The 92,734-nt window shown below is 55.5% G+C and carries 83 protein-coding genes, 1 tRNA gene, 1 other RNA gene and 2 pseudogenes; 38 read left to right on the top strand and 49 right to left on the bottom strand.

Annotated features, from left to right (window positions below; genetic code table 11):
• The coding region (locus BFP70_RS14360) for an ATP-binding protein (RefSeq protein WP_176715577.1) at positions 1-433 on the top strand (433 nt) is incomplete at its 5' end.
• Positions 434-507: 74 nt separating this feature from the next.
• Here BFP70_RS14360 and BFP70_RS14355 read toward each other — a convergent pair.
• The 9 genes from BFP70_RS14355 to BFP70_RS14315 form a co-directional block, all read right to left on the bottom strand.
• Positions 508-897, bottom strand: coding sequence for a hypothetical protein (locus BFP70_RS14355; RefSeq protein WP_066012334.1), 390 nt, complete (start codon positions 895-897; stop codon positions 508-510).
• Positions 897-1,283 carry a response regulator gene (locus BFP70_RS14350; RefSeq protein WP_083217529.1) on the bottom strand — a complete coding sequence of 129 codons (387 nt, stop codon included), beginning with the start codon at positions 1,281-1,283 and terminating at the stop codon, positions 897-899. Before BFP70_RS14350 ends, BFP70_RS14355 begins: the two co-directional genes overlap by 1 nt.
• The gene (locus BFP70_RS14345) at positions 1,274-2,152 is read right to left on the bottom strand and encodes a protein-glutamate O-methyltransferase CheR (protein ID WP_066012332.1); all 879 of its coding nucleotides are present in this window, start codon (positions 2,150-2,152) and stop codon (positions 1,274-1,276) included. Before BFP70_RS14345 ends, BFP70_RS14350 begins: the two co-directional genes overlap by 10 nt.
• Positions 2,149-2,619, bottom strand: a complete 471-nt coding sequence (locus tag BFP70_RS14340) for a chemotaxis protein CheW (RefSeq protein WP_066012331.1) — start codon at positions 2,617-2,619, stop codon at positions 2,149-2,151. The genes BFP70_RS14345 and BFP70_RS14340 overlap by 4 nt, the downstream gene beginning before the upstream one ends.
• 5 nt (positions 2,620-2,624) lie before the next feature.
• Positions 2,625-4,820 carry a chemotaxis protein CheA gene (locus BFP70_RS14335; RefSeq protein WP_083217528.1) on the bottom strand — a complete coding sequence of 732 codons (2,196 nt, stop codon included), beginning with the start codon at positions 4,818-4,820 and terminating at the stop codon, positions 2,625-2,627.
• A gap of 11 nt (positions 4,821-4,831) precedes the next feature.
• Positions 4,832-5,197: a response regulator gene (locus tag BFP70_RS14330; protein ID WP_066012330.1), complete on the bottom strand. Its 366-nt coding sequence runs from the start codon at positions 5,195-5,197 to the stop codon at positions 4,832-4,834.
• Positions 5,194-5,469, bottom strand: coding sequence for an STAS domain-containing protein (locus BFP70_RS14325; RefSeq protein ID WP_066012329.1), 276 nt, complete (start codon positions 5,467-5,469; stop codon positions 5,194-5,196). Before BFP70_RS14325 ends, BFP70_RS14330 begins: the two co-directional genes overlap by 4 nt.
• Positions 5,470-5,608: 139 nt before the next feature.
• A complete protein-coding gene (locus tag BFP70_RS14320) occupies positions 5,609-6,583 on the bottom strand; it encodes an ROK family protein (protein ID WP_066012328.1) in 975 nt (324 codons plus the stop codon).
• Positions 6,584-6,738: 155 nt separating this feature from the next.
• The gene (locus BFP70_RS14315) at positions 6,739-7,794 is read right to left on the bottom strand and encodes a substrate-binding domain-containing protein (RefSeq protein ID WP_083217526.1); all 1,056 of its coding nucleotides are present in this window, start codon (positions 7,792-7,794) and stop codon (positions 6,739-6,741) included.
• A gap of 364 nt (positions 7,795-8,158) precedes the next feature.
• Between BFP70_RS14315 and BFP70_RS14310 the strand changes: the two genes are divergently transcribed.
• Positions 8,159-9,793, top strand: coding sequence for an alpha-glucosidase (locus BFP70_RS14310; RefSeq protein ID WP_066012326.1), 1,635 nt, complete (start codon positions 8,159-8,161; stop codon positions 9,791-9,793).
• Between the two features lie 126 nt (positions 9,794-9,919).
• Positions 9,920-11,479 (top strand): trimethylamine methyltransferase family protein, encoded by a 1,560-nt coding sequence (locus BFP70_RS14305; RefSeq protein WP_066012325.1) that lies wholly within the window; start codon positions 9,920-9,922, stop codon positions 11,477-11,479.
• A gap of 131 nt (positions 11,480-11,610) precedes the next feature.
• Here the strand turns inward: BFP70_RS14305 and BFP70_RS14300 are convergent, their stop codons facing one another.
• From BFP70_RS14300 to BFP70_RS21420, 4 genes are read right to left on the bottom strand one after another with little or no spacing between them, the layout of a single operon-like run.
• Positions 11,611-12,939, bottom strand: coding sequence for an HlyC/CorC family transporter (locus BFP70_RS14300; RefSeq protein ID WP_369820211.1), 1,329 nt, complete (start codon positions 12,937-12,939; stop codon positions 11,611-11,613).
• A 35-nt stretch (positions 12,940-12,974) separates the two neighbouring features.
• Positions 12,975-13,913, bottom strand: coding sequence for a site-specific tyrosine recombinase XerD (locus BFP70_RS14295; RefSeq protein WP_066012323.1), 939 nt, complete (start codon positions 13,911-13,913; stop codon positions 12,975-12,977).
• Positions 13,910-15,481 carry a hypothetical protein gene (locus BFP70_RS14290; protein ID WP_066012322.1) on the bottom strand — a complete coding sequence of 524 codons (1,572 nt, stop codon included), beginning with the start codon at positions 15,479-15,481 and terminating at the stop codon, positions 13,910-13,912. Before BFP70_RS14290 ends, BFP70_RS14295 begins: the two co-directional genes overlap by 4 nt.
• Positions 15,474-15,599 carry a hypothetical protein gene (locus tag BFP70_RS21420; RefSeq protein WP_255356721.1) on the bottom strand — a complete coding sequence of 42 codons (126 nt, stop codon included), beginning with the start codon at positions 15,597-15,599 and terminating at the stop codon, positions 15,474-15,476. Before BFP70_RS21420 ends, BFP70_RS14290 begins: the two co-directional genes overlap by 8 nt.
• Positions 15,600-15,879: 280 nt before the next feature.
• Here BFP70_RS21420 and BFP70_RS14285 point away from each other — a divergent pair, with 280 nt between their 5' ends.
• Together BFP70_RS14285 and aroB are read left to right on the top strand one after the other, a co-directional pair.
• Positions 15,880-16,443: a shikimate kinase gene (locus BFP70_RS14285; protein WP_141693215.1), complete on the top strand. Its 564-nt coding sequence runs from the start codon at positions 15,880-15,882 to the stop codon at positions 16,441-16,443.
• Positions 16,443-17,549 carry a 3-dehydroquinate synthase gene (gene aroB / locus BFP70_RS14280; RefSeq protein ID WP_066012321.1) on the top strand — a complete coding sequence of 369 codons (1,107 nt, stop codon included), beginning with the start codon at positions 16,443-16,445 and terminating at the stop codon, positions 17,547-17,549. Before BFP70_RS14285 ends, aroB begins: the two co-directional genes overlap by 1 nt.
• 72 nt (positions 17,550-17,621) lie before the next feature.
• Here aroB and BFP70_RS14275 read toward each other — a convergent pair whose 3' ends face one another.
• A complete protein-coding gene (locus tag BFP70_RS14275) occupies positions 17,622-18,701 on the bottom strand; it encodes an AI-2E family transporter (RefSeq protein WP_083217525.1) in 1,080 nt (359 codons plus the stop codon).
• 172 nt (positions 18,702-18,873) lie between these two features.
• Here BFP70_RS14275 and BFP70_RS14270 point away from each other — a divergent pair.
• Positions 18,874-18,963: transfer RNA gene (locus BFP70_RS14270), tRNA-Ser, on the top strand.
• A 578-nt stretch (positions 18,964-19,541) separates the two neighbouring features.
• On the opposite strand, the gene BFP70_RS14265 is transcribed toward BFP70_RS14270, so the two are convergent.
• Positions 19,542-20,390, bottom strand: a complete 849-nt coding sequence (locus BFP70_RS14265; protein WP_066012320.1) for a PhzF family phenazine biosynthesis protein — start codon at positions 20,388-20,390, stop codon at positions 19,542-19,544.
• A 125-nt stretch (positions 20,391-20,515) separates the two neighbouring features.
• Between BFP70_RS14265 and BFP70_RS14260 the strand changes: the two genes are divergently transcribed.
• The gene (locus tag BFP70_RS14260) at positions 20,516-20,980 is read left to right on the top strand and encodes an Lrp/AsnC family transcriptional regulator (RefSeq protein ID WP_066012319.1); all 465 of its coding nucleotides are present in this window, start codon (positions 20,516-20,518) and stop codon (positions 20,978-20,980) included.
• 312 nt (positions 20,981-21,292) lie between these two features.
• Here the strand turns inward: BFP70_RS14260 and BFP70_RS14255 are convergent, their stop codons facing one another.
• The 3 genes from BFP70_RS14255 to BFP70_RS20765 all read right to left on the bottom strand — a co-directional run bounded on the left by BFP70_RS14255 (position 21,293) and on the right by BFP70_RS20765 (position 23,443).
• Positions 21,293-22,009, bottom strand: a complete 717-nt coding sequence (locus tag BFP70_RS14255) for a Bax inhibitor-1/YccA family protein (RefSeq protein ID WP_066012318.1) — start codon at positions 22,007-22,009, stop codon at positions 21,293-21,295.
• A 151-nt stretch (positions 22,010-22,160) separates the two neighbouring features.
• Positions 22,161-23,120 carry an NADPH:quinone oxidoreductase family protein gene (locus BFP70_RS14250; RefSeq protein WP_066012317.1) on the bottom strand — a complete coding sequence of 320 codons (960 nt, stop codon included), beginning with the start codon at positions 23,118-23,120 and terminating at the stop codon, positions 22,161-22,163.
• Between the two features lie 80 nt (positions 23,121-23,200).
• Positions 23,201-23,443, bottom strand: coding sequence for a hypothetical protein (locus BFP70_RS20765; protein WP_141693214.1), 243 nt, complete (start codon positions 23,441-23,443; stop codon positions 23,201-23,203).
• A 91-nt stretch (positions 23,444-23,534) separates the two neighbouring features.
• On the opposite strand from BFP70_RS20765, the gene BFP70_RS14245 reads away from it, so the two are divergent.
• The 5 genes from BFP70_RS14245 to BFP70_RS14225 all read left to right on the top strand — a co-directional run bounded on the left by BFP70_RS14245 (position 23,535) and on the right by BFP70_RS14225 (position 28,329).
• Complete coding sequence (locus tag BFP70_RS14245; protein ID WP_066012316.1) at positions 23,535-23,894, top strand: helix-turn-helix domain-containing protein; 360 nt, start codon at positions 23,535-23,537, stop codon at positions 23,892-23,894.
• Between the two features lie 133 nt (positions 23,895-24,027).
• A complete protein-coding gene (locus tag BFP70_RS14240) occupies positions 24,028-24,858 on the top strand; it encodes an inositol monophosphatase family protein (RefSeq protein ID WP_066012315.1) in 831 nt (276 codons plus the stop codon).
• A gap of 9 nt (positions 24,859-24,867) precedes the next feature.
• Positions 24,868-26,205 carry an 8-oxoguanine deaminase gene (locus BFP70_RS14235; protein ID WP_066012314.1) on the top strand — a complete coding sequence of 446 codons (1,338 nt, stop codon included), beginning with the start codon at positions 24,868-24,870 and terminating at the stop codon, positions 26,203-26,205.
• A gap of 184 nt (positions 26,206-26,389) precedes the next feature.
• The gene (gene mgtE / locus BFP70_RS14230) at positions 26,390-27,775 is read left to right on the top strand and encodes a magnesium transporter (protein ID WP_066012313.1); all 1,386 of its coding nucleotides are present in this window, start codon (positions 26,390-26,392) and stop codon (positions 27,773-27,775) included.
• Complete coding sequence (locus BFP70_RS14225) at positions 27,772-28,329, top strand: 5-formyltetrahydrofolate cyclo-ligase (RefSeq protein WP_066012312.1); 558 nt, start codon at positions 27,772-27,774, stop codon at positions 28,327-28,329. Before mgtE ends, BFP70_RS14225 begins: the two co-directional genes overlap by 4 nt.
• Before the next feature lie 56 nt (positions 28,330-28,385).
• Here the strand turns inward: BFP70_RS14225 and eda are convergent, their stop codons facing one another.
• Entirely contained in the window at positions 28,386-29,027 is a 642-nt protein-coding gene (gene eda, locus BFP70_RS14220) for a bifunctional 4-hydroxy-2-oxoglutarate aldolase/2-dehydro-3-deoxy-phosphogluconate aldolase (protein WP_066012311.1), read from the bottom strand.
• 104 nt (positions 29,028-29,131) lie between these two features.
• Positions 29,132-30,952, bottom strand: coding sequence for a phosphogluconate dehydratase (gene edd / locus BFP70_RS14215; protein WP_066012310.1), 1,821 nt, complete (start codon positions 30,950-30,952; stop codon positions 29,132-29,134).
• A gap of 216 nt (positions 30,953-31,168) precedes the next feature.
• Between edd and BFP70_RS14210 the strand changes: the two genes are divergently transcribed.
• Genes BFP70_RS14210 through BFP70_RS14200 form a run of 3 tightly spaced genes read left to right on the top strand, consistent with a single transcriptional unit; the run spans position 31,169 to position 33,572 of the window.
• Positions 31,169-32,383, top strand: coding sequence for an RSP_2647 family RNA methyltransferase (locus tag BFP70_RS14210; protein ID WP_066012309.1), 1,215 nt, complete (start codon positions 31,169-31,171; stop codon positions 32,381-32,383).
• Positions 32,383-32,922: an RSP_2648 family PIN domain-containing protein gene (locus tag BFP70_RS14205; protein WP_066012308.1), complete on the top strand. Its 540-nt coding sequence runs from the start codon at positions 32,383-32,385 to the stop codon at positions 32,920-32,922. The genes BFP70_RS14210 and BFP70_RS14205 overlap by 1 nt, the downstream gene beginning before the upstream one ends.
• A complete protein-coding gene (locus tag BFP70_RS14200; protein ID WP_255356720.1) occupies positions 32,919-33,572 on the top strand; it encodes a trimeric intracellular cation channel family protein in 654 nt (217 codons plus the stop codon). The genes BFP70_RS14205 and BFP70_RS14200 overlap by 4 nt, the downstream gene beginning before the upstream one ends.
• 103 nt (positions 33,573-33,675) lie before the next feature.
• Here the strand turns inward: BFP70_RS14200 and pgi are convergent, their stop codons facing one another.
• From pgi to BFP70_RS14175, 5 genes are all read right to left on the bottom strand, one after another.
• The gene (gene pgi / locus BFP70_RS14195; RefSeq protein WP_369820212.1) at positions 33,676-35,286 is read right to left on the bottom strand and encodes a glucose-6-phosphate isomerase; all 1,611 of its coding nucleotides are present in this window, start codon (positions 35,284-35,286) and stop codon (positions 33,676-33,678) included.
• 66 nt (positions 35,287-35,352) lie between these two features.
• Positions 35,353-36,024: a 6-phosphogluconolactonase gene (gene pgl / locus BFP70_RS14190; protein WP_066012305.1), complete on the bottom strand. Its 672-nt coding sequence runs from the start codon at positions 36,022-36,024 to the stop codon at positions 35,353-35,355.
• Positions 36,024-37,502 carry a glucose-6-phosphate dehydrogenase gene (gene zwf / locus BFP70_RS14185; RefSeq protein WP_066012304.1) on the bottom strand — a complete coding sequence of 493 codons (1,479 nt, stop codon included), beginning with the start codon at positions 37,500-37,502 and terminating at the stop codon, positions 36,024-36,026. The genes pgl and zwf overlap by 1 nt, the downstream gene beginning before the upstream one ends.
• A 105-nt stretch (positions 37,503-37,607) precedes the next feature.
• A complete protein-coding gene (locus tag BFP70_RS14180; protein ID WP_066012303.1) occupies positions 37,608-38,108 on the bottom strand; it encodes a DUF2478 domain-containing protein in 501 nt (166 codons plus the stop codon).
• Positions 38,105-39,313: an MFS transporter gene (locus BFP70_RS14175; protein ID WP_141693213.1), complete on the bottom strand. Its 1,209-nt coding sequence runs from the start codon at positions 39,311-39,313 to the stop codon at positions 38,105-38,107. The genes BFP70_RS14180 and BFP70_RS14175 overlap by 4 nt, the downstream gene beginning before the upstream one ends.
• Before the next feature lie 94 nt (positions 39,314-39,407).
• Between BFP70_RS14175 and BFP70_RS14170 the strand changes: the two genes are divergently transcribed.
• The 3 genes from BFP70_RS14170 (at position 39,408) to BFP70_RS14155 (ending at position 41,894) form a co-directional block, all read left to right on the top strand.
• Positions 39,408-40,106 (top strand): DNA-3-methyladenine glycosylase, encoded by a 699-nt coding sequence (locus BFP70_RS14170; protein ID WP_369820210.1) that lies wholly within the window; start codon positions 39,408-39,410, stop codon positions 40,104-40,106.
• Positions 40,103-40,765, top strand: a complete 663-nt coding sequence (locus tag BFP70_RS14165; protein WP_066012302.1) for an alpha/beta hydrolase — start codon at positions 40,103-40,105, stop codon at positions 40,763-40,765. Before BFP70_RS14170 ends, BFP70_RS14165 begins: the two co-directional genes overlap by 4 nt.
• A gap of 562 nt (positions 40,766-41,327) precedes the next feature.
• The gene (locus BFP70_RS14155) at positions 41,328-41,894 is read left to right on the top strand and encodes an HNH endonuclease (protein ID WP_066012300.1); all 567 of its coding nucleotides are present in this window, start codon (positions 41,328-41,330) and stop codon (positions 41,892-41,894) included.
• Between the two features lie 98 nt (positions 41,895-41,992).
• Here BFP70_RS14155 and BFP70_RS14150 read toward each other — a convergent pair whose 3' ends face one another.
• On the bottom strand, positions 41,993-45,100 hold the full coding sequence (locus BFP70_RS14150; RefSeq protein WP_066012299.1) for an efflux RND transporter permease subunit: 3,108 nt from the start codon (positions 45,098-45,100) through the stop codon (positions 41,993-41,995).
• 6 nt (positions 45,101-45,106) lie between these two features.
• A complete protein-coding gene (locus BFP70_RS14145; RefSeq protein WP_255356719.1) occupies positions 45,107-46,345 on the bottom strand; it encodes an efflux RND transporter periplasmic adaptor subunit in 1,239 nt (412 codons plus the stop codon).
• Positions 46,346-46,789: 444 nt separating this feature from the next.
• Between BFP70_RS14145 and BFP70_RS14140 the strand changes: the two genes are divergently transcribed.
• The 4 genes from BFP70_RS14140 (at position 46,790) to BFP70_RS14125 (ending at position 50,444) form a co-directional block, all read left to right on the top strand.
• A complete protein-coding gene (locus BFP70_RS14140) occupies positions 46,790-47,689 on the top strand; it encodes a siderophore ABC transporter substrate-binding protein (protein WP_083217523.1) in 900 nt (299 codons plus the stop codon).
• 22 nt (positions 47,690-47,711) lie between these two features.
• Complete coding sequence (locus tag BFP70_RS14135) at positions 47,712-48,695, top strand: ABC transporter permease (protein WP_369820209.1); 984 nt, start codon at positions 47,712-47,714, stop codon at positions 48,693-48,695.
• A 94-nt stretch (positions 48,696-48,789) separates the two neighbouring features.
• Positions 48,790-49,692, top strand: coding sequence for an iron chelate uptake ABC transporter family permease subunit (locus BFP70_RS14130; protein WP_066012340.1), 903 nt, complete (start codon positions 48,790-48,792; stop codon positions 49,690-49,692).
• On the top strand, positions 49,689-50,444 hold the full coding sequence (locus BFP70_RS14125) for an ABC transporter ATP-binding protein (RefSeq protein ID WP_066012298.1): 756 nt from the start codon (positions 49,689-49,691) through the stop codon (positions 50,442-50,444). The genes BFP70_RS14130 and BFP70_RS14125 overlap by 4 nt, the downstream gene beginning before the upstream one ends.
• Positions 50,445-50,475: 31 nt before the next feature.
• On the opposite strand, the gene rsgA is transcribed toward BFP70_RS14125, so the two are convergent.
• The 7 genes from rsgA to ssrA form a co-directional block, all read right to left on the bottom strand.
• A complete protein-coding gene (gene rsgA / locus BFP70_RS14120) occupies positions 50,476-51,513 on the bottom strand; it encodes a ribosome small subunit-dependent GTPase A (protein ID WP_066012339.1) in 1,038 nt (345 codons plus the stop codon).
• Between the two features lie 72 nt (positions 51,514-51,585).
• A complete protein-coding gene (locus BFP70_RS14115) occupies positions 51,586-52,362 on the bottom strand; it encodes a transglutaminase family protein (RefSeq protein ID WP_066012297.1) in 777 nt (258 codons plus the stop codon).
• Positions 52,363-52,521: 159 nt separating this feature from the next.
• Positions 52,522-53,916 carry a class II fumarate hydratase gene (fumC, locus tag BFP70_RS14110; RefSeq protein ID WP_066012296.1) on the bottom strand — a complete coding sequence of 465 codons (1,395 nt, stop codon included), beginning with the start codon at positions 53,914-53,916 and terminating at the stop codon, positions 52,522-52,524.
• A 169-nt stretch (positions 53,917-54,085) separates the two neighbouring features.
• On the bottom strand, positions 54,086-54,550 hold the full coding sequence (locus BFP70_RS14105) for an SspB family protein (RefSeq protein WP_066012295.1): 465 nt from the start codon (positions 54,548-54,550) through the stop codon (positions 54,086-54,088).
• Between the two features lie 70 nt (positions 54,551-54,620).
• A complete protein-coding gene (chrA, locus tag BFP70_RS14100; RefSeq protein ID WP_255356717.1) occupies positions 54,621-55,844 on the bottom strand; it encodes a chromate efflux transporter in 1,224 nt (407 codons plus the stop codon).
• A gap of 97 nt (positions 55,845-55,941) precedes the next feature.
• On the bottom strand, positions 55,942-56,370 hold the full coding sequence (locus BFP70_RS14095; protein ID WP_066012293.1) for a hypothetical protein: 429 nt from the start codon (positions 56,368-56,370) through the stop codon (positions 55,942-55,944).
• 121 nt (positions 56,371-56,491) lie between these two features.
• Positions 56,492-56,845, bottom strand: a transfer-messenger RNA (tmRNA) gene (ssrA, locus tag BFP70_RS14090).
• A gap of 251 nt (positions 56,846-57,096) precedes the next feature.
• On the opposite strand from ssrA, the gene ndk reads away from it, so the two are divergent.
• Positions 57,097-57,519: a nucleoside-diphosphate kinase gene (ndk, locus tag BFP70_RS14085; RefSeq protein WP_066012292.1), complete on the top strand. Its 423-nt coding sequence runs from the start codon at positions 57,097-57,099 to the stop codon at positions 57,517-57,519.
• Positions 57,520-57,715: 196 nt separating this feature from the next.
• Here ndk and guaA read toward each other — a convergent pair whose 3' ends face one another.
• Together guaA and BFP70_RS14075 are read right to left on the bottom strand one after the other, a co-directional pair.
• The gene (gene guaA / locus BFP70_RS14080) at positions 57,716-59,278 is read right to left on the bottom strand and encodes a glutamine-hydrolyzing GMP synthase (RefSeq protein WP_066012291.1); all 1,563 of its coding nucleotides are present in this window, start codon (positions 59,276-59,278) and stop codon (positions 57,716-57,718) included.
• 74 nt (positions 59,279-59,352) lie between these two features.
• Positions 59,353-60,489 carry a GlxA family transcriptional regulator gene (locus tag BFP70_RS14075; RefSeq protein WP_066012290.1) on the bottom strand — a complete coding sequence of 379 codons (1,137 nt, stop codon included), beginning with the start codon at positions 60,487-60,489 and terminating at the stop codon, positions 59,353-59,355.
• A gap of 242 nt (positions 60,490-60,731) precedes the next feature.
• Between BFP70_RS14075 and BFP70_RS14070 the strand changes: the two genes are divergently transcribed.
• Positions 60,732-62,102 (top strand): class II 3-deoxy-7-phosphoheptulonate synthase, encoded by a 1,371-nt coding sequence (locus BFP70_RS14070; protein ID WP_066012289.1) that lies wholly within the window; start codon positions 60,732-60,734, stop codon positions 62,100-62,102.
• A gap of 177 nt (positions 62,103-62,279) precedes the next feature.
• Here BFP70_RS14070 and BFP70_RS14065 read toward each other — a convergent pair whose 3' ends face one another.
• A complete protein-coding gene (locus tag BFP70_RS14065; protein WP_066012288.1) occupies positions 62,280-62,984 on the bottom strand; it encodes a PAS domain-containing protein in 705 nt (234 codons plus the stop codon).
• 213 nt (positions 62,985-63,197) lie between these two features.
• Between BFP70_RS14065 and BFP70_RS20760 the strand changes: the two genes are divergently transcribed.
• From BFP70_RS20760 to BFP70_RS14050, 3 genes are read left to right on the top strand one after another with little or no spacing between them, the layout of a single operon-like run.
• Positions 63,198-64,088 (top strand): YicC/YloC family endoribonuclease, encoded by an 891-nt coding sequence (locus BFP70_RS20760; protein WP_066012287.1) that lies wholly within the window; start codon positions 63,198-63,200, stop codon positions 64,086-64,088.
• A gap of 3 nt (positions 64,089-64,091) precedes the next feature.
• A complete protein-coding gene (gene gmk / locus BFP70_RS20755) occupies positions 64,092-64,730 on the top strand; it encodes a guanylate kinase (protein WP_066012286.1) in 639 nt (212 codons plus the stop codon).
• Positions 64,727-65,245, top strand: coding sequence for a gamma carbonic anhydrase family protein (locus BFP70_RS14050; protein WP_066012285.1), 519 nt, complete (start codon positions 64,727-64,729; stop codon positions 65,243-65,245). Before gmk ends, BFP70_RS14050 begins: the two co-directional genes overlap by 4 nt.
• A 4-nt stretch (positions 65,246-65,249) precedes the next feature.
• Here the strand turns inward: BFP70_RS14050 and BFP70_RS14045 are convergent, their stop codons facing one another.
• Complete coding sequence (locus tag BFP70_RS14045; protein ID WP_066012284.1) at positions 65,250-65,651, bottom strand: hypothetical protein; 402 nt, start codon at positions 65,649-65,651, stop codon at positions 65,250-65,252.
• A 173-nt stretch (positions 65,652-65,824) separates the two neighbouring features.
• Between BFP70_RS14045 and BFP70_RS14040 the strand changes: the two genes are divergently transcribed.
• Positions 65,825-66,880 (top strand): ATP-binding protein, encoded by a 1,056-nt coding sequence (locus BFP70_RS14040; protein WP_066012283.1) that lies wholly within the window; start codon positions 65,825-65,827, stop codon positions 66,878-66,880.
• A 54-nt stretch (positions 66,881-66,934) separates the two neighbouring features.
• Here the strand turns inward: BFP70_RS14040 and BFP70_RS14035 are convergent, their stop codons facing one another.
• Positions 66,935-68,518 carry an alpha-glucosidase family protein gene (locus BFP70_RS14035; RefSeq protein WP_066012282.1) on the bottom strand — a complete coding sequence of 528 codons (1,584 nt, stop codon included), beginning with the start codon at positions 68,516-68,518 and terminating at the stop codon, positions 66,935-66,937.
• A gap of 206 nt (positions 68,519-68,724) precedes the next feature.
• Between BFP70_RS14035 and BFP70_RS14030 the strand changes: the two genes are divergently transcribed.
• The 8 genes from BFP70_RS14030 to BFP70_RS13995 all read left to right on the top strand — a co-directional run bounded on the left by BFP70_RS14030 (position 68,725) and on the right by BFP70_RS13995 (position 82,727).
• Complete coding sequence (locus BFP70_RS14030) at positions 68,725-71,112, top strand: glycogen/starch/alpha-glucan phosphorylase (protein ID WP_066012281.1); 2,388 nt, start codon at positions 68,725-68,727, stop codon at positions 71,110-71,112.
• A 6-nt stretch (positions 71,113-71,118) separates the two neighbouring features.
• Positions 71,119-73,275, top strand: a complete 2,157-nt coding sequence (gene glgB / locus BFP70_RS14025) for a 1,4-alpha-glucan branching protein GlgB (protein ID WP_066012280.1) — start codon at positions 71,119-71,121, stop codon at positions 73,273-73,275.
• A gap of 32 nt (positions 73,276-73,307) precedes the next feature.
• Positions 73,308-74,579: a glucose-1-phosphate adenylyltransferase gene (gene glgC, locus BFP70_RS14020; RefSeq protein WP_066012279.1), complete on the top strand. Its 1,272-nt coding sequence runs from the start codon at positions 73,308-73,310 to the stop codon at positions 74,577-74,579.
• Between the two features lie 65 nt (positions 74,580-74,644).
• Entirely contained in the window at positions 74,645-76,108 is a 1,464-nt protein-coding gene (gene glgA, locus BFP70_RS14015) for a glycogen synthase GlgA (protein ID WP_083217520.1), read from the top strand.
• Positions 76,101-78,107, top strand: coding sequence for a glycogen debranching protein GlgX (glgX, locus tag BFP70_RS14010; protein WP_066012277.1), 2,007 nt, complete (start codon positions 76,101-76,103; stop codon positions 78,105-78,107). Before glgA ends, glgX begins: the two co-directional genes overlap by 8 nt.
• Positions 78,104-79,735: an alpha-D-glucose phosphate-specific phosphoglucomutase gene (locus BFP70_RS14005; protein ID WP_369820208.1), complete on the top strand. Its 1,632-nt coding sequence runs from the start codon at positions 78,104-78,106 to the stop codon at positions 79,733-79,735. Before glgX ends, BFP70_RS14005 begins: the two co-directional genes overlap by 4 nt.
• A 71-nt stretch (positions 79,736-79,806) precedes the next feature.
• Positions 79,807-81,867, top strand: coding sequence for a 4Fe-4S binding protein (locus BFP70_RS14000; protein WP_255356716.1), 2,061 nt, complete (start codon positions 79,807-79,809; stop codon positions 81,865-81,867).
• Entirely contained in the window at positions 81,864-82,727 is an 864-nt protein-coding gene (locus tag BFP70_RS13995) for an FAD:protein FMN transferase (RefSeq protein WP_066012274.1), read from the top strand. Before BFP70_RS14000 ends, BFP70_RS13995 begins: the two co-directional genes overlap by 4 nt.
• Positions 82,728-82,743: 16 nt before the next feature.
• Here BFP70_RS13995 and BFP70_RS13990 read toward each other — a convergent pair whose 3' ends face one another.
• The 7 genes from BFP70_RS13990 to BFP70_RS13960 all read right to left on the bottom strand — a co-directional run bounded on the left by BFP70_RS13990 (position 82,744) and on the right by BFP70_RS13960 (position 88,503).
• Entirely contained in the window at positions 82,744-83,634 is an 891-nt protein-coding gene (locus tag BFP70_RS13990) for an ABC transporter substrate-binding protein (RefSeq protein ID WP_141693212.1), read from the bottom strand.
• Complete coding sequence (gene pedF, locus BFP70_RS13985) at positions 83,634-84,311, bottom strand: cytochrome c-550 PedF (protein WP_066012273.1); 678 nt, start codon at positions 84,309-84,311, stop codon at positions 83,634-83,636. The genes BFP70_RS13990 and pedF overlap by 1 nt, the downstream gene beginning before the upstream one ends.
• A 126-nt stretch (positions 84,312-84,437) precedes the next feature.
• Positions 84,438-85,217, bottom strand: a complete 780-nt coding sequence (locus BFP70_RS13980; protein ID WP_066012272.1) for an ABC transporter permease — start codon at positions 85,215-85,217, stop codon at positions 84,438-84,440.
• Positions 85,214-85,930 carry an ABC transporter ATP-binding protein gene (locus tag BFP70_RS13975; protein WP_066012271.1) on the bottom strand — a complete coding sequence of 239 codons (717 nt, stop codon included), beginning with the start codon at positions 85,928-85,930 and terminating at the stop codon, positions 85,214-85,216. The genes BFP70_RS13980 and BFP70_RS13975 overlap by 4 nt, the downstream gene beginning before the upstream one ends.
• Entirely contained in the window at positions 85,923-86,354 is a 432-nt protein-coding gene (locus tag BFP70_RS13970) for a hypothetical protein (protein WP_066012270.1), read from the bottom strand. The genes BFP70_RS13975 and BFP70_RS13970 overlap by 8 nt, the downstream gene beginning before the upstream one ends.
• Before the next feature lie 8 nt (positions 86,355-86,362).
• Positions 86,363-87,331 (bottom strand): YVTN family beta-propeller repeat protein, encoded by a 969-nt coding sequence (locus BFP70_RS13965; RefSeq protein WP_066012269.1) that lies wholly within the window; start codon positions 87,329-87,331, stop codon positions 86,363-86,365.
• Positions 87,328-88,503 (bottom strand): ABC transporter substrate-binding protein, encoded by a 1,176-nt coding sequence (locus tag BFP70_RS13960; RefSeq protein WP_083217518.1) that lies wholly within the window; start codon positions 88,501-88,503, stop codon positions 87,328-87,330. The genes BFP70_RS13965 and BFP70_RS13960 overlap by 4 nt, the downstream gene beginning before the upstream one ends.
• A gap of 139 nt (positions 88,504-88,642) precedes the next feature.
• Between BFP70_RS13960 and BFP70_RS13955 the strand changes: the two genes are divergently transcribed.
• Positions 88,643-89,191, top strand: a complete 549-nt coding sequence (locus BFP70_RS13955) for a sel1 repeat family protein (protein ID WP_066012268.1) — start codon at positions 88,643-88,645, stop codon at positions 89,189-89,191.
• Between the two features lie 130 nt (positions 89,192-89,321).
• On the top strand, positions 89,322-91,094 hold the full coding sequence (locus tag BFP70_RS13950) for a PQQ-dependent methanol/ethanol family dehydrogenase (protein WP_066012336.1): 1,773 nt from the start codon (positions 89,322-89,324) through the stop codon (positions 91,092-91,094).
• A 208-nt stretch (positions 91,095-91,302) separates the two neighbouring features.
• Here BFP70_RS13950 and BFP70_RS13945 read toward each other — a convergent pair whose 3' ends face one another.
• The 3 genes and pseudogenes from BFP70_RS13945 to BFP70_RS13935 all read right to left on the bottom strand — a co-directional run.
• Positions 91,303-91,629, bottom strand: coding sequence for an H-NS family nucleoid-associated regulatory protein (locus tag BFP70_RS13945; protein ID WP_255356714.1), 327 nt, complete (start codon positions 91,627-91,629; stop codon positions 91,303-91,305).
• A 145-nt stretch (positions 91,630-91,774) separates the two neighbouring features.
• Positions 91,775-92,066: pseudogene (locus tag BFP70_RS21415) on the bottom strand (IS5/IS1182 family transposase); the annotation flags it as partial.
• Positions 92,067-92,125: 59 nt separating this feature from the next.
• Positions 92,126-92,734: pseudogene (locus BFP70_RS13935) on the bottom strand (IS3 family transposase); the annotation flags it as partial.

The raw sequence follows: 92,734 nt of genomic DNA, 5'->3' as shown, positions 1-92,734 counted from the left end.
AGCAATCGGCGTCCAAGCCATCGAACATCACCGGCGTAAGGTGCACTTCTTCTCAACTGTGGAATTGGTCAACGCGCTGGAGCAGGAAAAGGCGCTCGGTAAGGCAGGGAAACTGGCTGAGATGCTGACGAAGGTCGACTTGGTCATCTTGGACGAACTCGGCTACCTGCCGTTCAGCTCATCTGGCGGGGCGCTGCTCTTCCATCTGCTCAGCAAGCTCTACGAGCGCACCAGCGTCATCATCACCACAAACCTCAGCTTCTCAGAATGGGCGCAGGTATTCGGAGACGCAAAGATGACCACGGCTCTCTTGGATCGGCTTACCCACCGCTGCCACATCCTCGAAACTGGCAACGACAGCTACCGCTTCAAGGCCAACTCCGAGTCTGCAAAGAAAACACGAAAGGGGACCAAAACGTTGACCCCGTCATAGACCGCGGCACATAACTGAGGGTGGGTCAAATCTCGGTGAAAATACCGGGTCAGTTCTCAGTGACAATCAACAGCCTAAAACCACTGGATGTCGCCATCGGCTTCTTCATGCGTGTGCACGATTTTTGGCTGATTTGGGTCTAGATTGGTAATCAACTCATGCAGGCGTAGTCTGGATAGGATTGGAACGGCATGGAGGTTTACGCCCTCGGGCATCTCGCCGGAGATAGCGGACATCAACCGGCCGAGATCTTCAAGAGATTGCGTGATCCGATCAACACCCTGTAGACCTCTGATAGCGGTTGCGCTGGTTTCTTCGGAAAAATGACACATCGAGATGGCTTTTTGCACGTCTGCGGACAGACGTGCCAGTGTTTCGAGCTCTTCTCCCACCCGTGCAGCAAGCAAGTCGAGTGGAAGATCTCGATGTTTCACCTCGACAGTTTGCTGAGACGTGTTTTGCATTACAGCCGCCCAACCACTGCTTCGATACATGAGCGAAGGTCGGGCGGTGTGAAGGGTTTTTTGATGAAGTTGTTCATCCCAAGCTTTTTACCCGTCTCAATGATCGTTTTATCTGCGCGACCTGTTATCAGGATAAACCCGCTGCGCGCTGTTTTCGGATTCTTGCGAAGTGCTTGCAGAAGCTGTAGCCCATCCATTCCGGGCATGTTGTAATCCGAGATCACCAAGTGAACGGGTGTTTTTTCTAATATGGCAAGTGCGCCAGCGCCATCTGTTGCATAGCCAACTTGACGAATTCCCATCGCGTCCAGCGCCTGTAGGATCAGACCGCGGCTCGTTGACATATCGTCCACGACCATAACTTTTAACTGGTCTCTTAATGCCACTTTGGGACTCCTTCTTTTGGACCCGCATTCGGCAGGTAATATGTTGTAATTCCTGCGGGTTTTAGCTGACTTCCGGTGTCCAGGGGGACACGCTCTGAGTGACCGACCATTAGCCATCCCCCCGATCCCATCATCGCTTCAAAACGTTTCCAAAGCTTTGCTTGTGCATCTGGATCGAAATAAATCATCATATTTCGGCAGAATATTATGTCGAATGGGCCTTTCATCGGCCAATGACCGTGTATATTGAGCTCTCGAAAACTTGCGCGGCTCCTTAGGCGCTCACAAACTTGGAACTTATCGCCCGAGGGTTGAAAGTATTTCTTTTGAAGGGCTTCAGGTACCACTGCTACGATGTTCTCATCGTAAATTGCGTTCGCACCACGGCTGATCATTACCGGGTCAATATCGGTTGCAAGAAGACGAATGTCCAACTTGTCAAAATCAGGCGCTGTTTCGGCGATGGTCATTAGAATGGTGTAGGCTTCCTGGCCGTTTGAACAACCCGCAGACCAAATACGAATTTTTTCACCGTTTCGGGCACGCGTTAGAATTTCGGGCAGTGCCTTTTCGACTAGAATATCGAAATGATGCTTCTCGCGGAAGAAATGTGTCACATTTGTTGTCAGCGCAGAGATCATCTCACGGCGTTCTGCTGATCCATCTTCGGAGCGCACCAGATCAAGATAACTTTTGTAATTCGATAAGCCCAAAAGCCGAAGGCGTTTTTGTAATCGAGATTGCACCATGGAGCTTTTTCCGGGCGCTATAACGATGCCGGCATGGTCATATAGGATATCTGCGATTAGACGCAGCTCGTTATCTGTGGGGGGGGTTTGCGCGAATGATGCGCTTGAGGGAGTGCTCATGCTGCCTCGGCGGAATCGTCGGGAAGGACGGATGCCAAATCAAGAACACGGATCATACGCCCATCAACAATTGTTAATGCGCTGATGAAACCATGTGCAGAATCCGCCGCCAAATCAGGTGGAGCCTGCAATTCTTCACGCGGAATAGACAAGATGTCGGATACAGCATCGACCAATAGGCCCGCAGTTTGACGGCCCAGTTGTACCACGATGATCACGTTGCGTGCATCGCCTTCGACCGGCGACATGCCAAGGCGAACAGAAAGGTCAACGACGGGCAAAACCGTCCCGCGAAGGTTGATAACACCGCGCACATGGGGTGGCGCATGGGGCAATGGGGTAGCCCGGGTCCAGCCGCGGATTTCACGGACGGACATAATATCGACCGAATATTCTTCCTCCGCCAAGCGGAATGATAGAAGCTCGATTTCAGAGCTATTCTGTGTGGGAGCAATATCATCAGTCATGAGTGTTATCCTGCAAGAGCGAAATCAGCGGTGCGGGTATGCCCGGTCGCGTTTTGAACAAGGTCGGCGGGGTCAAGAATTAGGGCAATTTGGCCGTCGCCTAGGATCGTTGCAGCTGCAACACCAGGGATGTGCCCATAGGAACGCTGGAGCCCTTTGATGACGACCTGCCGCTGTTCCATAATCGCGTCCACGATCAAGGCACTGCGGGTTCCATTTTCCTGTGCCGTCAAAAGGGCGATGCAGCCTTCATAATCCGATTTGGTGCCCCTGTAGCCCAATTCTGCGCCAAGATCATACAGTGGAACAAATTCTCCACGGACGTGGATCACATTTGTATTTGGCCCAAGCGCGCGAATGTCTCCTTGGGTCAATGTCGTGGTTTCGAGAATGGAAGACAGCGGCACAACCATCGTTTCGCCAGCAACATTGACCACCATCCCATCAAGAACAGCAAGCGTGAGCGGCAATGAAATTGAAAAGATCGTGCCTTTGCCCGGCTCTGACTGGATCGTGATGCGACCGCCTAAGGATTGAATGGAGCTGCGCACAACATCCATCCCAACACCGCGCCCGGACAAGGCCGAGACCTGATCTGCGGTCGAAAATCCCGGTAAGAACAGAAGATTGTCGATCTCTCCGTCGGAGAGGGATGCGTCTGCAGGTACAAGACCTTTTTCAATGGCCTTTTGTAGCACCTTCGGCCGGTTGATGCCTGCGCCATCATCTTCAATCTCGATGACGACACGGCCTGATCGGTGCTGAGCAGACAGGGTGATCACGCCTTCTTCCGGCTTGCCTGCCGCAAGACGTTTGTCGGGTGTTTCCAATCCATGATCAACAGAGTTTCGGATCATATGTGTCAATGGATCTGCCAACCGCTCAATGACGGTCTTATCGACCTCGGTCGTCTCTCCCTCGACCTTTAGTTTCACTTCTTTGCCGACGGCAGCGGAGGCCTCGCGCACAATCCGGCCCATACGCTGGAACAGCGGTTTGACAGGCTGTGCACGGATCATCATCACGGAATCTTGGATATCGCGGGTCAGCATCATGAAGGCTTCAAGGCCAGTCATAACGGCAGAGTTGGGCGGCAATCCGGCTTCCGACACGCTTTGTGCCAGCATAGCCTGATTGATTACCAGCTCCCCCACAAGGTTCACAAGACGGTCAATACGCTCCAAGTCGACACGAACGGTCGCGCCAGCCTCTGCTGATGGGCTGCTTTGGCGCCCTCCACCCGATGCAGATGGTGCTACCGGCGGGCTTGGAGGAGGAGTTGGTGCTGCCACAGGCTCATCGCGTGCTGCGGGCTCATTGACACTAACTGGCTCAATTGCGGCTGTAACTTCGGCCTCATCTGAAAGAGTAGGTTCCGAAATTAACTCAGCAAGGACCTCAAAAGGGCCGGAATCATCTTCAGTAGATGTAATTTCTAATTCGCAGACGTCTTCAACAAAATCAAATACTTCTCGAATGTCAGATTCATCAACATCGCCGCGTAGTGTAATCGACCAAGTGATGTAGCTTGCTTCAGGATCAAGCTGCTCCAGCGGTGGAAGCGCATTAAAATGCGTTTCGATCTTGGATTCTTCTGTCAATGCACGTAGCGCGCGGATCAGGTGAAGCGGTTCATTACCTGAGGCATAAAGCTCTGGTTTGGGCGTGAATGATACCACCAAAACGGAATCTTGGATCGTATCGTCGAGGGACGGAAGCCCGCCATCGTCATCTCCAAAGTCCAGATCAAGCGCCAAACCCATGGGTTGAAAATCATCGGAGGAGACTTCCTCCTCTGCGGCAGCAGCGCTGTGATCTATGCCCATCAAAGCCTCAAGCTCTTGTAGGCAACTCTCTGAATCTGCCGGAACCGGAGTTTGATCACGGGCCGAACGAACATGGTCCGACAAAAGATCAGCCGCATGGAAGAACAGCTTAATCGCTTCGGGCGATACAGCCATTTTACCAGACCGCACCTCGTCCATGACGGTTTCATAGCGATGCGCGAACGCGACAAGCGCATCTAGGCCAAATGCCCCTGCGCCACCTTTAATGGAATGCACAGCGCGGAAGACGACGTTGATCGTCTCACTGTCGCTTGCACCATCATCCATGTCATTAAGCGCGTCTTGCAGGCTCTCAAGCAATTCTTCACATTCGATGAAGAAACTTGCTCGGATTTCCGCCATTGGGTCGGACATGTTCTCCTCCTTTAACCAGCGACCATTTGCAAAGCCTTGATAAGCTTCGGTGGGTCGAATGGTTTTACGATCCAACCGGAGGCTCCGGCGGCACGGGCGCGGGCCTTAAGCTCGGGGGCAGATTCCGTGGTCAACACCAAGATGGGCGTTGCACGATGCTTGTCTTGGCTGCGGACCGCTTCAATAAAGCCGAAGCCGTCAAGACGCGGCATATTGATATCTGAAATGATTGCATCTGGGCTGATGCCTTCCAGCACCTCCAGCCCATGCACGCCATCTTCAGCGACATGAAGCTCTATCCCGGCATCCATCAATGCCAATTTCAGCATATCTCGGATTGTTCGGCTATCATCAACAGCAAGGACTGTAAGGCTCATGCGGCCTCCGTGGATTGTAGATCGTCAAGGTCCAAGCCGAATACCAATAGGGATTCGTCAAAGGCTTCAGATCGGGGAGAAATGGTTAAACTATGCCCGGACGCCCGCCACGATTGCGCGGCGGCGGCCAAAGTTTGCAAGCACAGCGCACCGACCTGCGTCACCTCACTTGCGTCAATGACAAGATCGGCGCCCGCGTGTGATTTCAGTGTCGCAGCGAGGGTGGTGACCTTCGATAGGTCCACTTTTGGATCGAGCGGCAGTGACGTCATCGCTTGTCTCCAAGCGACATTATGAATTCGAGGTGCAACGGTATCCCCTTTCATACGAATATGAAAAAGGCTTACCGCTTACCTGTTAACATAGGTTTGACGCGCAAAAAGATGCGGGATTTATTTGTGCCGTTTTTTCTTAACGCCGCGCCAAAGTGGCGCTGATATGGGCGGCACACCCGGTCAGCGCAGCATAATCATCCTCGATCACAAAGATCGGGAATTGCGCCATGAAAGTGCCAAATCTTCCTTTATCTGCAAAGCTTTGGGAAAATCCAAAAGGCTCCAGCCATGGTGTGATCGCCCGTGCGGCGCCGCCGATCAGGTAAATCCCGCCGAAGGGAAGATGGGTCAATGCCAGATCACCGATCGCGGCCCCCAAAAGGCGAACAAAAATCTGTGCACTGCGCTGCGCCTGCGCATCGCCGGCTTGTAAAAGTGCCAAAACTTCTTCGCCATTTTGCTGCACATCGTTTTGCCCGGTGACGAAAGCATGGATTCGTTCCAGCCCTCGGCCCGCGCAGGCATGTTCGACCGATGCAAAATCATGTTTTTGTTCAAGATATCGCTTCAGCGCAAAATCTTCATCGGTGCGTACTGGCAGTGCTACGTGACCACATTCAGAGGCCGCAACATAACGCCCGCCCGGCGTTTCATGCACTGGCGCGGCGTTAAACCCGGTTCCGACCCCAACCACCAGCGCGGCGATACCCTGCGGCACATCGGCGCCTTTCAATACCGGGCGCAGGCTATCCGGAGCCAATTTGCCCAAAGCATGGCCCTGTGCCTGTAAGTCGTTTAAAATCGAAACGGTTGTGGCACCCGTAGCCTGCGCGACCGCTGCTGCCTGGATCTCCCAATCCAGGTTAGTCATTTTCGCTGATGTTCCGCCCCCTGATACAGGCCCAGCCACCGCAACACATGCGCCTGCCACCCGCGTCAACTGACTCGTCTCAAGATATTCGCGCAAAATATCTTCCAGCGAGGCGCGCCCGGCATTGGGATATTTCGCGACCGTCTCCGGTAGCAGCGCACCACCTTTAGCCAGGGCCACACGCGTGTTCGTCCCGCCAATATCGGAAAGTAGGGTCAGGTGTTGGTCGGTGTTGGCCATAGTATCCTCCGGGCGGTCAGCGCATATACCACGATGTTAGCGCCTCAACTGCGAAGTGATAAGACGGGTTAGGGGGGGCTGCAAGCGTTCCGGCTGTTTTGTGCGGTACATGGCGGGCGAAATTAGGCACCAAACCGGCGTTGAAGGTATGTGATCTACGTCTGTGCCTTTGGCAACTGTATCGGCGCTTTACCGATAGACGGCCCAGAAATTCTATCTGCGTGCAGCAAAACATGTTGGTTTTCAAAGGGCGTATTCTCAATCAGGTCGATCAGCAGCGCGGCACATTTTCGTCCTGCCAGACGGGCCGGATATTTCATGGCCATAAACATCGGCACGCAATTGCCATTGGGCATATGCCGACTATCCTCATCAAAGCTATAGACCGATATGTCCTGCCCAAGCCGATACCCACGATCCATAATCCCGCGTCGGACGCCCATTGCTGCCGCCAGGGATCCAGTGACAAACGCTGTCGGTGGTTGCCCCCAACTGAGCATTTCATAGGCTGCGTCATAACCCTGCGCCTCTGACATATCTCCGCCGATGGCCTGAAAATGAGGATGCACAGGCAGTCCGGCGACCGTATGGGCAGCAAGATATCCGTCACGGCGCTGCAATACGGATGCCAAATCGCTTTGACCATCAACCAAAGCGATTTCACGATGACCCAAATCAATCAACTTCGCAGTCGCCTCCTGACTTGTCTGCGCGTGGTCAATATCGACCCAATTATATGCCTGCTGCGACAGTTCAACGCGACCATTCACCACAAACGGCAGCCGCGCATCACGCAGCATCGCAATCCGTGGATCCAGACGGTGCGGCGCATGAACGATCACCCCATCAACGCTGCGATTGGCGTGGATCGCTTGATAGGTGGCCGCATCATGTTTGGTAATAAACGAAATCACGGCGTCATAGCCGCGATCCGCATATATCTTCCCTGCACCCGCCATGAATTCGGCAAAGGTCGGTGGTAATGAGGTCGCGTCAGACGTTACAATCACATGACCAATCGCCATTGCGCGTCCTGTTGCCAGACGTTTGGCTTGTGAATTGGGACGATAACCGTGTTCGCGTGCTGCGTGGATTACGCGACGACGCGTGTCCTCGGACACTTCTGGATAGCCGTTTAAAGCCCGCGATATCGTCGTCTGTGACAGGCCAAGTCGCTTTGACAGATCTTTCAATGTCATCATTCGCTCCATCAGACGCCGCCCAAAGCGCTTTGAGGGCCGGTTGAAACATCTTTGAAATGTCAGGTCCTACCATTGGGTTAATCAACACCAAAAATAACACGCAAAAGTTGCAATGCTGGACGCAGTTCGATCTAGCCGATGACCAAGATGTAAGCGACAGCATGGTTTGGCCACTGCGCGTTTAGCAGAAAACCGTTTAACGGCTTGTGGTTGGTGCCATCTTGCGCGAGTCTTGATGCTCGTGCGGTTGTGATTGGAACCGTCTGGCACAGGCACCAATTGTTCCAATTCTACTCGATGGTGATCGTGAATAGCATGGTGCCAATAATATCTTATTTGCGGCCAACGGCCGGTTCCACTTAGGGGGCTAAATTTGAGCGTTTTTCCCAAAGATCCAGACTGGTGGCGCGGTGCAGTCATATACCAAATTTATCCACGCAGTTTTCAAGACAGTAACGGCGATGGCGTTGGGGATCTGTTGGGTATCGTGCGCAGGCTTCCCTATATTGCGGGGCTTGGGGCCGATGCAATTTGGATCTCGCCGTTCTTTACCTCACCGATGAAGGATTTCGGCTATGATGTCGCGGATTATTGCGATGTTGACCCGATGTTTGGCTCCTTGGCGGATTTCGATCAGGTCATCGAAACTGCCCATGCATTGGGCCTTAAGGTAATGATTGATTTGGTGTTTTCTCATACATCTGATCAGCATGCCTGGTTCAAGGAAAGCCGGGCAACCCGCGACAATGCAAAGGCGGATTGGTATGTCTGGGCGGACCCAAAGCCCGATGGCACGGTTCCCAACAACTGGTTGGGGATGTTCGGTGGTTCCGCGTGGCATTGGGACAGCCGGCGCGAACAATATTATCTGCATAACTTCCTGACATCGCAGCCAGATTTGAACCATCATAATCCGGACGTCACGCAAGCACTTCTGGATACGGCGCAGTTTTGGCTGGATCGCGGTGTGGATGGGTTCCGCTTGGATGTCGTGAACTATTATATGCATGATGAGCATTTGCGCGACAATCCTCCGCTTCCCCCGGCAGAGCGCAATGACCACACTGCACCCAAGGTGAACCCCTACAATCACCAGCTGCACCTATATGATAAGAACCACCCGAAGAACCTTGAATTCCTTCGGAAACTGCGAACGCTCATGAATGCCTATAACGCTGCTGCTGTGGGCGAGGTTGGCGACAGCCAGCGTGGATTGGAATTGCTGGGCGAATATACGTCCGGGTCTGACAAAGTGCATATGTCCTATGCGTTTGAATTCCTGTCAGGCCATGCACCGCTGCCCGCGCAAACCTTCAAAGATGTGTTCGACCAGGTTGAAGAGCTTGTCTCAGACGGTTGGATTTGTTGGGCTTTTACAAATCACGATGTGGAACGCCATATCTCGCGTTGGGGGCTTAGCCCGGCTGCGGCACGGCTGTATACCAGTTTGATGGTCTGTATGCGCGGATCACTATGTATCTATCAAGGCGAGGAGCTGGGATTGCCGGAGGCAGAGCTGGATTTTGAGGATCTGCAAGATCCCTATGGCATTGAATTCTGGCCAGAATTCAAAGGGCGTGACGGTGCCAGAACGCCGATGGTCTGGGAGGCAAATGCGCCATTCGCGGGGTTCTCTACCGCCAATCCTTGGTTGCCGGTTTTGCCCGCACATCAGCGCATGGCGGCAGATACATCGAACACGGACCCGTCGGCGCTGATCCATCATTATCGCCGGGCCTTGGCCTTCCGCAGGCAGCATCAGGCGCTGCGTATGGGCGATATCACGCAAGTTGTCGCGCAGGGGGATTTGTTGTCATTTCAACGCCGTTACGGTGATGAGCTCATCCAATGTTACTTCAACCTTTCAGATCATCCCGTCAATGCGACCGTGCCTGCGGGGCATTGGGTGACCATTGGAGGTGAGCTTGGCTCGATTCGTCCCAGCCCAGATCACAGCCTGAATTTGGGCCCGTGGCAGCCCAGCATTTTGTTGCTGCAAGAGGATTGAGCTATCAGGGGCGGTGGCCTTGATCGGGGTCACCGTCGCTTCCTTCCCGGTGATGTCGTAATTCACGCATATCGCGTCGGCTTTTTACCTTATGTCTCAACAAAGACCAGCTGACGGAGGATCCCGATGACCGATACAAGCGCAACATCCGTTCCGCGTAAGCGTGGCCGCAACGGTGGCGGGGCCGCACGCCGGGCAGAGCGCACCGCTGTGCGTAAAGAATTTTCCCAAGTGATCACACGCAAGATCCCCAATCTGGAGATCCTCGATGAAGAAGCGCTGCAGATTATCGAGGACAACGCCGAAACGGTGTTGGAGGAGATCGGCGTCAATTTTGTTGAAAATCCTGCGGCGCTGGAACGCTGGCGCGCGGCAGGTGCCGATGTTCGTGGCGAGCGTGTGCATATTCCGCGTGGTTTGGCACGCAAACTTTGCGCGACGGCGCCCAAAACCTTTACGCAGCTGGCGCGCAATCGTGATCGATCGGTTGAGATTGGTGGACGCAATTTGGTGTTGGCCCCGGTATATGGGCCGCCATTTGTGCGTGATAGCACTGGAGGCCGACGCTATGCCACAATCGCGGATTTCAGAAATTTCGTGAAGCTGGGGCAGATGTCAAAATGGGTGCACCATTCGGGCGGCACAGTATGTGAACCCACCGATGTGGCGGTGAATAAGCGGCATTTAGATATGCTGCATGCGCATATGACCTTGTCGGACAAACCGTTTATGGGCTCGGTCACCGAGGCATCGCGGGCGCAAGACAGTGTTGATATGTGTAAGATCTTATTTGGTGAGCAGATCGCAACATCGCAACCTGTGATGACATCTTTGATCAATATCAACTCTCCTATGACATTTGATGCCACCATGATGGGCGCGTTGGAAGTCTATGCGTCAAATATGCAGGCCTGTATCATTTCTCCATTTATTGTAGGCGGTGCGATGGCGCCGGTGACGGTTGCGGGTACGTTGACCCAGGTTCTGGCAGAGGTTTTGGCCGGTATCGCCTATAGCCAGCTGATCCGGCCGGGCGCACCGGTTGTGTTCGGGGCCTTTGTGACTTCGATCGACATGAATTCAGGAGCGCCGACATTTGGCACGCCTGAGGCAAGCCAGATCACATTGGGGGCAGGGCAGTTGGCCCGACGTCTGGGCGTGCCTTATCGTTCTGCCGGGAGTTTTACCGGATCTAAGCTTCCCGATGCTCAGGCTGCCTATGAGACGGCAAATACGCTGAACATCGGTCTGATGGCCGGAGTGAATTTCATGCTTCATGCCTGCGGATGGTTGGAAGGCGGTCTGGTGGCATCCTATGAGAAATATGTGATGGATGCAGATCAGTTGGGCGTTTTGCATCGCCTAGCCGCGGGCGTTGATATGTCGCAACGCGCGCAAGCTATGGATGCGCTGCGTGAGGTCGGACCGGGAGGACATTTTCTGGGCTGCAGCCATACGCAGGCAAATTACCAAGACGCGTTTTGGCGTACGCAATTGCTTGATTACAAGCCGTTTGAAACATGGGAAGACGATGGCGCGCGCGATACGCAGGCGCTGGCAGCGGTGCGAGTGGCCAAAATGCTTGGGGAATATGAACCACCGGCGCTGGATCCCGGTATTGCGGAAGCGCTGTCGGAATTCGTGGCAACCCGTAAGGCCGCTGAGCCAGACAGTTTTCTAAGCTGACGCCCCTTGGCCCCCAAGGTGTTTTTTGGGGGCGAGTTGGGAGAGAGGGGCGCTGCCCCTCTCTGGCCTTTGGCCATTCACGCCCCGGGATATTTTTAGCAAGCTGAACCTAGCCAGTTCTTTGCCGAGGTTCAGGCCTTTTCGGATTGCGACTGTGTTGGCGCAATCAGCGGGCGAATTTTGATCCGGGTCAGGCGGTTATCCGTGCGCGCAAGTACTTCAAGTCGGAAGTGGTGGAACGAGAACACCTGGCCCTGGGTTGGGATGGTTTGTGCTTCGTGGATGATTAAGCCTGCGATTGTATTAGCCTCATCATCGGGGAGGTTCCAATCCGTCTCGCGGTTGAGGTCGCGAATTGTCATGCTGCCGTCGACGATATAATCGCCGGCCGCATTTGGCAGTAGGCGTGCGGGTGCAATCTGGTCAAATTCATCGGTGATTTCACCGACAATTTCTTCCAGAATATCTTCGAGTGTCAGAAGGCCTTTAAGATCGCCATATTCATCGACCACAAGTGCGAAATGGGTCCGACGTTTCAGAAATTCGCGCATTTGTTCATCGAGCGGTGTGGTTTCGGGGATGAAATAGGGTTTCATCATCACCTTGGTCACATCCAGATGTTTCAAGCTGTCTAAAGTGCCGTCACCACTGCGTAAAACTTTTTCGACTGCGCGCAAAAGATCTTTGGAATGGATGATCCCGACGACGTTTTCACGTTCCCCTTGATAGAGCGGCAAGCGTGTATGGGGGGAGGAGAGCACATCTGCAAGGATTTGATTGGGCGCCGATTCCACATCGATCATTTCGATTTCACGCCGGTGCAGCATGATTTCTTCGACGGTGCGATTGCCCAGATCCAGCGCGCCCAGCAGGCGGTCGCGGTCTTCTTTGTCCACCGTGCCTTCAGATTGGCCAAGCGCCAGGGCGCCCGCGATTTCTTCATGGATCGAGAACATGTGTTGATTGGCATCAGTGCGCACACCAAACAGGTGTAACAGCCCGCGCACCAGTAGGCGGACGATGCCCACGATCGGAGCCAATACGATGGTGACGATCTTGATCGGAAAGGCGACACGCCCGGCCACTTGTTCAGGCAGGGTAATTGCGTAGGTTTTTGGCAAAACCTCTGCGAAGATCAACACAAGCACGGTCATCACAAGCGTGGCAATGGCGACACCGGATTGACCGAGCATACGCGTCAAAAGGGCTGTGGCGAGTGATGTCGACAAAATGTTGACGACATTATTGCCAAGCAAAATCGCGCCAATCAGTTTTTCGCTGTCTTCGGTGACATCAAGGGCCGTTTTGGCGCCTTTTTCGCCTTTATCTGCGCGCGAACGCAACTTGGCGCGGCTGGCTGCAGTGAGCGCGGTTTCCGAACCAGAAAAGAAGGCGGAGAAGCATAAAAGCACCATAATGGCACCGGCGGATACCCAGAAGGCAGCATCAAGAGGGGGCATGTTTTCCATATATTTTGGCTGCGCGTAAATCTGCGCTAAACGTCCTTGGCAAGCGGGTGATGTGTCAACACGAGTTCTTTTAGACGTGCGTCCAGAACATGGGTGTAGATTTCGGTGGTTGAAAGGTCTGCATGACCTAAAAGCATCTGAATGGCACGAAGATCTGCGCCGCCTTGCAACAAATGCGTTGCAAACGCATGGCGCAGCACATGCGGGGTGACCTTGGCAGGGCTGATCCCGGCTTCGATGGCGAAATCTTTCAAGATCCGGTGAAAGCTTTGCCGGGTGATATGCCCGTCACGCCCTGAAGAGGGGAACAGAAAACGCGACAGTGGCACGCGGCGTTTGATCCGCGCCTCTTCCTCGACGGTATCGCGACTGACAAGCCAATCATGAAGCGCATCACGCGCAGGGTTGGACAATGGCAACATCCGATCCTTGTCACCCTTGCCGCGCACCATAAGCATTTGCGGATTGCCACGCGTTGCCGCCACCGGCAGGGTCACCAATTCAGTGACGCGCATCCCGGTGGCGTATAGAAGTTCCATCAAGCAGCGGTTGCGCAGCCGCTCATGAGGGGTGCGGCCAAAACCGCAGGCAACGGTTAAAAGCGTGTCGACCTCTTGCACCGACAGGATTTTCGGCAAGGATTTTTTCCGCCCCGGCCCTGAAATGCGGATTGCCGGGTTGTCGCATCGCCAACCTTCTTCATGGGCAAAACGATAAAGCTGACGGATCGCGGAAAGCCTGCGCGCGCGCGTTGCCTGTGACAACCCATCAGCCTCGCAGCGGATAAGATAGGTTTCAATATGCGCACGGGTCAATGTGGCAAGAGATAAGGATTTGGCCGCAGCAAAGCTCTGAAAATCCGCCAGATCCCTGCCATAGCCCAGCAATGTATTTTTGGCTGCCCCGGCCTCTGCCGATTGCGCCTCAAGGAAAACCGATAGCCAATGTGCGTCTGGCGGGGTCATCCGCGGCGCTCCAATATCATCATCTCTAATGCGGTGCGCCTTGCCGTACTTTCCAATCCGGCCACGCGCAGCAACCTCAGCCCCGAGACCATACGACGGTAGTCGCCCTTTGCGCCCTCGGTGACATCTTGCATAGCATGTAATATGGCCGCGCCGAACTGATCTGGCAACAGCGGCGCATAGGCGGGCGGTGCCGTGTTTGGCGGTTGGTCAAAGACTTGTTTCAACGCCAGACCAAGCTGATCTTGGGCCGGAATCGTCTTGGTGTTGCCCGCAGCGATGGCTTGCAGCAGGCGCTCTGTGGCGTCGATTGGCTGATGGGCGCGTGCGATGGTTTCATAATCAGGGGTCAACAGCCCCATGCGGAACGCCAGGCTTTTGGCATCGTGGGGCAGGCGCATTTGAGACAGTGGCACAGCATAAAGCGCGGCCAATGCAGGCTCCAGCTCTATCGTTTCCAGCTCTGCATAGGCATTTGGCAGGCTAAGGGCGACCGCGCTGGCATCGCCGCGGCTGATTGCGACATCCAGCCGCGTCACGGCTGCCACACGATCCCATACACCACCAGACGCGGCTGCGCGCCGCTCTGTATACAGGCCCAAAAGCTGATTGGGATCTAATGCGCCCAGGCGTGTCAGCCGCTCTGCAGCCTCTAACCGAGCCTTCCAGCCGCTGGTGTCGCGTAAATCGGCATGCGCAAATGCGACCGGCAGGTTTGAGGTGGGCAAAGGCTGACCAATCGCTTCCATCATCCGAAATGACAGGGGCGTTACGCGGCTGGGAACAGGTAGGTCACCGTTGATATCGGTCAATTCCGGATCAAGGAAATAGGCCATAAGATCAGAAGTTTCGGGATCAATCTCTGCCAGGGCTTCGCCATTGCTGAGGCTGAGCGCAGCCGCTTCCCAATCGCCGCGCCGCGCAAGGCAGAAAATCCGCGCCGCAAGCGTTGGGGCCACATTCAGCGTATCTTCCATCGCCGCGCAGGCGCTGTCTTCGGCCCCCAACAGAAGGGCAACATCGAACCGCCTGCGAAAAATTTCTGGGTCGGTCGCATTGGCCTGGTTTAACAGCTCCAGCGCGGGTTCCAGATCGCCCAGATCCAAAAGCCGGTCAATCCGGGCCAAAAACAATTGTCCCGCCGCACCGGGGGCGGTCACCACGGGCGGGTTCAATTCAGCCAAAAGCAATTCTTGCATCAGGGCGCGAATCGCGGGCAGCGCATCAATTTGTTCACGGCGCAATAATTGCGCCAGCTCTGGTTCGGGTGTGTCGCCCCACAGGGTCATGGGCAAGCCCGATCGCGACGGGGCAATCAGGCCCAACGCATTGGGGTTAGGTCCATCCAAAGAGGTGGCCGAAATGATTTCCGTGCTGACCCCGGCCGAAATCGGCGGCTCTGCCAGCGGGGGACGGGCCGGCGCCATTGCAGCCGGTGTGACCACACTGTTGGACAGCCAGTCAATCGCGGTCAACGGTTGTGACGCGGGCTGTGCAAAGGCAGAAATTGGCCAAATACCAAGGGCCACGTAAAGCGAGGCGCTGGAACCAAAGAAGCGTTTACTCACCCGTGCCCTCGCTTCCAGGGAGCGGTATTTTCACCACGGTCTCCTGACTGTCAGGCCCCATATCGCCGAAATAGGCATAGCCTATCACGGCCAAACCGCCCAAGAGTGCAAGAATCACGAGTGCCTTAAGAATGCGCCCCATATCAGTTCCGTCTTTCGTTTCGCCTCATTTTCCCCGTATTTGCGCTAAGAAGTGCCGATGAGAGCAGATCGGGCCGGGGCTCAGATGTGATTATAACTGGCAATTTCGGGAAGTTCACGCCATTGAAGGGGCCCAAGATCACGATTGCGCAAGCCTAGGCCGAAAAACGCGCATCGAACAGGGTCATAAAGGTCCGATCAACGGGGGAGGAGCGGGCGTGAACAAAGGGATGCAAGTGGCAGACGATCACCAGAATATGCGCCAAGCGCAGGGCGCGCATTGTCGGTTGGCCCGCACCGTTGTGCTGGTCGGGATGATGGGCTCTGGTAAGACGTCCGTCGGCACGGCACTTGCGCGCAAGCTGAATGTGCCCTTTTTGGACAGCGATGAAGAGATCGAACGCGCCGCGCAGATGAGCGTAGCCGAGATTTTTGAACGCGATGGTGAAAGCTTCTTCCGCGCCCGTGAATCCGAGGTTTTGTCGCGCTTGCTGACCGGGCCACCTGCGATCGTTTCTACCGGGGGTGGGGCGTTTTTGGCTGCCAATAACCGAGAGATGATTGCGCGCCAGGGCGTGTCGATCTGGTTGGAGGCCGATGTCGACATTCTATGGAATCGGGTAAAGGGGAAGACCAATCGACCGTTGTTGCGCAGCCCCAACCCCCGCGCCACGTTGGAGCGCATCTTGTCGGAACGCGTTGCCATCTATCGTCAGGCGCAGCTGAAAGTGACCGCTCAGTCAGGGTTTTCGGTGGATGTTATGGCTGCGAAAGTGATTGAATATATGTGCGCAACACCCGGAATTTGCGAGGAAGAATGATGATGAAGACTGTTCATGTTCCGTTGGGTGATCGCGCATATGATGTGCGTATTGGCGACGGGCTTTTGGCGCAGGCCGGGACACATATTGCGCCGCTTTTGCGTCGGCCGCGTGTGGCTGTTGTGACTGATGAAACGGTCAGTGCACTGCATTTGGAGGCGCTGCGCGCCGGGCTGGGGGATATCGAAATGGTGTCTTTGGCCCTGCCTGCGGGTGAGGCCACAAAGGGCTGGCCGCAATTCACGCGCACGGTTGAATGGCTGTTGGAGCAAAAAGTCGAGCGCAAAGATGTTGTGATCGCCTTTGGTGGCGGTGTGATCGGTGATCTGGTCGGGTTTGCTGCATCTGTCTTGCGGCGCGGTGTGCGTTTCGTGCAGATCCCCACCACATTATTGGCGCAGGTCGACAGTTCTGTCGGGGGAAAAACCGGGATCAATTCAGTGGCCGGAAAAAATCTGGTTGGCGCATTTCATCAGCCTGCCGTGGTGTTGGCGGATGTAGGGCTGCTTGGTTCGCTGCGCGCGCGCGATTTTTTGGCGGGCTATGGCGAGGTGGTGAAATACGGTCTTCTGGGAGATGCTGCATTTTTTGAGTGGCTGGAAGCGCATGGGCCGGATTTGGCTGCAGGCGATGTGGGCGCGCGGCTGGAGGCGGTGCGTTGGTCTGTCCAGATGAAAGCGGATATTGTGGCGCGTGATGAAACCGAAGAAGGTGATCGCGCCTTGTTGAATTTGGGCCATACATTTGGTCATGCGCTGGAAAAAGCCACAGGCTATTCAGATCGGCTTTTGCATGGCGAGGGGGTGGCGATCGGCTGCGCCTTGGCCTTTGAGCTGAGCCAACGTTTGGGCCTGTGTGCGCAAGAGGATCCAAGCCGTGTTCGGGCGCATCTGCGCACCATGGGAATGAAGACAGACCTGTCCGATATTGAAGGTGAGCTGCCGGATGCTGCCGGTTTGGTTGCGTTGATGGGGCAGGATAAAAAGGTTCTGGACGGCACGCTGCGGTTCATTTTGGCGCATGGCATTGGCAATAGTTTCGTCACATCTGATGTGCCCAAAACGCAGCTTCTGGATCTTTTGGGCGATGCGTTAAAGGGGCGGTGAGGGGCTCTGCCCCTCTTGGCCGGTGGCCAATTCACCCCGGGATATTTCTGGCAAGATGAAGATGACCCAGCGTTAGAGATCTTGGTCGGGAAGCCCTTCGCGTGAAAGCATGACAGCCAACGGGCGCAGGGTTGGCGAATGCGCGCAAATCACCATGAGGGCAACCATGAAGGGGACGGCCAGGAACATGCCGGGCAAGCCCCAGATTGCGCCCCAAAATGCCAGTGATATCACGATGCCAAAGCTGGATAGGCGCAGAGCATGGCCCATCAGCATTGGGTCGATGATATTCCCGATCACGAATTGTACCAAGCCCGCTGCCGCGAGCACGCTGAGGGCTGTGGCGACATCTGCGGTGAGGATATAGACGGCGAGCCCAGCGATTACCGTAGCAATGATCGAGCCAATGGAGGGAATGAAATTCAGTGCGAATGTGAGCACTGCGACGGGCAGGGCCAATCCGAAATTGCCCAGAAGGAAGATCCCATAGACGATGACGGCGGTTGTTGCGGAGACAATAGTCTTCACCAATAGGTAGTGGTTCACCAGTTGCATGATCCGCTCCACCATGCGTGAGAGCTTATCGGTACGGGATTCATTGCCGCCCATCAGGCTAAGAAGTTTGGCGCGGAACCAGATCCGTTCCACGAATAAAAAACCGACAAACAGGCTGATCAGGACGGCCGCAGAGAGGAGCGAGGAGGCTTGCCCGGCGAGCGCGGACAGATATCCCCCGATCTGAATGTTTTGCATTGATTCTAGGACGGCGGCTTCGACATCGGTTCCCATCCAACGAAACATCTGCGCGATGGCCCGCTGTGCGGGTTCGGCATAGGTGAGGATCATGGTGACGACCTCATTGGCTTGTGCGAGCAAAAATGCGCTTGCGATAAGGAGCCCGGATGCAATTAAGATCATCGCCGCGATCGATGCCAACCACATTGGCACATGTAGCGGGCCGATACGCAGCCTTGCGATGGCGTTGATGGCTTCGGATGTCAGTGAGAAGAGAATGATCGCAATAGCTAAAGAAATAAGCACAAAACGCGCTTGAGTGAGGAGAAACAGAACGACAACAAAAGCTATGATCGCCAGCAAGACATTGGTCAGATGGCGTGGTTGACGTGTTGCAGGCGCATCATGTGGAGGCATTATCGTCCAATCGGGGAGGCGTGGTCTTGGGCATAAGGTTTTTTGTTGAATTCAGCCTAGAAGCGGCGAAGGCGGGTGGCAAGTGGTTGCATGCATGAGAAAGTTTTGAGGATGTGAAGGTTTTTTGAAAACCTGCTTGATCCTTTCGACCTTTGCTATTAGACCCACCCGCGGACAGGTGGCCGAGTGGTCGAAGGCGCACGCCTGGAAAGTGTGTAGGCGGGGAACCGTCTCGAGGGTTCGAATCCCTTCCTGTCCGCCACTATCCTCATTACGAACCAGTGACACCGCCCTGACAGGCACGGATTTTTCCGTGTTATCAAAGGGGTTTGCGGGAATCGACCGAACCTCATAGACGCGCAGATAGGCCGAAGTTGGGCTCAGAATGCCCTTAGTCTCAGTTTGGGCGAACCTCGCTCGCTTCGGTTCGGTCGAATTTTTATATTATATTTCAATACTATGCTGCCGAACCCCGCGAAAACCCAAACGCGCGTTCCGAATGATATCAATGGCAACATAGACAGAACACACGGTAGGCGCGTTGCTCGGAATGCCAGCGTGAAGTTGCGGATTGCTTGGGTGGTTTCGCATCCCACCCCCCGTCGAAACCCGTGATGAAAAACCGTCCGGCACCGCTGGCGCTTCAGGGACCCCGGATCGCCTCAATCTGGTGCAGAGGCCATACGGCGGCATCGCAAAGGTGCGTCCTTCGAGCAGGATGGACATGTGCCGATGTCATCTTGCGAGCGGAGTGCGAGCTACCGTTGCGGAAGACCGAGCAATGATCGGCTGCCCAAAGGTGCAGGTCCATGTTTGGCGCGCCCATTTTGCCTGCGGGGGTTAATGCGGGTCATCGATCTTATATGCGTGTCCGGAGACGCGGACGGATGACCCGGCCTTAGTGTTCAGCTGAACCTGAATGATCGACGGGGCGCCCATGTCTTCGCCTTGTCTGATTGTGAACTGATTTCCGTGTGGCCAATCGCGATCACGAAGATATCCCGCAAATGCCGCGGCAGCAGCCCCTGTGGCCGGGTCTTCAAGAACGCCGCCCGAGGCGAAGGCATTCCGAACACAAAAATCGCGTTCTCCGTCAATATGAACAAGCATGATTGTGACGATCTTATGCCGTCTCATCATGGCGCGGCCTGCATCTAGGTCATAGGCCATAGCGGCCAGTCGATCACGGTCGCGTAGTGCGAATACAAGGTGGTCAGCGCCGGCGTGAATGCGCGCGGGGGGCAGGCGTGTATCCAGATCATCCCGTGCCAGCCCTAGCAATGCCATGGCGTCTTGTACCTCGTCATCGGTGATCGCCTGGCTTTTGGTCGGCGGCGAGGCCAGTGTAGCCATCATGCCATGGGGCGATGGTGCCGCATCCACCGTAATCGACGTGGTGTTCAGGTTCAAATTATAGGTTCCTTCGCCAAAGCGCGATCCAAGGGCCGCACCAAGTGCGATGGTGGCGTGGCCACAAAATGGCACTTCGGACTCGGGGGAAAAATATCGGACGCGCCAGGTACGCTTGGTCCCGTTTGCCGGTATGGCGAAGGCCGTTTCAGAATATCCGACCTCGGCTGCGACTTTTTGCATAGCCATGGCTGAAACGTCGGTTTCAAGCAGAACAATCCCGGCGGGATTTCCGCCTTTGCCATTGGCGCTAAAGGCTGCGATGCGCTGAATTTCCATGTGTGGCTCTCCATTTCTTAATAAGCCCATTCTACAGGGTGCAACCGCATGGTGTCGCGACGATATCAAAAGTGATTTCAGCATTCTTCATTCACATCAGCGCCATTTTTTCGTAAATAGGCACAATGAAAAAAGCGCTAGATGAAATTGACCAAGGAATCATCGCTACGCTTGCGCACGACGGTCGTGCAAGCTTGGCCGAAATTGGGAAACATGTTGGTCTATCTGGACCAGCCGTGGGGGAGCGGCTGCGTCGTTTGCACTCTGACGGGGTTATTGAAGGGTTCACCGTGCAAGTTGACGCGCAAGCCCTTGGCTATACGCTTGAGGCGATCGTGCGTATCAAGCCCCGCTCAAAGCAGCTTCATAACGTTGAGCAGATGATCCAAAATGAACCGCGTTTCACGTCTTGCGATAGGGTGACGGGGGATGATTGCTTCATTGCACGTTTGTCCTTGGTGAATGTGGCTGAGCTGGACGATATTTTGCTGCCACTGCATGAGCGCGCGGAGACACATACATCAATCGTTAAGTCGTCGCTTCTGCGCAACCGAATGCCTGATTTGTCACCTGGCACAAAGGCCCGGTGACATTCCTGTCTTATCTGACCTTGTAGGCAGATGGCGCGTAGGGCCGGGGGGCATGGCGGGGGCATGGGCTGCCATCAGATATCCGATACGCTGACGGCAGGTGGCGACAAACCTGTATCTTTGAACCGGTTGGGCTGCTGCACAAACGCGCTTTGGCGCGGGGCAGCCAAAGCGCGCATTTTAAAAAATATGTTCTGAACACAGGTGGATCGTTTCAATAACCTTTTTAGTAGGCTGCAGTTTCCATGAAAAAGCCTGCCATAACACGGTCATGGCAGGCTTTAGATTTCAGCTTATAGGCGTAAGTAATGTTTAGTCGCGGTTGCCCATGAACTGTAGCAAGAACATAAACATGTTCAAGAAATCCAGATACAGCTGCAGCGCGCCCATGATGGCGGCTTTACCAAGGAATTCTTCGTTATTCGCTGCCATCTCAAGATACGTATTCTTGATGTTTTGCGTGTCATAGGCGGTTAGGCCAGCGAAGATCAGCACACCGATCACCGAAATTGCAAAACCCAGTGCCGAGCTGGCAAGAAAGATATTCACGATGGAGGCGACGATCAAACCGATCAGGCCCATCATCAGGAACGATCCCATTGCGGACAGGTTCTTTTTCGTCGTGTAGCCATACAGTGACAGACCCGCGAAAGCGATAGCCGTCACAAGGAAGGTCTGGGCGACCGACACGCCAGTATAAACGGCAAAGATGAAGCTGATGGACAGGCCCATCAGTGCGGCGTAGCCAAAGAATACCAGCTGCGCGGTGGCCGCAGACATTTTATGGATCATCGCGCTAAAGGCAAAAACAACAGCCAAAGGCGCGAACATCACAACCCATTTCAGACCGGATCCGAAGATGGCGGCCACCAGCTGTTCATTTGTCCCCACACCAAAGGCCACGGCGCCGGTGATCAGCATGCCAAGCGACATCAGGCCGTAAACCTTGTTCATATGGGAGCGCAGACCCTCATCGATCTGTGCCTGACGCATACCGGTTGCGGTGCGCATCGTATTGAAACCAGCCATTGATAGCCTCCATCTAGGTCATTTCTGCGCCGCGCGGGTGGCGCGGTCTTTTACTCCCAATCGATATTGGCAGGCTTGGGGTGATTTACAAGATCCTCACGGCAGTTTCGCAAGGATGTTTTCAAAAAAGACCCGGCGCGATAATCCTCGCTTATTCAATTTTTACTACCAGCTTCCCGGTAGAGCGGCGCGCCTTCAGATCGCAGAATGCTGTAAGAACCTGATCAAAAGCATATTCTTGTGTCACCGGTGGGTGCAGCTCGCCGCGTTCGAACATCTGGAACAGGGCGTGCATAGACTGGGTCAGCACCAAAGGCGCCAATTTCAGATACCCGCCCCAATACAGCCCATGCAAAGTGATATTTTTGACCAATGCGTGATTGAGCGGCAATTGCGGCGGTTGACCAGAGGCAAAGCCGATCAGCAAATGGTGCCCGCCGGGACGCAGCGCGCGAAACGCGGCTTCTCCAATGTCACCACCAAGTGCATCATAAATCACATCGACCCCGCCGGCATCCTTTAATTGCTGTTTTAAATCCGGGCTGTCACTGTCGATCAGCAGATCTGCGCCAGCCTGCTGGGCGACCTGCAGCTTTTCGGCCCCGCGTGCAACGGCGATCACCCGCGCGCCTAACGATTTGCCGATTTCAACGGCGGTAAGGCCAACGCCACCGGCTGCACCCAACACCACCAATGTGTCTTCGGGACGCAGATTGGCCCGCGCGGTCAGCGCCAGATGGGATGTTCCATAGGCAATTTGAAACCCGGCAGCCTGTGCAAAGCTCATATTAACGGGCAGGGGGGTGCAGCGCTCTTGCGCGAAATTCCCATACTGTGCCAATCCACCCTGTCCCGAAAACACGGCAACCCGCGTACCTAAAGGTAAACTGGCCTGCGGCCCGGCGGCGATAACAACCCCTGATAGTTCCATACCCATGGTAAAAGGGGGCGTGGGCGTGTCCTGATATTTCCCCTCAATCATAAGCAGATCAGCGAAATTTAGGCCGCAGGCTTTGATCGCCACCTGAACCTGTGTTCCAGACGGCGGTGCAATGTCCTTTTCGACAAAGGCGGGCTGCGCCCCGAAATTCGCTAAATCTAATGCGCGCATAATTGTCTCCGGTTCGGGTTGATTGCAAATTACATCACTGGCTGTTGGCACAGTCTACCGCGCCGTCACGGTGTAGACGATCAGACTTTGGCATGGCTGCCAATCTCTCTTAAGAAAAACCAAGGCATTGCGCGGCTAACCTGCCAGCCATTGATTCGTCCCAAGTTGCGATTTGGGAAGTTGACGTTGATGTAACCCGAAAATGCGTTGCAAATTGCAAAACACGCGGTGGATGAAATTAGCCTGTGACGTTCTCCTGCTGCATTATTCTTGATCGGCGCATCAAAAAACGCGTTAACTCTGTTTTTACCGTTATGGGTCACTATCTTTTTAGGTAGGTTTTGTAGTTTTTGTCGGAGCTAGCTGTCGCGAGCATGCTAATTTCCGACAATCTGGTGTTGTAAGGACGATTGCATGAAACATCCCGTAGATGCCCATGTGGGTAAGCGTATCCGTCACCGCCGTTGGATGATCGGCATGACACAACAACAATTGGCTGATAAGGTCGGGATCAAGTTTCAGCAGATCCAAAAGTATGAAACCGGTATGAACCGCGTTTCCGCATCGCGCCTTTGGGATATCGCCGATGCATTAGAAGTTCAGGTCTCTTTCTTTTTTGAAGGCTTGGACACGCCAGAAGGCGAAGCGCATAGCAATTCAGACATTCTTGCGGATAAAGAGGCTCTTTCCTTGGTGCGCTCTTATTACGCAATCCCAGAGGCACAGCGCCGGCGTCTGTTTGAATTGGCAAAAGTTCTGTCTTCGGCAGCGTAATCGCGCAAAGAACCTGAACATATCTTTACTGACACAGGCGGGCCAATGCGGTCCGCCTGTGTCAGTTTTTGCGTGGCTTGACCCTGCCAGCCGTGGCCGCTACCGCTATCGAGGATACAGCCGGAGCACAGCCATGACCCTTTCCCAGCCCTTCTCTCACGAGACGATCGAAGATTTATGGTCGGTTGCCAATGCTTTGGCTGATGCCGCCCGGGTCGAAACATTGGCGCGGTTTCGTCCGCCCGGTGGAATTGGCGCGGCCAATAAGCTGGCAGAGGGCTTTGATCCGGTAACCGAGGCCGACAGGGCGTCCGAGCGCGCGATGCGTAATATTTTGGCCCTCCGCCGCCCGCAAGATGGGATTTATGGCGAAGAATTTGGCGTGACGCGCGGCACATCCGGGCTGACATGGGTGTTGGATCCGATTGACGGCACGCGCGCCTATATGTCGGGTACGACCAGCTGGGGCGTGCTGATAGGTTTGGCCCATGATGACGAAGGTGGTCCGGGGATGCCCTTAATGGGAATCGTGGACCAACCATATATTGGAGAACGTTTTCAAGGCGGTATGGGCCGTAGCCTTTTGCAAGGCCCGCATGGTCAGATGCCATTGGAAACCCGTCGGGCGACGGCGGATCTGTCGGATGCCGTGTTGTTCAGCACATTCCCCGAGGTGGGCACCGCAGCGGAAGGCGCGGCATTTCACGCGCTATCGCGTCAGGTAAAGCTGACCCGATATGGCATGGATTGCTATGCCTATGCGTTGCTGGCTGCGGGCCAGATTGATCTTGTGGTCGAGGCCGGTTTGCAGCCCTATGATATTCAAGGGCCGATGGCGGTGGTGCAAGCCGCAGGTGGTATTGTCACCAATTGGCAAGGCGGTCCGGCCTGTCGTGGCGGGCAGGTGATCGCAGCCGCCAATGCGCAGGTGCATCAGGCTGCTATGCAGGTGTTGAACAGCTAAGGGGGCGGCATGCGTGAAATTTTGATCGAACAGGCGGATGTGTTGGTCACGATGGACGCAACGCGGCGCGAATTGGCGGGTGCAGATCTGCTGATCCGTGACGGGGTGATCGTACAGATCGGTCATGGGCTGACCACCAAGGGGGAGCGGGTGCTGGCGCGCGGCTGTGTGGTCACGCCGGGTTTGATCAATACGCATCACCACCTGTATCAAACGCTTACGCGCGCGGTGCCGGGCGGACAAGACGCGCTGCTGTTTGGTTGGTTGCAAACACTATACCCGATCTGGGCAAAGATGGGGCCAGAGGAAATCCGTGTCTCGGCGTTGATTGGTCTGGCAGAGCTGGCGCTGACGGGTTGCACGCTTAGCTCGGATCATCTGTATATGTATCCCAATGGAGCGCGGCTGGAGGACACGATTGATGCTGCCGCGCAATTGGGCCTGCGATTTCATCCCACACGGGGCGCGATGTCAATTGGCGAAAGCGAGGGTGGGTTGCCCCCTGATGCGCTGGTCGAAGGCGAAGCGGCGATCCTTGAGGATTGTATCCGGGTGATTGATGCGTTCCATGATCCGCAGGATGGGTCGATGTGTCGCGTGGGTGTGGCGCCGTGTTCACCGTTTTCCGTGTCGCGTGGGCTGATGCGTGATGCGGCCGATCTGGCGCGTGACAAAGGCGTGATGATGCACACGCATTTGGCCGAAAATGACGAAGATATCGCCTATTCTTTGGCGCAGTTTGGCTGCCGTCCCGGGGAATATGCCGAAAGCCTGGGCTGGACAGGCGAAGACGTGTGGCATGCGCATTGCGTGAAGCTGAATGATACTGAAATTGATCTGTTCGCGCGCAGCAAAACCGGTGTGGCACATTGCCCGTGTTCCAATTGCCGGCTTGGCTCGGGCATTGCGCCGGTGCGGCAGATGCGTGATCAAGGGGTGCGTGTTGGGCTGGGGGTGGATGGCTCTGCCAGCAATGATGCGGGGTCGTTGATCAATGAGGCCCGTCAGACATTGCTGCTGCAACGGGTGCAAAACGGGGCCGATGCGATGTCCGCGCGCGAGGCATTGGAGATCGCCACAGTGGGCGGGGCGCAGGTATTGGGTCGCACCGATTGTGGATCATTACAGCCGGGAAAACGCGCCGATATCGCAATTTGGGATGTGTCAGGATTAGAGGCGGCAGGGGCATGGGATCCGGTGGCGGCATTGATCCTATCCGGGCCAGCCAAGGCCCGCGATGTATTTGTAGAGGGGCGTCAGGTGGTGCGCGACGGGCAGATCACAACAATTGATCTGCGTCACACCATTGCGCATCAAACCCGGCTGGCCCGACGGCTGATGGGATGATACTATATCCACGCGTAATTCAAAAATAATTCATTAAATTCGTTACTTACCTTGTGATCTGCATCTGAATTGTCATCAGTAGGTCATAAAATGGATGGCACAAGAACCTATCAAATTACGGTGCTGGCCCCCTTCTGTAAGTCGCGGGTCTAGGCTAACGTGCAGCAACAGCTTAGGAGGCGCCATGACGGATGAACGGGTCGATGACACCGAGCATGAAGAAGATTATCGGTTGGACGCTGATGTCGTAGATACACTTCTTGACGCGGTTGCTGATGAAGACGCGCAACGCGTTATTTCGATCCTTGAACCGCTGCATGCTGCCGATATTGCTGACCTTTTGGAACAGGTCTCTGGCTCGGAGCGTCGGGACATCTTGCGCCTATATGGCGATGAGATGGACGGTGAAATCCTTGCGGAGATCAACGAATCCATCCGTGAAGAGGTGATTGACGAGCTGGAACCGACGGTTCTGGCCGATGCGGTCCGTGAAATGGACTCCGATGACGTTGTCGACCTGATCGAAACGATCGAAGAACGCTCGCAACAAGAAGTCATCTTATCTGCGCTGGATGATCGCGACCGGATTGCGGTTGAGAAATCACTGACCTATCCCGAATTCTCGGCCGGGCGTTTGATGCAACGTGAGGTCGTGACCGCGCCGGGCCATTGGACCGTGGGCGAGACAATTGATTACCTGCGTTCTGCCGATTGGCTGCCCGATCAGTTCTATCATGTGATCCTGGTTGATCCGATGCATCACCCGATTGCCAATGTGACATTGGGGCGGGTGCTGTCGGCGCCGCGCACGGCGGCATTATCCGATATTGCCGAAGATGAATTTCGCGCGATCTCTGTGTATCAAGAAGAAGGTGACGTGGCCTATGCGTTCAACCAATATCACTTGATTTCGGTGCCGGTGGTCGATGAAAACGGCCGCCTTGTGGGTGTGATCACCATTGATGATGCGATGTCGGTTCTGGACGAGGAACATGAAGAAGACATCCTGCGTCTGGCCGGTGTGGGCGATGACAGTTCGATCACCGATACTGTGTGGGAAACGGTTCAGCAACGCTTACCGTGGTTGTTTGTGAACCTGCTGACAGCGATCATGGCGTCCATGGTGATTTCGGTGTTCGAGGGGACGATTCAACAGCTGGTCGCCTTGGCGGTGTTGATGCCGATCGTGGCCTCGATGGGGGGAAATGCTGGAACGCAGACCCTGACGGTCGCGGTGCGGGCTTTGGCCACCAAAAGCGTGACGGAATCCAACGTATGGCGGGTCATCCGACGCGAGGTCGTCGTGGGGTTGATCAATGGTTTGGCCTTCGCAGTGGTGATGGGCCTGGTTGCCTATATCTGGTTTGATGGGGTGACATTGGGCGCGGTGATCGCCGTGGCGATGGTGATCAACCTTGTGGTTGCCGCCCTTGCGGGGATTGTCGTTCCGCTGGTGCTGGAGCGGTTCGGTGCCGATCCCGCCCTTGCATCGGGAACATTTGTGACGACTGTGACAGATGTTGTCGGCTTTTTTGCCTTTCTTGGTCTGGCCGGGGTCTGGATGTTATGACGCTGGCAGAGGATAAGGGGCAGGCCCGTAAAGCCGCTCTTGGCGCGCGTAAGGTGGCCCATCGGAATACGGAATCAGGCACAGCGGCCTGCGCTGCGCTTTTGGCGGCGCTACGACCTTATTTTGGACAGGTTCTGGCGGGCTATATGCCGATCCGTAGTGAAATTGATCCCCGGCCGGCGATGATTGCCTTTGACGGGCCAACCTGTGTGCCGGTGGTCGATGCGCCAGAGCAGCCGCTGTCTTTTCGCCACTGGCATGCCCAGGCACCGATGATCCCGGGCGCGTTTGGGGCGGCAATCCCTGTGGACCCTGCGCCGATTGTACCGCAAGTGCTGATCGTGCCATTGGTCGCCTTCACACGGGGCGGGCTTCGGCTGGGCTATGGTGGGGGGTTTTATGACCGAACATTGCAAAAATTGCGAGCGGCCGCCGCCCCTGTGACGGCCATCGGCTTTGCCTATGGTGCGCAAGAGCTGCCGGACCTGCCGCAAGAACCTACAGATCAGCCGCTGGATATGATTATCACCGAATGTGGCATCATCTATCCGTAAGAAACGGCAGCTATTTTGCTGCCGTTTTATTGTTTTCAATAGGTTGTAGGGCGATCTTAACGTGGTAAGGCCGCGGCTTCGCGGGCCAAGGCCTCAATCGCGGCCCAATCGCCTGACTGCACCAATTTATCGGGCGCAACCCATGACCCACCGGCACAGATCACATTTGGCAAGGCCAGATAATCAGGGGCGTTTTTGATGCTGACGCCGCCTGTCGGGCAGAATTTCATCTGCGGCAATGGCCCCCCGAAGTTTTTCAGCGCAGGCGCGCCGCCATTGGTCTCAGCAGGGAAGAATTTCACCATGTTAAAGCCAAGCTCCAGCAGCTTCATCACCTCAGATGGGGTGGCGGTGCCGGGCAGAAGGGGCAGTTCTTCGTCACAGCAGGCTTTGATCAGATCATCGGTGACGCCGGGGCTGACGCCGAATTTCGCGCCCGCTGCCTTGGCGGCCTTGACATCGGCAGGTGTCAGCAGCGTGCCTGCCCCCACAACGCCGCCTTCAACATCGGCCATTGCACGGATGGCATCCAAGGCACAATCGGACCGCAGCGTGACCTCCAGCGCGGGCAACCCACCTTTGACAAGCGCCGTGGCCAATGGGTTGGCATGGGCGACATCGCGCACCACAATCACCGGAACAATCGGGGCAAGTTCGCAAATTGCGCGGGCGGCTTTGGACTGATCTGCGGGCGTCATCGAATACCTCTGATTTGGATCGGGCCGCGCGATAGGCGGCTTATTGAATTTCTTTGGGCGTTGCAGGCGGGGCCATCCCCCGGCGTGCAGCGCCCAAAGTTGTATTATACGGCCACTGCGGCGCCTTCGGTGGAATTGCCCACTTGGGCGCGGAAGGCTGCGAATAGCTCTCGGCCAAGGCCGAAATGATTGCCGGTCAAATCTGGCACGATTGCCTCGCGGCTGTCCAGATCGGCCGACAGGCAGGTCAGCACCCCGGCCTCTGCGTCCAGACGCACCAGATCCCCATCGCGCAGCTTTGCCAATGGGCCCCCATTCGCCGCCTCGGGCGCGACATGGATTGCAGCTGGAACTTTACCCGATGCGCCCGACATACGGCCATCAGTGACAAGTGCCACTTTCAGCCCGCGCCCTTGCAAGATCGACAGCACCGGAGTGAGCGAATGCAGCTCCGGCATACCATTGGCCGATGGGCCTTGGAAGCGCACGACAACAATCGTGTCTTCGGTGAATTCGCCGTTTTGGAAGGCGGTCTTTACCGCGCCCTGATCGCTGAAGACCCGGCATTTGGCTTCGACCAGCCGGTGTTCTTCTGCCACCGCCGAGATCTTGATCACGCCACGGCCAAGATTGCCTGCCAATTGTTTCAACCCACCGGTTTTGGCAAAACCGGTTGCGGCAGGGCGCAGGATCTTGTCATTCAGCGTTTCTTCTGGGCCATCCTCCCAGACCACCTGACCGTCGCGCAACTTGGGCTCATTGGCATAAAGCGACATGCCATCCCCAGCCACGGTCTTTGCATCGGGATTTAACAGGCCGTTCTTTAGCAAATCACGGATCATGAATTGCAAACCGCCTGCCGCGTGGAAGTGATTCACATCGGCCAATCCGTTAGGATAAACCTTTGCCATCAGCGGCACGACCGAGGAGATCTCGTCAAAATCTTCCAGATCCAGCACGATCCCGGCCGCGCGGGCCATTGCCGGCAGATGCAGCACCAGGTTGGTCGACCCCCCCGTCGCCATCAGCCCGACAAGCCCGTTCACAAAGGCGCGTTCGTCCAAAATTTCACCGGCTGGGCGGAAATCATTGCCAAGGGCGGTGATTTCGGCGGCGCGTTTCGCACCGGCCACGGTCAGCGCCTCGCGCAGCGGCGTCCCGGGCGTGACGAAGGATGCACCGGGCAGATGCAGGCCCATGAATTCCATCAACATCTGATTGGTATTGGCCGTGCCATAGAATGTGCAGGTGCCCGGCCCGTGATACGACGCCATCTCGGCCTTCATCAGCTCATCTCGGCCCACTTCGCCGGTTGCAAATTGCTGACGCACCTTGGATTTTTCATCATTGGGCAGGCCCGAGGTCATCGGACCCGCAGGAATGAATACCGCCGGGATATGACCAAATGTCGCCGCTGCCATAATCAGCCCGGGCACGATTTTATCGCACACACCCAGATATAGCGCGGAATCAAACGTATTATGCGTTAGCCCAATCGCCGCAGCCATTGCGATCACATCGCGCGAGAATAACGACAGCTCCATCCCCGGTTGGCCTTGGGTCACGCCGTCGCACATCGCGGGAACTCCGCCGGCGACTTGTGCTGTCGCACCTGCCTCTGCTGCGGCTTTCTTGATCAGCTGTGGAAATGTTTCATAGGGCTGATGTGCCGACAGCATATCATTATAGGCGGTTATGATGCCGATATTGGGCGCGCGACCTTCTGCCAGCATTGCCTTTTGATCGCCCATTGCAGCATAGGCATGGGCCTGATTGCCGCAGGTCAGGTGCGCACGGGCAGGGCCATTCGATGCCGCCTCATTGATGCGGGCAAGGTAATCGCCGCGCAGCCCCTTGGATCGTTCCCGAATACGGTCCGTAATGCGGGCGATGGTGGAATTAAGCGGTGCGGCAATATCGGACATGGCTGGCTTTCGATCTGTTCGCGGTTGCGTAGCTCCAGCCGGGCAAACTTGCCTTGGCTGGCCATTTGAAAGTAACTATATGGCGTTAGCGCTAACAATGCAACTCACGCCTACGATACAATTACTTGGCTTTTGATGTGATCTTGTCCAGTCGCACCGCTTTTATTGCGCGCCATCTGGCTGTAAGTGGGAAGAAACGCGAAAAGGATGTGCGCCATGACCACCCAAGCCGAAGACCACAGCTCTGACCGTCCCGTTGTGCGCTTGCGTCCCAAGGGGGAGGCCCGGGCGATCCGCCACGGTTTCCCTTGGGTTTATGCCGATGAGTTGGTGATTGACCGCCGTACCAAAGCTATGGCGCCGGGCACCTTTGCCACGCTGGAGGATGCAGAGCGCCGGCCATTGGCAACGGTGACAGTGAATCCATTGTCGAAAATCATCTGCCGGGTGATGGACAGGGACGCCACCGCGCAGATCGACCGTGCGTGGTTGGTGGGCAAATTGTCACATGCGCTGGCGCTGCGCGAACGTTTGTTTGATCAGCCCTTCTATCGCCTGATCCATGCAGAGTCTGACGGGCTGCCCGGCACGATCATTGACCGTTTCGGGGATGTGGCCGTCATACAGCCTAACGCGGCTTGGGCGGATGCGATGGTCGATGATATGACCTCTGCCTTGGCCGAGGTGACTGGCGTGACGACGATTGTTAAAAACGCTTCGGGTCGGGCGCGCGCACTGGAGGGCTTGGGTGATGTGATGGAGGTTTTGCTGGGCGGGATCGACGCACCTGTGCCGGTTCGGATGAATGGCGCAACATATATGGCCGATGTGATGGGCGGGCAAAAGACCGGTCTGTTCTATGATCAGCGCCCCAACCATGCGTTTGCGGCCAGCCTATCGCGCGGGGCACGGGTGTTGGATGTGTTCTCTCATGTTGGCGGATTCGGTTTGGCGGCTTTGGCCAACGGCGCGCAATCGGCATTGGCGGTGGATGGGTCGGCGGCGGCATTGGCCTTGGCAGAGCAGGGCGCGCAGGCGATGGGTGCAACGGATCGCTTTTCTACCCGTAAGGGCGACGCGTTTGCGACATTAGAGGCATTGGCCGGCGAAGGCGCTCAATTCGATGTGGTGATTTGCGATCCACCCGCATTTGCGCCGGCAAAACCTGCACTGCAAGCAGGGCTGCGGGCCTATGAACGCGTGGCACGTTTGGCCGCGCCCTTGGTTGCGCCGGGCGGGTATCTTGTGCTGTGCTCCTGTTCGCACGCGGCGGATCTGGGTCAGTTCCGGGCGTCATCGACGCGTGGTATCGGCAAGGCGGGGCGTGCGGCACAGCTGTTGCACACCGGATTTGCCGGGGCCGATCATCCGATGTTGCCGCAGCTGGCAGAAACCGGATATTTGAAATCCTTGGCTTTCCGGTTGGATTGATGAAACTCTGTCTTGATGCCTGTGTCTTGTATCCCACAATTTTACGCGAAATCTTGATTGGTTGCGCGCAGGCGGGGATGTTTCAGCCGATTTGGTCGGAACGTCTACTTGAAGAATGGGCGCGCGCTGCGGCACGTCGCAACCCTACAGATGAGGTCATTGCACGCGGAGAAATTGCGCTACTGACGGCGCGGTTTCCAGCGGCGATGGTGCAACGACACACCGGATTAGAGACGCGGCTTCATCTGCCAGATGAGAATGACATCCATGTTCTGGCCTGTGCCATTGCCGGCGGGGCTGAAGCCATCGTTACAATGAATGCCAAGGATTTTCCGCGGGGCGTTTTGGCAAGCGAAGGGCTGGAACGGCGCGACCCGGACGGGCTGCTGTGGCAATTTGCCAGTGACGATCGCGAAACCGTGGCAACGATCGTAGAGGATATCCGCGCCACGGCAGAGCGACTGTCCGGCGTGTCACAACCGCTGCGTGCTTTGCTGAAACGCGCGCGCCTGCCGCGCTTGGGCAAGGCGTTGGTATGATGGAGGGGATCTTTCCGCCTGTGTTGCAAGTCTCCAGTTTGGGTTTAATTCTGGATCTGATCGGCACCTATGTTTTTGGTTTGTCGGGGGCCGTCGTTGCGGTGCGCCGCAGGTTGGATTTATTTGGTATCATGGTGCTAGCTGTTGCGGCGGCCCTGGCGGGTGGCATGATCCGCGACATGGCTTTGGGATCAACTCCGCCGGCAGCGCTGCGCGACAGCCGTTACCTGGTTGCAGCGATGCTGGCAGGTGCCACAGGTTTTTTCTTTCACCACGGGATTGAGCGTGTGTCGAAACCGGTAATGGTGCTTGATGCGCTGGGGCTGGGATTGTTTGCGATTACCGGTGCGGGCAAGGCGTTGCTCTATGGCCTATCGCCCATACCTGCAGTCATGCTGGGCGTGCTTACCGCGACAGGCGGTGGTGCGGTGCGCGATCTGTTGGTAGCGGAAATCCCGCGCGTGCTGCGCGAAGAGGTCTATGCAATGGCCGCACTTGTGGGGGCTGCAATTTATGTCGCAGGAGGGGAATGGGGTTGGCCGGGCTTTGAAACAGCTTTGATCGGTATCGCAGCCACGGTCATCTTACGTATCGTGTCTGTCTGGCGGGGCTGGTCTGCCCCACGCGCCCCCGGATCGGACAGCGCGTAAACGGGGGCGGTTGACCATCGGCGCCCCGCACAGGGCGCCGATCATTCGCATCGCTTGAGGCCACATAGTGGCCTCGCCGCTGGATCACTTTGGACCTCAGTGCTCAGCCTTGTGCTTGGCGTACCAAAGCCGCCAGACGCAGTGTGGAGCCGTCTTTGCCCATACCGCTTTCACGCCCTTCCAACACTGGTGCCAGCGCCAGCGCCAGCTCCTTGCCCAGCTCAACACCCCATTGGTCAAAGCTGTTGATGCCCAAAATCACGCCCTCTACAAACACACGATGTTCATATAGCGCGATAATGCCGCCGAATACTTCAGGGGTCAGTTTCGGGTAGATCAACGTGGTCGAAGGCCGCGCGCCGGGGAACACGCGGTGGCGTGCCTGACGGTCCAACTCTGCGCCGGTCAGCCCCTTGGCAGCCATGATCTCGGTCGCTTCGTCCAGCGAGCGCCCGCGCATCAGCGCCTCGGATTGTGCCAGACAGTTCGCCGCCAGCAAGATGTGCTGATGTGCCAGATCTGGCTCGTGACCCTCCATCGCCAACATAAATTCACACGGGATGACCCGCGTGCCCTGATGGATCAGCTGATAAAACGCATGTTGGCCATTCGTGCCAGGTTCGCCCCAGACAACAGGGCCGGAATTATACGGCAAATCCTTGCCATCCATCGACACGCGCTTGCCGTTGCTTTCCATTTCCAACTGCTGCAGATACGCGGGCAGGCGCGACAGGCGCTGATCATAGGGCAGCACGGCGCGGGTGGCATAATTGCAAAACTGTGCGTGCCACATACCGACCAATGCGTAAAGCACCGGCAGGTTTTGCGCCAAAGGCGCCTCTTTGAAATGTGCATCCATCGCGGCGGCACCATCCAAGACGCCTTTGAAATCTTCGACACCTACCGCGATCATCAAGGACAGGCCAATCGGCCCCCACATCGAATAACGGCCCCCAACCCAATCGGCAAAGCCAAAGACCCGTGCCGGATCAATGCCAAAGGCGGCGGTTTTCTCGGCCGAGGTGGACAGGGCGGCAAATTGCGCTGCCGGATCGGCCACTTTCTGCGCCATCCAGCGTTTCGCCGTTTGTGCATTGGTCATGGTTTCGATTGTGGTGAAGGTCTTAGAGGCCACAATCACCAATGTCGTTTCAGGGTTCAGACCTTTCAGCACATCGTGAATATGCGCCCCATCGACATTGGATACGAAATGGCACGCCGGTCCGTCATGATAAGGCGCCAGCGCCAGCACCGCCATTGCCGGGCCAAGGTCCGAGCCGCCAATACCGATATTGACAATATCGGTGACCTTACCGCCCTGGGCCTGATAAGTGCCGCGGCGTATATCATTGGCAAATGCGGCCATGCGATCATAGGTCTCGCGGACCTCTGGCATGACATCGGCCCCGTCGATAACGACCTTGCCGTCCAGATTACGCAGCGCTGTGTGCAATACGGCGCGGCCTTCGGTTTCATTGATTTTGGCACCGGCAAACATCGCATCGCGTTTGGCTTCTAAACCACTGTCGCGCGCCAAAGAGAGCAACATATCACGGGTTGCCGCGTCGATATTGGTTTTGGAATAGTCATAAACAAACGGGCCTGTCGACGCCGAGAAATCTTCGGCGCGGCCAGCGGTGGAAAACAGCTCCAGGATGGGACGGGATTTTACCGCTGCGGCGGTTTCCAGAAGGGCGGTCCAGGTGCTCATAATTATGTCAGTCTCCCCAGTTATGAACGGGGCCGCAAAGCGCGGCCCCAAAATCGTATCGCTTTGGGTTCATTCCGCCCAATGCACCGTGGCATTGTTCAAAACGCATCGCACCGGCGCCTGTTCGACCGGCAAAGATTGCGCCGCCTCAATCGCGGCTTTTTTCTCATTACCCGTGATCAGGATATGCGTATGCATCGCGTCTTTCAAAACGCGAGCGGTCATGGTGATGCGCGGCTCTCCTGCAGCATCGGCGCGCAATGCCATCAGCTCTGGCGCTTCGTCATCAAGGGCTGTTTTCAGCTTGTCGGCGCCCGGGAACAAAGAGGCCGTATGCATATCCGTGCCCATGCCCAGCAACAGCACCGAAATCGGCAGGTTAGGGCGCAGGTTTTCTGACAGCGCATCAAGACGTTCGTCAGGGTCGGGCGCATTGACATATAGCGGCAATAGCGTGGCGCTTGCGGCCTTGTTCACCAGCAGACGTTCGCGCAGCAACCGGGTGTTTGAGCGTTCAGATGTGGTCGGCACCCAGCGTTCATCGTTCAATACAATCACAACATTTTGCCAATCCAGTTCCAGATCGGACAAAATATCAAAAATCGGCCCCGGTGTTGTGCCACCGGGAACGGATAATGTGGCGCGGCCTTCGGTGGCCAATGTGGCGCGCAGCTGGCTAGCGATTTTATCGGCCACAGCCAACATCAACACATCGCGGTCGGGATAGGTTTTAAAATCCATTATTTCACATGCCTCCAGCGGCGACCATCACGGTGCATCAACATCAACGCATCCTCTGGGCCGGTCGTGCCGCTATCATAGGGTTTCGGTTTATCACCACGTTCTTCCCAGCCATTGATGATTGGGTCGGTCCAGGCCCATGCAGCCTCGACCTCATCCCCGCGCATAAACAGCGTCTGGTTGCCGCGGATCACATCCATGATGAGTCGTTCATAAGCGTCAGGCATATCCGCACCGCCTTCGCCCAAGGCTTCGGCGAAAGACATATCAAGCGGCACTTGCACAAGGCGCATACCACCGGGGCCGGGTTCCTTAATCATCATCTTAAGGTTCATGCCCTCATTGGGTTGCAGCCGTATGACAAGCTGGTTTGCCTTCCAGTTCACATCGGATTCTGAATCGTCAAAAATGGAATGCGGCGGTTCCTTGAAGAACACCGCGATTTCACTGGTGCGGGCGCGCAGCCGCTTACCGGTGCGCAAATAAAAGGGCGTGTTGGTCCAACGCCAATTTGCGATATTCACCTTCATCGCAATATAGGATTCCGTTTTGGAATTGGGATCTTCGCAATCTTCCAGATAGCCCGGCATCGGCTCATCATAGCCTTCGCGGTGATATCCCAAATATTGTCCACGCACGATGTCATGTGCCGGAACCGGTTGCAAGGCGCGGATAACCTTCACCTTTTCATCGCGCACCGCATCAGGGTCGAAATGATAGGGCGGTTCCATTGCGATCATGCACAACAGCTGCATCAGGTGGTTTTGAATCATGTCGCGCATCGCGCCCGACTTGTCATAATAACTGCCGCGCCCGCCAACGCCCACGGTTTCGGCCACTGTGATCTGCACATGGTCGATATATTGGCTATTCCACAATGGCTCAAACAAGATATTTGCGAACCGCAGGGCCATCAGGTTTTGAACCGTCTCTTTGCCCAGATAGTGATCAATCCGATAAATCTGACCTTCGTCGAAAAACTCTGCCAATGTGGCATTCAGCTTCTCTGCCGATGCCAAATCGCGGCCAAATGGTTTCTCCACCACGATCCGGCTTTCGCTGTCGGAAATCCCGTAGGACACAAGCCGTTCGGCAATATCGCCAAACAATGCCGGCGCGACCGAGAAATAGAAGGCCGTGATATGCGTGTTGTCGATTTTGGTTTTTAAATCATCCCAGCCATCGGTGCCACGGGCATCAACGGGCACATAATCCAGACGCGCGATAAAGTCATCGATCATCTTTGGGTCGCGCTTGTTTTCATGCACGAATTCATCGATGGATTTACGGATGTGGGCCCGAAATTCTTCGCAGCTCATGTCAGAGCGTGCCGCACCGATCAGGCGTGCTTCCATTGGCATCTGCCCTGCCTGAAAGCGCCGATACAGACCGGGGAAAATCTTGCGATTGGCAAGATCACCTGTTGCGCCAAAAATGACGAGATCGAACGGATCAACCGGGATGACGCGCGAGACCATAAGAACTCCCCTTAAACTGATAGCGCTAACACGGTCTTTTTGACCGCTGCGCCCACAAAAGTCTAGTGCCCAGCGCCACGGGGTTCAAACCCTGCGCCAAAGGTTTCAGGATTTCGCAGTAAAAAATGCTTCAATTGCCTGAAAATCATACAGTATTTCTTCATGCATGCCGCCTGAAAATTCTTCAAACGCGGCGCGATTATGGGCAGGAACCGCCAAAAGCACGGGATGACCTTGCGCCAAGGCCTGTGCGATCAGGGCGCGGGTGCCCAGACCTGCGGCCTCTTGCTTGCCAAATTTATTGACGATCACCGGCGTGCCGGGTGCCGCGCTTGCCAATGCGCGTAGGCTGCACTCCACCGCTTGCTCCAATGCCCCTGGATCAAGAGAGCATCCGCTGGCGCCGGGACCAAGCTGTTGGAAAATGGGCCAAATATCGCCGCTTGGCCACAGTTGTAAGATCAGCTTTGTGTCGGGGGCAACATCATCGGCTGCGCGCACCATTGCCACGATGGGTTGACCGCGTTTTGCGCGTGTGCGCGCCAATTCGGCCAAAAACGCATCCGTTTGACCTGTCGCGCAAGACGGTAAAATTGCCAGCTTCATACCGTATCCTTCGGGCGCATCATTAACCATATCAGCGCGGCGCCGGCCAATGTCAAAAACGGCACCATTGCCAGATTAACCGCTGCCCATCCTGCCTGTGGCGACTCTCCTGCGCAGCTCATCAATCCGCCCGATGCAAGTGAGGCCAGGAAAACGCCACTAAACACAATTACATCATTAAGCCCTTGTACGCGCCCACGCTCTTCCGGTTTATGGGCCGCCGCAAGCATGGCGGTTGCACCGATAAAGCCAAAGTTCCAGCCCAGTCCCAATAGCACCAGTGCCAGAAAGAAATTCTCTAATGCGATACCGCTGAGTGCCGCTGCACCAGCACCGGCAAGGATGCACAGGCCAAGCCCCACGATTGGCGCACGGCCGAAACGTGCGATCAGATGGCCGGTAAAAAAGGACGGAATATACATCGCCAGAACATGGGCTGAAACGATATCGGCCGCGCGCGCAGGGGCATAGCCGCATCCTACCACCGCCAGCGGCGTAGCGGTCATTACCAAATTCATCAAAGCATAGGAGACCATCGCGCAGATGATCGCGACGACGATCTTTGGGTCACGCAGCATCTGCGTGCGGGTGCGCCCCAGCGGTTTGGCGCCGGGCTGTGCCGCTGGCGGCGGTGGAATGTCCAGAAATGCGAAGAGGATCGGGCCCAGTGCGTTGATCGCGATGATCGCCAGATAGGTCCCAAGAAAGGGGATGACCATCGCCGTGGCTGTCACCTTTACCAATTGCGGCCCAATCACTGCGGAAATCAGCCCCCCCGCCAGCACGTAGGAAATCGCCTTGGGTGCAAAGTCTTTTGATACGGCATCAGTCGCGGCAAAACGGTAGAAACCTTGCGCCGACAGATAAACGCCAGTGAACAATGAGCCGGCCAAAAACAACCAGAAATTCCCGATCCACAATGCATAGGCGGCAATTGCAGCCCCCAATGCGCCTGCGCCATTGGCGGCAATGAACCCTGGCCTGCGCCCATGGCGCGCCATATAGGCCGATAACGGTTGTGCCGCAAAAACAGAGCCCAGGATGATCATCGAAATCGGCAATGTCGACAGGCATGGGTTTGGCGCAAGCGATTGTCCCGCCAAGCCGCCAACCGTAAAGATCATCGGCATCTGTGCGCCCAACATCGCCTGCGCCAATACCAGCACAATCGTGTTGCGTTTCGCGCGATCTGGCTGGGGCATCATGGTGGGGATCCTTTAACTGCCCGGCAAGGGCATGTGCCGTGCCAAATGGGTAACGGCGCACGGCGCGGGGTGCAAGCATGGATCAAACTGGGATATGTTTGGCAAAGCTGGCGGATTTGGGGGGCTTTCGCAGCTGTGCACAATCGGGCAGGGTGGCGCCATGACGGTTCAGATGATCCAAAATGAGGCAGATGTCGCACTTGGCACCGAATGGTTGTGCCGGGTGGAGCCTCGCTTTGCCAATATTTCATCACTAACGGGGCCATGGCCGCTGCGTCGGCGCGAAGACGGGTTTGACGCGTTGCGCGATGCGATTTTGGGGCAGCAGGTTTCGGTTGCGGCGGCCACGGCGATCCGTGGAAAGCTGATCGCAGCCGGGCTGGCCCAGCGCAATTCTATCGCCGCAACCACGCCGGAGGCCTTGCGCGCATGCGGTGTGTCACGACCCAAAGCGCGCTATCTTCTGGCCTTGGCGCAATCCGATGTTAATTTCTTTGCATTGCGGGATCTGCCCGATGCCGAGGTCTATGCCCAGCTGTTGCCAATTCCGGGCATTGGCCGCTGGACGGTCGAGATGTATCTGATGTTCGCCTTGGGGCGTGCAGATGTCTTTGCAGTGGATGATCTGGCCCTAGCCGAGGCTGCACGGCTGGTTTTTGATCTAAAAAACCGGCCCAGACCGCGCGAATTTTTGCAGATGGCACTGCCATGGTCGCCGTGGCGATCAGTTGCGGCGCGCGGGCTTTGGGCCTTTTATGCCTATCACAAGAAACGAGAAGGGGTGGCGCCATGACGCGCGAATTACAAACCGGACGCAAGGCGTCTGTCTCTGGTCAAACGAAATCAGTGGTGGTGTTTTTGCACGGCTATGGTGCCGATGGTAAAGACCTGTTGGGATTGGCCGATCCATTGGCGTCACATATGCCCGATACGGTGTTTCTGGCCCCTGATGCGCCCGAACCCTGTGTGGGCAACCCTTATGGACGGCAATGGTTTCCGATCCCTTGGTTGGATGGCTCATCCGAGGCTGTGGCCGCGCAGGGGCTTATGGCAGCAGCCGATGATCTGAACGCGTTTTTGGATACAGTGCTGGAACAAGAAGGCATTACGGCAGCCCAATTGGCGGTGGTTGGATTCAGCCAGGGCACTATGATGGCGCTGCAAGTGGTGCCGCGGCGCGCGGAGCCAATCGCGGCGATTGTTGGCTTTTCAGGACGGCTTTTACGGCCCGAGGCGTTGGCCGGCGAAGCTGTGTCAAAACCGCCCGTTTTGCTGTGCCACGGCGATGCTGATGATGTGGTGCCCTTTGCCGATATGGGGTTGGCGGGTGATGCGCTTGTCTCGGCGGGGTTTGAGGTATACGCCCATGTCATGAAAGGCACCGCCCATGGCATTGCCCCAGATGGCCTGTCCGCAGCGCTAGGTTTTTTGGTGCAAAACCTTCCCAAGTAACCGTGGCCTTGGACTGTCATCACCGTGTTAAAAATCGTCCCTAAGATCGGGCCACTTGCCGTGAAGATCTGGTAAATTGATGGGCTTGTCAGATTGCAGACACGGGATATAGTGACAGACAGGCCAAGGGCTTGACGTAACCATTTGGCAGGGGCGGGCATGCCGGCCCATGCCACCACAGATGACCTGAGTTAGGCGATGATAAAGCCATGATGCAGCGATATGGTGACATTCACGAAGGCAAGACACAGCGTCCTGGGGCGAGTGTTCAACGTGATCTGCGCCACCTGTCTGCGCGCCTGATGATCCCCAGTAGCATGGGCCTGCGCGCCCAAGATATGCGGCGGGCATACAGCCGTAGCAGTCTAAGGATACGGCGCGGTCAGATGCATCTGATCTATATCTGCCTTCAAACCAGTCTGACTAAAGCGCGTGATCTTCACGCGCTTTTATTTTTGGCAAAGCCCTGCGCCTGCAGCTGCACAAAAACTCGCACGCTCCCCATGACATATTCATATTTTTCCACATGTTACGACCAGACTGATGGTCAGGAGGCCTTTCGATGAACGCCCCAGTCCACTCCCTTCGCACATTGATTTTAAACGCGGATATGCAACCGCTTAGCTATGCGCCGCTTTCGGTATGCAGCTGGCAGCAGGCGCTTGTCTCTGTGTTCCAAGATCGCGTCATTCAGGTCAAAGCCTATGACGATGTGTATATCCATTCCGCCTCACGCGATTACGAGGTGCCGGCCGTTATCGCATTGAAAAAATATCGGCAGCGCAAACATGTCGCCTTTACCCGGTATAACGTATTTTTACGCGATAAATTCCAATGTCAGTATTGTGGAAAACGGCTGCCTGCGAAGGATCTGACCTTTGACCATGTGGTGCCGCGGTGCAAAGGCGGGCGTTCGGAGTGGACCAATATCGTCAGCTGCTGCGGGCCAGACAATCTGCGTAAGGGCAGTAAGACACCTGCGCAGGCCGGGTTGAAATTGCTGCGTAAACCTTATGCGCCGACCGGGTATCAATTGGACCGCGCGGCACAAGGCCTGCCAGGTTCGGAGAATGAGCTGCATCAGACCTGGATGGATTTTCTGTATTGGGATGCGGAATTGCGCGAATGATCGGATGCGCCGTTTGGCGTCCGTGATCTGATATTGGCCAGCCCAGTTAAAACGCCCGCGTCCAATTGGATCGCGGGCGTTTTGGAATCGTATCTGCCTTAGGCTTTTTGTTGCCGGGCTTTTTTATCGGTCAGTTTGCGCACCACCACATAAAAGCTGGGCACCATGAAGACGCCGATGAATGTGGCCGCGAACATGCCCCCCAACACACCGATACCAATGGCATTTTGCGCTGCTGCACCGGCGCCTGTGGCGCGTGCCAGCGGCACCACCCCCAAAATAAAGGCCAGCGATGTCATCAAGATTGGCCGCAGACGCATCTTGGCGGATTCTACGGTGGCCTCGATCAATTTCTTGCCCTCCGCCTCCAGATCCTTGGCGAATTCCACAATCAAGATCGCATTTTTTGCCGCCAGACCAATGGTCGTCAAAAGCCCAACCTTGAAATACACGTCATTGGATTGTCCAAAGGCCCATGCCGCACATAGGGCGCCCAAAACCCCTACCGGCACCGCCAACATCACCGAAAACGGAATCGACCAGCTTTCATACAAGGCCGCCAGAAACAAGAACACGACCAGAACGGAAAGCGCATACAAGAAAGGCGCCTGATCACCTGATTGCCGTTCTTGATAGCTCATCCCGGTCCAGGCCGATCCATATCCACCATCCATATCTGCAACCAGTTGCTCCATCACATCCATCGCCTCACCTGAGGAATAGCCATCCGCAGCCGAACCCTGAACCTCAATCGCCTGTGTGCCGCCATAGCGGGTCAGTGCCGGGGCAACCGATTCCCATGATGTGGTCATAAAGGCCGAGAAGGGCACCATATCCCCATCGGCATTGCGGGCATACCATTTGCCAATGTCCTCTGGCTGCATCCGCCATTGCGCCTCGCCTTGTACGATCACCGGGTTCAAATTGCCGTTCATGTCGAAATCATTGACGTCAGACGAGGCAAAAATGACCGATAGAAGCGAATTCACTTCGGACAATGTCAGGCCAAAGCTTTCGGCTTTTTGCTGATCAATATTGACGCGCAGCGCGGCCTCGTCTTCGTTGTTGCTGACGCGAACCGCCGTGGCAGCATCATTTTGATTGGCGCTTGCGACCAGCTCATTGGCGGCGGCACGCAACGCATCAGTGCCGTTATTGCCCTGATCCACCAGATACATCGAAAAGCCAGAGGTATTTCCCATCCCCTGAATAGCCGGTGGCTGCATGAAGATGATCTGCCCCGCACGCGAGGCACCAAATTTGGCCATGGCCCGGCCTACCAAAGCGCCAGCGGCTTGATCACTATCTTCACGGTTGTCGAAATCTTGCAGCTGTGCAAACAGCATTGCGGCGTTTTGCCCGCTGCCGCCAAAGGAGAACCCCAAGACGCCAAAGGTCGATTTCACCGTGTCGCTTTCTTCATTCAGCAAATACTCTTCGACATCGGCGACAACATCACGTGTCTGCGCCTGTGTCGCGCCTTCTTGCAATGTCACCATGATCATGATCGAGCCCTGGTCCTCGGTCGGTAAGAAAGAGGCCGGGATCTGTTTGTAGACAAAACCGGCACCAACCCCGATGGCCAAAAGCGCGCCGATCACCAGCACCGGCACTTTCAACAGTTTGGACACCACGGCACCATAGCCATTGGTCATCCGTTCAAAATTGCGGTTGAACCATCGTGCGGGGGGGAATTTTGTTTCGCCCTCGCCGGATTTAAGCATGGTCGCACACAGCGCGGGGGTCAAGATAATGGCCACCGCTGCCGACAAGATCATCGCAGTGATGATCGTCACCGAAAACTGCCGGTAGATCACACCGGTCGAGCCGCCGAAAAACGCCATTGGCAAGAACACGGCAGACAGGACAAGTGCGATACCGATCAAGGCGCCATAGATCTGGCCCATGGATTTTTCGGTCGCGGCCACCGGGTCCAGCCCGTCTTCTTCCATTACGCGTTCAACGTTTTCCACCACGACAATCGCGTCATCGACCAACAGACCAATCGCCAATACCATCGCGAACATTGTCAATGTGTTGATCGAATAGCCAAACAGCATCAACACGCCAAAGGTGCCCAGTAAAACCACAGGCACCGCAATGATCGGGATCAGCGTCGCGCGCCATTTTTGCAAGAACACCAGAATAACGATCAGCACCAATGCGATAGCTTCCAGCAGCGTGTGTTCGACCTTTTCAATTGATAGCTCGACGAAGGGAGAGGTGTCATAAGCGTATGCGACCTCAACACCGGCGGGCAGTGATGGCGCGATCTCGTCCATCTTGGCGCGGACCAAAGCCGCCGTATCGACGGCATTGGCACCCGTGGCAAGGTTTACACCAAAGCCCGCCGCATTCGCTCCGTCATAGCGTGATAACGTGCCGTAATTCTCCTGCCCGATTTCAACGCGCGCCACATCGCCCAGATAGACGGCTGCGCCATCCGCATCGGTTTTCAGCAAGATATTCTCAAATTCTTCGACCGTGCTAAGCTGGCTTTGGGCGGTGATCGTCGCGGTGAATGTCTGCCCCTTGACCGAGGGTTGATCCCCCAAAGAGCCCACAGACACATTGGTGTTTTGCGCTTGCACCGCGCTGGTCACATCTGCGGCGGTCAGGCTGTATTGCGCCAAAGACAACGGATCCAACCATATCCGCATCGCATAGCCAGAGCCAAAGGAATTGATCGAACCAACCCCTTCAAGCCGCTGAATTGGTCCCTCAATTTGGTTTGATACGATATCGCCCAATTCGACCTGGCTGTAGCGGTTGTCGGTCGAGACCAGCGCCGCGACCAGCAAGATCGACGAGGAGGAGCGTGAAACGGTCACCCCTTGTTGTGTCACACTATCGGGCAATTGGCTTTCGACTCGGCTGATTTTGTTTTGCACATCATTTTGCGCGTCAATTGGATCAACAGATTCGTCAAAGGTCAGCGTGATCGATGATGACCCTTGCGAGCTGGAGGAGACCATATACAACAGCCCATCCAACCCAGTCAGAGAATCTTCCAGCGTTTCCGTTACAGAGGATTGCACGGCCTCTGCCGTGGCGCCGTTATAGGTGGCCGAAATGCGCACCGTTGTGGGCGCGATTTCGGGATATTGCGCCACCGGCAAAAGGGTGATGGAAAACGCCCCGGCCAGCATCGTAACGATGGCCAGAACCCACGCGAAAACGGGGCGATGAATGAAAAAATTGACCATTTCGGATTACTCGCTCCCCGCCGCGGGGGCATCTGTCGCGCCATCAGCTGCGGTATCTCCGTCCACATCATGCACGACGCCGTCCGCATCAATGGTGACAGCCACCGTGGTAATCGCGGCCCCATCTTGCAGCGTTTTCAACCCGTCGACGATCAGCAAATCACCCTGTTCGATTCCGGAGGTCACAACCCAGGCATTGTCATAACTGCCTGATGTGGTGATTGGGGTTTTTTGCGCAGTGCCATCCTTGGCAATGAAGGCCGAAAGCGTGCCATCTGCGGAACGCTGCGTTGCATTTTGTGGCACCAAAACAGCGGTTTTCGTGCCCAATGTCAGGCTTGCGCGCAAAAATTGTCCGGGCAGGATTTTTCCGTCGGGATTGTCAAATTCAATCCGAAAATCCACCGTGCCAGTGGTATCGGACACAACGGCCGAAGGGCTGATCATCCGACCGGAACCGGAGTATTGTTCGCCCGTTTCCAATGTCAGGCTGACGCCGACCTGATCAGCCAAGGTCAATTCGCCACTGGCCACCCAATTGCGGTGACGCTGCATTTGTGCAGAGGATTCTGACACATCGACATAGATCGGATCCAACCGGGTGACGGTGGTCAAAATGTCGGTCTGATTGGCGGTGACAAGCGTCCCGACGGACACTTCGGGTACCTCGACCACGCCATCAATCGGGCTGACGATAGAGGTGCGGTCCAAGTTCAACTGTGCGGTTTGCAATGCGGCTTCGGCCGATTTTAACGTCGCTTTTGACGATGCCAGCGTGGCCGCAGCGGTTTCAAGATCGGATTTCGTGACGCCGATCCCCTCAATTTGACTATAGCGGTCATAAGCGGATTGTGCGGTCTGAACTGAGGCCTGCGCCGAAGATACATCGGCCTCTGCCGCAGCCAGCTCGGCCTCATATGTATCTGGCTCAATTTTAAACAGCACATCGCCTTTCTTGGCGGGCTGGCCATAGGCATATGGGATAGCGGTCACCATGCCCTCTACGCGGGGGCGGATATCGGCCTGCTCATAGGCGATGGCGCGGCCCGGCAGCGTGATGGAATAGGGGACATCTTCGGGCGTCATTGTAATTACGCCCACCTTGGATGGGCCTTGTGCAGCTTGTTGCTGTGCAACTGCGCCACCCGCCATAACGCCAAACGCAATCGCATAGATCGTATGACGAGGGGCAGCGCAAAGCACCGGCAAAAGTTGGCGAAATGTCGGTTTGAAGGTCTCTTGCACTTATCCTGTCTCACTCGTTTAGGGGCGCGGCAGTTAGCCCGTGTTTTGCAATTGCAGCATTCACAATATCATACGACAAATACCGGTTAGTCCGGCGAAACATTTCATAGTTTTGCTTATTCAATCTTTACTGAATGATATGCGTCAGACGCATATCTGCCAACAGATAGGTGAAGTTAACGGCAATCGGCAGTAAGACATGCGCTGCATCCACTGTGAACCAAAACACGCCTTATGCTGATATACGCAGGGTTTTACGGGTTCACCCCTTCAATTACACTCACATCTGCGAGAGCGTGGCGGGGTAGGTGTCAAAGGTGATAAAAACTGTAAGATATGCGCTGGACGCGCAGGACGCTTCGTTTTAAATCCTGTCTATTACCTAGTACATGCAGTCAATTCTGTTGCCACTGCCGTGCCGCCACCAAAATATTGGAGAGATATATGCGTATCACCGCCGCCGTTCTTGCCCTTGCAGCATCTGTTGCCCCGATCGCGACATGGGCACAGGAAGTAACAATTGAAACCGCGCGCGGCCCAGTCACGCTAGAAGCCAATCCTGAAAGCGTTGCGGTCTATGATATGGCTGCGATGGATACTCTGGATGCGTTGGGGGTTGTGCCAACGGGGCGCATCGACAATCTGCGTCTGAAGCGGTTGGAACATCTGGACAGCGCCACGCCGGTTGGAACAATCTTTGAACCCGATCTGGAAAAGCTGGCCGGTCTGAACCCGGATTTAACAATCGTCGGCGGGCGCTCCGCACCGAAGCTACAAGATGTGGCGCAATTGTCGAACGCGATTGATATGACCATCGGTGAAGACATCATTGGGGATTCGCGCAAACGCCTGGCGGCCTATGGCACGATCTTCGGTTTGGAAAATAAGGCCGCACAGATGGATGCCGCCTTGCAAGCTAAGCTGGATAAGGTGCAGGCCGAAGCCAAGAACCAAGGCACTGCGCTGGTGGTTTTGACCAATGGACCGAAAATTTCGGCCTATGGCGTTGGGTCGCGCTTTGGCTGGATCCATAACGCCGTGGGCCTGCCACAGGCTGCACAGGGGCTGGCCGTGGACCCACATGGCAATGCAATCAGCTTTGAATTCATTGCAGAGCATAACCCGGATTGGCTGTTCGTGATTGATCGCGGAGCCGCAATCGGCGCAGAAGGTGAATCCGCAAAAGATACATTGGACAACCCGCTTGTGGCGCAAACCAATGCCGCCAAGAACGGTCATATCCTTTATCTGAACGCGGCAGATGCCTATATTGCTGGTGGCGGCTATCAGGCGATGATGGAAATGCTGGATCAGGTCGACGCGGCTTTCGGCGCAGATAGCTGATCCAGACCGAGAGGGCCGGCCCGTGCAAGCACGTAAGAAGATCTTGATCGGGCTTAGCCTGCTTATTTTCATACTCGCCGCGATAAGTGTCTTTATTGGGGTCGCGCAGATGGATCTGTCAGACCCGCGCGGTATGATGATCCTGACCGTATCGCGCATTCCGCGCACGATTGCGGCTTTATTGACAGGTTCGGCCCTTGCGGTGGCCGGGGTTGTGATGCAGCAGATCGTGCGAAACCGCTTCGTTGAACCGGGCACCGCAGGCACTGCCGAAAGCGCGGCATTGGGTCTGTTGGCAGTGACATTGATCGCGCCTCAGGCGTCTATCTGGATCAAGATGGTTGCAGCCAGCGTTTCTGCGCTGATCGGCACCTCAATCTTTGTAAAAATGATCCGCAAGCTCCCTCCACGAGAGGTGCTACTGGTGCCTTTGGCGGGGATTGTGCTGTCGGGGGTGATTGGCGCAATTGTAACATGGATCGGCTGGCAGACGGATATGATGCAATTCATTGCCACCTGGCTGATGACAGGAGAGTTTTCGGGCGTAATCGCTGGGCGGTATGAATTGCTGTGGATCGCGGGGCTTGCCGCCGGGATTGCATTTTTTGCAGCGGACCGTTTCGCGATTTTGGGGCTGGGGCCAGAGGCTGCGACGGCGCTGGGGCTTAGCCCGCGGGCCGTCATGCGTCTGGGGCTGGCCGTTGTGGCCGTGGTCACCGCGATGGTTGTGGTGTCTGTCGGGATGATCCCGTTCGTAGGGCTAGTGGTGCCCAATATCATCGCCCGCCTGATCGGTGACAATCTGCGCGCGGCGCTGCCTGTTACGGCATTGGGGGGTGGGGCTTTGGTTTTGGCCTGCGACATCATCGGGCGGGTTATTGTGGCACCGTTTGAAATCCCGGCAGGGACCATCTTAGGTGTGTTGGGTGCGGGGATATTCCTGTGGCTGTTGTGGCGACCTGCGCGCCCGTCCAAGGCAGCAGCAATGGGGCCGACGGATGTCTGATACAGTGATCGCCCCATCCCAGACCCAGCGCCGGTTTCCGCTGTGGCGTAATCCGATCCTATGGCTGTTCCTGTTGCTGATACTTAGCTGCGCGATGTGGCTATTTCAGGGTATTTCAGGGAATTACGACTTTATCTTAATGTTGCGCGCTAAGAAGCTTGGTGCGTTGATCTGCGTTGGGGCCGCAGTGGCAGTCTCAACGGTGATTTTTCAGACCGTGTCGGCAAATCGAATTTTAACGCCCTCAATCATGGGGTTCGACGCGTTATATGTGATGATGCAAACCCTGTTGGTTGCCAGCTTAGGCGTGGCCGGGTTTGCCGCTTTGGCATCCGCGCCGAAATTTTTGCTGGAAACCGGGCTAATGACCGGGCTGGCGCTGGCGCTGTTTGGCACATTGCTGCATAGGGGCGCACGCGACATTGCCCGGATGATCCTGACCGGGGTGATCCTTGGCACCTTATTTCGCGCTGGATCGGGCCTTTTGGCACGGCTGATGGATCCCAACGCCTATGCCACGGTGCAATCGGTCAGCTTTGCAAATTTTGCCCGTGCGCAAACCGATGTCCTAAGCATAGCCGCTGTGGTTACAGCGCTGGCCTTGGCGGCCGCGATCTGGCTTGGCCCACGTTTGGATGTGTTGGCATTGGGACGTGAACGCGCGATCTCACTGGGCTTACCACATGCGCGGATTGTGATTTTGGCGTTGGTGCTGGTGGCGATCTTGGTGTCCGTGTCGACAGCGCTGGTCGGGCCTGTGGCCTTCTTCGGGCTGATCGTAGCGGGGCTGGCACATATGATTTCCAACCATATGACGGGGGGGGCGCGCCACCGTGTGCTTTTGCCCGTGTCTGCGCTGGTGGCAATTACGATCCTGGTTGTCGGCCAGACCGTGTTTGAACGGCTTTTGGGGCAACAGGCCACCCTATCGGTTGTGATTGAATTTGCCGGAGGCCTGTTTTTCCTGTGGCTGTTGTTGAAAGGCAAGATCCGATGATCGAGATTAAGAACGTCAGCTATGCCATTGGTGGCGCAAAGATTTTGCAAGACATTAACACGGTGATCCCAAAAGGATCTGTCACTGCGTTGATCGGGCCAAACGGGGCTGGAAAATCCAGCCTGCTTAACCTGATCGGCCGGATTGAGCCGCTGCAAACCGGCACAATCGATGTTGACGGACAAAATGTGACAACCTCGCATTCGGGCCGCTTGGCGCGCACGATGGCGTTTTTAGGACAGCATACGGCGGTGGCGTCACGGTTGCGGGTGTCAGAATTGGTCGCCTTTGGCCGTTGGCCCCACTGTCATGGCCGCCCGGGGCCAGAGGATCATGAAAAGGTGGCGGATGCGATTGCGCAATTTTCGCTGCGCGGGCTTGCGGATCGGTTTCTGGATGAGTTGTCGGGCGGTCAGGCGCAACGCGCGCATCTGGCCATGACATTTGCCCAAGACACGCCATGGGTCTTGCTGGATGAGCCGTTGAACAATCTTGATATGGCGCATTCACGGATATTGATGCGCAAGCTTTCCGATCTGCGCGATGCCGGAAAATCCGTGGTGATTGTGGTGCATGATCTTAATCAGGCGGCGGCTTGGGCCGATCATCTGGTTGCCATGAAACATGGCCGTGTTGTGGTTAGCGGCGCCCCGGATGAGGTTCTGACCCCGGATTGGCTGTCCGCCCTGTATGACACTGAGGTTCAGGTTTTGCGCTATGCTGATCGCCCGCTAGTGCTGTCCCATGTCTAGGGGCCTTAGGCCTGGGCCGTGTGCGTAACGATCAACGCCGGCCGCGTTTGCGCGCGGTCTTATTGCCGCGCGGTCCGGTCTCTACTGGGGTGTTCTTTTCGTTTTCCTCGGTCAGTTTGCGCCAACGGTCCAACCGCGCCTGCGTCACCGTGCCATCGACCACTGCGGCCTGCACCGCACAGCCGGGTTCATGCGCATGGGTGCAATTACGAAAATGGCAATCGGCAGCACGTTCCGATATTTCAGAAAATACCGCATCAATGCCCGGACCAATGTCACTGACATGCAAAGTGCGCATTCCGGGCGTGTCGATAACCAAGGCTGCGCCGGGCATTTGATGTAGCGAACGCGCGGTTGTGGTGTGCCTGCCTTTTGCGTCATCTTCGCGAATGCCGCCGGTCAGCTGTGCGTCTTCGTCATCCGGTGTTTTTCCGGTTAAGGTATTAAGAAGCGTCGACTTTCCGACACCCGAAGATCCGATCAATGCCACTGTTTGCCCAGGTGCACACCAGGGCGCAAGCGCAGAGACAGCTTGATCCGACGTGCCATCAACCGCGACGACAGGCAGATCACGCTGCAATGCGCTGGCTTGCGCAATGAAAGGCGCGATGTCATCGACCTGATCGCGTTTGGTCAAGACGATCACCGGTGTTGTCTGGGCCTCATTTGCCAAAGCAAGGTAGCGTTCCAACCGGGCGGGATTGAAATCCTCGTTGCAAGAGGTGGCGATGAACAAGGTGTCCACATTGGCCGCGATCAGCTGCTGTGTCCGCGCGCCCTGGGTGCGCCGTTGCAACAGGCTTTGCCGATCCAGACGACGCAGCAACAGCCCCGTGCCGGGTTCCACCAACACCCAATCGCCCACGGCATAGTCAGATGTGTTCACCCGCACCGAAAGCGAAAGCGCAATTTGCCGCTCGCTTGATTGTGCACGCATTTTCGCGCGATGCACGGACGCGATGCGCATCGGTTCAGCGCCTGCGTCATCAGCCGTAAGCTGGTCGGCAAAATGCGTGGACCAGCCTAGGCTGATCAGGGACGGCGGGTAAGGGGGCGCAATATTTGTCACCCGATCTGAATGCCGCCAGACCACAAGATTTGCAAGATATTCCTGTGGCCTGAACGCTGTTTACATACGAAATCAGACCCGGCTGACACTGACCTGCTGCGTGATCAGCTCTGCCGGGGCATGGGCCTCCATAAAGGCGATATCATAGGCGTCGCGGCCCACGGCAATCACGGCCAGACCATCGGGCGCGCACATGCCTGTGGCGTCAACCAGATGCCACTCACCCGCCAGCCAGACCTGCGCCACGGCATGAAAATCAGGCGGCGTGACATCCGGCCCATAGGCCGCTACGGCCCGCGCAGGGATAGAGGCGGCGCGCGCCAAGGTGCACATCAAATGCGCATAATCACGGCAAACGCCCTGACGCCCGGCGAAGGTTTCCAACACAGTCGTATCCGCGACCGAACTTCCCGGAACATAGGATAGCTCTTCTTCGATCCAGTTGCGCATCGCATCGATCTTGGCGCCGCCCTCCAGATCCTCAAACCGTTTTTCGACGAAGGCTACAAATTTATCCGATTGGCAATAGCGTGAGGGGCGCAGATAGGGCACAACCTCGGCGGGAAGCTGATGAAATTCATCCGCAGCCAGCCCGGATAGCGTGGTATTAGGCCGGGTAATGTCGACGGTGGCAGCGTAATTAAGCACCATCTCTTGGCCCGGAACCTGTGCCCATATCCGTTCGCCCACACCGGAATCACCTGAAATACGGGTGACCGTGGCATCGCCTAAATTCAGTGATTCACTGACGATTTGCTGACCTTCGGTATGGGCGGCCTCGATGACAAGGAAAACGGTATTGGGTGCGGTGAAGCGATAGGTCATGGTCACATCGACAGTGATGCGCATTGAATGTCCGATCCTGAAAGGGCGTGTGAATAGTAAGACTATGACAGGCCAACCCCGGCTGACCCATTCGGTTCCTTAAAAGTCAAACCCCCCGACCATTTGGCCGGGGGGCTATAGATGCTTTCAAACCGTTTTGAAAGCAGACCAAAGCGGTTTGGATTAGCCTTTCGGGCCAATCATTTTCTCGGGACGTACCACTTCGTCAAAGGTTTTTTCATCCACAAAGCCAAGTGCGATGGCTTCTTGTTTCAATGTTGTGCCATTTTTATGGGCGGTTTTGGCAACTTTGGTCGCGTTATCATAACCAATGGTTGGCGCCAGAGCCGTCACCAGCATCAACGATTCATGCAGCAATTTTTCGATGCGCGGCTCATTCGCCTGAATGCCCACAACCATATTGTCAGTAAAGGCTGATGCGCTGTCGCCCAAAAGTTGCATGGATTGCAATACGTTATAGGACATCATCGGATTATAGACGTTGAGTTCAAAATGCCCCTGCGAACCGGCAAAGCCCACCGCTGCGTCATTGCCCATGACATGCGCACAAACCATGGTCAATGCTTCGGCCTGTGTCGGGTTCACCTTGCCCGGCATGATTGATGAGCCCGGCTCATTTTCCGGCAAGATCAATTCACCCAGACCGCAGCGTGGGCCAGACCCTAGAAGACGGATATCATTGGCGATTTTGAACAGAGATGCCGCAACCGTTTTCAACGCACCCGAGAACATGACCATCGCGTCATGACCTGCCAACGCCTCAAATTTATTCGGGGCGGTGACAAAGGGCAGGTCGGTAATTTCCGCCATATTTGCCGCAACCATTTCCGCCCAGCCTTTTTGGGTGTTCAAACCGGTGCCGACAGCGGTGCCGCCCTGCGCCAATTCGTAAATGTCGCCCAGGCACGCTTCGACACGTTCAATGGCTTTGGCCACCTGATGGGTGTAGCCACCAAATTCCTGGCCCAAGGTCAGCGGTGTTGCATCCTGCGTATGGGTGCGGCCGATCTTGATGATATCTTTGAACTCTTCCGATTTCGCGTCCAAAGCCGCGTGCAGCTTTTTCAGCCCTGGCAACAGCACATCGCGCGCCGACATGGCAATGCCAACATGCATCGCCGTCGGGAATGTATCGTTGGACGATTGGCCCATGTTGCAATGGTCATTCGGGTGAACCGGCGATTTAGAGCCCATCTCACCGCCCAGCATTTCGATGGCGCGGTTTGAAATGACCTCATTGGAGTTCATGTTCGACTGCGTGCCTGAACCGGTTTGCCAGACAACCAGCGGGAAGTTGTCATCGAATTTGCCATCAATCACTTCGCCAGCGGCGGCGATGATTGCATCGGCCACTTTGGCATCCATATTGCCCAGCTCTTTATTCGCCATCGCGCAGGCTTTTTTGATTACGCCAAGGGCACGGATGATCGGCACGGGCTGGCGTTCCCAACCGATGGGGAAGTTCAGGATCGAGCGCTGCGTTTGCGCGCCCCAATATTTATCTGCGGGAACTTCAAGCGGACCAAAGCTGTCGGTCTCGGTGCGGGTCGCGGTCATAAGGGCCTCCATGACGTAACCAATAAGTTTGCGTAGCGCGCTGCGCCTAAGGGCATTTCATAGGGGCAGCGCCCAGCGATTGCAAATGGCATACGAATGTATGCAGTAGAAAATTGCGGGAAACATAGGTTGAAAATGACAAAAGGCGACCCTCTGGCCGCCCTTTGCATCATTTTCGGAATTGATCGAGCGAGACAACCTCTGCCTCGGGGCGCTTTTGGGGCACATCTTCGGCCATTGGCGCTTCCTCGTCATCTTCGTCTTCCTCGTCATCATCCATATCCTGGGTTTCAAACCGCAGGCCGAATTCAACGGAAGGATCAACGAATGTCTGAATCGCATCATAGGGGATCGACAGCGGTTCTGGGTTATTGCCAAAATTCAGCGTAACCTCGAACCCGTCATCCGTGACGTTCAGGTTTTCAAACCAATGCTGGATCACGACGGTCATTTCTTCGGGATACCGTTCGCGCAGCCAATCGGCCATATCGACCTCTGGGTGCTGGGTATCAAATGTGATGAAGAAATGATGCGCGCCCGGCAAACCATTCTTGGAGACATCTGACAGCACATCCTGAATCAGGGAGCGCATCGCCTGATGCATCAAATTGCCGTAATCGATTTCGCGCGACATGGACGTCCTCTTGTGGTTCCGCTTGCACTTTTACACAGCATAGGGAATTCCCCGGCCAAGGGAAGACCTGTCACTCGATAAGGTTGCAGATGGCCATGCCACCACCGCAAACTGCGGCTGCGCATAGAACGACCCAAAAGGGCAATTTTCGTTGAATAAGGGCGTAGATACTGGCCAATACCACCGCAGCAACAGGTAACGAAAGCGTGTTGATCTGCGGAACTTGCAGCGCGAACGGTCCAGGCGTGACACCGGCAAACAGAACATGCAGCGCAAACCACACTGAAAGATTGGCGATAACCCCAACAATGGCTGCGGTAACGGCGCGCAAGGCGGCATTGATCCGCGGATGTGTGGTCAGGTTTTCCAGCACAGGTGCCCCGGTAAATACCCACAGAAAACAGGGTACAAAGGTCATCCAAATTGCGATCAGCCAGCCCAGAAGGCCGCCCCAAACCCCGCCAGCATCATGACCAACCAAAAAACCGGTGAAGGCGGTGACCAAAACCAAAGGGCCGGGTGTGGTTTCCGCCAAACCCAAGGCATCAATCATCTGTTTGGGGGTCAGCCAACCATGCATCTCGACCATGGCTTGTGACATCCATGCCAGCAATGCATAGGCGCCGCCGAAGCTGAGCGCAGAAAGTTGCGAAAACAGCCCGGCCAGCTGACCATACAGACTGCTCGTCGCCAGAAGAGCCACAAGCGGCAGTAACCACGCTAAGGCCCAAGGGAACGCATTGCGCCACAGCCTGCGCAGCCCTATCTGCCGATGCGCTCGGGACATGTCTTGGTTGGGCGTTGGGTTCATCCGAAGCGCACCAAAAATCATCGCTGCCGCGATAATGACCGGAAATGGAACCCCAAACACATAAAGCCCAACAAAGCTGCTTACGGCAATTCCCCGTGTCTGCCTATCAGTTAGGGCGCGCTGCGACAGCCGGATAAGCGCCTGACATACAATGGCAATAACGCAGGCTTGCATGCCTATCAACATGCCGTGGACTATGGGGATTTCTTCAAATTCGGTGTAGATCAGCGCCAGGCCTAAGATCACTGCCGCACCGGGCCCAACAAACCACAGGCCCGCGATCACACCGCCCCAAACGCCGCGCAACCGCCATCCGGTATAGGCCGCCAGCTGCATCGCCTCTGGCCCCGGCAACACCATGCAAAAGCTAAGGGCGCGCAAAAATTCTTGCTCCGACAGCCAGCGTTCTTCGCTGACCAGGCTGCGATGTAACAAGGCGATTTGCGCCGCAGGCCCGCCAAATGAGGCCAGGCCGATGCGCATGAACACATGGTTCAATCGGGGCAGGGGAATCGGGTGGGGCATTTGTGATGTCATGCCGTCGACTGTTTCGTGCCGCCATGACAGGGGCAAGACATTGCTACGACAGAGATTCCCCCGACAGGCACAGCGCCACTGTATCGGGCGGTAACAGCCCAAGCTGCGCAAAGAACGAAATCAGATCATAATGGTCATACGAACGAGAGAATTTATCCCCCGTAAAGACCAATGTGGATTGGCCGGTAAAGCTGACTTTGGTGCGGTTTTCGTGACCCATTCCATTGACCTGCACAACAACATGCAAAACATCATCCACCTGTGAATGATATAAAATGTCATAATGGATAGCATCCAGATGCGCATGAACTGCAGGAACCAATTCTGAAATATCGGCCCGTGTCATTTCAAAATCCGCGATCAGCCCAACGGAAACAGCCTCTTGCACCCAAAACCGATCAATCGCTGTAATGTCACCTTGCCGCCAGACCTGATCCAAATAGTCTGAGTAGATGTCGATTTTTTGCCGCAATGATGCTCTCCCACGATGGGGGGAGTAGACAGATTGTTGATTGATGTAAGGTTAATTTTCACCCCTAAAGTGAATAATATAATCATGCTCAACTTTTGCATGCATTACAAAATAGGGGGAAGGTGCAGGATTCTGTTGCAAGGCTCCTGCGGGCCCCGCCTTACGCTGCTAGGCGCAAGGAGTTAGGTTTCGGTACTCGAACTGCTTACGCAGCAAGAGCCACCGGAGCACGGTTGTCGTTTGCAACTGTACGTTTCGCACCGATAACGGTGGTAGCTCACCGAGACAAAGCTTACATCTTTAAACGTTCGTCGATCCTATTTCGGCCCCAAGATCCCAAACGATAGGATGATTGGTGGAGCCGCCGGGTACCGCCCCCGGGTCCGATCCGTGTATTACATGCGCGTTTATGTCCATAGTCCGAGCGAACCCGAACAAGATTGATATAGGGGAGGCAGTTGCAGGTTTCAAGGCAAACCGTTGCGCGCCATGATGCATTTCGCTTGCAATGCGGCGGGCAAACAGCCTTAACACTGCAGTCATGACTTTACGTTACCTGTGGGCGCAAACACGGGCAGAGCGCGATTGCAACCTGTCATAAAAACTTGCTTGACCTGTTCTTTTGAGGGGCTTTTCAACTCGCTACCCGCATGATAGCACGCCACAGACCGATTTTACGGACCAATTAATCAAACATATGGTCCACCTAACCAAAGGGGCACTTCCATGGCCGTCGAACGCACTCTGTCGATCATCAAACCCGACGCAACCCGCCGTAACCTGACCGGCAAAATCAACGCCAAGTTTGAAGAAGCAGGCCTGCGCATCGTAGCGCAAAAGCGCATCAAACTGTCGATGGAACAGGCTGGTAAATTCTACGAAGTTCACAAAGACCGCCCCTTTTACGGCGAATTGTGTGAATTCATGGCGTCCGAGCCAGTGGTTGTTCAGGTTCTTGAAGGCGAAGGCGCCATCTTGAAAAACCGCGAAGTCATGGGCGCAACCAATCCGGCAGACGCGGCAGAAGGCACGATCCGTAAGGAATACGCGCTCTCCGTTGGAGAAAACTCGGTTCATGGTTCTGACGCACCAGAAACAGCTGCTGAAGAAATTGCGTTCTACTTCTCGGGTCTTGAACTGGTTGGCTGATCGCTGATTGACCGGGGCCAAGGGCGCTGGTGACAGATTTTGAAAGGCTGCATCCATTCGGGTGTAGCCTTTTTCTTTGCCCGTTGGTCGCAGTTATGGTGGTCATACAGCCCCGTTGCGCCACAAACGAAAATCCCCCACCGCCGGCTGGGCGATAGGGGACAAAAGGCAATCTATTGCGTGTGAGTGGCGGGGGTTATTCCCACTCAATCGTGCCGGGGGGCTTCGATGTAATGTCATAGGTCACACGGTTGATGCCTTTGACTTCATTGATGATCCGCGTTGCCGTCTCACCCAGGAACTCATGGGTGAACGGGTAATAATCCGCAGTCATACCGTCGACTGAGGTGACCGCCCGCAATGCACAGGCGTAATCATAGGTCCGCCCATCACCCATCACGCCAACCGTGCGCACAGGTAAAATCGCCACAAAAGCCTGCCAGATATCATCATACAGCCCGTGTTTGCGGATCTGATCGATATAGACAGCATCGGCCTTCTGCAAAATGGCCAGCTTTTCGCGGGTGATTTCACCGGGGCAACGGATGGCCAGTCCCGGACCGGGGAAGGGATGGCGCCCGATGAAATCGGCAGGCAGGCCCAGCTCACGCCCCAAGGCGCGCACTTCGTCCTTGAACAATTCACGCAGCGGCTCAACCAGTTTCAGGCCCATTTTTTCAGGCAGTCCACCGACGTTATGGTGCGATTTGATCGTCACCGACGGTCCACCCGAGAAGCTGACCGATTCAATCACATCGGGATATAGCGTGCCTTGGGCAAGAAATTCTGCGCCCTCGATCTCATTCGCGTATTTTTGGAAGACGTCGATGAACAGCTTGCCAATGGTCTTACGTTTGACCTCTGGGTCGGACACGCCTTCCAGCGCACCGATGAACAGATCTGCCTCATCTGCGGCAATCAATTTGATATTGTAATTGTCGCGGAACATTTTGACGACTTCTGCCGCCTCATTTTGGCGCAGCAACCCGTGGTCTACAAAGACACAGGTCAGCTGTTCGCCAATAGCCTCATGCAGCAAAATCGCGGTGACAGAGCTGTCAACGCCGCCGGACAAACCACAGATGACCTGTTTGTCGCCCACCTGCTCACGGATCGTTTTAATGGCTTCTTCGCGATAGGCGGCCATGGTCCAGTCGCCGGTAAACCCAGCCATGCGAACAAAGTTTTCCAGCAACGCTTTGCCATTGGGCGTGTGATGCACCTCTGGGTGAAACTGCACAGCGTAGAATTTGCGCGATTCGTCAGCGGTGATTGCGAAAGGCGCATTGGGGGAGGTTCCGATAACCTCAAACCCCGGTGCCAATGCGGTTACACGGTCGCCGTGGCTCATCCAAACTTGTTCACGGCCCTCTGTCAGGAACAGACCGGCAAAAATACCGTCAAGCTTGTGATCGGCGGTCGGTGCGACATAGGCGCGGCCATATTCCGCGTGGTGGCCGGCTTCGACCTTGCCGCCCAGCTGTTCCATCATGACCTGTTGGCCATAGCAGATCCCAAAGATCGGCAGCCCCATATCAAACAGGGCTTGCGGCGCGCGAGGGGAACCGTCGCGCGTCACGCTGTCAGGTCCGCCAGACAGGATCACCGCAAGCGGCGCGATCTCTTGGATCACGGCTTCGGTCACGGCCTGATAGGGGCGGATTTCGCAGAAGATATTCAGTTCGCGCAGGCGACGCGCAATCAGCTGCGTAACCTGAGAACCGAAATCGATGATGAGGAGAGTCTGATGCTGTGCCATGGCCAGCCTTTAGGCGGCACAACGTCCAAAAGCAATAAGATTCGCGCGATTATGCCGGCGTTTGGGGTGGATTTTCATTCCGTTTCATCAGTGTCAAAATCTTCTTCCTCATCCTCCAGGTCAAGGAATTCGCTGATGGGTTCCAGCGCCAGCGCCTCCACCATCGGCAGATCGGGGATATCATCGGGACCAGATGAGGCTCCGCGTTCGCGATAGGGCGTCGTGTTGTAATGGGCCCGGTAACATTTGGAAAAATGTGAGGGTGAGGCAAAGCCACAGGCTAGCGCCACATTGATCACCGACATTTCCGTTTGCATCAACAGGTTGCGGGCCTTTTGTAACCTAAGTTCCATATAATACCGCTTGGGTGATCGGTTCAGATAGCGCCGGAACAATCGCTCCAATTGCCGGGTGGACATGCCCACTTCTGCGGCCAGACGGGCGGGGCTGATCGGATCTTCGATATTGGCCTCCATCCGGCCGATCACCTGCGCCAATTTCGGATGGCGCACCCCGATACGGGTTGGAATCGACAGGCGTTGGCTGTCTTTATCGGTCCGAATGGAGGTGTAGATCAGCTGATCGGCGACAGTATTTGCCATGACTTCCCCATGGTCGCGCGCCAAGATCCGCAACATCAAATCCAAGGCCGCTGTGCCACCCGCTGTGGTGATCCGATTGCCATCAATCACATAGACGGATTTAGACAACTCCACCTCGGTGAACTCTTCCTCGAACGCGTCTTGATTCTCCCAATGGATAGTGGCGCGTTTTCCATCCAGTAACCCAGCTTGCGCCAAGGCCCATGCGCCGGTGCACAGCCCCCCGATAGAGGCACCGCGCCGCGCCTCGCGGCGGAGCCAATTCACGATCGGTTTATCGATCGCTTCCACCACATCGATGCCACCGCAGACCAACACCGTTTCATCGCGGGTGATTTCATCCAAGCCCATGCCGACATGAAGCGTCACGCCATTGGAGCAGGTGACATCTTTTGCCCCGGCGGAAGCCAAAACCCATTCATACAGGGTTTGGCCCGACACCTGATTTGCCAGCCGCAAGGGTTCAATTGCCGATGTCATTGCCATCATCGTGAACCGATCAAGCAATAAAAACACGAATTTACGCGGGCGTTCCTGCGGGGGTAGCCGATGCGAGCCATAGGACGGCGCTGGTCTGGTGGAGCCACGGGGCTGGGGCGGTTTCGACATATCCGGCCTTGCACTGATCTGTGTAATAACTTTTTGACACAAACAGGGAAATCCCTCCGCCGCAAGGGGCGCTGACCTATGTGCGATCATTCTCTTATGCTTTGGTCGCGTTTGCGCTTTTGTGCGTCGCAATTTCAAACCGTTTCATGGGATTTGCGGGTGCGCATCGTGATTTAAGGGTTTGTTCTCGCTAACAGCCGCGTTACAACGCCCAACAACGAAGAAGCCTGCTGGAGGATGTTATGGCTGAGGGATGGAAAAAATCGGACTGGCGCGCAAAACCGCGGGTGCAGATGCCGGATTATCCCGACGCACAGGCGCTTAACGGTGTAGAGGAAACTCTGGGCCGGATGCCACCGCTGGTTTTCGCGGGTGAGGCACGGCGTTTGCGGTCGGAACTGGCAAAAGCAGCACGTGGCGAGGCGTTTTTGCTGCAAGGTGGCGATTGCGCCGAAAGCTTTGCGGAATTTGGGGCGGATAACATCCGCGACACATTTAAAGTTATGCTGCAAATGGCCATCGTTTTGACATGGGGCGCGAAAGTGCCTGTGGTGAAACTGGGCCGCATGGCGGGGCAATTTGCCAAGCCGCGATCTGCCGCGACCGAGACCGTAAATGGGGTAGAACTGCCCAGCTATCGTGGTGATATCATCAACGGGTTTGACTTTACCGAAGGGGCACGCGTTCCCGATCCGGCACGCATGTTGCAAGCCTATACACAGGCTGCTGCGTCGTTGAACCTGTTGCGTGCCTTTTCGACGGGTGGCTATGCTGATATCCATCGCGTGCATTCATGGATGGCTGGTTTCACCGATGAACCCGCAGCTGCACGCTATAAGAAAATCGCAGAACGTATTGAAGATGCGATGGATTTCATGACCGCTGCTGGGGTGACATCAAACACCGCACATGAGCTTTCGAGCGTTGATTTCTATACATCGCATGAAGCGCTGCTGCTGGAATATGAAGAGGCGCTGTGCCGCACCGATACCACCACCGGTTTGCCGGTTGCGGGGTCTGGCCATATGATTTGGATCGGTGATCGTACACGTCAGCCCGATGGCGCACATGTTGAATTCTGCCGTGGGGTTCAAAACCCTATCGGTTTGAAATGTGGTCCTTCGACAACGGCTGAGGATCTGAAAGTTCTGATGCACAAGCTGAACCCGGCGAATGAGGCGGGGCGTTTGACACTAATCGCGCGGTTCGGCGCGGGCAAAGTGGCAGACCATCTGCCGCGTTTGATTGAAACCGTGAAATCAGAAGGTGCCAATGTGGTTTGGTCGTGTGACCCGATGCATGGCAATACGATCAAATCCGCGTCTGGCTATAAAACCCGGCCTTTCGACTCGGTCTTGCAAGAGGTCCGTGAATTCTTTGCTTGCCATAATGAGGCCGGCACAATTCCTGGCGGCGTTCATTTCGAGATGACGGGCAAAGACGTTACCGAATGCACTGGCGGCGTGCGCGCGGTCACGGATGAGGATCTGTCGAGCCGATATCACACTGCCTGCGATCCACGTTTGAACGCATCGCAAGCGTTGGAGCTGGCGTTCCTTGTGGCGGAAGAGCTGTCGAACCGGCGTCAAGCGGTCAAAGACATCGCCGTTTGACATACAGCGATAGTAACGGATTGAAACGCGGCCGTTTGGTCGCGTTTTTTAATGAATTCAGTTGATTGCGTCAAAAAGTTAAGATGATTTCATAACCAAACAGCCCCGGCTTTCTGCCGAGGCTGCGCTTCATTCTGAAGGGGTCTGAGGCCCTGAAACGAAGGATCGGCGTCCCGATCAGTCGTTGGTTACAATCCGGAACATCGCGCGGCGTTCTTCTGGGGTGTCTTGTGTAGGTGCAATCGGCGCGGCCGGACGGCGCGGTGGGGCTGCGAATGTCGGCGCATCTTCGGCAAACCCAAGCTGGGCAGGGCGCACAGGCTCTTTCGTTTGGGTTGGCTTGCCGGTTTCAATCGGCATGATCCGGGCTGCGGCCACTTCAAACCGGCGGGGTGTGCGGCCCATCGAAGCGCCTTCGGCAACAAAGCATCCCAAGGCACGGCTGATGTCGCCAAGATCTGATTTAAGAGGCAAAATCAACAGCTTGCCTTTCAGTGGCGGTTTGCCGATGCCGGTTTCGGCCACCAGATCCAATTCAACGATTGCCGGGTTTTGAAAGGCGGCTTCGGTGGCTTCGGCCACTTTCTTACGGCCTTTGGGTGCAAACATCGCCGTCAACGGCATACCGCGCACTTCCATGCCCATCAGATCGTTCAGATGCATCCCGGCCAGGCGGAACCGGCCCATGCCCGGCGCCACACGTTCAATGATAAATGCATATTCCAGGGCGCGTTCGATACCGCGTGGATCAATGTCAGAGCGCGCCGGAACCTGACGCCCCATGCGAAGGGCTTCCCAATAGGCGCGCATTTCTGCGCAAATCTGAGCGGCTTTTGCTGGAAGTTCCATCTGAACAACTTTCTGATCGATCTCGCGCGTCATGCTTTTAATCCTGTTACTGGTCCCGGTCGCCGCAGCGCCGCATGTGTCTGGTCGCCTCCCTGCCGCCTTCTGCGGATCCGGTCTTTCTGTTGACCCGGGGGATGAAATGCTTACTGAACTCTTAATACGCCATTTCTTCGCCATGTGGTGAACTAAACCGTTAAATGGTTAAGACACATAAGAGCGCAGTTTACCGCGCAAGGACAGGATAAGATGCTTCGGTCAATGACAGGGTTTTCCGCCCAAAAAGGCAGCGGATATGGTGTCGATTGGATATGGGAAATCCGCGCCGTCAACGGTAAGGGGCTGGATCTGCGCCTGCGCCTGCCCGAGATCGAAGGGCTGGAACCCGCCGTCAGATCCCTTGCACAAAAGGGTTTGGCACGCGGAAATGTCTCAATAAATCTGCGTTTGAACCGCGAAGACGGCACTGAATTTCCGACGGTCAACCCCACAGGATTGGCGGCGGCTTTGCAGGCCTTGGCGGATGTTGAACAGGCCGCTGCACAAAACGGCGTCACTTTGGCGCCATCTCGGGCGGTGGACATAATTCCGATGCGCGGCGTTCTTGATCACTCCGTTAAGGATAAACAAGACGTGAGCGAATTGCGGAAAGGAATTCTTAATGATTTCGAAGCAGCGCTTTCAGCCTTTCAACTGAGTCGCGAATCTGAAGGGGCAGAGATTTCCAAGGTCATTGATCGGCAGCTGCAGATGATTGATCAGCTAACGGCGCGGGCGACAACTTTGGCACAAGGGCGCAAAGCGACATGGGCAAAGACCCTGAGCACCGCTTTGGCACGAATTGTGGAGGCTGCACCCGCGGCCGATCCCGCGCGCGTTACACAAGAGCTGGCACTATTGGCGATCAAGTCCGATATCACCGAAGAATTGGACCGGCTTCACGCGCATGTTCGGTCCGGGCTTACACTGCTAGACACATCTGGCCCGATCGGTCGCAAATTTGAATTCCTTACTCAGGAATTTATGCGCGAAGCCAATACGCTGTGTTCCAAATCCGGCGACGCCGACTTGACCGCGATTGGGCTTGAACTGAAACATGTCATCGATCAGATGCGAGAGCAGATTCAGAACGTGGAGTAACCCATGCAAAACCGACGCGGTATGCTTATCATCCTTTCATCACCTTCGGGCGCGGGAAAATCGACGCTTGCGCGGCGGTTGATCACTTGGGATCCCAGCCTGAGGTTTTCTGTTTCGGCCACAACGCGGGCCCCGCGCAGCGGTGAAACCGATGGTGTTGAATATTATTTCCGTTCCAAAGAGCAGTTCGACGCGATGGTTCAGGCTGACGAAATGCTTGAACATGCCGAAGTCTTTGGAAATTGCTACGGCACCCCAAAAGGGCCGGTGCAACAGGCGCAGTCTGAAGGCCGCGATACGCTATTTGATATTGACTGGCAGGGCGGGCAGCAGATCCGCAATTCGACATTGGGCAAGGATGTCGTTTCAATCTTCATTCTTCCGCCATCAATCCCTGAATTGGAAAGCCGGTTGCGCAGCCGCGCGCAAGACAGCGAAGAGGTAATCGCAGGGCGTATGGCAAAATCGCAAAGCGAGATCAGCCATTGGGCGGAATATGATTATGTTCTGGTCAATCGTGATTTGGATGAGGCGGAAGATGAGCTGAAGACAATTTTGCGTGCTGAACGAATGCGCCGCGATCGTCAGCCCGCTTTGACCGATGTGGTGCGCGTTCTGAACAAGGAATTTGACGCGCGATGATCTATGACCTTAATGGGATTGCGCCGCAGATTGGGGCAGGCGTCTGGGTGGCACCCGATGCGAATGTGATCGGGCGCGTGGTGCTGGAAGACGAGGCCTCGGTTTGGTTTGGCTGCACATTGCGCGGTGATAATGAAGAAATCCGCATCGGGCAGGGATCTAATATTCAAGAGAATGTTGTGATCCACACTGATATTGGTTTTCCGCTACATGTGGGGAGCGATTGCACTGTCGGTCACAAGGCCATGCTGCATGGGTGTATCATTGGCGATGGCAGTTTGATCGGCATGGGGGCGACGATTTTGAACGGTGCAAAGATCGGGCGTGGCTGCCTGATTGGTGCAGGTGCCCTGATTACCGAAGGTAAAAGCATTCCCGATGGATCGCTTGTGATGGGGGTGCCCGGGAAGGTCGTGCGTCAGCTGGATGATGCGGCACGCGCAAAGCTATTGGCTTCGGCTGCGGGGTATCGTGCCAATGCCAAACGCTTCGCCACTGGTTTGCGGACCGTGTAGGCGTTTATTGCTGCGTGTCCTCTGGGTCGATTTGATAGACCTCGAAATTTAGCTCTGGCCAGATCGTTGCGACCTCTTTGCAGATTACATGCACATCCGGCAGGCGCGGCGTATAGGCGCGCAGATGCCCCCGATACCCTAATGATTGTAGCCTGCGGGTCAGATCCAGAATGTCGAATTCTGCGGTCAGCAGCGGTGATAACACCACATGCGGCGCGGTGCGGGTCAAAAATTCGCTATCCAGTGAACGCAGCCGTGCAATGGTGATAGAGACACCTGTCACGCCGCGCAGCGCCAGCGGTAGCTCTTGTGACGGTTCAATCACAAGAATACGCCGGTTTTGCGACGAAGCAGCAGGGTTGTGCGGCGGCAGATTGCCAAGCCAGTTCCGGTCCATGGGTGACATGGTCTCGTCCCAAACTTTTTGAGGGTGTCTTCGCGCGGTGGAGGCGGTCGACAACATCCGTTGAGTCATAGTGGCGGCATCTCGTTAAGAAAACTTCATCTGCGTAACGACTCCAATGGTTTACTCCGACGCAGCATTGGTCAAGTCTGCCAGAGAAATTAAGGAGGTCGATTATGACGCTATCGGCAACAATATCCATTTTGCAGGCGGTTCCTTCACCGATCCTGATCATTGACCCAGATGAACGTGTTGTGCAGTGCAACGGGGCGGCCAGAACATTATTCGGCGGCGATGTCACAGGGCGCGCTTTTGTCACCGTTTTGCGTCAACCCGCTATCGGACTGATTCTTGAGGCCGCTTTGGTGCAAAACCGCTCTGATCAGTCAGAGGTGCGTATCGCGCCGGGAAAACGCGAAATGATCGCGATGATCACCGCGACACCGCTGGCACCCGAACCCGGTGGTTTGGTGCCAAAAGGTGGTGCACTGCTGTCTTTTCAAGATGTTACTGACCAACGTGAAGCCGAAGCCATCCGCCGTGATTTTGTTGCGAATGTCAGTCATGAATTGCGCACGCCGCTAACTGCGCTTTCGGGTTTTATTGAAACGCTGCGCGGGGCGGCGCGTGATGACCCCAAAGCACGCGATCGATTCCTGGCAATTATGGAGCGCGAGGCGCAGCGGATGAATCGGTTGGTGGATGATCTGCTTTCGCTTAGTCGGGTAGAGTCAGAAGAGCGCCGCCGACCGACCGAAAAGATTGATCTTTCTGCCGTGCTGAAGGGTGCGATGCAGGCGCTGTCGCCAGTGGCGCAGGCGCAAAAGGTGGAATTGCTTCGGGAAGGTAAGCAAGGGACTTTGCCCGTCGTGGGGGATCCCGATCAGTTAACGCAGGTTTTCACCAATTTGATCGAGAACGGGATCAAATATGGCGGCGCGGGCGGTGTGCTGCGCTTGCGCGTGGACCCGATTGACCGTGAACCCGTGCTGGGCGGTGCCGCCTGGCGTGTGACCGTAGAAGACGAAGGAGATGGAATTGATGAAATTCACCTGCCGCGACTGACAGAACGGTTTTACCGCGTCGATACGCATCGTTCGCGCGAACAGGGGGGGACCGGGCTTGGTCTGGCAATTGTGAAACATATTATTTCACGCCACCGGGGCCGGATGCGGGTGGAAAGCAAAAAGGGCGAAGGCACGCGGTTTATCATTTTATTGCCGGTGGCATAGCGGATAGGGCATAAGAAAGGGGGCTGGATGTCCCCCTTTGTGGTTGCGGGCGTCTTAAGTCATCCAGGCCACACCATTCGGCCCCAATGTCAGCATCCCATCAGCCAATGTCGCGGCACGGCTTGGCCCGAACACGGCACCGTCCGGCGCAGGCAAAGATTGCGTTTGCGCGCTAAGGTTAAACACACATGTCACGGTCTGTGTTGATGTGATCCGCTTGAACGCCATTAGCGGCGCTTCCAGCGACAAGAACTCTGTCGTGCCGCTTTGCAAGGCCGCCGTGGTTTTACGAAAGGCCAATACGGCGCGGTAATGCGCCAAGACGCTGTCAGCCCCGTCTTGCAATGACACAGCGCGCGCCGCCTGTGGGGCCTTGACCGGCAACCACGGTGTGCCAGAGGTAAAGCCCGCATCGGCGCTTTGGTCCCAAACCATTGGCGTGCGGCACCCATCGCGGCCCTTGTTTTCTGGCCAAAAGCGCAGACCGGGCGGGTCGGTCAGCTCATGATATTCCAAAGTTGTCTCGGTCAGGCCCAGCTCTTCGCCCTGATACAGGCCGATCGTCCCCTGAAATGAGGCCAGCATCGAAATCGCCAGTTTCGCAATATCATCTTGGGTGCCATAGTTCGCCCAACGGGTGACATGGCGCTCCACATCATGGTTAGAGAACGACCAGCTTGGCCAGCCATCGGGCGCATTTTTAAAGAACCCTTCGATGATCGTGCGGTAGTGATCTGGCGTAAAGGCCGGGCCAAGCATATCAAAGCTATAGGCCATATGCAGTCGGTCGGTGCCTTTGGTATAGGCTTCCATGATCGCCAAGGCCCGGTGCGGTGCATCACCGACCTCTCCGATCAGACAGCGATCGTCATATTCATCCAGCAAGCTGCGCATGCGCTTCAAAAAGGTCAGGTTTTCTGGCCGGTTCTTGTCGTATTCGTGATCTTGCATGTCATATGTGTTCACCGGCGGCCAGCGCCCACCATCGGGCGCCATCGCCGGGTTGTCGCGTAATTGCGCATCGTGGAAATAGTAATTGACCGTGTCCAATCGGAAACCGTCCACGCCGCGCTCCAGCCAGAACCGCAAAACATCCAGCAGCTCATCTTGTACGGCCGGATTGTGCATATTCAGGTCGGGCTGTTCGATCAGGAAGTTATGTAGATAATATTGCCGATTTTCTGGCGCATATTCCCATGATGACCCGCCAAAAACAGAGAGCCAATTATTAGGCGGCGCGCCATCTTCCTTAGGATCCGCCCAGACATACCAATCTTTCTTCGCCCCGCCTTTTTTCGCATCCTGAAACCACGGATGTTTGTCTGAACTGTGCGAAATCACCTGATCAATGATGACTTTCAGCCCCAGCGCATGGGCGCGGGTCACCAAGGCATCGAAATCGGCCAATGTGCCAAACAACGGATCGATGTCGCGGTAATTGGCAACATCATAGCCCATATCCGCCATAGGCGAGGTAAAAATAGGTGACAGCCAGATCGCATCTGCACCCAGATTGGCCACATGATCTAACCGGCGGGTAATACCCGGCAGATCGCCAATCCCGTCACCATTATCATCTTGAAAACTCCGCGGATAAATCTGGTAAATAACCGCGCCGCGCCACCATTCATTGCTCATGTGCAAGCTCTCCTGAGGTTGATCTATTCACGCCTGCGCATCGGCTGGCGTCAAGCCAAGTTTACGTCAGCGCCAAAACTGCCTTTGCTTTGGGCAGTTTATCTGATTGCTGTGCCGTGACCTGTGATCATCGCTTGACGCGATACCAAAGTTAACGCCATCAAAGATGCGAAGGCTTTTCGCTGGGGGATCTATCCGTGAAAGACATGCAAGCGCCAAGTCGAGAGGATTTCCGAAACGAAATTCTGAAACATTTGCAATATTCTATGGCGAAAGATCCGGCGCATGCCTCGATCTATGATTGGCGGATGGCGCTTAGCCACGCGCTGCGCGACCGTATTGTGGATCCCTGGTTTGCGGCGACGCGCCAAACCTATGACCAGAAACGCAAACGGGTGTATTACCTGTCGATGGAATTTCTGATCGGGCGTATCATGGAAGATGCCGCGATCAATTTGGGTCTGCGTGATCTGTGCCAAGAGGCCTTGGAAGATCTGGGCGTCGATTACGATGCCGTGGTGGAAAATGAACCTGATGCGGCGCTTGGCAATGGCGGTTTGGGCAGGCTTGCGGCGTGTTATATGGAATCGATGGCCACGCTGGGCTGTGCGGGCCATGGCTACGGTATTCGCTATGAACATGGGCTGTTTCGGCAGCGGTTTGAAGGCGGCCGTCAGGTGGAAACCCCAGAGGATTGGTTGACCCAACCGCATCCATGGGAATTCGTTCGTCCCGAATCTTCCTATGAAATCGGGTTCAAGGGGCATGTTGAAAAGCACGCTGGGCGCTCTGTCTGGGTGCCGGCAGAAACCGTGATCGCAGAGGCGCATGACCTGCCGGTGATTGGTTGGCAGGGCCGTTGGGCCAACACGCTGCGGCTGTGGTCGGCACGGCCGACGACATTGTTTGATCTGGGCCGGTTCAACCATGGCGATTACGCGGCGGCGGCGGAACCAGAGGCTTTGGCGCGGACACTTAGCCGGGTGCTTTATCCCGATGATACGACCTATCAGGGCAAGGAACTGCGGCTGAAACAGGAATATTTCCTGACCTCTGCCGCGCTGCAAGACATCTTGCGGCGCCATTTGGATGCAGGGCTGTCGATCACTGATCTGGCCGATCACGTTGCGATCCAGATGAATGACACCCATCCCGCCATTGCCGGGCCAGAGCTGGTGCGGCTACTTTGCGATTGCTACGGCTTGACCTTTGACGCAGCGATTGAGATTGCCGTGAATTGCCTTGGCTATACCAATCATACGCTTTTGCCGGAAGCGTTGGAAAAATGGGCAAGCTATCTTATGGGGGCGGTTTTGCCCCGCCACATGCAAATCATCGAGGAAATCGACGCCTGGCATCTGAAACGCCATCCCGATCGCCCCAATCATATTGGTATCTTGAAACATCAAGAAGTGCGCATGGGGGAATTGGCCTTTATTACCTCGCATAAGGTCAATGGGGTTTCGGCACTGCATACCGATCTGATTAAGGCCAACCTGTTCCCAGAGCTGAACAAACTGCATCCCGACCGGATCATCAATCAAACCAATGGCGTCACGCCACGGCGCTGGCTACGGATGACCAACCCGGCCCTGTCCACACTGATCACCGACACAATCGGCAGCGGGTGGGAGGCAGATCTGGATCGGTTGTTTGGGCTGGAACCAGCATTGAAGGACCCGGTCTTCTTGCAAAAATTCGCAGCAGCCAAGCGCAGTAATAAGGTCGCTTTGTCAAATTGGGTGGCACAGACACAGGGTATTCAGATCGACCCGGATGCCATGTTTGATGTGCAGATCAAACGCATCCACGAATATAAACGTCAATTTCTGAACATTTTGCAGACAATCGCTCAATGGCATGAAATCCGTAAAAACCCCACAGGAGAGTTCGTGCCGCGGGTCAAGATTTTCGGTGGCAAAGCGGCACCGGGTTATCAAACGGCAAAAGAAATTATTCGCCTTATCAATGATGTGGCGCAGGTTGTTAACAACGACCCCTATGTTGATGGGCGATTGAAGATTATCTATCCGCCCAATTACAACGTGTCGATGGCCGAACGGTTGATCCCGGCCGCTGACCTGTCAGAGCAAATTTCAACCGCAGGCAAAGAAGCTTCTGGCACCGGGAATATGAAATTCGCACTGAACGGGGCGCTGACGATTGGCACGCTGGACGGGGCGAATGTCGAGATCCGCGAAGAGGTAGGGGCAGAAAACTTCTTCCTGTTCGGGTTGACCGCGGATGAGGTGATGGAACGGCGCCACAATCCAGATCATGCCCGCGATGCGATCATGCAAAGCCAATCATTGCAAGACGTATTGCAAATGATCGCCGAGGGACGGTTTTCCCCTGATGAACCAGGACGCTATCACGGGCTGGTGCACAATATCTGGCATTCTGACTATTTTCTTTGCGCATCTGATTTTGAGTCCTATGCTCAAGCACAACGGGAGGTCGATGCCGCCTTCACCACGCCAGATCGCTGGTGGCACATGGCAGCATCGAACACGGCACGGATGGGATTTTTTAGTTCCGACCGGTCGATCAAAGGGTATATGGCCGACATCTGGAACACCAGCTCGGCCTTGTGAGGTGTTATGGGATTAATCAGCCACAACGAGGCCATGGCCCTGATCGAGGGTCGCCATGGCAACGTGTTTTCTGCATTAGGGTATTCAGCTGAAGCAGAACGTGTGGTGGCGCTGGTGCCCGATGCGGAACGCGTCTGGCTGCTGGGCAATAACGAAGCGATTGAGATGCAATCGGTCGTGCCAGGGCTGTTTGCGGTGCGCTGGCAAGGAGGGTTGTATCGGCTACGTGCCCAAAACGCGCAGGTGACTTGGGATTTTGAAGACCCGTATCGCTTTGCCCCGGTGTTGGGACAGATCGACGAATATTTGATCGGTGAAGGCAAACACAAAGCGCTTTGGAAGGTGCTGGGCGCGCATGTAATCACGCATGACGGGCATCGCGGCGTGCATTTTGCGACATGGGCGCCCGAGGCCAAGCGGGTTTCGGTTGTGGGTGGGTTCAACAATTGGGATGGGCGACGCCATCAGATGCGGCGACGCGGTGCCACCGGGGTATGGGAGATTTTCCTGCCTGGTCTGCAACCCGGTGAGGCCTATAAATATGAAATTCTTGGTGCGGATGGCCGGATGATGCCGACCAAGGCCGATCCTGTAGGCTTTGGTGCACAACATCCACCGGAAACATCGTCGGTGGTGCGGGAATTGGGGTTGCACCCCTGGTCTGACGGAGCGTGGATGACCCGGCGCGAAGCAGCACAAGATATTCATGCGCCGATCTCGATCTATGAGGTCCACTTGGGCTCTTGGAAGCGCGACTGGGCCGACGGTGGGCGACCGTTATCCTATTATGAGCTGGCGTCGGATCTGCTGAATTATGTGGTAGATATGGGTTTTACCCATATTGAGTTGCTGCCGATCACGGAGCATCCGTTTGATGGGTCTTGGGGGTATCAGCCGATTGGGTTGTATAGCCCGACCATTCGTCATGGCCGGCCAGAGGAATTCGCCGCTTTTGTTGACGAGGCACATAAGCGCGGGCTTGGTGTTATTTTGGATTGGGTGCCCGGACATTTCCCGACTGATGAACATGGGCTGCGCCAGTATGATGGCACACCGCTATATGAACACGGTGATCCGCGCGAGGGGTTTCATCAGGATTGGAACACCCTGATCTATAATTTTGGCCGCCGTGAGGTCAAAAATTACCTGTTGGCCAATGCATTGTTTTGGTTGCAGGAATATCATCTGGACGGGTTGCGCGTCGATGCGGTGGCATCAATGCTGTATCGTGATTATTCGCGCAAGGACGGCGAATGGGTGGCCAATAAATTCGGTGGTCGTGAAAATCTGGAAGCGATCGAATTCTTGCAAGAGGTCAATTCCGAGGCCTATGGCGGCGCGCAGGGCATCATGACGGTGGCCGAAGAATCCACCGCCTATCCCGGTGTGTCACATCCGGTTCATGCGGGCGGTTTGGGCTTTGGCTACAAATGGAATATGGGCTGGATGAATGACAGCCTGCGCTATTTTTCGCGTGATCCGATCCACCGAAAACATCATCATAATGAACTGAGCTTTGCGAGCAGCTATATCTACTCTGAGAATTTCGTTCTGCCGATCAGCCATGACGAAGTCGTGCATGGCAAAGGCTCAATGATCGGAAAAATGCCAGGAACAGATGTCGAGAAATTCGCAAATTTGCGCGCCTTTTACGCGTTTCAATGGGCGCATCCAGGTAAGAAGCTGTTGTTTATGGGGCAGGAATTTGCGCAATGGACGGAATGGGCACAGGCCGAGGCACTGCATTGGCATCTGCTGCAACATAAGCCGCACCAAGGTGTGCAGCAGCTCATCCGCGATTTGAACCGGCTGTATAAAACGCTTCCGGCCTTGCATTGGGGGGATTGTGAGCCGCAGGGCTTTGGCTGGATCGACGCAGATAATGCGGATCAGTCAGTTTATGTGTTTGAACGTCGCGCACCTAATGTCGACCCGGTGGTGATCTGCGCGAACTTAACGTCGCAAGATCGCACCATGCGGATCGGCCTGCCGCAAGGCGGGTCTTGGGTCGAAATACTGAACACGGACAGCGGGCATTATGGCGGAACAAATTGGGGCAATCTTGGGTTCATAGAAGCGCAGGGCGAACGCGCGATGGGCCGCGACCACAGTGCCGAAATCTATCTGCCACCGTTGGCCGTTGTCTATTTTACACCGGGCTAAATCAGCCGGTGTCGCCTTTGGGGGAGGTGTGTATGAAACCAGTGTCGAATCGTAGATTGTCCAATCAGGCCATGGCCTTTGTTTTGGCGGGGGGAAGGGGATCGCGACTGAATGAATTGACAGATCGGCGTGCAAAACCGGCGGTGTATTTTGGCGGTAAAACACGGATTATCGATTTTGCGTTGTCCAATGCGGTCAATTCAGGCATCCGCAAAATGGCGATCGCAACGCAATATAAAGCCCATTCTTTGATCCGCCATGTGCAGCGCGGCTGGAATTTCTTTCGTGCGGAGCGCAACGAATATCTGGATATTTTGCCTGCGTCACAACGGGTATCCGAAACCCAGTGGTATCTGGGCACCGCGGATGCAGTGTTTCAGAATTCTGATATCATTGATGATTATGCAGTTCGCTATGTGATCGTTCTGGCCGGCGACCATGTGTATAAAATGGATTATGAGGTGATGCTGCGCGAACATGTGGAATCGGGCGCGGATGTCACCATTGGGTGTCTGACAGTTCCGCGCTCCGAAGCCTCGGCTTTCGGTGTCATGGATGTCGATAAATTTGGGCAGGTTACTCAATTTTTGGAGAAGCCAAAAGATCCGCCAGGCATGCCGGGTGATCCCGATCATACGCTGGCCTCGATGGGTATTTACGTGTTCGATTGGCATTTCTTGCGCGATATCTTGCGCCGGGATTCACAAGATCCGAATTCAAGCCATGATTTTGGCCATGATCTGATCCCCGACATCGTGAAGAATGGCAAGGCAATGGCGCATGAATTCACAAAGTCCTGCGTGACGTCGGGGTTAGAGGAAGAACCCTATTGGCGTGATGTCGGCACGATTGATGCGTTTTGGAAGGCCAATATCGACCTGACCGATTTCACGCCCAAACTGGATATCTATGATCGGGAATGGCCGATCTGGACATATTCGGAAATTGTGCCGCCTGCGAAGTTCATCCATGATGAAAAGGGGCGTCGAGGATCTGCAATTTCATCTTTGATTTCAGGTGATTGTATTGTCTCTGGATCAGAGGTGCGCAATTCTTTGATGTTCACCGGGTGCCGGGCGCATAGCTTCTCATCAATGGAATATTGCGTGGCCTTGCCGCGTGTCAGTATCGGTCGCCATTCCAGCCTAACCAATTGCGTCATCGATTCCGGGGTTCAAATTCCCGAACGTTTGGTGGTTGGTGAAGACCCAGAACAAGATAAGAAATGGTTCCGCGTGACAGAGGGCGGCGTGACGTTGATCACCCAATCCATGATTGACATCCGATCAGCGGCCTTGGACTGATCACGACATGCCTATCGGTACCGTTCAAACCGCATTGAAAGACCTAGATCGCGAAAGGTATTGATGTGAAACGTGTTTTATCTGTCGCGTCAGAGGCGGTGCCTTTGATCAAAACCGGGGGGTTGGCCGATGTTGTGGGCGCGTTGCCTGCGGCCCTTGCGCCAATGGGGTGGGATATGCGCGTCATACTCCCAGCCTATCCTGGCGTAATTGCGAATCTGAATAAGGGATCCAAAGCGGTTTGGGCGTCAGGCGATCTGTTTGGCGGCCCAGCGACGCTGATCCTTGGTCAATGTGGTGAGATGCAGGTGATGGCACTGGATGCGCCGCATCTTTACGCGCGCACTGGCGGACCATATTCGGACGGGCAGGGTGATTACGCCGACAATGCAGAACGGTTTGCGGCCCTGTCCTGGGTTGCTGCAGAAATCGCGCGCCACGGCACGCAAGAGGCAACCCCGTGGCACCCCGATATTGTGCATGCGCATGATTGGCAGGCTGCATTGACCCCGGCCTATTTGTCATATGCGGGCGCACAGGCCATCCCTTCGGTTTTGACAATTCATAACATCGCATTTCAGGGGCGGTTCAGCCCTACCAAAATGGCGGCGATGCGTCTGCCAGCGCAGCGGTTCACGCCGGATGGGTTTGAGTTTTGGGGCGATATTTCAACGCTGAAGGCGGGGCTTGTGTCGGCCCATGCAATCACAACGGTCAGCCCGCGCTATGCAGATGAGCTGATGCGGCCAGAATTCGGTTTGGGTCTTGAAGGCGTGTTGCAATATCGCGCCGATGTTATGTCAGGGATTTTGAACGGCATCGATAAGCAGGTTTGGGATCCCGAAAACGACCCCGAGGTAAAACCGTTTTCCGCAGCGAAACTGGCGGGAAAGAAGGGCAATCGTGCGGCGTTGATTGCGGAATTTAGCCTTGATGCTAATGCGATCACCGGGCCGCTGATGATCCTTGTGTCGCGGCTTACCTCGCAAAAGGGGATTGATATGGTTCCCGGTGCGATTTCAGAATTCCTGGCCAACGGCGGCGGCTTGATCGTATTGGGCTCGGGCGACCGCTGGGCCGAGGCAATGGTGCAAGACCTATCGGCGCGCTATCCAGGCCGTGTTGGGAATTGGATCGGCTATGATGAGGGGCTAAGCCATCGTATGTTTGCGGGCGGGGATGCGGTCTTGATCCCGTCACGGTTTGAACCCTGCGGCCTGACGCAGCTATATGGCATGCGCTACGGCTGTGTGCCGATTGTCGCCGCAGTCGGCGGCTTGGCTGATACTGTGATTGATGCCACGCCAGCTGCCTGTGCAGCCCATGCTGCCACGGGTATTGTGTTTCAACCCGTTGATACCTTGGGATTAAGACAGGCATTGCGTCGGCTGACAGCATTGTGGAATGATCCAAAAGAATGGGCGGCAACCGTCAAACGTGGTATGAAAACCGATTGGGGCTGGGAACCTTCGGCGCATCGCTACGTTGCCCTTTACGAAGCCACAATACGCCGAGGAACGGATGCTTAAACCCGGAGATCCAACGCATCTGGGGGCGACGCCACGAGGCGATGGGGTAAATTTCGCGCTGTTTTCTGCCCATGCGGAGAAGGTTGAGCTTTGCCTTCTAACCAACGGAAAAGAAGAACGTTTCACGCTGCCATCAAGGGAAGGCGATGTGTGGAGCGGGTTCATGCCAGGACTGACTGTAGGTGCGCAATACGGGTATCGGGTGCACGGACCCTGGGCGCCAGAGATCGGCCACCGTTTCAATACGCAAAAATTGCTCATCGATCCATATGCGCGTGAAATCAACTCAGTGCTGCGTTGGCATAAGGCGATGCAGGGCGGCGTTTCGCGGCCGGATCGGCGTGACAGTCGTCAGCATGTGCCGCATAGTGTCGTGCGCGAAACCTCACATCAGATATGGGACCGCCCTGATCACAGCTGGTCCCAGACCGTCATTTATGAGGCACATGTAAAGGGGATCAGCCAGCGACATCCGGGCGTGAGCGATGATGAACGCGGCAGGTTTGCCGGGGCTGCCAGTGATGCGATTTTGGACCATCTGCAAAAACTGGGCGTCACCGCGATAGAGCTTTTGCCCTGTTGCAGTTTCATAGACGATCGTTTTTTGGTTGAAAAAGATCGCGTAAACTATTGGGGTTACCAACCAATTGCCAATTTCGCACCAGATCCGCGCTATGGCACTCCGGATGAATTTCAGGCAATGGTGCGCCGCTTTCATGGCGCCGGAATCGAAGTCATCCTGGACGTTGTGTTTAACCATACCGGTGAAGGTGACGGGGCGGGTCCAATGTTGTCGATGAAGGGGATAGACAATGCGGCCTATTATCGTTTGTCGGAAAATGGTCGCACCTATGTAAATGACACGGGCACAGGCAACACGCTGAATGTCTCACACCCGTTTGGACTGCGTTTGGTGCTGGATTGTCTGCGGTATTGGGTTACGCAGATGGGGGTGGATGGGTTCCGCTTTGATCTGGCGTCGACCTTGGCACGGGGGCGACGCGGACATGTCGAACATGACAGCAGTTTCTTGAACGCGATACGTCAAGATCCGGTGCTATGCGGCGTGAAGCTGATTGCAGAGCCCTGGGACATCGGTCCGGGGGGGTATTTTTTGGGCGGTTTTCCGCATCCATTCCGGGAATGGAATGATCGATATCGCGATTCAATGCGTAGATTTTGGCGGAAGGATCACGGACAGCGGCCTGAACTGGCGCGTTGCTTGGCTGGCTCTGCTGATACGTTTGATCATTCCGGCCGGCCCTCGACGTCATCGCTGAATTTCCTAACAGCACATGACGGTTTTACCCTGCATGACCTTGTTTCATATAATGAAAAACGGAATGAGGCGAATGGAGAATCCAACCGGGATGGCCATAATGCAAACTATTCGCAAGCCCTGAGAACCGACGAAGAGCGTGGCGCACGCAAGCGGGCCTTAATGAGCAGCCTGTTGTTAAGCCAAGGTGTGCCGATGATTTTGGGCGGCGATGAATTTGGAAATTCTCAAGGTGGAAATAACAATGCCTATTGTCAGGATAACGACATTGGCTGGCTGAATTGGCCTGAGGCAGATCAGACCATGATCGACTTTGTCGCCCGGCTGATCGCGCTGCGCAACGCCCATCCTGTGTTGCGTCAAGCCTTGTTTTTACATGCGAAAACACGTTGGCAGGATGGTCAGCGTGATCTGATCTGGCGCGGTCCAAGTGGTGCAGAGCTAAGCGCGCAAGATTGGAATGATCACGGCGCGCTTTGCCTATGCGCTGAAATTCGCGGTGCAGCAGAAGGCACAAGCGGGCTTGCCGGCCATGAAGCTTTCTTTGCCATTTTCAACGCAGGCGATACGATAGAGGTGCAATTGCCCAAAGGGTTTTGGATCCATGCGCTGGATTCCGCCCTTCCAATGAAGCCAGAAGAAGATCATTTTTCGTCAATGACTTGCGTCTCGGCGCAATCCGTTCAACTCTTTACACGACCCACAGTCCAGCAGGAGTGACTATGACCGTTCATCAGACCGCACCGTTCGCGGGACAAAAGCCCGGAACATCGGGGCTGCGCAAGAAGACAAAGGTCTTCATGCAGGAACATTTCCTTGAAAATTTCATTCAAGCCACATTTGACGCCGTTGGCGGCGTGGGTGGTAAAACACTGGTTCTTGGCGGCGATGGCCGTTTTTTTGGCCAGGAAGCGTCACAGACGATTTTGAAAATGGCCGCCGCCAACGGGGCCGCGCGGGTGATTGTTGGCCGGAACGCATGGCTGTCAACGCCGGCTGCGTCCAACCTGATCCGGGTTCGTAAAACCGATGGTGGCATCATCTTGTCCGCCTCTCATAACCCGGGCGGAATTGAGGAAGACTTCGGCGTTAAATACAATGCTGAAAATGGTGGGCCCGCACCAGAATCCATCACATCAAAGATCTATGAAATCACCGAAACCATCAGTGAATACAAAAAGATGGATGTCGATGATGTTAATCTGGATGAATTGGGTGAGGTCGATCTGGGCGGCATGACGGTTGAAGTCATCGACCCGGTTTCAGCCTATGCCGATATGATGGAAGGCATTTTTGATTTCGACGCGTTGAAGGCCATGTTTGCAAATGGTTTCAAGATGCGGATGGATTCTATGTGCGCCATCACCGGTCCCTATGCCGTTGAAATTTTTGAAAATCGCTTGGGGGCGGATAAGGGCACTGTGACCCATGCAGTGCCATTGCCTGATTTTGGCGGTATGCATCCCGATCCCAATCCAACATGGGCGCATGAGCTGATGGATGAGCTGATGGGCACGAATGCACCTGCTTTTGGTGCAGCTTCCGATGGGGATGGCGATCGGAATATGATCTTGGGGGCAGGCACCTATGTGTCCCCATCCGACAGCCTTGCGGTCATCGCGGCCAATGCACAATTGGTGCCTGCTTATGCGCAGGGGCTGAAAGGCGTTGCACGGTCGATGCCGACATCGGCTGCGGTGGACCGCGTGGCCGAGGCACTGGGGGTGGATTGCTTTGAAACGCCTACAGGGTGGAAATTCTTTGGCAATTTAATGGATGCTGGACGTGTCTCGTTATGTGGCGAGGAAAGCTTTGGCACAGGCTCCGATCATGTGCGTGAAAAGGACGGGCTTTGGGCCGTTTTGATGTGGCTGAATATCATCGCGAAACGTGGGCAAACGGTCAGCGAAATCCTTGCAGATCATTTTGCGCGTTTTGGCCGCAATTATTACTCGCGCCATGATTATGAGGCGCTGCCGACGGAACAGGCAGAAGGTATGCTGGCCGATTTGCGCGACCGATTGAAAGAACTGCCTGGCCGTGAGGTCTGCGGCTTGATCGTCTCAAACGCAGATGAATTTTCTTATACAGATCCTGTGGATGGATCCGTTTCTTCAGGTCAGGGCTTCAGAATTTTGTTTTCCGGCGGATCGCGAGTTGTGCTGCGTTTGTCGGGGACTGGCACCGAGGGCGCAACGCTGCGCGTCTATCTGGAACGCTATGTGCCCGGCCCCGATGGCCTGACCGAAGACCCGCAAGAGGCATTGGGTCCGATCATCGCGGCCACAGAAGAAATTGTCGGGATTACAGCCACAACAGGGCGCGCCAAACCTGATGTGATCACCTAAGACCTTGGTGCAATAGCGCGTTTCATCGGGCACGATACGCTTGCCCGATGAAACAGCTTATTTGCCTTTTTTTGCTTTTCGCGACGCGGCTGTTTGCAGCCCCGCTGACGCATGATGCGCTGCAAGAACGCATCACGGCGCCCTATGCTTTAGGGGAGCAAATTTCACCAGACGGGGTATGGTCCTTGCTGAACTCCGGCGGCGGCGAGGCAGGGTTTGTCTTTCAAACTGGCCCCTTGGCGCCGCTTCCTGGGTTTTCAGGTAAGCCGATCGATATCTTGGTTATGCTGGATTTGGATGGGCGGTTTATCAACACACAACTTGTGTCGCATAATGAGCCGATCTTTGTATCCGGTCTCGGTGAGGCTCCTCTGCGTGATTTTTTATCGCAATATCAGGGGCATTCAATCTCCGAACAGCTGGTGATCGGCACTCCTTACGGTGCCAGCAGCAGCGGCTCGGATCTGGTGTTCTTGGACGGGGTTACAAAGGCTACGGCCTCGGTTCGGATTGCCCATGAATCCATTCTTGCGGCCACGTTGCAAGTCGCGCGCGAAAAAATGCAGGGTGTCAGTGCCGGACCACCGCCCCAGCCAAAACTTTCCTACAACGAGCCGTTGTCATGGGATGATCTGATTGCTCAAGGGTTGGTCGGGCGGATTACGGCCAGCTTTGGCGAGGTTGATCAAGAATTTGCTGGAACCTTGTGGGCAGATGATGGTGATTATTCTTTTGATCCCAATGACTTGTTCTTGGATCTGTATGTCATAGACATGGGTCCGCCCGCAGTTGCCAATGCGGTTCTGGCCGCGGAAACCTTGGCAGAGGTTGCCGCTGTGCGCCAACGCGCGCCTGATGATGAACTGATATTGTTGATTGAGGCAGGGCACCATGGCCTAGTTTCTGATGAGTTTGTGCGTAACACGACGCCTGATCGGATTTCGGCACAGCAAGATGCTTTGCCGCTGGCATTAAGAGACGCCGATATCTTACCGAACTTGAAAGAGAATTTGCCTGCTAAATTGCATGATGCAACACATATGGTGGTGCGTTTGGACCGCCGGCTTGGCTTTGATCCTACACGGGAATGGACCATGACTGCGCATGCGCAGCGCAGCCACGGCATGTTCCAGCCTGAAACACATGAGGTTGATTTTTCCACCCAGATCATCATGCCTGAGAGGTTTTACATTTTCCCGCAAGGTGTTGAAAAGTTGTCTCCTTTTATGGAGGCAGTACATAATCGTCAGATGGATTTATGGCTATTGATCGGGTTCTTGGCCGTGCTGTTCCTTTGCTTGGCGCAACAAAGCCGATTGGCGGCGCTGCGACTGTTTCCCTATGTCCGGTTTGGGCTTCTAGCCATTATGACCGGTTTTATCGGCTTTTGGGGGCAGGGCCAGCTGTCCGTCGTCACGCCGCTTGCGGTGGTCAATGCTGCGATTGGTGGCGGGAGCCTGTCAGTGCTGCTGTATGATCCGTTCTCATTGTTGATTTGGGCAGCAACATTTGTCGGCTTTGTGTTATGGGGGCGTGGATTTTTTTGCGGCTGGTTATGCCCCTTTGGTGCGCTACAAGAATTTTCGCATCATATCGGTAGGTTATTGCATCTTCCTCAGATCCGGCCGCCGCGGTCTGTTGCGCGTGCAATGTTGTGGACCGGGCCGATTGCGCTTGTTGGTTTGGTGCTAACGACCGTGTTTTGGCCCACACACACTGAAATGGTGGTCGAGGTAGAACCATTCAAAACTGCCATTACGATGCATTTCGCCCGCCCGTGGCCCTATGCAATCTGGGCCGGAGCCTGGATAATGGTATCGATGGTCTGGTTTAAAGGGTTTTGCAGATCGCTATGTCCTTTGGGTGCGGCAATGCGTGTAGGCGGATTTCTGCGGTTTCGCCGTTGGATCCCGCGCCGCGCGGAATGCGGCAGCCCATGTCAGCTGTGTCGCGTGAAATGTCACTATGACGCGATCGAAAACTCTGGCAAGATCCGCTATAGCGAATGTTTTCAATGCCTCGACTGTGTGACGATCCATGACAGTGACAGTAAATGTGTTCCCTTAATTATCGCGCGTAAGCGGCTTGAAAAGATGACAAACCAAGGAGGGGAGGCTTTGGTTGAACAATGAAACGCAGGCGTTTCTTACAGGTGGCTGCGGCCGCCAGCTTCGTTGGACATCGGGCGCAGGCTTATGAATGGTCTGGCCGGGCCTTTGGCGCAGAAGTATCGCTTTCCGTTGATGGTGGGCGCGCGTCAGAACAGATCATGGGCCGATTACGCACTGAATTGTCTGAAATAGAACAATGTTTTTCACTGTATCGTCCATCCGAGCTGACACGTTTAAATGCGCATGGTGTCGGGCCGGGCTCTGACCGATTGCGTGAGGTTCTAGCGCTGTGTCTTGAGGTCTATTGGGCGACTGATGGCCGGTTTGATCCTACTGTGCAGCCGGTCTGGATGAGCCTGTCGCGTGGTCGCCCTGGCATAAAGGCACGCCAAAGTGTCGGCTTTCAACATGTTGTAATGATGCACGATATTCGATTGCAACCGGGGCAGGCGTTGACATTGAACGGTGTCGTTCAGGGCTATGCCACAGATCAGGTGCGGGCATTGTTGGAACATGAAGGGCTTGCTCAGGTTTTGGTGAATATGGGGGAATATGCTGCAATCGGTGGCAGTTATCGGTTGGGCATCGAAGATCCTATGGCCGGCCGTGTCGCCGCAGTGTCGTTGCGTGGAGGGGAGGCTGTGGCCTCGTCTTCACCTTCTGCGATGGTGCTGGCGGGGGGCAGCCATATCATCGGGCCGCATGGTGAGGCACCGCGATGGTCAACGGTAACTGTTCGGGCAAAATCGGCAGCGCTGGCCGATGCAGCCTCAACGGGTTTTGTGCTGATGACACGGCCCCAAATCGCGAAGGCGGCGCGTTTGCTTGATATTTCCGAAGTTACGTTGGTAGATTTTGATGGCAACTACGGCCCGTTATAGGCCGTAGTTCATGCAGTTACTGCGGCGCATCATAGCTAAGCCCATGTTGGGCGAAGATGGCTTTGATCCGCCCATCTTGCACCGCCTGGAAAAGTGCATCCTCTACCGCATAGGATAGTGGCCTGTGCTGGAATGACAGCGCCGCGCCCAGGGTCCAATTGGATTTGGCCAAACCGGGCATGGGTGGTTGATGCAGGGATTGTCCCTGCTTCATTGCCGCCTCCAGCTCGGCACGCGGTCCCATGACGGCCATAACTTCATGTGCGGTCATGGCATCCACGGCAAGGGTCGTGGTGCGAAAGCGGCGCACACCGCCAGAGGCCGCGCCCTTCCCAAAAGAGGTCAGGTAGAAATCGGAAATGGAGTCATTTTCAACCCCGACCGTATCAAAGCGGAAATAGGCCGGCGTCGGCTTTTCATCCGCGTCGGGATAGTGCGTAAGATCATAGGCGATTGCCAGATGCTCTTGCGCATATAGCCCAGTGAAAACCACCTGATCAAATCGGCAAGCATAGCTGACATCATAGGGCACATGCAGCATCACATCAGACACACGCCCATTCACCACCGCGCCTTTCCAGATGTAATTGCGCAGATCCGCGTCCAGGTTTTCGCCCGCTGCCACCAGACGGATGCGCGTGTCGACCCCCAGCGTATCACCGATCAGATGGGCGATATCCACATCAACGCCCACAGCCTGCCCATCCTGTATCGACGACCATGGTGCGAAATCATCATACAGCGCGACCTCGATCCAGCCGTCTTCGATGATTTTATCCAGCCCGCGGCCAATGTCCTGCGCAAAGGTATTTTGCAACTTTTGCTCAGGGGCAACCCCCTCACATGCGGCAAAGGCGGGCTGCATCAGCAACCCGCCCCAAACCAGTGCATAACATAGCGCGCGCATCAATGCGCCGCCGACAGGCCGATCGTCAAAGTCTCGGCTGCCTGTTTCAAATGCGTCGGGTCTTTTTGAAGCACACGCGCGGCGCGGGACACGGCACTGTCCGCGATGGGCGCACCAGACGCGGTTTCGATATTGCCCGCAATCTCGGTCAGTTTGGCTTCGGCCTGTGCCGCATCGGCGGAACCATCCAACATCGTATCGCGCAGCACCACCAGATCCGCCATATAGTCATCAAGCGCACCATCATCGGGCCGGGTTTCAATATAGGTGCGGATTGCCCAAGCGGCCTTTTGGCCCAGAACCTCGCCAAAGGCTGGCATCTTGGTAATGCCGTTCTGTGTCATCCCGAACTGAAACCGTTCAGCATACCATTCATCGCCGTATTCTTCGGCTTCAAGATAGCGCAGATCGGGTGCCAGGCCGCCCGATACCGCGCCAAGCCCATGGCACCGCGCACAGTTCTGGTTATACCCGCTGTCACCGATCTGCACGGCCTCACGCCAGGCATCTTCACCGATGGCTTCGGCGCGGTAGGGGTTTTCGGTCAACCATTCCTCGCCCACATCAGGCAATGCGTCAGTGTTGACGGCCTGTGGCGCAACGTCCCCATGCGCCCAAACCATTGTGGGCACTACAAGCGCAGTGGCCAATGCGATCATCCTTGAAACATAAACCATACGATCCTCCCAAACGCGTTTTCCCTGTTCTATACTGAGCTAACGCTGCGCCGTGTGATCTGCCATAAGACCTTGGTCGTGATCGCCGCTTTGCGATGGGTTTGGACATTGTCCATTGGTCGCAGATCACCGTTTGCTGCGCGCGGGCTCATATCCAACCGTGGCAATGACGAAGAACACGATAGTGGCTGCGGTGGTCCAGCCAAGCGCCGGCCAGTTCATCTGCTGATACAGCGCAAATCGGATCAGCTCGACCGAGTGGGTGAATGGGTTTACCTCACACAACCTGGCAAGAAATGCAGAAGATTCCTTCATTTTCCAGATTGGATACAGCGCGGAAGAACAGAAAAACATTGGAAAAATCACAAAGTTCATAACGCCTGCAAAATTTTCCAATTGCCGCACCTTGGCTGAAAGCACCAATCCCAGTGCCCCCAACATGAGGGCAGACAGAAAAAGAGCGGGGATTACATATATATATCCCATAATGTTCATCTGAATTCCGAAGCAGGCCGCAATGGCCAGAAACACGGCCACCTGCAACAACCCCACGAATGATGAGGCCATCAATTTTGCACCCAATGTAAACCAACGCGGCCAGGGGGCAGTTAACATCAAACGCATCGTGCCGCTTTCACGATCATGGATCAAAGACAGCGAGGACTGCATCCCGGAAAATAATAAGATCATTCCGCAAAGCCCTGGAATGATGTAAGTTTCATAGGTGATATAGGTCTGATACGGCGCGATGATCGACAGGCCCAATGCGGCGCGAAAGCCGGCTGCAAAGATCAACAACCAAACCAATGGCCGCACAAGGGCTGCGAAAAACCGTGCGCGTTGGTTCAAGAATCTGGCGACTTCGCGTTGTGCAATGGCGCTTGCGGCGATGATCGCGCGTCTCATGCGGCGGTCCTTTGCAAAAACCACTGCCCAAGCGGCACTGCGCCGGTTAGGGCATCAACGTCACCATGCACTACGACCCGGCCTTTATGTAACAAAATCATCTGGTCGCTGGGTCGTATTTCATCGGTCAAATGGGTGCACCACAGCACCGACAGACCATCGGCGCACAGATCATGAACGTGATCGGTGATGGCATGGCGTGAACCACTGTCAAGGCCGGTTGTAGGTTCGTCCAGCAGCAGCAGCTTGGGCCGATGGATCAGGGCGCGGGCAATCTCCATTCGGCGCCTGTGTCCACCATTCAGATCGCGCAGGCGCTCATTCGCGCGCTCTGCCATCGATAGGCGTTCCAGCACCTGTGAAATCCGTGTCCGCCGTGTCTTCCGGTCCATCCCGTGCAACGCTGCGAAGTAGTCAAGATTGGCATGGACAGAGCGGTCCAAGTCCATGGTAGGCTGCTGAAACACAACACCAATCTGCGTCAATGCAGCCTGCGGAGTGCGTCCCAGATCAACGCCATTGATCCGCACCACATCCCGCGCCGGGCGGATCAACCCGGTTAAGACAGAAATTAGCGTGGATTTCCCTGCGCCGTTAGGGCCAAGAAGCGCGGTGAAACGCCCCATGGGTAATGTAAGAGACACATCTTCTAATGCCAGTTTGCGATGCCAGCGGTGGCTTAAGCCTTGGATCTGTAAGGCGGGCTCATTCAATGGTGATATCCAACCGCTGACCGTCGTTCGTGCTTCCTGGTATCTTGAGCGTATAACGCCCCGGTTTTATAGCAATAAATCCGATTTCCATGGTTCCGGGGCGGTCAAATTCCACCGAATGCACCCCCATAGGGCGGATCTCTAGCCCTTCAATGACGATCTCATCAATCCAAATGGCACGGAAGAACCCGTCACTGTCCAATCCGATCTCACCTGACCCATCCGAGGTGATCTCGACCTCGTAATAGGTGCCCGAATGCAAAACCCACGGATCGCCCAGCGGCTCCCCAACGGATAGGATGATCTCGGGCAGGTCTTCTTTGTTCTTGCCTGACAGCAATCCAGCGGGGCGATCCCCATCGGCCCAAACCGCAGACGCAGCAATAGATAAGACAGACGCAACTTGACATATGGACTTCAACATATTGTTTCCTATTGGTTTGTTGGTCGTGCGCTTGCGCCCCAAGGGAACCGGCCGACTTTGACTGTTTTGATCGGTTTCAAACTGTTCATGTCAATCACGGTCACATCGCCCGACACACCATTGGTTGTAAACAGCTTGCTGTTGTCGGGCGACAGCTCCATATGCCAAACCCGGCGGCCTACAAGGATATAGTCCAGCACCTCAAACGTTTGCGCATCCACAACGGCGATATGATTGGCCGGACCTAAAGCGACAAAAACTTTGGTTTCATCGGGAGAGAATCGCATTCCCACCGGTTGTAGCTTTTCTGGCCGCACATTGGGCAAGGCAAAGCGGATCTTGCCTTTCTCCGCTTTGGTTTGCACATCAAATACCGTCACAGTTCCGCCGATTTCGGAACTGACCCACAGATCAGCGCCATCGGGGGAAAACTCGGCATGGCGCGGCCGTGAATCAACCAATGAATTCGCAACAATTTCATGTGTTTGCGTGTCAATCCAATGGGCCATATTGGTGGTTTCAGAGGTGGTGACTTGCAGCAAACCATCGGGGGAAATTCCCATCCCCTCTGGCTCTACGCCGACATCAATCTGCGCGACTACACGCCGGGTCTGGGTATCGACGACGGTGGTGATCGCGTCATCTTCATTCGCGATATATAATAGCCGGTCATCAGGGGCGATGACGAATTGCTCCGGGTCTTCGCCTGACGGCAGGTCGTGCAGAATTTCGCCCGTATTCGGGTCCATCACCTGCACGGCATCACTGTCGGATGCGCAGATATACACAACGCTGAAATCACGAGAAAACGTAATCCCACGCGGACGTTCGCCAGTCGCATAGGTCGTGACGACCTCTAACGTGCCGGCATCAATCACGCTGACCGTATCATCCATTTCATTGGTGACCCAGATTTCATCGGCTAGTGCGGCGTATGGCAGGCAAAGGCAGGTGCCAAGCAAAAGCGTGCGGATCATGTCGGCTCCTTGAAACTTGTGCACTGGCTTTCCGGGCGGTCTGCGCCCAATGTGTCCAGCTCATTGAATTGATGTAGAAACCCTTCAATCGGGGCGAGGGCGGTCACGGCGCGTTCTGTCACCAATGGGATGGGCTGACGCAGTTGGCCGTTCCAATCGCGAAACGACAGCGGGGTGCCCAAAAACCCGGCCAATCGGAACGCGTCAGACAGCATATAGGCGCGCAATTCCGCAGGATCTGCGGAACCTGTGCGCGTTACCGCCTCACCCAATGCGGCCACTGCGGCCCATGCGCCAAAATCATCGGCGCGCATGGCTCGCCCCGTGGCCTCGCGAAAGCGGTTTTGCAGCTGTGCCGCGCCGTGCTGTTCCACCACATCCGACCAGGCGACGGGTTGCAGCCCCTCTGATCCGGCAAGCGGGCGGGCTAGCCACGTGTTATAGGCCAGGTAGCGCGCGAAATCCCCCGCCTCATCCGCAACCAGCATCAGATCATGATCAGGCAGGGCTTGGGTAAACAGGGGCACTTCGGCCGTTGCTGCGCGGCGCATATTTGCATCAAATGACCAGATTTTTTCCGCAGCGATTTGCAGACCGAATTTATGTAAAGCTGCGCGCATCGCATCGGCCCATGCGATATCATCGGGTGATGTGCCTGCCACCATGACGAGATCATCCCAACGCCGCCACAGCAAAAACTGCGCCAACGCATCCGCGCGCATCCGACGCGACGGTGTGGTATGCAAGACATTCGACCGGCACTGCGCGTCACGCAAGGCGTCATCGCTGTCGCTGACATTGAATATCACTACGTCGCGCCCGGCGACCATATCTGCCAGTGCCAGCAGATCATCCGTCGGCGCATCTACGATCAACAGCTGTGCACCGTTATTTACGGCTTGCCGTGCGGCTGCGATGAAATCATCTTCGGGGGCCACAACACTCGTTACGATATGGTAGCTGTGACCTGTGAATTTACCTGTGGTGGAAATATCGGCCAGTCCCAGTCGTGCGCCATCGATCCCCAGCGTTAACGGATCGGGTTGCAGGTTGGATAAGATCGGAGGCGGTATCTGGCGATGCTCTAGCCAGTCGATGCGAATATCGACGGCTATGGCCTGCGTGCTTGATGCCGCAACCAGACAGGATGCGGCAAGAAATGAACGTATCACGGATGTCCTCCCTTATGCCGGCAGACCGACATGGGGATCGTGCGGATTGGGGGGCGCAGGGACAATACGACCAATGTCTATGACGGTGTGGGTCAGGGCGCGATTACCCTAAGGTATCTGTCGCAACAGGAGGCCCATGATGCGCACCTATCTTTCCCTTACAGCGGTGCTAGCCACCGTGATCAGCCCTGCTTGGGCGCAAGACGACCCCACCCAATTTGGTGATCTTAATCCCGAGGAGCTGTCGATCAATCGTGTGCTGCGTGACACTGCGCGTGGCGAGACATCGATGACCAATTGCGCCACTGGCTATTTTATCACCAAATCCGGCCGTCACGTTGATGCGCGTCAGCTGTTTCAACGTTGTGCACAAGAGGGATGGACAGGCGCAATGACTTGGATGAGCCAGCTGGACAATAACGGTCTGGGCGCGCCAGAGGATCCCGACGCCGCCGCCGATTGGGACCGGCGCGCAGCACAATTGGGCGATCCGGTGGGGCAATTCAACTTCGGTCTGGACCTGATGCGCGGGCGCGGTGTGGCGCAAGACACGGCGCGTGGCCGGGCGCTGGTAGATCGTGCAGCGCGGGCAGGGGTGTCCGATGCGCAACGGCTACGCGCGTCGGATTACGATTTGGACGAGGTCACGCCCGATGCGGATGCATGGAAATATGCGCCTGCATCGTGACGGTTTTGGCAGGTCCAACCCCACCCTAGACCAAAGGACAATATGAACCTGGCCGCGCCCCTGTCTACGGTTTGTCAGGGCGCACCTCCGGGGAGAGGAGGGACCGCGCCACGATTTTTGGGAGGACATGATGAATCGTTTCGTGCTGGCCGCAGTGGCGGCTATATCCCTGATGGCAGGGCCAAGCCTTGCCGCAGATGTAACGGAAGAAGATCTGCTGAATGATCAGGCCAGCACGGGTGACGTGCTGACCAACGGTATGGGCCGGGATTTGCAGCGCTTTAGCCCGCTGACAACGTTGAACAAAGACAATGTCAAAAACCTTGTGCCTGCCTGGGCCTTTAGCCTTGGGGGCGAAAAACAACGTGGTCAGGAAAGCCAGCCGATCATTCATGACGGTGTGATGTATATCACAGGGTCATATTCGCGCCTGTATGCGATCGATGTCAAAACCGGTGATGAGCTATGGCAATATGATGCCCGCCTGCCCGAAGGCATCTTGCCTTGCTGTGATGTAATCAACCGCGGCGCGGCCATCTTTGGCGATAAGATCTATTTCGGCACGCTGGATGCGCGTCTGGTCGCGTTGGACGCGAAGACAGGCGATGTCGTATGGAACAAGAAAATGGCCAATTACAAAGAGGGCTATTCCTATACAGCCGCGCCGTTGATTGTTCGGGGAATGGTGATCACCGGAAACTCTGGCGGTGAATTTGGTGTGGTTGGTGAGGTCGCGGCGCGCGATGCCGAAACAGGTGAGCTGATCTGGTCACGCCCGATGATCGAAGGCCATATGGGCACACTTAATGGTGAAGAAAGCACAATGACCGGCACGCTTAATGCGACATGGCCGGGCGATATGTGGAAAACCGGCGGCGGTGCCACATGGCTGGGCGGGTCTTATGATGCCGACACCGATACGCTGATCTTTGGGGCGGGCAACCCGTCACCATGGAACAGCCATCTGCGCGGCGCGGGCACCCCAAGCGAGGGCAACACAGGCGATAACCTGTATGCTGCCAGCCGTGTTGGGATTGACCCGGCGACCGGTGAAATCAAATGGCATTTCCAAACCACCCCGCGCGAGGGCTGGGATTTTGACGGCGTGAATGAGGTCGTGGGCTTTGTCGATAAAGACGGAAATAAGCGCTATGCCACTGCCGATCGCAATGGCTTCTTCTATGTTCTGGATCGTGAAACCGGCGGGTTTATCTCAGCCCATCCTTTCGTGAAAGAAATCACCTGGGCATCGGGCATTGATGAAAACGGGCGTCCGATTTTCAATGAAGACAATCGCCCCGGTGCACCAGACGCTGCTGCCGAAGGTGGAAAGGGCCAACAAGTTTTTGCCGTTCCGTCTTTCTTGGGTGGTAAGAACTGGATGCCAATGGCCTATAGCCAGAAGACAGAGCTATTTTATGTTCCGTCGAATGAATGGGGCATGGATATCTGGAATGAGCCGATCTCCTATAAAAAAGGCGCGGCCTATTTGGGTGCAGGTTTCACAATCAAGCCGATCTTTGAGGATTACATCGGCTCGTTGAAGGCGATTGATCCCAATAGTGGTGATGTGAAATGGGAATATAAGAACGAAGCGCCGCTTTGGGGTGGTGTGATGACAACCGCAGGCGGTCTGGTGTTTATGGGCACGCCAGAGGGCAAGTTCATCGCATTGGATGACGAAACGGGTGAAGAGCTGTGGTCGTTCAACACCGGATCGGGCATTGTTGGCCAGCCTGTCACATGGGAAATGGATGGGGAACAATATGTCTCGATTATCTCTGGCTGGGGCGGTGCGGTTCCATTATGGGGCGGCGAAGTGGCCAAGAAAGTGAACTATTTGAACCAAGGCGGTTTGGTTTGGACGTTCAAATTGCCAAAGCAAATGGCAATGGCTAATTGATCTGCTTATGGATTAAAACAGATGCGCCGGGGAAATTTCCGGCGCATTTTTCATATCGTGAAGATGAATCTTGACCTGTGCAGTTGCGCGCAGGCCAATAGCCAAAGCAGCTGTATGTCCGATCGAAAATAATCCAAGGACATATCAAAAATAAAGGCCGCCTGGGATGTCCCAAGCGGCCCTGTTGGGGTGTCGCAGTCAACGCGTGTTAGACTGCGTAATCCTCAAGATCATTGCCTTGTTCGACCAATTCAATAATCCAGCTTGGGCGGCGCCCAAATCCAGACCACGTCAGCTCTGGGTTTTCGGGGTGCTTGTATTTCGCAGGTTTCGGCAATTTAGCTTTCTTCCCACCGCTTTGTTTGAATAGCTGTTCAAGGCTAGTGCCGTGTTTCGCAGCAACAATGGCCATTTCAGCCAATGCGGCCTGACGTTGACGATCTTCGAACGTATTGATTGCAGTCGTTACGCGCGTTTGAAGTGCCTTCAGCTCTTCCAAGGACATTGAATGGAAGTCGATGCTATTTAAATCCACGAGATTATCTCATTTTGCCAGTTTCGAGTGACACTATGAGATCAAAAAACAACTGTCCAGTATTCGCGTTTTTGCCTTTTGCGCGCTCCAGGGCGCTTTTGCGCAAATCATTGATCGGACGAACGATCCCTTTTTCCGTTACCTTTCAGGCGATGGCCTGAATTTTGGCCCTGTCGAGGGCCGAGAAGTGGCTTATGATGGCGATGCGGATCAGAATTTCGGCGGTCTTGCGGTCGGGGTCTCGGAGCATGATCCGCTCACCGAAGAGCTTCAAGCGGTTCAGCTGGACATCGGCCCGACTTCGGACAGTAGCCCGCCCATTTCTTTCAGATGGACCGACCCAGACATCGTGGCGCCCGCAAGATCTCGTTTCGTGGTATTGCGGCGGGACAGTCGTCTTTCCATGCGCAACCGTTGCGGCGGATGGGTATGACAGATGGCGGTGTGGTATCGGCGCATGGACCTGCACCGTTTCTGTTCCGGTGTGTTGCTCATCTTAGGCGGCGATCTTTTCGAAGGCCACGGGTGATTTGCCATCCAAGGCTGAATGGCGCCTGCGCGGGTTATGAGAGAGCGTTGCTGTATTCGAACACCGCGACCTCGACATCCCGGCGTGTTTGCCATGTGTTTCGCCAGATCAGCTCGGCCTTGAGGGATTTGAAGAAGCTCTCGACCGCCGAATTGTCGTAACAATTTCCTTTGCCACTCATGGAAGGGAGTAGTTTGTGACGGCGAAGGCGTTTCTGATACTCGTGCGCACAATATTGCGCGCCGCGATCGGTGTGGTGAATGCAGCCAGGCGGTGGCCGACGCAGAGCTGTAGCCATGTCCAAGGCACGTAGCGCCAAGTCCTGCTTCATGCGGTTACTGATCGCCCAACCGATCACACGACGCGAATATAGGTCAATGATGACAGATAGATAGGACCAACCCTCGCGGGTCCAGATGTAAGTGATGTCCCCGGCCCACTTCTGGTTTGGCGCCGTCGCCGTGAAGTCCTGGTTCAGACGGTTCGGGGCGATGTTGAAGCTGTGGTCGCTGTCGGTCGTGCGCTTGAATTTACGGCTGCGCAGAACCTGAATGCCGTTGTCACGCATGATCCGGG

The sequence above is a fragment of the Thioclava sp. SK-1 genome, assembly GCF_001705665.1.
Taxonomy (GTDB): Bacteria; Pseudomonadota; Alphaproteobacteria; order Rhodobacterales; family Rhodobacteraceae; genus Thioclava.
The sequence above is the reverse complement of the archived record's forward strand: the minus strand, read 5'-3'. Positions and strand labels throughout refer to the sequence as shown.

Bases quoted from the DNA above. Each gene is read 5' to 3' on its own strand.
- BFP70_RS14355 (WP_066012334.1), bottom strand. From the start codon at position 897: ATGCAAAACACGTCTCAGCAAACTGTCGAGGTGAAACATCGAGATCTT.
- BFP70_RS14345 (WP_066012332.1), bottom strand. From the start codon at position 2,152: ATGAGCACTCCCTCAAGCGCATCATTCGCGCAAACCCCCCCCACAGAT.
- BFP70_RS14340 (WP_066012331.1), bottom strand. From the start codon at position 2,619: ATGACTGATGATATTGCTCCCACACAGAATAGCTCTGAAATCGAGCTT.
- BFP70_RS14335 (WP_083217528.1), bottom strand. From the start codon at position 4,820: ATGTCCGACCCAATGGCGGAAATCCGAGCAAGTTTCTTCATCGAATGT.
- BFP70_RS14330 (WP_066012330.1), bottom strand. From the start codon at position 5,197: ATGAGCCTTACAGTCCTTGCTGTTGATGATAGCCGAACAATCCGAGAT.
- BFP70_RS14325 (WP_066012329.1), bottom strand. From the start codon at position 5,469: ATGACGTCACTGCCGCTCGATCCAAAAGTGGACCTATCGAAGGTCACC.
- BFP70_RS14320 (WP_066012328.1), bottom strand. From the start codon at position 6,583: ATGGCCAACACCGACCAACACCTGACCCTACTTTCCGATATTGGCGGG.
- BFP70_RS14315 (WP_083217526.1), bottom strand. From the start codon at position 7,794: ATGGAGCGAATGATGACATTGAAAGATCTGTCAAAGCGACTTGGCCTG.
- BFP70_RS14305 (WP_066012325.1), top strand. From the start codon at position 9,920: ATGACCGATACAAGCGCAACATCCGTTCCGCGTAAGCGTGGCCGCAAC.
- BFP70_RS14300 (WP_369820211.1), bottom strand. From the start codon at position 12,939: ATGCCCCCTCTTGATGCTGCCTTCTGGGTATCCGCCGGTGCCATTATG.
- BFP70_RS14295 (WP_066012323.1), bottom strand. From the start codon at position 13,913: ATGACCCCGCCAGACGCACATTGGCTATCGGTTTTCCTTGAGGCGCAA.
- BFP70_RS14285 (WP_141693215.1), top strand. From the start codon at position 15,880: ATGCGCCAAGCGCAGGGCGCGCATTGTCGGTTGGCCCGCACCGTTGTG.
- aroB (WP_066012321.1), top strand. From the start codon at position 16,443: ATGATGAAGACTGTTCATGTTCCGTTGGGTGATCGCGCATATGATGTG.
- BFP70_RS14275 (WP_083217525.1), bottom strand. From the start codon at position 18,701: ATGCCTCCACATGATGCGCCTGCAACACGTCAACCACGCCATCTGACC.
- BFP70_RS14265 (WP_066012320.1), bottom strand. From the start codon at position 20,390: ATGGAAATTCAGCGCATCGCAGCCTTTAGCGCCAATGGCAAAGGCGGA.
- BFP70_RS14260 (WP_066012319.1), top strand. From the start codon at position 20,516: ATGAAAAAAGCGCTAGATGAAATTGACCAAGGAATCATCGCTACGCTT.
- BFP70_RS14255 (WP_066012318.1), bottom strand. From the start codon at position 22,009: ATGGCTGGTTTCAATACGATGCGCACCGCAACCGGTATGCGTCAGGCA.
- BFP70_RS14250 (WP_066012317.1), bottom strand. From the start codon at position 23,120: ATGCGCGCATTAGATTTAGCGAATTTCGGGGCGCAGCCCGCCTTTGTC.
- BFP70_RS14245 (WP_066012316.1), top strand. From the start codon at position 23,535: ATGAAACATCCCGTAGATGCCCATGTGGGTAAGCGTATCCGTCACCGC.
- BFP70_RS14240 (WP_066012315.1), top strand. From the start codon at position 24,028: ATGACCCTTTCCCAGCCCTTCTCTCACGAGACGATCGAAGATTTATGG.
- BFP70_RS14235 (WP_066012314.1), top strand. From the start codon at position 24,868: ATGCGTGAAATTTTGATCGAACAGGCGGATGTGTTGGTCACGATGGAC.
- mgtE (WP_066012313.1), top strand. From the start codon at position 26,390: ATGACGGATGAACGGGTCGATGACACCGAGCATGAAGAAGATTATCGG.
- BFP70_RS14225 (WP_066012312.1), top strand. From the start codon at position 27,772: ATGACGCTGGCAGAGGATAAGGGGCAGGCCCGTAAAGCCGCTCTTGGC.
- eda (WP_066012311.1), bottom strand. From the start codon at position 29,027: ATGACGCCCGCAGATCAGTCCAAAGCCGCCCGCGCAATTTGCGAACTT.
- edd (WP_066012310.1), bottom strand. From the start codon at position 30,952: ATGTCCGATATTGCCGCACCGCTTAATTCCACCATCGCCCGCATTACG.
- BFP70_RS14210 (WP_066012309.1), top strand. From the start codon at position 31,169: ATGACCACCCAAGCCGAAGACCACAGCTCTGACCGTCCCGTTGTGCGC.
- BFP70_RS14205 (WP_066012308.1), top strand. From the start codon at position 32,383: ATGAAACTCTGTCTTGATGCCTGTGTCTTGTATCCCACAATTTTACGC.
- BFP70_RS14200 (WP_255356720.1), top strand. From the start codon at position 32,919: ATGATGGAGGGGATCTTTCCGCCTGTGTTGCAAGTCTCCAGTTTGGGT.
- pgl (WP_066012305.1), bottom strand. From the start codon at position 36,024: ATGGATTTTAAAACCTATCCCGACCGCGATGTGTTGATGTTGGCTGTG.
- zwf (WP_066012304.1), bottom strand. From the start codon at position 37,502: ATGGTCTCGCGCGTCATCCCGGTTGATCCGTTCGATCTCGTCATTTTT.
- BFP70_RS14180 (WP_066012303.1), bottom strand. From the start codon at position 38,108: ATGAAGCTGGCAATTTTACCGTCTTGCGCGACAGGTCAAACGGATGCG.
- BFP70_RS14175 (WP_141693213.1), bottom strand. From the start codon at position 39,313: ATGATGCCCCAGCCAGATCGCGCGAAACGCAACACGATTGTGCTGGTA.
- BFP70_RS14170 (WP_369820210.1), top strand. From the start codon at position 39,408: ATGTTTGGCAAAGCTGGCGGATTTGGGGGGCTTTCGCAGCTGTGCACA.
- BFP70_RS14165 (WP_066012302.1), top strand. From the start codon at position 40,103: ATGACGCGCGAATTACAAACCGGACGCAAGGCGTCTGTCTCTGGTCAA.
- BFP70_RS14155 (WP_066012300.1), top strand. From the start codon at position 41,328: ATGAACGCCCCAGTCCACTCCCTTCGCACATTGATTTTAAACGCGGAT.
- BFP70_RS14150 (WP_066012299.1), bottom strand. From the start codon at position 45,100: ATGGTCAATTTTTTCATTCATCGCCCCGTTTTCGCGTGGGTTCTGGCC.
- BFP70_RS14140 (WP_083217523.1), top strand. From the start codon at position 46,790: ATGCGTATCACCGCCGCCGTTCTTGCCCTTGCAGCATCTGTTGCCCCG.
- BFP70_RS14130 (WP_066012340.1), top strand. From the start codon at position 48,790: ATGTGGCTATTTCAGGGTATTTCAGGGAATTACGACTTTATCTTAATG.
- BFP70_RS14125 (WP_066012298.1), top strand. From the start codon at position 49,689: ATGATCGAGATTAAGAACGTCAGCTATGCCATTGGTGGCGCAAAGATT.
- BFP70_RS14115 (WP_066012297.1), bottom strand. From the start codon at position 52,362: ATGCGCATCACTGTCGATGTGACCATGACCTATCGCTTCACCGCACCC.
- fumC (WP_066012296.1), bottom strand. From the start codon at position 53,916: ATGACCGCGACCCGCACCGAGACCGACAGCTTTGGTCCGCTTGAAGTT.
- BFP70_RS14105 (WP_066012295.1), bottom strand. From the start codon at position 54,550: ATGTCGCGCGAAATCGATTACGGCAATTTGATGCATCAGGCGATGCGC.
- chrA (WP_255356717.1), bottom strand. From the start codon at position 55,844: ATGCGCATCGGCCTGGCCTCATTTGGCGGGCCTGCGGCGCAAATCGCC.
- ndk (WP_066012292.1), top strand. From the start codon at position 57,097: ATGGCCGTCGAACGCACTCTGTCGATCATCAAACCCGACGCAACCCGC.
- guaA (WP_066012291.1), bottom strand. From the start codon at position 59,278: ATGGCACAGCATCAGACTCTCCTCATCATCGATTTCGGTTCTCAGGTT.
- BFP70_RS14075 (WP_066012290.1), bottom strand. From the start codon at position 60,489: ATGTCGAAACCGCCCCAGCCCCGTGGCTCCACCAGACCAGCGCCGTCC.
- BFP70_RS14070 (WP_066012289.1), top strand. From the start codon at position 60,732: ATGGCTGAGGGATGGAAAAAATCGGACTGGCGCGCAAAACCGCGGGTG.
- BFP70_RS14065 (WP_066012288.1), bottom strand. From the start codon at position 62,984: ATGACGCGCGAGATCGATCAGAAAGTTGTTCAGATGGAACTTCCAGCA.
- BFP70_RS20760 (WP_066012287.1), top strand. From the start codon at position 63,198: ATGCTTCGGTCAATGACAGGGTTTTCCGCCCAAAAAGGCAGCGGATAT.
- gmk (WP_066012286.1), top strand. From the start codon at position 64,092: ATGCAAAACCGACGCGGTATGCTTATCATCCTTTCATCACCTTCGGGC.
- BFP70_RS14050 (WP_066012285.1), top strand. From the start codon at position 64,727: ATGATCTATGACCTTAATGGGATTGCGCCGCAGATTGGGGCAGGCGTC.
- BFP70_RS14045 (WP_066012284.1), bottom strand. From the start codon at position 65,651: ATGTCACCCATGGACCGGAACTGGCTTGGCAATCTGCCGCCGCACAAC.
- BFP70_RS14040 (WP_066012283.1), top strand. From the start codon at position 65,825: ATGACGCTATCGGCAACAATATCCATTTTGCAGGCGGTTCCTTCACCG.
- BFP70_RS14035 (WP_066012282.1), bottom strand. From the start codon at position 68,518: ATGAGCAATGAATGGTGGCGCGGCGCGGTTATTTACCAGATTTATCCG.
- BFP70_RS14030 (WP_066012281.1), top strand. From the start codon at position 68,725: ATGCAAGCGCCAAGTCGAGAGGATTTCCGAAACGAAATTCTGAAACAT.
- glgB (WP_066012280.1), top strand. From the start codon at position 71,119: ATGGGATTAATCAGCCACAACGAGGCCATGGCCCTGATCGAGGGTCGC.
- glgC (WP_066012279.1), top strand. From the start codon at position 73,308: ATGAAACCAGTGTCGAATCGTAGATTGTCCAATCAGGCCATGGCCTTT.
- glgX (WP_066012277.1), top strand. From the start codon at position 76,101: ATGCTTAAACCCGGAGATCCAACGCATCTGGGGGCGACGCCACGAGGC.
- BFP70_RS13995 (WP_066012274.1), top strand. From the start codon at position 81,864: ATGAAACGCAGGCGTTTCTTACAGGTGGCTGCGGCCGCCAGCTTCGTT.
- BFP70_RS13990 (WP_141693212.1), bottom strand. From the start codon at position 83,634: ATGCGCGCGCTATGTTATGCACTGGTTTGGGGCGGGTTGCTGATGCAG.
- pedF (WP_066012273.1), bottom strand. From the start codon at position 84,311: ATGGTTTATGTTTCAAGGATGATCGCATTGGCCACTGCGCTTGTAGTG.
- BFP70_RS13980 (WP_066012272.1), bottom strand. From the start codon at position 85,217: ATGAGACGCGCGATCATCGCCGCAAGCGCCATTGCACAACGCGAAGTC.
- BFP70_RS13970 (WP_066012270.1), bottom strand. From the start codon at position 86,354: ATGTTGAAGTCCATATGTCAAGTTGCGTCTGTCTTATCTATTGCTGCG.
- BFP70_RS13965 (WP_066012269.1), bottom strand. From the start codon at position 87,331: ATGATCCGCACGCTTTTGCTTGGCACCTGCCTTTGCCTGCCATACGCC.
- BFP70_RS13955 (WP_066012268.1), top strand. From the start codon at position 88,643: ATGCGCACCTATCTTTCCCTTACAGCGGTGCTAGCCACCGTGATCAGC.
- BFP70_RS13950 (WP_066012336.1), top strand. From the start codon at position 89,322: ATGAATCGTTTCGTGCTGGCCGCAGTGGCGGCTATATCCCTGATGGCA.